Here is a 115,343-nt window from a genome sequence, read left to right as displayed (position 1 = left end):
CGTCATTCTCAGCCTTGTCAAGCAAGTCCTTATTTGCGGCCTCTTCATCAGCAGCGGCCTTATCCTCAAACTCCTTCAAACGCGCCTTCAGTGTCGCATTTTCTTTGGTCAGACTTCCCACCTGTCCGGCCTCGTTTGCATAGGTTTTTGCTTTGGCAATTACCTCTTCCTCGCTTTTGCAATCCTTAAACGAGGGATGCTTTCTGATTTCATCAAGATTCATTGTTTTCTGATTTTGTGGCTCAATGAGCCGGTTATTGAATAAAGTATATATCTGTTCCGGAGTACTATTCTCTGGTACAGGTTCCGCGTCATAAATGCCATCTATAAATCCGAGTTCAAGGGCTTCACTTGCAGTTAACCAGTGATCCTCACCGTCAAAATAGGAGGCTTTAACCTCATCCTTTGTCATTCCCAAACGGGCAGCATAGATATCCCCAAGACTATCCTCAAGGCTTTCTATTTCTTCTATGCACTTTTGCATCTCTTTTTTGTTGCCGTAACACCCACCACTAACACTGTGCAGCATTAGCCTTGCATATTTACTCATCTCTACGGGCTTACCACATAAGGCTATAACACTGGCCATACTTGCGGCAATGCCATCTACATAAAGATGTACATCAGCCTTACTGTTTTTTATGGCATTATAAATAGCAATGCCACAATACACTTCTCCTCCGTTACTATTGATGCGTACATTGACGCGTCGGCTTACCTTCTCAGCTTCCAGAAGTTCCTTGGCAATACGTCCACTCTGAACCTCGCCATAATAATCGCCAATGTCGCCGTAAAGGAAAATGGTACTTATCCCTTTACTATCTGTTTGTATATTAAAAAACTTGCTCATTATCAATCGCGTTTATGATGCAAAAATGCAACAAAACAACGGGGTGTGGAAACTGCATTTTTATCATAAAATGTTATGACGTTATGATAACGCCATAACATCCTATCATGCGTAATGACTTTCGTAAAGCGGTCTTTTTGTGGCAATTTTGTAGCATGAAATTCAATAATATAAAGTATTATGGCAGAACTAACAAATGCCCAGAAAAAAGAATGGGCCAAGACATTATACCTGCGTGAGAACCTTACACAACAGGAAATTGCGGAGCGTGTTGGAGTTTCTCGCGTAACTGTATCAAACTGGGTACGCACCGGGAAGTGGGAAGAACAAAAGGTTGGATTAACTCTTACTCGCCAGGAGCAGGTGGCTAACCTGTACCGTCAGGTTGCAGAAATCAACCGTGCCATTTCTCAGCGTCCCGAAGGGGAACGATTTGCTTCATCTAAAGAGGCAGATATCCTTGGAAAGCTATCTGCCTCAATCCGAAACATGGAGCAGGAGGTCGGAATTGCTGATACAATCAGTGTGCTTACAGGTTTTATTGAATATGTTCGTGCTGTTGACCTCGAAAAGGCTAAAGAACTTACAAAATTAGCGGATGCATTTATTAAGGATAAGTTATAGGAGGAGATTAAATGAAACAAGCAGATAAACTCGCGCTCCTCGATTGGGATAAATATAAAGAGGAGATTGCAAGGGCAACCCCCGTTGATAAGTCCATGACGACGGCAGAACGTGAAAGGCACCGTTTATATCTTGAAAAACATCCCATAGAGTGGATTAAGTTTTTTTTCCCAAATTATGCCAAGTATGAATTTGCCGATTTTCAGAAAAAAGCCATACGCCGAATTATCTCACACGACGAATGGTTTGAGGTACTTTCCTGGAGTCGTGAGCTTGCTAAATCAACCATTACAATGTTTATTGTTATGTTCCTCACGCTTACAGGGCGTAAGAAAAATGTCATTCTTACCTCGAATAGTAAAGACAACGCGATGCGACTTCTTGCCCCGTATCGGGCAAACCTTGAGGCAAATGGACGAATCATAGCCTACTATGGTAAGCAAGAAATGCCTGGTTCATGGACGGAAGATGAATTTGTCACTAAGGGAAAGGTGTCATTCAGGGCACTCGGTGCCGGACAGTCACCCCGTGGATCGCGAAATGAGGCAATCCGTCCGGACCTGTTACTCGTGGACGATTTCGACACTGACGAGGACACAAAAAATCCGGATATCATTCAGAAAAGGTGGGACTGGTGGGAAAATGCGTTGTACCCCACACGTTCTATTTCTGAGCCGACAGTTGTTATTTTTTGCGGCAATATTATTGCTAAGGATTGCTGTGTGGTACGTGCCGGGGAAATGGCCGATTCATGGGATATAGTCAATATACGTGATAAAAACGGACGTTCCTCATGGCCGGAGAAAAATTCTGAGGAGGATATTGACCGCACAATTTCAAAAATATCTACCAAGGCTGTCCAGGGAGAATATTTCAATAACCCTATTTCTGCGGGTGAGGTATTTGAAACTATTTCTTATGGTAAGATTCCGCCATTATCCAAATTCAAGTTCCTGGTGGCTTATGGCGACCCGGCACCTGGAGAAAGCAAAGGAAAGAAGGGCAAGTCTTTCAAGACTGTTTCGCTGCTTGGAAAGATTGGGAGTAGGCTTTATGTCATTAAAACTTTTCTTGCTAAGGCTTTGAATGCCGAGTTTATTGAATGGTATGTAAAGCTACTGGAGTTCGTAAACGGAAAGGCTACAGTATATTGCTATATGGAAAACAATAAACTTCAGGATCCATTCTTTCAACAGGTTTTCAAGCCACTTGTGGCCAAGGTTAGAAAGGAGCATAAAATATCTCTTTACATCCGAGGTGATGAGCAAAAAAAAACCGATAAGGCCACGCGTATAGAGGCAAATCTTGAACCATTAAACCGGGAAGGTAACCTAATACTGAATGAGGCTGAAAAAGACAATCCGCACATGAAGGAGCTGGAGGATCAATTCAAGTTATTTACCTTATCCCTTCGTTATCCGGCTGACGGACCTGATGCCGTTGAAGGTGGAAACCGAATAATTGACGAATTAATACGCAAAGCGGAGCCTCCTGTATTTCGAAGCAGAAAGGATTTAAGGAATAGGAACAAACGTAGAATGTAATATTTAACACTAACAATATGAGCCAATTTGTAGAACTGACCGATTATGATGCAAGTATCCATAGGGATATATTAGATGCACTTGTACGAGAGGACGAAACACTCGTTGAGGTCTGTGAAGACAGGGCCATTGCCGAAATGCGATGTTACCTGTCCAAACGATATGACTGCGACAAAATTTTTTCGGCAACAGGAACAGGCCGGAATGAACTTGTACTTATGATGGTAATTGATATAGCAGTATATCATATTTTCTGTATTCATAATCCACAAAAATTGTCCCAAGTACGCAAAGATAGGTATGAACGTGCTGTAGAATGGATGAAAGCTGTTGCAGCTGAAGATATTTCTATTGAGGGAGCACCCTTGCTCCCAGATGACATACGTGCAAGTAATTCATCATTCAGAATAAAAAGCAATCGTAAAAGAGTAAACCATTGGTAATATTAACAATATGAGCAGAAAAAAGAATAAAAATAAGCCGGGGATTATCACAGTTGGTGGTAATTTTATGGCACCTGGACAGAAAAAGCCCAATGTTATTGTACTAACCCAACCCAAACGTTTCGGGCTGGATATAGCGGACTATATGTCTGCCATACGAGCAGCTGAGAATGTGGACTTCTCACGTAGGTATAAGTTATATGACTTATATTCTGACATACTTATGGATACGCATCTCACCTGTGTGATAGAGAAACGTAAGAATGCGGTATTATGCTCTGATATAGAGTTTCAGGTAAATGGGAAGCCGGACGAGACCGTAAATGAACAGATACGTTCGCCCTGGTTCAATAAACTTATTGGGGATATCATAGACGCCAGGTTCTGGGGATTTTCGCTTTGCCAATTCTATAAAGAAGGAGAATGGGTGGACTATGATCTTGTGCCGCGTAAACATGTAGACCCCATCAAAAAACTAATCTTGCGTCACCAGACTGATGTTACGGGATTGCCTTGGGACAAATATACAGATCTCTTATTTATTGGAAGTCCAAGCGATTTAGGGCTGCTTGCAAAAGCCGCTCCCTGGGTCATATACAAGCGTAACACTACAGGTGACTGGTCACAGTTCTCGGAAATATTTGGAATGCCTATTCAGGAGTATATCTATGATTCAGATGACGAGGAATCCAGACAAAGAGCAATGGAGGATGCGGCCAACACTGGAAGTCTTGCACAGTTTTTCCACGCTAAGGATACCGAATTTAAGCTGACTGAGGCCGGAAACAAAACAGGTTCTGCAGATGTGTACGAACGCCTTTGCGAACGATGCAACAACGAAATATCTAAACTTGTACTCGGTAATACATTGACAACAGAATCTTCTGAAAACGGCACTCAGGCCCTTGGTACCGTACATAAAAAAGTAGAAGATAAAGTTGCTCAAGCTGATAAGAATTATGTGCTTGACATTCTCAATTATGACATGAGCGACATTTTTGCGCACATGGGCATTAACACTGCCGGTGGGGTTTTCTGCTTCCCGGAAAAGAAAGAAACAGACTCTACAACAAAGCTTAATATAATAACCACACTAAAGAAAAACTTCAACTTGCCTGTTTCTGATGAATATCTATATGAAGAATTTGGCATCGAAAAGCCGGACAACTACGAACAGATAAAAAAAGAACAGAATAAGCAGAACCAACACAATAATGTTCCGGCTCAAATATCGGATACGGATAAAGAGGAAAAAAGGGAAGGAAAGACCCAGGAGCCAACCCCGGCGCAAAAAAAGTCCTTCCGTAATTGGATTGCAAGTTTTTTCGGGAAAGCCCCGTCAGGCGACGGGGCAGCTTTAGACTGGTAGTTGATGAACTGTATGGTGTAAAGGGGGATAGTGTAACCGGTGATTTTGAATTCTCAGAAGATGTATTACGTCGTGCCTTATTGAACATATACAGTAAAGACTTCCATCCTGTCACTGATATCGAAATAAACCTTTTTAATGAAATATGGTCACAAATGAACAAGGCCACAAAAAAAGGGTTCAAAAAGTCTAAGGTGACAGATCCGGATGATGATTTTAGGGATGCCGTTATGCGAAACAATGCTGTATTTGCGGCTTTCAAGGTTCATCGTATGCAAAATGATATGGCCAAATTATTATTGGATTCGGATGGCAATCTAAAGCCGTTCGAACAGTGGAAAAATGAGGTCATGCCTATTGCTTCACACCAGGTAGGAGCCTGGTTAAGGACAGAATATGATACTGCAGTAATACGCGCACATCAGGCTGCAGACTGGCAACAGTTTGAACGGGAAAAGGACGTTCTTCCTAATTTACGCTGGATGCCTTCAACGTCAATTACACCAGGTGCAGATCATAAAAGGTTCTGGGGAACAGTCCGCCCAATAGATGATGCCTTTTGGAGCGAACACCGCCCAGGTGACAGGTGGAACTGTAAATGTGGATTATCATCTACTGATGACCCGGTAACACCAATACCAGATTTTGACTCAAGAGATAAAGCACAGGATGGTCTTGAGAACAATCCGGGTAAAGATGGTAAGTTATTTTCAGACAATCATCCCTACCAAAAAAATGCATATCCGAAAGCAGATGATGCGGTAAGTAAACTAAAAAAACGCATTGACGAAATGATAAAGGAAATGCCGGACAACCTGACCATAGATGAAAAAATGGCCATAGCCCGGAACAACCTTGAATTGGAAAAGAGTATCGGAGTAGTCAAAGAGAAAAATATGACTTATGAAGAGGCGAATAAAGGCAAGGAGAACCCAAACTTCTCACAAGACACGTCCTACAAAGTCAATTGTCAAACCTGTGTCCCCGTTCACCTACTTAGAAGACGCGGTTTTAATATAGAAGCTGCTCCTAATAAAGACAACAGTGCCTACAAACTGATGGATAAACAAGGTGTCGAATGGAACAAGAACCTTTTCGTAAACTATGATGGAAGTGATACGAAGTTTACATGGGCAAGGACATGGGCTCTTAAAAACGGAGTAAGGAAAATGACAGAAAAAAAGATAAGCCAATTTTTTCTTGAAAACATGAAAGAAGACGGCTTATATGAGATATATTGCGCATGGAAAGGGGGCGGTGCACATGTATTCTGTGCGGAGACCCAAAACGGAAAGACAAGACTGTTTGATCCACAATCCGGAGACGACAATGTACTCAGATACATTTCAAGTATGTCCGGACAAAGTGTGGGCGTGCTGAGAATTGATAATAAACTGATAAATACGAAAATATCAGGACTATTTACAAAGAAGAAGTGATATGAAAATCTGTATCACAAACCAGCGAAAGGTTTCCGTTGCGGTCTACGATATAATGAGGCAAACCAGTCGGAAGACTAAAGCCATCCGCATCCACCATTTGGATAGAATAAACAGATTCTTCTTTAGTCTGCTTGACCAACTTCACAGTATTAAAGCCGTAGCTGTTAGCCATCCGTGTTATTTGTTCGGGTACATTCATATTATTTGCTTTAGACATCTATTGCAAAGGTAGAAATTTATTTTCTAAATCAATCAATTATGTATATAAAAGATTTCGCAAAACTGATAGAACAGAAACGTAAGGAGCTTGATAAAATGATGCGCCGAAAAATGCCGGTCATTGCCGGGCGTATGGCAAAGGATCATTTCCAGGAGAATTTCCGGCAAGGCGGGTTTGTCAATGGCGGATTGAATCCGTGGCCACAAGCTAAAAGGCTTTCATCTGGAGGAACAGACGCCGCCAGCAATTACGGTACGCTGCTGTCCAGTCGTAATCACTTGTTCAGCTCCATCAAGTACATCCCTTCTGATTATCGGGTGAAAGTATCCAACGAACTCGTATATGCTCCTATACACAACTGGGGCGGAACTGTTTCTATAACCGTCACAGACCGCATGAGACGCTTTGCATGGGCCAGGTTCTATAAGGCTTCAGGTCGCAAGAGAAAAGCGGACACAGGGCAAAAGAAGGGCAAGAAACGGCGTAGAAAACAAACAATGGATAATCCGCAGGCATCATTTTGGAAAGGGCTTGCACTTACCAAAAAAAAGAAGCTCAATATTCACATACCTCAAAGGCAGTTTTTGGGGGAAAGTAAAGAGTTAACAGATAAAATAAACGAAAGAATGGAGAAAGAAATAAGAACCATATTAAACTCATAACATCATGGAAGAAATTTTTATTGAAATTATGGAGCAGATTGCTCGAGAAATGCCGGAACTTTCTCTGATTGATGAAGATTACGGCCAGTTGGAAATGGGAGCTGAGGATGATCATTATCCCGTCACGTTCCCCTGTGCTTTGATAAGCGATACGAGCTCAGATTGGCACGATTTAGGTGGAGGAGCACAAAATAGCGATTCTTTAATAACGGTTCGCCTTGCCATTGATTGTTACGATGATACAAGTTTCGCCTCCGGAACTTACGATAAAGTTCGTGAACGACAAAAAATGGCAAATAAATTATATAAGGCATTGCAGTGTCTGGAATGTTCGGATAATTCATCTCCACTTATCAGAGAAAAGAGTAGAAGTTATTCATTACCCGGTTATATCAAAGTATTTGAATTTACTTTTTCTTTCACAATGCATGACGAATCAGCAATGGAACTATAATGTCTTAAATAACTCAAGTTGTGCAGCGGTTAATTTAGGAACCTTAATCTTGGGAAGGGGTTTGATACTTTTATCTATCCCTTCTCTTGACTTTTTACGGATAATAGTCATTATCCGTTCTTCGGATATGAAGAATTCACGCTCCGATAAAATGCGCAATGCGTCATCGAAGCGTAATCTTTGCACTTCCGTCCAATAATAATAACGTCTGCACAAAGCTTCATCACGTAACCGTATCAGTTCTTTATCTCGTCCTTTACCCATGAGCTATTTCCTATTGCAAAAATAATTGATTTACATCTATTTCAAGCAAAAAGCACCGTAAATATGAACTTTACGGTGCTTTCTGTTTAACACGTCAACAGCTTATCTTACAAACGACAAAAACTCGGCTCAATTCGCGTCCAAACACCGTTGTCCGGATTGCGTCTTGAGAAATAATAGTTGGTTGCATTTCGCTGTACCACGTTGGCCTCTTTGAATAAGCGCATGATATCTGCGTACTCTTCATCGAACTTATCTTCCAGCTCATATAGCTTGGAAATGGACTTATAATCCAAATCACCCATTTTGTTACGCTCCAGGAGCGTCATTGCCATCTGATACATCGGGTCATCAGATCCTTTCTCGCTATTTTGCATATAGCGTTTCAGATAGTCTATCAGACGGTCCGCTGCCATATCCGCACGTTCATCAAACCCTTTCACCTTGTTACTCTTTACCTCCAGGCGGAAGTCACCGTCTGTAATGGTATAGCTACGCTGGTCATCACTCTTAACCTGACCGTATTCTCTCATAACCGAAGTGAAGGCTTCGGCTTCTGTCTCCAGCCAATCGCGGAACCCTTTTACGTCAGACACAAGTTCAGTAACCTTGTTTTTAACGTCGTGCATAAACTCAGCACGCAAGCCTTCGTAAGTTTCACGACGTGCAATGCGGTCGTTTTTTTCCTCTTGCTGCAACTGTGCTAATAAAGCGTTTCGCTCCTCTTTACTCATGGATTTTACATCCACATTTTGTTTCTTTACTTCTTCCATTTTTTTGTTTTTTAAGTTAGTTATTATCTCCGTCTTTCTCATAATCCTGCATCTCAATATCAGGCTCTATAAGACAGGCTTCACTTTGTGCGTATGCCCAATCTGCAAGCTGGTCAAAAAACTCGGCTGCTTCTTCCTGTTCCATATCCAGGCTTGCAGTTCTGGCTTGACCTTCCAGGTCTTTCAAAACTGTTTCTGTTTTTTTGTTCATAGTCAATCATTTTTATGGTTATCTTTTTTTCGTCTTATCACACGTATTTTGGTTAATAGGGCGTCCAGTTCGTCCGGATCCAGATCCCTAAATACTTTTCCCGCCACCCGCTTATCCATACAGAAAGCATTTACCCTATCCCAAGAAGCTGTATCCACCCCAAGTAATTGCATCTGGTGTAATACTGCACTTCGTTTTCTTTTCAGTTCTTTCCGGTACAATTCCCGTCTTTCGTCATATCCGACAACCCGTTCCATTTCGTTACACATAGATGTGTATTCCTTTACCGTCATAAGATGCAGACTGGTTGTGCGTCCGTTGGTGAACTGATAAACAAGTGTTTCTTTATCTGCCCCGGATAATTTCTTAAGCAATCCATAAAATCGGGCAAAATTGGTTATTTCCTGTGCCATATCATTTTCCGTTTAGGATCATCTCACACTCTGTTGATTTTATACTAACACGACAAACTATCTTATCGGGTATGAGTGATTTTTCCGCGTACTCTTGCTCTGTCTGTTTGTAATAAATTTCTTTGAAATGCTTACCCAACTCAGACAGGATTTTCGTGTTGTATTCTCCACAAAATCCTATACGTGAAGAAAGTGTCTCACGGATTCTTCCTTTATACACTGTAGCAGTCAAAGTGATTACCACAACACCGGATTTCATTTTCACATTACCCATATCGTTACATATTAAATTGGTTCTCAAACAACACTTTAATTCCGCAAGAACTGGCCACATCAAGTTCTAACTTTGCCCCTTTTGATAGTTCCCATCCCTGAAGCATATAAATAAAATCACAACCAAGCAATAGGCCTATATCAGCTCTCATGTGATCTCTCCAATGTGCTTCATCTGGTAAACCGTTCTTGAACGGATTTACTGGGATGTAACCTTTCAGACTTAAGAAACGTTCTGCATTGTCAAATGCCTGGCGACGCTCTTCTAAATCATAGTGCGCTATGGCACCACTAATGTAAACTTTGTATTTCATTCTTTCTTTTCTTTAAGATTATTCAAGTCCTTAATATTAACCTGACAGGACGGATGCCAAATTTGTATATTCCTGGCGAACAATACGTCCTTCGTTTCAATCACTACATGACCTTTTGTTTTGGCTTTGCGTAAACGCAAATCACATTCAATATTTCGCTCAACCCAGTCATCAACTATCGCTGATACTTCACTACCTTTCAGTAGCATCTGGAATAGTTTATTCTCTAAACCCATCGTTTTCTATATTATCTTTTAATGCTTTTGCGGCTCCTTCCTCCCATACGACGTATGGAACTCCCGGACGTTCCATAAAACGGCTTTTACACCATGCCTTAAAGCAGCTTACCATGATTTTCACATCGGCATCATACTCAACCTTCCGGGCTGTTCTGCCAGCTGGATGCATCCCTTCCGCGTGACTGATAAATATGAACAGCTTTTTTGGATTACGCTCTTTTAAGGCCTTATACTCCGGATAACTTAGACCACTATATTGGAAACTGTCAATAATAATCACATTTGGACTACCTCTACGACTCAACCTTTCCTCCAGCTGATCCATTGGTTCGCGGTCAAGTATTATCAGCCGTTTTCTTACCTCATCCATTTTATGTCGCTGAAGGGACATCTGGAACGACCGGCCAACACTTTCTTCCAGGCTGTCATATATCACCTTACCGAAAGAACAAAGGTACTTGGCCAACTGCATTACAAATGATGTTTTGCCGTTTCCACTGGCCCCCCAAATAATCCAGGTTCCACTTTTTGCAGGATTACCCATTGAATCATACCAAGCACCGGAAAACTCAAAGCAGGGAATCTTCATATTTAGTACCTCATTGGGGCTATATGCTCGTTTCAGTTTCATTATTATTTTCTCTTTTTATTGATACCACTTTATATTTTAGAAAGCCATGTATAATATGAGGGTAATGGTGTATAGGAAGTAACTGCCCAATGCGAACATCCCAATAAGGTATATATGAGCCTTTCCAGATCTCGTTTTGAAATGGGCCAGCCTCTTCCACAAGTCCACCATCATTAACCTTAAACCACAAAATATCCTGACCTTTATCTTCTAACGATATTTTAGTTATCATGCCTGAACCCTCCTTAACTTTTCAATCTCAGTATATACTCTCCGGAGCCCCCCACCTGTTGCGTTTACTATTCGGGATATATCCGTTCCTTCTGGAGCATTTACCTTGGCAACGATGGCAGCTTGAGCCTTCAGGAACTTCTCGCGTTCCCTTGCGTCGTCCGGGGTAACCTTGCTGTAAGTGTCACCATATCGGCTCAACATTTCAGTATATCCGACCTTCTTGCCCTCAATGGCTCGGTTTATCTTTTCTTTCAGTCCGTCCGCTCCCATCATATACCAAGCACAGCAGCGTTCAGTGGCGTTCCAAAGGGCTTTCAGTTCCAGGAAGGCTTCATACTGCAGGTCTCCGGCTTCATCCAGAACCACCAGTGGTGTATCAATCGTACGCAGGTAAGCCACCAGATCCTCATACACATCACTGTAACGGCCATAGCTTCCAACACCGAACTCCTTGGCAATATAGCGTATCAGTTTGAGCTTTGTTTTCACCTGTGAACAGTCCACATATACAGCGTTCTTGTGCTGTTTCACATAAGCCTTTGCTGTGAATGTTTTTCCGATATTCGGCATATCACACAGGATGGCACTGAGTCCGCTGTCTTGGCAAACCTCCATTTGTTTGCTTATAAACACGTATGTCGGTGTCTTAGCCGCTACCCAAGGCATTTCCACACGTAGCTGTACGCCAAGTCTTCTGGCAATACCTATCCAGTTGGCATCGCTCACTTGCTTTTCATAATTCCCCCTTTTAATGGCGTTATATACGCTTGGGGCGATTCCCAATGCCGTTGCATGACGGTTGTCACTGGGATAATTTTCACGATCAGCCGCAATAGCTGATACAATACGTTTCTTAATTTCGTTTGTTATTTCCATTTGAATGCTATTTTAATATTGTTCTAAACTTAAACCTTTGCCAATGCGTCAGCCTCAAAATGTGCCACATCCATATAGGCTGAATAATCTTCCTCTTCATTCGGGACATAGACATCAACAGCTTCTGCTTTTACATTTTCGATAGCTTTTGATTCTTCTTTGCGTAGTATTCCGACCCTCTTGATTTTACCGTCCTTTATCATCTTGTCAAACTTGGCCACATACTTAGCCTGTTCTGTATAGGCTTCCTTGTCCGCTTCCGTCTGTTCGGCCGTATTCTCATTGTAGCGTTTTACAGGCTTACAGGTGGCAATATATCGGTCGTGCTGGTATATATATACCTCGGTGATATTTCCGTCCGTGTCGGGCAAGTAATAGGCCTCTACTTTGTAATTGCGAGGCTCCAGCTTGGATATGATTTCAGGATCCGGAAGGATGAAATTGTTATATTGCACTGTGAAAAAGCTGTTGTTTTTGATTGTTGTATCCGTGCGGAATCCTATAAAACGATACAACACAGCTTTGTCCCACGGTGCCAGATCCGGGTTTTGCTTGCTACACAATACGTCCCAACGTGTCATTCCAGGAAATCTCTTCTGGTTTGGATGAAGTTGGCTGTTGTATTCGTGGATAGACCGAATATCGTCTGCCACAAGCTCATCGTATGTATATGATTTCACTTTGTAGGTATTGTTTTTTTCGTCATATACTTTCTCCTCTTTTGGCCGGTTGGCCTCCAGCTTTGCATACCAACGTCCAATACCAACCTGACTTAGCTTCTCCACACCATACTTTTTAGCTCTGTTCATGTGCTCTGCTCGTTTTTCCCGGCTGTTGCCAGGATTACACCAGCGGATTAGCGGAAATACTGTTCCGGCTTGCATGAGTCCATCTGCAAAATCACTGACCAGATGGTGCTCAACCTCAAGTTCTGCAGGAATATACATACCGTTCCTGTCAAGAGTCTGAAACATATTACGCATACAATCCAGAAACAGTTCTGCGGTTTTCAGTCTGTTATGTGCATATCCAACTACCGCTCCACTGACCACATCATAAGCATAATATGCTTTTACTCGGTTACCGTCCTTCATTGGACGAGGCAGGTCGCGGTCATCAAGGGAAATTTTACTAAGAGAATATTCTCCAACCCTGCGAAGATGGTAGGGGCGGTATGCATTATTGAAGTCCCATTGGCTCATGTGCAGTTTTGCTCTGAACGCCTTGTTCTTTGGTTTATTCAGGTAAGCTGCCACCGTAGCCGGACTCAATACAATAGGATTGCCGTCCTTATCGGTAAAGTCAGCCGGATTAAGTATCTCACCAGTATCAGGATCAAATAATTCACGCTCACCTTGAAGGAACAAATTGTAGTTCTCATAAACCGTTGTATTGTATGGCTGTTCTGGTTGTGCATCAAGGGAAAGAAGCAGTTTTTCTATTCCATAAGTCACTTTACGCCTGTTCTGGTTCATAAACTTACCACTGATTAAACTTTCGTATCCGCGTGTCCTGAACTCGTTAACGCGCCGCTTGAAACGGTTGGCACTCATAGGTAGTGTGTGACCGAACTCAGATTGATAATAACTTATGGCCCCGGCCATTTCGCCCCAATTTACCGGACCGCCTTTCATTGCCTTTCGCATCAGAACAGCGTCCTCCATCACAGCAAGTACGGCCTCAATAACGGAAGCGTTTACGGTGTATTCGTTTATATGTTCCGGCGGTAATGCGTCTCCATTTTCGAACCGGAACTTTGTATAGAATTCCCTTGCTCTTGCATCAATGCGAAAGTTGCTTCCAAACCAATTCCTGAGTATATCCTCTTTCATGTCTCCGTATTTTTCTTTGATTTTCTCTTGAAATCTTTTCGGCAAGGTGGCTACTTCCACCAATGCGTAACCTCCCAAACCTCTTCCAGAACGTACCACGTTGATTTTACCTGTTGACGACAACTTCTTGTAATTCGGTACCGACATTATCGGGTTCTCTCCGCAAGTAAGGTCGTGATATGATATGCACAATATTTTTCCGTAGTACTCCATATTTCACCATTTTATAGTGCGGAGGCCATTTGCTGGACTTCGTGCTCCAATTGTAAAAAATCGGGAATACTTAAGCCCGTATAGCTGGATTTCTGCCGACCATCCACGTAAACGACAGCTTCATCTGTCTCCCGGTTATAGATAATTTTCACTCTCGGCCCGAAATCCAGCGTGATAGTACGCTCCACTTCCTGAAATGTGGTTTCGCACTCCGGTACAAAACCATCCGTTAGCTTTCCGCCTCTTTTCAGTGCAAGAGTACGGATGCGCCGGGCTTGTTCACTGTTACGCTCAAAGTTCAATGCCTGCCATACAGCCTGTCGGGTACATCCAAATGCTTTCATGAGGAATGTCTTAGTTTCATTGTCTGTCAAAATCTGCTTTTTCATTTGTCTATATGTTGATTTGTTATTATTTTTAGCGAAAATTTATAATGTAAACACAATGGTTCCATACGTACTGTTCACAATAGATATCACCACTGAAAATACAGAAATTACCGAAGAAGCATTTCGCGAAGCAGTCGCTCCTTGTCTAAACCGCCTTCAGGATTTGAAGGGTAGCTTTGACCGCAATACTGACATAACCACCGCCCTTCGTCGTCTTGCACAAGATGATGGACATGAACACTATGTAATGTGCGTAATCCTGGGAATTTCCGTAGGCATGGCTCGTGCTGAACATCTTCTGCAGGTTTATGATGCTTACGCAGAACTGATTGCTTTTGAACTTTCTGAGTACAAGGTACAGGCTGCAGGGGAAATCTTGAAATTTTAGAATCCAAACAAGTGACCTGCAAATAAGCCTTTACCATTTCCGGCTCTTTGTTCTTTATCTTTGCCATAGTCATAAGTTTTTTGATTAATTAAACATCGTAGGGTGCGGGGAATCGAACCCCGTCGGCTGTCTTCTATTTTCGTTTTCGCTTTCCAACTTTCCGGCCGTGCCAGCCACCCTCCAGCCCGTCTTTCCGGGCTGCCAGTTATCCGGTCAATCCTTTTGCCTGTATATTTTATAGCAACTCAATACAATTTTCCGGAACGCACATCAAAGTCCAGACTTCATTTCCCTTCATATACTCAATATCGTATTGAACATCGAATGTGCAGCAGTTATAATCCCAGTCATTTATAATTCCATCAATGGTTTCTCCATTCTTCTTTGTGACGCGAACACGTTGTCCTTTATCAAATTTTGCTTTCATACTCTTTAATCCTTAAAATTCGTTATTCTCAGCCTTTTTCATTATATTTGGCCGCTGTTTACATCTTTAACACGTTGCAAATATGATACGCTTTTGCGAATAAACAAAACAAATGCGAACAAATATTCGCATAAAATACATTTTATACGCTTATGACAATAAATGAAAGGTTTGAAATAATAATTCAAATGTTATTCCAAGGCAATAAAAGAGCTTTTGCTAAAGCAGTGGGTATAAGCCCTACAGTAGTGGAAAATATTGTTGGAACGAGAAAAGGAAAGCCATCCTACGATGTACTTGAGAAGGTGTGCTCAAATGCGAATATATCTGCCGAATGGCTGCTTTTCGGAAAGGAAAAAGATAAGATGTCGGATATGTTTAATATTCGTAAAGACCTTACGTTATCTTCAGCATCAGATGATAACTACAAAGATGATAAAAACACAATAACTACCGTTTTTACAAAAGAAAAAGAACATACATTGCTTCAAGTACCATCCAATAACAATGAGGGTATTCCTCTTATTCCATTAAGTGCAATGGCCGGTGCCTTCACCGGTGATACATCTGTGATGGAGTATGAGTGCGAGCGGTACGTTATACCGGCATTCAAAGGAGCCGACTTCTTGATCCAGGTAAAAGGAGATTCAATGCAGCCTACATACTATTCAGGTGATTTGGTTGCCTGTGAACGTGTTCCACTTAATGATCTTTTCTTTCAGTGGAACAAAACATACGTCCTGGACACCAAGCAGGGGCCGCTTATCAAAAGAATTATGCCCGGATCCGACAGTGAACACATACTAATCGTATCCGACAATAACAATTATCCTCCGTTTGAGCTTTCGAAGGATCAATTTTATGGCGTCGCTTTGGTACGCGGCATTGTGCGTCTCGAATAACCCTGTACAGGCGCAATCGCCGCATTATAGGCACGCGCACGGCTTTTTAGACCTAAAAATGAATGAAAACTCACGGAAATCTCTATAAATCAGGCGTATTTGTATTATATAATAATGTATATAACACCAATAACGTGCATTTTTCCACCTTGAAAATGCAGAAAAACGGCAGTTATTTGTTTGGTATGTATAGTTTCCTATTTCGTGCATACTCCGTAAAAATCGAAAAAGTAACCCCTAAAGTAACCCCTAACTTTATAAGAAGGTAACCCCTAACAGTAACCCCAAAGGTAACCCCTAATTAAAAATAGGCATAAAAAAAGGGGGCATTTCGCCCCCTAATCAGCATTCAAAGGAATAACGCCAGAAAGCCGTTCTAACGGCGTTATTTTATCGTTCTAATCATCCGCCTTCCTACCACCAGAAATAAGCGTAGATTGCTTGATTATAGCCTTTTTAGTGCATATAGTACCGTTCCCGGATAACCCTGCATGCAGTAAATAGTTCTTGGTTACTCCAACCTGTTCAGGAGTAAGAACAGTATAGACGGCCGAAATAGAGCTAAAATACCAGTCTTTTCGTCTGGATCCGTCAATGCTATGTAACAAATGCACGTGTATAACTTTAGCCATATCCTTTCATTTATATGTGCAAATATACCAAATAATTATTATTTGGAATAAAATTAATGATATTATAATTGTGAAAGATAAAAAAGAGATTGGTTTTGGCTTAATTTATTCAATAATGATGTAATTTTGCCATAAAAAGCACTATGGACTCGTTGGCAGATAAGAAAAAAGAATTTCAGAAACTATTTTTGACAGGGAAATATACCCAAAAAGAAATCGCGAATATACTTCAAGTTTCCAGAGTAACAATTAATCAGTGGGTGAGAGATTATCCAGCAACTACTTATATAAGAGTGCGTAACGCACTTGCAAAAGAATTAGAACGCCTTTCTAAATCCCCAAAGGGAAACGAAGAAATGATATTCAAATACATTCAACACCTTGATCTGCTTGATAAGATGATCCGTAAAGCTAAATACCTTCCTAAGATATGAAAATCCTTCATCACCGAAACCGAATGTAAAGATAGCCCCCCTATTTTAAGGCAATATCCCCTGTTTTTGTAAAAGCCATGTAAAGTTTTCGTAAAAGGAAAACCGCTTCGAATTATTTTCAGTTTTTATCCATCCGTTTATAACTACCTATAAACAAACAACTTGCACCATTCTTCCCATTATCATTGAAAAACCGCTTCGTTATACGCCCCATACAATCTTGTTGTAAACATTATTCATACCAGGCACAAAACTGTCAGGTATACATTGTTCAGCCTTTGCCACATACGTCAGCATGCTGTCGCGCCGTCCGGCAAGTCCCATGGCAAGCGCCATGGCGTTATTTCCACGCATTCGCCACTCATTGCTGACAATGCCGGCTGATATTGTGTTAAGCATACGTGCATAGCGCAAAGCGTTTATTGTGTCATGTTGCTTCATGTTGAGCATGGCCAAATGCTCATATATGCGCATTGCCATGACAGAGTCTCTCACATCGTCAATCAGGCGTGCCGCCCTTATCAAATCACATTCCACATCATCAGGCGAAGCACCTTGCCTAAGCCTGATCATGCCCATATAAAGCCAACAGCGCTGCAACATGGGCTTGTTGTCGGTATCTGCATAATAAGTGATGCTGCGTTTCAATGCAACCGAATCTGTGTTAACCACAAGCCGACTAAGGACATACGACATAAGCATGTCGTAATAAGCAACATCTTCTTCAGAAGACAGGTCGAAAGTCGTCATCGAATACAATATATTATAGGCTGAATCCGGATTGTCTTCAGCCAGACTGTCAACAAGTCTGAGTGTTGACGACGAACGACCGCTATCGCAAGATGCGGCTATCGAAATTGCGGCTATTACAAAAAACGAACATTTTATCAAGCCTGATATTGTTTTCATGTCTTATATTTATTCTGTGTTGATTATAGCTGCGGAGTTACCAATTTGCAATGTCTGCCGTAGCTTCCACATTTTTCTCGACATTATCAGGAAGCGAAGGGAAGAAGTCGATGCCAGTGATGCGCTCCACCTCGTCTACGGTGTTAACGTATGAATCTTTTGGCCGGTTGCCTGAAGTATTCTTGTAGATAAAGCCTATTGCCTGCGGATTATCGCCCGTGCGCAGCACTACTTTGAAAAATGCCTCGGGCACAACCACCTTGTTCTTGCCTATTGTCTTGTGCTTACCTTTATATAATATAGGGCCGCAGACTATATACAGGTCACCGTATTTCTTGGCCCATTTGCGGCATGCCATCTCCATCTCGTTCCAGTCGCCGCGGTTAAGATTGCCGTTCTGCGGACACATGTTTGTAAAGAGGAACGACTCTTCCATGGCTTTCTTGCTCCATTTGTTGTCGGCAGCCGGACACATGTGGCCACGGTCGTAGCCCGAATTATAGTAGTCCCAGTCTGTTGCGCGCGGCTCCGGCACTTCCGTGTCCTCTGCAAAGTCTACGCCAGAGCGCTTTGCGCTTCCCTCGGTGCGTTCAGCCGTAAGATGCCATGCCACCCAGTTCGGCAGCAGAGTGGTCTTGTTATACGATGCCACATACCCCGTGCGCTTCAGAATCTGCTCAGGTGTCCCCTTCGGTGATGTCTGCATAACCAGCTTGTCATCAGCTTCTGCTGATCCGGCAGACGCATCGCATGCCCCGGCCTCGCCGTCTTTCTGGTCAAGTTCCTCTACCAGCGCCTTGCCAGCCTCGCTGATAAGCGCCTTGTTATTCTTTGCCAAGTCGCACGAACACAGCGCAACGACCGCAATAAGCAATAAAAAATAAGCTCTAAAGTTCTTCATATCATCTGCGAAGATAGCTATTTATACGGTTATAAACAAGAAAATCGGGCTGATTTTACAGCTTATGCTATAAGACCAGCCCGACTCTTTTTATTCTACGTCAGCTTAAACAGGCATGTTTACGCGTCCGTAGTTGTACATTTTCAAAACGTTCACACAATACTTGTTGAACTTCTTGTTGTCTAAAATCCTGTTAACAATCTTTTTCATAATCTTTTTACCTTTCCTATTTTTAATTTCTACCTGTAGGATGCATCTTCACATCCTTGTTATCCTTTTTCCTTTATTTCTAACGCAAAGGTAATACCATTTTCAGCATGTCAGAACGTTTTTGTCTATGAATTTGGCTTATAGTGCCTCTATTTTGACATGCGTCAAACAGGTTGATTTACATCAACGAAAATCTGACATAATGACACCTTATATAATAAAATGCAGCTTTTATTTGCTCATTATCCGCACTTATATTATTTTTGTAAAGCAATCAGAAAAGACATACACACATTTTGCATAACATAAACAAAACCGAAGCAAGAAGTATGAACAACAATGCCATATTGCTGCCCGAATGGGCAAATCAAAGCGCCATACAGCTGACATGGCCGCACGAAGGCACCGACTGGCGTGAGTATCTTGACGATATATGCGCAACATACGCCGAAATGGCTGACGCCATAACACGATATGAGAAGCTGCTCGTGGTTGCCCCTGAGCCGGAATTGGTGAAAAAGGAACTCAGCAAGAGACTGACAAGCTGTCAGTTGGACAATATAATATTCCATAAATGCCCCACAAACGACACATGGGCACGCGACCACGGATTCATAACACTTGGCGGCGACGGCACCTACACGCTGCTCGACTTCCGCTTTAACGGATGGGGCGACAAGTTTGAAGCCGCTCTTGACAACGCCATAAACCGAAGTCTATACGACAACGGTGTCGTAGAAGGCACTTACACCGACCTTAACAGCTTTGTGCTGGAGGGCGGATCCATTGAGAGCGACGGACGCGGCACCGTGCTGACCACAAGTCAGTGTCTTCTGGCACCTCACCGCAACCAGCCGTTAACACGCAGCGAGATAGAGCAGAAACTGAAAAGTATGCTGCATGCCGAACGCATCTTATGGATAGACTACGGACATCTTGAAGGCGACGACACCGACGGCCACATAGACACACTGGTAAGAATAGCTCCCGACGACACCTTATTATATATAGGATGTGACGACAAGAGCGACAGCCACTATGACGACCTGAAACGCATGGAAGAACAGCTGAAGACGTTCCGTACAGCCGACGGCAAGCCATACAGACTGATGCGCCTGCCCATGCCTGCGGCAATATATGACGACGGCGACAGACTTCCGGCCACTTACGCCAACTATGTGATAGTGAACGGCGCCGTTATTTATCCTACATACAATCAGCCAGACAACGATGCTGAAGCCGAAAGAGTAATCAAAGCGGCCTTCCCCGGCAGAGATGTCATAGGCATAGACAGCCGCACCGTTATACGTCAGCATGGCTCGCTGCACTGCTGTACGATGCAGCTCTACAGCAAAATAACGGAACAGAAACAATAAGCCATAAAAGCATATACGGCTCATAAAATCCTGAATGTCAACACATAAGGCAGCAGCCGTAAATTAAATCAAACAAAACAACAGCAAAACAGAATGAAAACAGGAATAATTCAGCAACATAACACAGCTGACAAGAAATACAACATGCAGCGCCTTGCAGAAAGCATAAAGGCACTTGCATCTGAAGGAGCAGAACTGATAATATTGCAGGAGTTGCACAACTCGCTGTACTTCTGTCAAGTTGAGAATGTCAACAACTTCGACCTGGCAGAACCGATACCCGGTCCGTCGACCGAGTTTTTCGGCAGTCTGGCCAAAGAACTTGGCGTGGTAATCGTTACTTCGCTTTTTGAAAAACGTGCAGCAGGACTTTACCACAACACAGCCGTGGTGATAGAACGCGACGGAACTATAGCAGGCAAATACCGTAAGATGCACATTCCTGACGATCCTGCATATTACGAGAAGTTTTATTTCACACCAGGCGACCTTGGTTTCCACCCCATCGACACATCTGTAGGACGTCTCGGCGTGCTCGTATGCTGGGATCAGTGGTATCCGGAAGCAGCCCGTCTGATGGCTCTTCAGGGCGCCGAAATGCTAATCTACCCCACAGCCATAGGCTTTGAAAGCTCTGACGAACCTGCAGAACAGCAGCGCCAGCGCGAGGCATGGACAACAGTGCAGCGCGGACATGCCGTAGCCAACGGACTGCCTGTGGTTGCCGTAAACCGCGTGGGACACGAGACCGACCCGTCGGGAATGACCGGAGGTATAGAGTTCTGGGGCAGCTCATTCGTTGCCGGACCGCAGGGCGAACTGCTATACAGGGCATCAGACCATGAGGAAGAGCGCAAAATAATAGACATCGACCTGGCCCACAGCGAGCAGGTGCGCCGTTGGTGGCCGTTCCTTCGCGACCGCCGCATAGATAAATACACTGATATTGTGAAGCGCTTTATCGACTGAGACATCACATCATAGCGTTAAATTCATAATGTCACATATGTCTCATTTGTCTCATAAATAATTAAAACAGCAATGGAAGGAATAATCTTAGGACTCCTCATCCCCCTGATGGGCACAATGTTAGGCTCAGGTTTCGTGTTTTTCATGAAGAAAGACATGCCCCCGCTGCTGCAGAAAGCCTTGCTGGGCTTTGCCTCTGGCGTTATGGTGGCAGCCTCGGTATGGTCGCTTCTAATACCCAGCATGAATATGTGCAGCCATATGGACAAATGGTCTGTCATGCCTGCAGCTGTCGGTTTTCTGGCCGGCATAGGCTTCCTGCTGGCCATCGACTATATCACGCCACACCTTCATCTTGGCAAGTCTAAGCCCGAAGGACCGCGCAGTCATCTGTCACGCACGGCAATGCTTTCGCTAGCCGTCACCATACACAATCTTCCTGAAGTCATGGCTGTAGGCGTAGTACTTGCAGGAGCCATGCAGAGCGGAGCCGGTATAACGGCAGCCGCAGCCCTTGCCATGTCACTTGGTATTGCAATACAGAACATTCCCGAAGGCGCTATCATATCTATGCCCATGCGTGCAGAGGGCAACAGCCGAATGAAATCGTTTCTTTTAGGCAGTCTCAGCGGAATAGTAGAGCCGTTAGGCGGACTTATAGTCATTCTGCTTGCCTCGATGATGACGCCCGTGCTGCCTTATCTTCTGGCCTTTGCGGCAGGAGCTATGATCTACGTTGTTGTCGAGGAGCTTATCCCCGAAGCCTCTGAAGGCGAACACTCCAACATAGGCGTAATTGGCTTTTCCGCCGGTTTTGTCCTCATGATGATTCTTGATGTCGTGCTGGGATAAGGGATGATAATTTAGAATGGAGAATGGAGGATGGAGAATTATGATTTGTTTTATTGCTCCTATCCATCAAGAGCAATCATAATTCTCCATCCTCCATTCTCCATTCTAAATTTTCTAAATAAGATTTAGAACATCAGCTACAATTTGTTCCTCGGTCAGATGGTTGTCGCGCAGCAGCTGCTCAACATCATATCTGTCGTAAAGAGCCTTACGCACGCCGAAACATATTGTCTTCATTTCCGATGGTCCGTAATAGCGGCTTATACGTTCTCCGAAGCCACCGTCTATGCATCCGTCTTCTATCGTAACAACCAGTTTGTGGTCTTTCTTCAGACCTTCAAGCATTTCTTCGTCAATGCCGGACACAAAACGGGGATTGATAAGCGTGGCATTTATACCTTTACCGGCAAGCATATCTACCACCTTCTGACCCTTCTGATAGAAGTCGCCAAGAGCAATCACGGCCACAGTGTCGCCCTTTTTATCCATCTTATACTTATTCAGCTGGCTGTAGTCCGTGTCATACTTCTCATCGCTATGTGCCACGAGAGCCTCCGGTATGCGTATTGCCACAGGATATTCTGTCTGCTTTATAGCCCAGTCTTCCATGGCAACAAACTCTTCGTATGTCGTCGGGGCAAGATAAACAAGATTAGGAATATGACTGAGCATAGGAATATCAAAGAAACAAATATGCGTTATGTCATTCATTCCGTAGACAGATGCGCCTACAACATTTATCACAGCAGCGTTTCCGTTCACACAGAGATCCTGTGCAATCTGGTCATAGGTGCGCTGAATAAATGTGGCATAGGTCGTGTAAACAGGTCTTACGCCGCCTTTAGCCATACCGGAACTCAAAGCCACAGCTTCTTCCTCGGCAATGCCAACGTCGATATACTGGCGTCCCATCTGTTTCCTTATCTCCGGAGTAAAGCCTGCTCCACCAGGAACGGCAGACACTACGGCAACCAACTTCGGATCGTTCTTTGCCTTCTCTGCAAGATACTGGCCTATAAGTGCCGGAAGATACTCCTCGCCATCACCTGCAGAAGCCTTCAGATTACCTGTCTCAAGGTCGAAAGGCATACTCCAGTGGAATCTTTCCTTGTTCTCTACTGCAGGCGCATAGCCATGTCCTTTCTCCGTATGAATGTGTACAACGACAGGGCGCTCGGCGTCCTTCACTTGCTTAAATGCGGCTATAAGCGAGGCTATGTTGTTGCCGTCCTCAACATAAACATAGTCGAGCCCCATAGCCTTAAAGAAGTTTAGTTCTGCTTTTCCGTCTGTATCACGCAGCAGCTTCAGGTTTCCATACAGTCCTCCGTGGTTCTCGGCAATAGACATCTCGTTGTCGTTAACCACTATTATCATGTTTGTACCTATCTCAGCGGCCATGTCAAAGCCCTCAAAGGCCTCGCCTCCGCTCAGAGATCCGTCACCGATAACAGCCACTATATTCTCCTTTCCGCCCCGTATGTCGCGCGCTTTCTGCAATCCTGTAGCCAAAGCCACAGACGTAGAAGTGTGCCCTATCTCAAAACAGTCATATTCAGGCGACTCTTCCGGCGAACTGTATCCTGACACATCATCAAAGCGCTTGTTGTCTAAATATCCGTAAGCGCGGCCTGTAAGCATCTTATAAGGATAAACCTGATGAGACACATCGAACACGATTTTGTCCTCGGGAATGTCAAAAACATACACAAGTGCTATCGTCGCCTCTGTTATACCGAGGTTAGGGCCCACGTGGCCTCCGTGATTGCTGACACGGTTAAGCACACCTTCACGAATTTCTCCGGCAAGGACATCGAGCTGCTCAATACCAAGTTTGCGGACATCCTGCGGACTATTAATTTTCTCTAAATACATAAATATATTTCCATTTATCTTATTTCAAAGGCAAAATTACAACAAACCCTACAAAAACAGGATAAACAAATTACATTAAAAAGTAAACATTCTACTCTTTCACACCTTTCAGGCAGTAAACATTAAGCCATTCAAGACACCTAAGTCGGTGTGATGAATGGCTATTACCCCACTGCTGAACAGCCATAAAAGCAAGCCTGACAGCAGCGTATTTCACATCTTACGCCTCGATTTTCACATTCAGCTTTCAATTCATACGAGGCGTTACGGATTATTTCTCTCCGTCATTTTCAGGAGCCACATATTTGCCGTCAACCTTCAACGGCTCAACATGAAGCCCCACATGAGTATCTTCACCAAAATGCTCACGCAGTTTCTCTTCTATATCGCTTGCCCTTCTGTGGGCCTCATAAAGAGATATATCGCCCGGCATACGCAGGTGCATCTCTATCGCTATGTTGTTTCCTATACGCCTTGTGCGCAGGTTATGTATTCCGCTCACGCCGATTTCACTTTCGGCAATGCTCTTTATCTCTTTCTCCACATCATCAGAAAGACTCTTTTCCAGCAGTTCATCAGATGCCTGACGAATCAGTGTCAGGGCTGTCTTGATGATGAACAGACTCACAACAACAGCTGCTATCGGGTCAAGCACGGCCCAACGGGAGCCCAGGAATATGGCTCCTCCAATACCCAAAGCCGTACCTATTGACGAGAAAGCATCGCTTCTGTGATGCCATGCATTAGCTATGACAGCCTGAGAGTCGACAGCCTTGCCAACCTTAACAGTAAAACGATAAACCCACTCTTTTAGAACCACGCTGAGCACAGCGGCAATGAATGCCACATATCCTGGCTGCTGAAGCGGCTCACCGTTAAGGGCCATTATGATTTTCTCCACTCCGCCATAGCAAATCATCACTCCCACAAAGAGCAAAGCCAGTCCGATTAGCGATGTTGCAAGAGTCTCATACTTGCCGTGTCCATAATCGTGGTCGCTGTCCTGCGGTTTGTTGCTCAGCTTGACAAACAGCAGAACGACAATATCCGTTATCAAGTCTGACAATGAATGGACAGCATCGGCAATCATGGCGGCCGAATGTCCAAGTATTCCGAACACAAACTTCAGCACGACAAGAACAATGTTGACCACGCTTCCTAGCACAGTCACCTTGTAGATTTTCTTTTCACGCGTTTTCTTATCCATCATTTTTACCTGTAAACCAATATTTATAAAAACCGATAATTATTTTATCCTCAATATAAAGTTGACGCTTCCGCCGCCAGACTTTTGTCTGGCAGCAGAAACGTCACATAATATCATATATGCTGCAATCTCTTCATACACACCATAACATGCAGCCCGGCTTATTGCCGCTCCTCATGTTCTTTATTGCCAAACTCCGGATCGATGTCGACAAATGCCGCGACAAGGAATGTGATGATACAAAGAATGACAACTATGATGAAGAACCACAGATAGCCCACAAGCTCCTGAAGATATCCTGCCACAAGTCCGGGCAGCATCATCGACAGCGCCATCAGCGCCGTACACAGTGCATAGTGAGACGTCTTATATTCACCCTGACTATAATAAATAAGGTAGAGCATGTAAGCCGTAAAGCCGAAGCCATAGCCAAACTGCTCAATAAACACGCACACGTTGATAATAATGAAACTGTCGGGCATGGCGTAACTCAGATAAACATAGACAATGTCGGGCAGCGTTATGGCGCACACCATGGGCCACAGCCACTTCTTCAGTCCGTCGCGTCCGGCAGCCATTCCGCCCAGAATACCTCCGAGCGTAAGTCCTATTATGCCAACCGTGCCCTGCACAAAGCCATATTCCTGAGGTGAAAGTCCCAGTCCGCCATTGCTTTCGCTGTCGATAAGAAACAGCGAAGAAACCTTCGCCAGCAGTCCTTCGGGCATACGGTAAAAGAGCATGAACAGGAAAGCTATGAGCACCTGTTTTGCCGGCATCTTGGTGAAAAACGTCTTTACAGACAACACCAGCTTTGTCCACACCTCACGTGCACCGGCATTGCGCAGTCCGCGGTCTGACACAGGGCACGGCAACACCAGACTATGCCACAGCCACAAGGCTATAAACAAGCCCGTAACGCCATAGAACATAAGGCTCCACGAATACTTTATGCTGTTGCGGAAAAGCACCTGCAAGTTACCTGCAATCATCACAAGGACGCCCTGTCCGAATATTGTCGCAAACCTGTAGAACGTACTTCTGATACCTACAAACCACGCCTGTTTATGCTGGTCCATGCCGAGCATATAGAAGCCGTCGGCCGCTATGTCGTGCGTAGCACTGCTGAACGCCATCACCCAAAAGAAGAACAACGTGCCCTGAAGCCAGAAACTGGTGGGAATGGTGAACGCCACGCCGCCAAAAGCCGCACCGATGAGCAGCTGCATGGTGATTATCCACCAGCGCTTGGTCTTGACAATATCTACAAACGGACTCCAAAGCGGCTTTATTACCCAAGGCAGATACAGCCACGAGGTGTAGAACGTAATCTCTGCGTTTGTCAGTCCGAGCTGCTTATACAGGATGAGCGAAATTGTCATCACAGCCACATAAGGCAGTCCCTCGGCAAAATATAGTGTAGGAACCCAGCTCCAGGGGTTCCTGCTCAACTTCTTACCAGAATTCATTTTCTTGTTCAAAGTTTTATGTTAACCATATATTTTTCTTATTTCCGCACCGCGGTAGTAGTGCAGAAGTATCTCATCATACTTATATCCGCGCTCGCCCATCACGGCAGCACCGATCTGACAGAGGCCTACTCCGTGGCCCCAGCCTGCACCTGTAAGGACAAAACGCTGCGGCACGCCGTTGCTGATGTCAGCCTTGTCAACGACAAACGCACTGCTGTAAAGATGGCTCTCGCTCAGCACGCGCCTTATTTCAAGCTCCTTGCCGATGGTGAACGAGTCCTTCGTGCCCACAATCTTCAGCTTCCATATACGCCCGCTCTTTCCGCGGGCAACAGGCTGCAGGTCGACAATATCACCGAGATCCAGTTTCAACTTGGCAGCAATAAGTCCTGCCAGCTGCTCCTGTGTGTACTCCACCTTCCAGCGGTAGAAGTCGGCAGTCTCCTGATCATAGTCGTTGAGCACCTGCGACAGAATCTTCTTGTCGTGCGTGTTGCAGAAGGCTTCGCCGTTGCCTCTTATCCATGCCTCAGCCTCATCTTCCTTCGTCAGGTCGGGCAGCACGGCTCCGCCTGAAGCATTGTCGCGTAGGGCTACCAGATATGGCTGCGGCGTGTCTTCCCAACAATACTGATACTCCTCGGTTATGCCTCCACAGCATTTGCTGAAACGGGCATCGCAGATGTCCTCGCCCGACATCAGTATCTGTCCGCGAGTCTCGCTCACGGCCTGCTCTACATGCCTGTTCTTGGCTTTGGTTATGCCCTGATAGCGCTGACAATGGTCGTCGGCACACACGTCGAATATGGTATGGTCGTCGCGGTCGTACCAGCGTATCAGCTCGTCGTCTTTCTTGATGAACGAGAAGAATCCGTTGCCTCCGCTGCTCTGACGCTTGCGGCGCTCCATCTGTGCCAGCAGCCAACTGCGCGATATTACGGCATGAGCCTTGAGGAACTCAAGCGACGAAGTGGCCTTCATCTCACTCGAGATGACACTTATCAGATAGTTTTCCACTGGCAGACGGTTGATGGCACAAATCTTGTCGGCCTCAACTACTATTTTCAGCGTACCCTGGAATGTCTGTGTCTCCTTGCGCTCCCAATGGAAGTTTACTCCAATGGTTACGTCGCTCAGCGAGAACGACGCGTCCTTGTCACAAGGCGTAAACGTAAGTTCACGGTAAAGATTGCCGTTCCACAGGATGCCTCCCTCTGAGAACGACACCTGCTGCGGTCCCGTGATAACCTCGCCCTTTGCCATATACTCGCCGTTGAGCGAGAAGCAGATGCTCTCGGCGCTTACAATGCCTACATGCACCTCTGGCTCAACATGCTTGTAAAGCCTTGCGCCCGGAGCCTCGCCACAATGTGCCGATGCCTTTATCTTAGCCACGACCTCACACATTTCGTCATCCGTGATGGCCACCTCGCGCAATATGCCTTCGGCCTGTTCTGCCGTCAGCCGCTCAAAGTCTTCTCTTCGCGGCGTTATTATCAGTCCTGCCATATCGAGCGCGCCCGGACTGACAAGCATCTTGGCGTCGCCGTCTGCCGAATAGCAGTCGGGTCTGTGCTTGCAGCGCGGAAATACCACCGTCAGCCACTGGCCTGCAGACATCCAGCTCACTACATTCATCATCGGCTCTATGTCGCCGTCGTGCATAGGCAAAGCATTGTACACACAACGGAAGAGTCTCTCGTCGGCCTCGGCATTGCGGCTCCTTATCAGCAAGGCCGGACATGCCCAGCTGTTGATGACTGATATGTCGTTGTCGGCGTCGAGCGCATGCACCACCGTTATGTCGCGCACCAGTCTCGACCATGATGCCTGCAGGGGCACCTTGCCGCTCGTTCCGGCCTGGAAGTGCATGTGGTCAGGAGCAGAGGCTCCGCACTTCGGACCGTTATAGAACACCATAATGTCGGGATTCTGCGTCAGTATGGCGTGCATCTCTCCGTAATATTCGAGTATGTGCTGCGGCTGATGCTTCACTGCCGGCAGCGTGAAGTGTACGGGAAGTATGGGATATGGATTAACCAATATGTCGAAGTTGTCGTCAAAGCGCTTTATCTGCTGCTCCTGCGGACGGTTCTCCTTGCACAGGAAGCATGGGCGCTTGCTTATCGAGGCCTTGTCTATCGAAGCTCCGGTTGACACCATGCGGGCAGGGTTAAACTGTGCCACTAGGGGCATTCCGCCGTCGCTAAGGTCGCGCGTGAGCACCTCCTGCAGGTCTCTGAAGTTGTGACGTGCCAGACTCCACGTCTCTATCTGTCTGTTGAAGAAGCGATAGAGCGAACTGTCTGCCATCATGTCTGCCTTGCCGGCTGTCATCTGCTGACGTGCCAACAGCTCCATGGTGCGCAGGCGGTCTTTATACAGGTTGTTGGCGTTGACCTTGTCTACGGTCAGCGCTGCGTCGCTGTTGCCGCCCCAACGGCGGCACAGATACAGTTCGGTGAATATTCTGCCTATCTTATAGCGCCTGCTGAAGGCCAGTCCGGCAGCATAGTCTTCGCCGTAGCTTGTGTTCGGGAAGCGTATCTGCCTGAGCAGCGGCGTAAAGAACGCGCGCGGCGCTCCCAGTCCGTTGATGCGCAGGGCGTTGTTGCATCCGTTGTCGTCGGTCCATTCTGCATGACTTATAAGTCCCGGCGGCAGCGTGTTAAGGTCGAAGTCGCACATACGATAGCTGCCTACAATCATGGCGGCACGCTGCCTGTAGAACTCGTCGACAATAGTCTGCAGCGTGTTTTCCGACGAATAGAGGTCGTCGCTGTCGAGCTGTACGGCAAAGCGTCCGCACCGCTCGTCGTCTATGGCAAGGTTCCAGCATCCGCCAATGCCAAGGTCTGTACGCTGCGGCACGATATGTATCAGAGGAGCGCGCCCGTCGCTTTTCGCGGCATACTGCTCCAGCAGCTTCGTAGTGTTGTCGGTCGAATGGTTGTCAACGACTATGACGTTGAACGGAAAACTTGTTTTCTGCGACAGCGCGCTGTCAACGGCATCGCATATTGTCTTTTCACGGTTGCGCACGGGTATCACCACAGACGCCTCGTATTCGAAGTCCTGCTCGTTGAAGTCGGGCTCACGATAGAGCGATGTGTCGATCAGGGCGCCAACGGCCTTCAGGTGTGCCGTAACGGCCTGCTCCATCTCTATCTGCACCTCACGGTTGGCAGGGTTGACATAGTCAAACTGCTTGACGCCGCTGGCCCTGAGGTCTCTCTCCTCTTCTGTGTACAGCAGCTCGTTGATATGGAACAGGCGTCCGCAGCGGCTGAGATAGAGCCACAGTTCATACCATCCTGCAAATCTGTATGCCGACTCTTCTACGTCGCGCGCAAACCTGTTGAGCAGCGTGCCTTTGATCATAACCACGCTGCCGAAGTCGAAGTCATCGCGCAGACTGCCTTCCTGCCAGTCTATCACGGGGTGTGGCATTGGTTCGCCGTTCTCTACTGATATGCGGTCGCTGTACACCATCGACGCGTCGGTCTCGGCTGCCACACGCATCATGCGCTGTATTGAATACTGCCCAAGACTTACGGGCACGGTCTTCAGGAATACCAGTGCATAGTCGGCCATGCAGCTCTCGGCTATGGCGTGCATTGCCGATGCCGACAGCAGGCCGTCGACGGCAATAAACGAGCAGTTTTCGGGCACGGGTGTGCTCATAGCCATATCTTGTGTAACCATCAGGTTTATATGCCGTATCATGCGGCTGCCTTTAAGCTGACGCAGGGTGTTGGCCACCGCACTGATGTCAGCGCAAGGCAAGAAGCAGTCTATTGTTCCTCTCATTTCTGTTTTTTCATAAATTGTTACGCCGCGCCTGCCGCTCCATGCCGCCACACGCGGAGGCACGCAACAAAGCCACGGCGACTCGTAATTATATTGACATGCAAAAGTACACAAAAATCCTGACAACTCGGTTGCATTTACCCGAAAATAGACATGGCACAAAATCAAAATCAGCAAAAAAGATGACGGCAATATCCACCAACACGTTTTCACCTTACGCAACAATGCCTCATGGCTTGCCCCTGCGTCCGTTTCAACGGATAACGGCAAGAATATTGCATCTCACGAAATGACGCGCCAACCCATTTATCTTTATTAACAAAACATACGTTTTAGCGCCCACAATTTTAACTTTTCATTTTTCATGTTTTAGCAAAATACATCTGCCCCAAACAGCCCTAACAGCACAACTTCAGGCATATCAGCATGCAGTCTGTGGTCTTTCGTATTGCAAAAGGTATGCTCTTGCAGCACGAAAGACCGCCTTTTGCATAGCCGTTTGATACCTATAAGTGCTCAAAACCGCCTTAATCAGAGGCTAAAAGAACATAAAACGGGCACAAAAGAAGCCATAAAAACACTGCCGAACAAGCTACCCCGAGCGTCAATTTCGCGTACCCATCTGACTGTCAGCATCTTGCAAATAACGGCATAAAACGGGCATTTCTCACCAGAAACTTTACTCAGTTTATGAATAATGCTACTTTTAAACTTTTTAAGTTAAACAGAATCACACTAATTTAACCTACATTAACCATAAAACATTACGCCATCAAACCAAATATATACACTGCCAACCACAGGCATTACACTCAAAACCCAGCCGTACCATTCGCGTTTCCGCATGCCAAAGGCCTGCATAACGCCGGCATGCAACGATATGGCAACACATTTATAATAAAGAAAAAACATTAAACATCCCGATTATCTCACTTTTTTTAGCTAACTTTGTCGGCCGTAAACAAAGAATTTTTGAGATGGAACAAAGCACTACACCGTTATTGGGATTAACACTTAACGAACTTAAAGATGTTGCCAAAGCCATGGGCATGCCGGCTTTTGCGGGGGCTCAGATGGCTAAATGGCTATATACTCAGCACGTAAGCTCAATCGACGACATGCTGAACATCTCGAAAGCTAACCGCGAAAAGCTGAAACAGCACTACCGCATAGGATGCCTGCCGCCGGCCGACTGCCAGAAGTCTGTTGACGGAACGATAAAATATCTGTTCCCGACGGAGAGCGGTAAGTTTGTCGAGACGGTTTACATACCCGACAAAGACCGCGCCACGCTGTGCGTGTCGTCGCAGGTTGGATGCAAGATGAACTGCCTGTTCTGCCAGACCGGCAAGCAGGGCTTTGAGGGCAGCCTCACAGCCACCGACATACTTAATCAGATATACTCGCTGCCCGAGCGCGACAAGCTGACAAACATCGTGTTTATGGGCCAGGGAGAGCCTATGGACAACCTCGACAACGTGCTCAGGGCTACAGAGATTCTCACAGCCGACTACGGCTATGCATGGAGCCCCAAGCGTATCACGGTGAGCAGCGTAGGCGTAAAGAACAAGCTGAAGAGGTTTATCGAGGAGAGCGAATGTCACGTGGCAATAAGCCTTCACTCGCCTGTCCACGAACAGCGCGCCATGCTCATGCCAGCCGAAAAGGGCATGCCTATCGCAGATGTTGTTGAACTGCTGCGCAACTACGACTTCAGTCATCAGCGCCGCCTGTCGTTCGAATATATCGTCTTCGGCGGACTCAACGACTCTATGGTGTTCGCCAAGGAGATAATCCGCCTGCTCAGGGGGCTCGACTGCCGCATCAACCTCATAAGATTCCATCAGATACCTGGCGTTGACCTCCACGGAGCCGACGACGCCACAATGGAGAAGCTGCGCGACTATCTTACGTCTCACGGCGTGTTCACAACAATAAGGGCAAGTCGCGGACAGGACATCTATGCTGCCTGCGGACTGCTCAGTACGGCAAGGAAGGAGAGTCAGGATAAGTGACAAAGTGTCTGCGGCTATTGCTCCTGACGGCCATCGTGGCCTTATGCTCATGCAGCGGCGGCCCGCAGTCGCTGTTGCCCAAGAGCGGCGGACGGCCTTACGAGGTTCTGCTCGTGGCTTCCGACAGGCGTTGCGCAGCCGTAGTAGACAGCGTCCTTACGCAGGACATGCCTTCGCTGCCGCAGCCGGAGCCGATGTTCGACGTGTCGCTGATAGACACCACACGCTTTAACCAGACCACACGGCTGGCGCGCTGCATAGTAATAGTAACCGTCAATCCGGCGGTGTTCACGTCGACACGCATAAGATACGAGAAAAACGTATGGGCAAGACCGCAGCTCGTGGTATATGTCAACACGCCGTCGGCATCACAGCTCAGCCAATATATGGCAAAGGCAGGCCACCGGCTCACAAGTCTGCTGACAAGGGCAGAAATAAACACGGCAATATCAACGCTGCGCGCCGGAAGCAACCGCAAGGCCGAGAGCAGCATTAGGCATATGTTCGGATGGAACATGCTCATACCTGCCGAGATGAAGGCGGGCAAGACGGGACGCAGCTTTATATGGCTTTCGGACAACAGGCCCGACCGCATGCGCAACATCTGCGTCTACTCATACAGCGGCACCACTCTCGACGCACACCGCGCCCTGGCTGCGCGCGACAGCGTCATGAGACTTAACATACCGGGCGAACTCGACGGCATGTATATGCAGACAACTCCCGGAAGCGTGACGGCAGGACTGACAACAGAAGACGGACGCACCGTGATGATAAGCCGCGGACTCTGGGAGATGCGCAACGACGCCATGGGCGGACCGTTCGTGTCGCTCTCTACAGTAGACTCAGTCAACAGCCGCATCATAGTGGCAGAGGCTTTTGTCTATGCGCCGGGCACCAACAAGCGCAACCTGATAAGGAGTGCCGAGGCTGCACTATACACTCTAGGCAGGCACGCCGCCAACGGCAGTAACAGCAAAGGCAGACGGCAGACCGACTGACATAAGGTTAAGAAAGAAACAGATATAACAAACATATACGAATATGGAAAACAGAAAACTACGCGTTGCCATAACGCACGGAGATACTAACGGCATAGGGTATGAAATAATATTCAAGACATTCTCTGAGCCGGCCATGCTTGAATTATGCACACCTATCATCTACGGCTCGCCCAAGGTGGCTGCCTATCACCGCAATGCTCTCGGCATTCAGGGCAACTTCACCATAATCAACTCGGCAGCCGAAGCCCACAACAACAAGGTGAACTTGCTCACAACTTTCGACCAGGAGATAAAGGTTGACCTTGGCAATCCGTCTAAAGAGGCAGGCATGGCATCGCTCGCAGCTCTCGAAAAGGCAATGGCCGACTACAAGGAGGGACTGTTCGACGTGCTCGTAACGGCACCTATCAACAAGAACAACATACAGAGCGACGACTTCCATTTCTGCGGCCACACCGAATATATCGAGGAACGTGCAGGCAATGGCGACAAGGCTCTCATGATATTGCTCAACGACATGCTGCGCGTGGCTCTTGTAACCACACACCTGCCCATCAGAGACGTTGCTGCGGCTATAACCAAAGAGAGCATCATAGAGAAGGCCACGATATTCCACAATTCGCTGAAACGCGACTTCCGCATCTCTAACCCGCGCATCGCCGTGCTGGCGCTCAATCCTCATGCAGGCGACGACGGACTGCTGGGACGCGAGGAGCAGGAGGTTATCATACCGGCCATCAAAGAACTGTCTGACAACGGCATACGTGCCTTCGGACCATACGCAGCCGACGGTTTCTTCGGACATGAGAGCTACACTGCATTCGACGGCGTATTGGCAATGTATCACGACCAGGGCCTGGCTCCGTTCAAGTGTCTCGATCTCGGCAACGGCGTAAACTTCACAGCCGGACTGCCTATCGTGCGCACATCGCCCGACCACGGCACAGCTTACGACATCGCAGGCAAGAACATGGCCGACGAAAGCTCTTTCAGAAATGCCATATACCTCGCACTCGACGTCTTCCGCAACCGCATCGAATACGACGAGCCTTTCAACAATCCGCTGAAGAAACTCTATCACGAGAAGCGTGACGACAGCGAGAAGGCACGGTTCTCTATAAACAAGTTTAAGGAACAGGACAATAGCGGCGACGACAAGAACGCCAAAGAGGAATAACTTCAGGTGAGACATCTTGATTCGGCATGGCTGACAGTTTGACTTTAGCGCAGAGCATGGACACAGACAAACAGATGACCTGCCCAGAAAGTCTGCAAAAAATAAGTCATAAAGGCGACGGCATCGCCTTTATGACGACAGAAAGACAGGCTGCAGACGCAAGGACAGGCATCCGGCTGCGCTCCGGCATGGCCGTGCTTAACATAAACTCACTTATAATAAACCGCATCGTCTGATTACACAGTGCGATGAAATGCCTGGCGGGCAACATAAAAGATTAAATATGAAAAAGAAATATCAGAACGCATTTTTTGTGTTCGGAATAGTTGTGCTCATCATCATGATAACACAACTCGACTTCAAACAGGTATGGGACGGCCTTCAGCATGCCGGCTACTGGTTTTTCGCCGTTGTGGCCTTATGGGCCTTTCTGTATATATTCAATACCGCCACATGGTATATTATAATAAGGAGCGGCTCTGACGAGAAGCCCAAGATCAACTTCTGGTGGCTCTACAAGATTACCGTTTCGGGCTTTGCCCTCAACTACGCCACGCCCGGCGGACTCATGGGCGGCGAGCCTTACCGCGTGATGTCCTTGTCGCCTAAGATAGGCACAGAGCGTGCCTCGTCGTCGGTCATACTTTATGCCATGACCCACATATTCAGCCATTTTCTGTTCTGGCTGCTCTCCATCCTGCTCTTTCTGCTCACCGAGAAGGCAAACTTCGTAACGGGCATTGTCCTTGCGCTCTCAGGCGCATTCTGCATCCTCGGCGTATGGTTCTTCATCAAAGGCTATCAGAAGGGCATGGCCGTAAGGATAATGAACCTGATAAAGCACATCCCGGGCATAAAGAAACGCTCGCGCAACTTTATCGACAAGCATAAGGAACAGCTCGACACCATCGACCGCCAGATAGCAGCACTTCACCGTCAGAACAAGAAGTCGTTTGTCTCTGCCGTAATGCTAGAGCTTGTCTGCCGCTTTCTTTCTGCATTCGAGATTCTTTTTGTCCTGCGTGTCCTCACACCGGATGTCAGCTTTGCCCCATGCGTGCTTATCCTGGCCTTCACCAGTCTTTTCGCCAACCTTCTGTTCTTCATTCCCCTTCAGCTCGGCGGCCGTGAGGGCGGCTTCATCATGTCTACCGCCAGTCTCGCCATGTCTGCCAGCGCCGGCATCTTCGTAGCCCTTATAGTGCGCATCCGCGAACTCATCTGGACCGCAATAGGACTGCTTTTAATAAAGCTCGAGAAGAAGAACACAGGAGAAGCCGTAAGCGAGAAAATCAAGCAACAATAGCCCGGCTTTTTAAGTGAAAAACGAAAAGTGAAGAGTAAAAAATCCAATTGCTTTATTGGGTATTATCATTTGGAGTTAGAGTAGTTAAAGTAGTTATAGTAGTTAAAGTCATATGCCTTGTGGATTTTTTCAATGTGTTACGATCGATAATAATCAACAAGACTAATGTGCCGGCGGATCTGCAATTGTCGTGCAAGTGAGAGCAGAAGCAAATCTCGCAAGCACTACGTTTGGTAATGTTCCGGCGGATCTGTGCTCCTCCGGAATTAAATATAAGAACCGAAGGTCAGCGCAGCTAATTTCCTGATCCGCTAAAAATACCGCTGATTTACGAAGTGAATAATGAAAAATCCAATGATAATTTTGCATTAAAAATATAAGGTGATGTCAAATAGGAAGTAATCGGATTGAAAAATCCTTATATTAAATTCCGGCGGAGCGCAGATCCGCCGGCACAATAGCGAACGTAGTGCGTGTACTTCATCGATTATTGTCAATTGTATTACATTGAAAAGAATCAACAAGGCATTTGACTCTAACTCCTAGCTCACCTTAGTGAGCGATAACTACTCTAACTCCTTTAACTACTCTAACTACCGACAGTCCCCCTCAAAGTACGTGATATAACTAAAATTACATTAAAAATGCAATGCATCGGTGTTATATAAAATAAATTATGTAACTTTGCAGAATAAATGAACACTTCTGAATTACAGAAAGTAAAACAGCGTTATAATATCGTCGGCAACTGCGACGGATTAAACCGCGCCATCGATGTGGCCATGCAGGTCGCACCGACCGATCTCTCTGTACTCATCATCGGCGAAAGCGGTGTGGGTAAAGAGATTATTCCACGTATAATACACGACAACTCTCCGCGACGCCGCGAGAAATATTTTGCCATCAACTGCGGATCTATCCCCGAAGGCACGATAGACAGCGAACTGTTCGGCCATGAGAAAGGCTCATTCACTGGCGCCATCGGCGAAAGCGAAGGCTACTTCGGCGTTGCCAACAAGGGCACAATATTCCTCGACGAGGTTGGCGAGCTGCCAATGGCCACACAGGCACGACTGCTCCGCGTTCTCGAAACAGGCGAATACATACGCGTGGGAGGACAGAAGATAATGAAGACAGACGTCAGAATTGTCGCTGCCACCAACGTCAACATGCGCAAGGCCATCAGCGAAGGCCGTTTCCGCGAAGATCTGTATTACAGACTCAACACCATTCCAATACAGATACCGCCGCTGCGCGACCGCGGCGAAGACATTCTGCTGCTGTTCCGCCTCTTTGCCATGCAGATGGCCGAGAAATATCATCTGCCCAAAATAACCCTTTCTGACGAGGCAAAATATATAATGCTTAAATATAAGTGGCCCGGCAACGTAAGACAACTGAAGAACATCACAGAACAGATGTCTGTGTTAAGTCAGGAACGCGAAATAAGCGGCGAGGCAATACACAAGTTCATCCCAGAGGACGCCGAGAGCACACAGCTGGCAACGATAAGCTCGCCCGGAAGCCACTCTTACGAGAGCGAACGCGAGATTTTATATAAGATTCTTTATGAGCTCCGCGGCAACGTAAGCGACCTGCGCCGCGACATGAACAGTCTGCGCAAACAGCTCGACGCTGCACGCAGCGCCACGGTAGACACGTCAGCCTCTAACCTGCCGTCTATCATTACAGACCAGCCGTCGGCAACCATCAGCTCACCCGCACGCACAGCGGCACCGACCGTACAAGACGCCGTGGCTGAAGAAATATCAGAGCCCGAAAGTCTTAATCTTGAAGACATAGGACGTCAGATGGTTGAAAAGGCTCTAGAACGCAATGGCGGCAACCGCAAGAAGGCGGCTCAGGAACTTGGCATTTCCGACAGAACATTATACAGAAGAATAAAGCAGTACGGACTGGAGAAATAATGTCCTACGGCCAACGATATGACAAGAAGCTCATATTAAGCAACAAACATTTACAAAGCGGCAACAAACAACTTATGCGAATCAATCATATAAAGACAGCACTATTAACCGTCATGATGCTACTGCTGGTGTCATGCAGCGTGTCATATAAGTTCAACGGAGCAAGTATCGACTACACCAAGACCAAGACAATACAGATAGCCGACTTCCCCATCCGCTCAAGCTACGTATGGGCTCCTATGGCCAGCATCTTCAACAACCAGCTTAAGGACGTGTTCGCCAACCACACACGCCTCATTCAGGTAAAGCGCAACGGCGACATGAAGATTGAAGGCGAGATAACGCAATATTCGCAGCGCAACAAGGCCGTAACGGCTGAAGGTACATCGGCACAGGCAGAGCTGTCGATGACGGTAAACGTAAGGTTTACCAACAATGCCAACCACAGCGAGGACTTCGAAAAGCAGTTCACTGCCACGTCTACATTCGAGACTACACAGTCGCTCAACTCTGTTCAGGAAGAACTCGTAACACAGATGGTTGAAGACATCACAGATCAGATATTCAACGCTACAGTAGCAAACTGGTAACAAGCAGACCATATGAACATAGACCTCGAGCAGCTAATAAGGCATCCGGAACAGATGGACAAGGAAACGCTCTACGACTTGCGTTCCCTCCTTGCTCTGTATCCCTATTACCAGCCGGCCCGTTTGCTGTTACTGCAAAACCTGTATCTTCTTCACGACCCTTCGTTCGACGAGGAGCTGCGCCGCTCTGCCGTCTACATCACCGACCGCAAGGTGGTGTTCAATCTCGTGGAGGCAGCACACTACAAGCTGCGCACCACACAGCAGGAGAAGAAGACTGAGAAAGACAACAAGAAAGAGGCAGAAGGCGGCAACAGAACCATATCGCTCATAGAGCAGTTCCTCGACACCATACCCGAAGACAAGAAGGAAGAGGAAAACAAGGAGCGCAAAAAGAAGCGCAAGCCCACACCTGCCGACGCTGCCATCGACTATGTGGCCTATCTGCTTGATACAGAAGGCGACACAGACGACACACAGCAGCCCGTCATGAAGGGACAAGACCTCATAGACAACTTCATCAACAACGAGAACGGAAAAATAGAACTGAAGGACGAGCCCGAGTATGTGCCTGAAATAGAGGACAACGACAAAAAAGAGGGCGACGAGAACTATTTTACCGAGACTTTGGCGCAAATTTACATAAAACAAGGCCGATATTCAAAGGCATTGGAAATTATTAAGCGTTTAAATTTGAATTATCCAAAAAAAAATGCTTACTTTGCAGACCAAATCCGATTTTTGGAAAAACTGATAATAAATAATAAATATAAATAAAAGAAAATGTATACATTATTCGTAATCTTAATCGTGCTGGCAGCACTGCTCATGATAGGCATCGTGCTGATCCAGGAGTCTAAAGGAGGAGGACTTGCGTCAAACTTCTCATCATCAAACCAGATCATGGGTGTGCGCAAGACCACTGATTTCATTGAGAAAACAACATGGGGACTTGCAATAGCCATGGTTGTTCTCAGCGTTGTATGCGCTTATGTTGCTCCTAAGGCAACAACATCTGAGAGTGTTATCGAAAAGGCTGCAACAGAACAGCAGCAGACTAACCCGACAAACCTTCCCGGATTTGGCGCTAGCCAGACACAGAAGGCAGCTCCGGCTAAGGCTGGTAACAATGCTCAGAAAGCTGACCAAAAAGCAGCTCCTGCAGCGCCTCAGGCTCCTAAAACACCGGCAAATTAAACAAAAAGCAAAAAAAACACGGGATTTATTTGGTAGTTTAAAATAAATCCCGTACCTTTGCACTCGCTTTAAGACATTAAGCAACTAACACGGTGGATGTAGTTCAGTTGGTTAGAGCGTCAGATTGTGGTTCTGAATGTCGTGGGTTCGAGCCCCACCCTCCACCCAAGCGGAATTCTTAAAAAGAGTTCCGCTTTTTGTTTTTAATAGCCGACAGACAGCAAGACGACATACAATGTTATGGAAGTTCCACATTTCTGTAATCAACTACAGCTTTATAATTTTCATTATCAATGAAACATTACCTACTCATAATTATTTTATCTGCAATAATCTCATCATGCAGTTCACACAACAGGCGTGTGTATATATGCACAGGCCCATACTCACGGGCATATCATAAAACGAGCAACTGCAGAGGCCTTGACAACTGCAGCAGAGACATAAAAGAACTTACAGAAAACGAAGCAATAGACCTGGGACGCCATAAATGCAGATTTTGTTATTAGTTACACACACTACATTGTTTAATACGAAATTATGCAAAAAAACCAAGATATAAGATATGAAACAGGTAGGAAACATGAAACTCTACTCCTTAGAGGAAGTGAAAGACGAACTTATAGGCAAGATTGGAACTCCGGAAAGAGACGAGCACGAGTGAAAGGCAGAAGATGCTTTGCACGCCTACCAAATTTGAGAGGCTATAAAAAACGTATGACTTAAACAGAAACTCACACAGGAGGGGTTAGGAGAACGTATAGGAGTGCAAAAGGCTCAAATATCACGTATGGAACGATGAATTTGTTCGCTTTTTCTTGACACGGCCAGCTATGCCTGCAAAATATATAACAAATATACGCTCAATATAAAACAAAAATCCAAACCGAATCATAATACATGACATGGGTAAAAACGGCAATATCTGAAATTGCAATCGCAGGATACATCAAACTTAATTAAATACAGAAATATTATGAGAAGAATATTTTTTATCTTGTACCTGATTATTATTTGCATATCAGCCAAGGCACAATATTCATCAGTAAATTCTTTTATCAGAAAAGAAATCGTTTCTTATACAAAAGACCAAAAGGGATTCTATGTAAAAGAAACCGACAGAATGGTTGATATCGTTACAGACATCACTGAAAATTATGCTTACGACAAAAAGGCCCAGAATCTTTATGTCCTCACAGATAACAGCAATGTTGTAGTAACCTTGACAAAAGACTACGCCAAAATTATTAAAAGAAACAAGGACATCCCACATCTGTCAGGTGAAGCGCTTGATAACGAAATCGAGAAGCGCAACAAACTATTATACGATAAATTCACAGCCTTAAACAATAAAAGGGAGCAACAGATTACAGATTCTATTAACAAAGCCTTCCAAGACTCTATCGATGAAGTTAATAGACGCAATGCAATAATAGCAGCTCAGAAGAAAGCACGCGAAGATTACATCAGCAGCCATCAAAGCCATGAAGTTCCTTTAGGACAAAATTCCATAAGATGTGATATATGCGATAATAATATTAATACAGATGATGTTGTTTATACCATTGGCATCAAAAACGACACAATTTATTATGCCACAATAAATACAGGAGATCTTGATCTTTCATACGTGGAGCTGCATGAGTCCAAAATACCAGAAGCACTTTATTCCGACCATAACTTTATGTATCATTACGAAGTTTACAAAGATAGTCTTACTGACGATTCCATCGACTATAAAAAATTTGTTTATATAGAAGGCTATAAATATTACGAAGACTATTTGGCACGATTAAAGAAAACCGCTCCATATGGCTACATCAACGAATGGAGTTGGAACGACGAATATTCTATGGTCACATTTAACATCCGCTATACCAATACGAATGCTAAGACCATTAAATATATTACTGTCTATTTCAAAATTACCAACGACGTTAACGATGTTCGTTGCACAGGTTATTTCAAAGGTACAGGCCCACTCAAAGAAGGCGAAACGGCATCATGGAACTGGGATAGTTCATCCTATTTCACTGCCGGCGACTCTTCCAATATGAGCATCACCAAAATCGTCTTGACATATATGAATGGCACAAAACAAGTGGTTTCAGGAAAATATCTGCGATTTAATTAGCCCGTATATATCATGCCATGTTCTATCTGATATGTTTTAAGCTCATATATGCCCATAAAATACAATAGTCATATAAAAACTCCGGCAGATTTTTCGCTGTACTCAACAACTCGTGCAAATCAGCCGGCACATTGGTCTTGTTGGTTATTATCAATCGTAATACATTGGCAATACCCACAGGACATTAGCAAACGTAGTGATTATGAAGTTATGATAAGAATCAACAATGCATATGACTCTAACTACTAGCTCACCTTAGTGAGCGATAACTTCTTTAACTACTTTAACTACCAATAATATTAGCGCCTGTTTTTTCACTCTTTTATTGCGCTTTGCGCCTGCCTGCTTTTCACTTAATTTCCACTATTTCCCTTACGAAGAACACGCCGTCGTAGTCTTCGGCGAAGCCGGTGTCCCATTTGCCGTTATATTCCAGTCGCAGAGTTACGTCTACAGGGTTGCCGTTTTTCTGTCCTCCAGTTATCTTATCGTACATATCCTCCAGACGACCGGTCTTGTCCACTATCCAGTATTCGTCATCCGTCCCGTCGGGCCTGAAGGAGCGCACCTCATGAGCCAGACTCATCTCGCCCTTCATCGTGTAAAGCACATCGCGCGACAAGGTGCTGTCAGGTTCATCACATAGCGTTACGCTGTTTTCGTCGAACAGAGGAGCGTCCTGACCTATCTCTACAAACACCACCTTGCCCGGATGGCCGTCGTACATCTCAAAATATCTGCTTCCGCTGTTGCCTACGCCCCATCCGTTGCATGTCGATGCCACAGGCTCCGTCTTCATAAGCTCATCCGTTGCCTTGGCATAGTCGCCGTCAGGAACCATCACGTAGCGTTTCACGCCCTCGCGCCCCGACTTCACCTGCTTAAACTTGCCCGACTGCTCCTTGTCCCATTCTCCGGCCTTCTCAATAGCATCTATCACCCCGTTGATGTCATTGCCGTTAATGCTGAACACCTGAATAAGCCTGTGCGGCCTCTCGTCGCCGTCTCTCACCATCACGATGCCCGGAAGCAGCGGATCGGCCATCAGTCTTATCTTATCGTTACGCTGAACCCTCAGCTTCATCCCGGCTCCTTTCAGCTCACGCCATTCAAAGCCTGCATGTGCAGTACGCTGCACCCTTCTGCCTTTTATAGGCTCATTGATAGCCGACTTGCGCACATACACCACCTTGTTCATGCGCCTTTCAAGTGTCAGCGTGTCTTTAGCTACGTCGATAATGCGCAGCGTGTCAGAGAAATTTATCGTCTGTCCGTTGCCGATGCTCTCTCCGTCAAGTATAAGGCGGTCGCCTTCAGTCCTCCAGTAACAGTACCTCAGCGTAGCCATGCCGATAGACTCCGCGCTGCCGTCGTCGTTAAGACACATGCCCCGCATATATGCTATTTCCTTAGGCACCTGCTCAATCCAGCATCCCGTCAGGTCTGTTTCGCATCTTCCTGCAAGCGGACTAAGCATCAAAGCCGCCAATAAAACTATCTTTTCCATCTTTTCCTCCTTATTCTATACGTTAATAAACTTCTACGGCACAAATATATGAAATAATTGATTAGCAAGAAGCGCCGTTAAGATTTTTACTCTTTAATTGTCCTTTTTCAACAGAAGCCCATCTGGCTTTTGCGCCAGCTCTTCGTTCTTCACTCTTTATTTTCGTAAGACTGCGGTATTTTTAGCGGATCAGGAGATCCTTATATTATATTCCGGCGGAGTTTTTCACTTTTAATTTTTCATTTTTAATTGCGCTTTGCGCCTGCTCTTCACTCTTATCTTTTCACTTAAATACGCACTACGTTTACTATTGACTCTAACTCCTATAACTACTTTAACTACTATAACTACCAACAATATTAGCATTTGGAACTGCGGTATTTTTAGCGGATCAAGAGATCCTTATATTTAATTCCGGCGGAGCACAGATCCGCCGGCACATTAGTCTTGTTGGTTATTATCGATCGTAATACATTGAAAAAATCCACAAGGCATTTGACTTTAACACCTATAACTATTTTAACTACTATAACTACCAGAGTTAAGAAGATATGAAAGCAAGCACTACGCCGGCACATTAGCATTTTAAGTGAAGAACGAAAAGAGAAGAGTGAAAAATCCAATTGCAAACGTAGTGCTTAAAAGTAGAAACCACAATACATTTGGATTTTTCGTTTTTCACTTTTAACTTTTCACTTTCGTAAGACGCACTACGTTGCCATTGTACCGGCGGATCTGCGCTCCGCCGGAATTGAATATAAGGATCTTTGATCCGATTACTTCCTATTTTGTCATTGCATCATTTATACTTCACCTAAATCAGCGGTACTTTTAGCGGATCAGGAGATCCTTATATTATATTCCGGCAGATTGCAAATCAGCCGGCACATTAGCCTTGTTGATTCTTGTCGCAAGCACTACGTTTGCATTTGACTTTAACTCCTATAACTACTTTAACTACTCTAACTACCGAAACAGAGGAGCGCAGATCCGCCGGCACATTAGCCTTGTTGGTTCTTTTCGCAAGCACTACGTTAGCATTTGACTTTAACTCCTATAACTACTTTAACTACTCTAACTCCTACCCCCATTATTTATTTGTTAATTTCCCAATCATATATTTTATATTAAAAAACATTTACCATGACTACAGTAAGACTAACATTCAGGATGGCGGCTGACAGCAGCCGCAAAGGCACATTGTATTTTCAGATTATACACCGTAATACGGTTAAGACGCTCAGCACCAGATGCCGCATCTTTGCCGACGAATGGGACGAGCCCAACAGCCGCATATTCATCATGTCGCCGGTGTCTGCCAGGCGCACTGCCACGCTGCTAGGCATACGCAACAGAATCAGACACGAGATGCAGCGGCTTAATGGCATAATCAACAAATACGACTGCAGCGGACTGCCTTACAACACTGCCGACATCATCCATTGCTACCGCAACTCTCAGCCGGCTGTCAACCACTCGCTGTTCGCCTTCATGCACCGACATATCCGCATGCTCAGTGCCCAGGGCAGACAGCGCACCGCCGACACTTACCGACAGACGCTCAGCAGCATCACCACATTCCGCAACGGCGCCGACATCAGCCTCTCCATGCTCACCGCCCCGTTCGTCGAGTCGTATGAGTCGTGGCTGCGCTCCCGTCGCCTTTGCCGCAACACCACGTCGTTCTATATGCGCATCCTGCGCAGCGTCTACAACAAGGCAGCAGCCGAAGGCATCGTCCCTAAGGGCAATCCCTTTGCCACCGTCTACACCGGTGTCGACAAGACCTCGCGCCGCGCCGTCAGCCTTGCCGACATCAGCCGCATCAAGGCTCTCAACCTCGCTGCCCACACCCCACTTGCCTTTGCGCGCGATATGTTTCTCTTCTCGTTCTACATGCGCGGCATGTCGTTTGTCGACATGGCATTTCTGCGCAAGAAAGACCTCAACAACAACTACGTCGTCTACAGCCGCAAGAAGACCGGGCAGCAGCTCACCGTCAGATGGGAGCGTCCCATGCAGGCCATCGTCGACGCCTACGGCCCTTCTTCCACACAATATCTCCTTCCCGTCATCGTCCGTGAAGACGGCACCGAGCGCAGCCGGTATCTCAACGCCATGCTCCGCGTCAACCGCAACCTCAAGAAGATAGGCGTCATGGCAGGCATCCCCATTCCGCTCACCATGTATGTTGCGCGCCATTCGTGGGCCACGGCAGCCAAAGAGAAAGACATCTCCATTGGCATCATCAGTCAGGCAATGGGCCACGACTCCGAGAACACCACGCAGATATATCTCGCATCCATCAAGACCGGAAAAATAGACGATGCCAACCGCGACATCCTCAATGGTATCTGAATAAATATTTAGGGCTGTATGTTCAAAACGACTTACTCTTACGAAGAGTAAGTCTGACGTTGCTAAATGTTTGATAATCAGAGAATAAGAAACAATATGACATGCATCTGGTTCACATAAGTTCATATTGTAACAACTTTGAAAACATGAATAAACACTATTTTTATCGGCAAAATATTGGTAATAAAAAATAAATTCGTAAATTTGCAACGTTAGATGTACTCTTCGTAAGAGTGAGTCATCAATTTGTTGAGCTAAGCAGACGAGACTATTATGGATAGCAATACACCGATGCATGTTAAAAGTCCGACGGTAACACCTACCGACGGCGCCGTAGGCGTGCCAAAAGCAGCCAAAAACGGCAAACATTGGTATATAGCCGTCGTAAACAACAACTCCGAAAAACTTTGTTGCGAGAGGCTTCTGGCACGCATTGCGTCGCAGCCTGACAGCGAAAAAGACTATGAGGTCTATGTGGCAGCGCAAAAGGAGATGCGCACATGGCGCAACGGCCGCCGCAAGCTCGTAGAACGCATCATCTTCCCCACCCTCGTCTTCATCCGCTGCACCGACCTCATGCGCCGCAAGGAGATAGTGTTCCTGCCATACATCAAGCGCTTCATGGTCAACATAGCCGGCAGTCCCGAAAACGGCCATCGCCCTGTTGCCGTCATCCCCGACCAGCAGATGCGCAGCCTTATGCGTATGGTCAGCGATGCCGAGAGCGACGTAACCATCGACCCGCGCCCGTTGCGCCGTGGTGAGAAAGTACGCGTCAACGGAGGTAAGCTCATGGGCCTCGAAGGCTATGTCCTTCAGTGTCCCGACAACAGCACCAGCCTCGTCATCGACATCGGCATCCTTGGCAGTGCCAAAGTCAATATATCGCGCGACCTGCTCGATCCGATAGAGTAACAGAATCGTCATAATAAACACCACATATATCATCATATCTCCAATTAATTTCAGAACTTAACCGTAAAGGCGGGCAATATCAGTCAGGTAAAAAAGACACCGGACATAAATCGTCCAAAGCTTCATCGGCAGGATAACACCCCACTCCATTAGCAACAGACTGTGCAAAGATATAGCCACTCTGAACATATTTCACCATTTTGTCCCAAACGGGACAAAAAAGTTGCTAACGCAACGCTATATAAGTGAAAAATTAACAGTGAACAGATGGCAATAAAAAAGTAAAAAATAAAAAGTAAAAATTAAAGGCTAAAGAAATTACTTGCAATCACTACCTACGTTTGCTAATGTTTGGTATAAAGTTATGATGTAATGCCACATAGGAAGTAAGCGGATCAGGAGATCCTTATATTCAATTCCGGCGGAGCACAGATCAGCCGGAACAATAGTGAACGTAGTGATTATGAAGTTATGATGAGAATCAACAAAGCATATGACTTTAACTCTTCTAACAACTACCGAATGTCTTGTGGGTATAGCCAATGTATTACGATCGATAATAATCAACAAGACTAATGTGCCGGCTGATTTGTAATCTGCCGGAATATAATATCAGGATCTTTGATCCGCTAAAAGTACCGCATATTTAATGAAGTATAAATGATGCAATGACAAAATAGGAAGTAATCAGATTGCAAATCTTTATACTCAATTCCGGCGGAGCGCAGATCCGCCGGAACAATAGCGAACGTAGTGCTTGCGAAAAGAATCAACGAAGCATATGACTTTAACTACTATAACTTCTTTAACTACTATAACTACCGATGATAATCCTCGGTACAAAAAGTTATGATGAGAATCAACAAAGCATATGACTTTAACTACTATAACTTCTTTAACTACTATAACTACCGATGATAATCCGCCGGAACAAAAAATGATATTGTGTAAATTCAATTATACAACAATGAAAAATTTAGAATCAGCCGAAAAGAAGGCACGTCTGTTAACCACAGTGGTTATCGACAAATTAGTTAAGTCAACCTGCCGCAGCTGCAGGACACTAGAAACAGAGCTGCATGTACGTCACGGATTCATTAAAGCAGTCTAAGACAACAACCTGAAGTCTGGCGACAGCCTTACCTGCATTCAGCTGTTGGCCGCCAACTCGATAATAGTAGACGGCTACAAGCGCAGGATAGAAAGCTATCGCCTCATCAAGTCGCCACAACAGCAAGCAGAACAAGAAAAGCTCAACGAGTGGCGCAACTACTTCACACAGCTCATCACACAACTCACAAGAGACTGAGGCGCAAATAAAGAGCTCCACCAAACCTCCCCCGTGGGGAGGCTTAAGTTTCGATTTCTCTAAGTGAAGAACGAAGAGCGGGCTTGCGCAATTAAAAATTAAGAATTAAAAATTAAGAAAGTTAGTCCTGATGCTGGCAAGAAGCAATAAAGACACATGGTTTCCTGTGCTATTGTCATTGGGAGTTAAAGGAGTTAGAGTAGTTATTGCTCACTAAGATGAGCTAGGAGTTAGAGTCAATAGCAAACGCAGTACTTGCGAAAAAATCCAGCAAAGTATTTGGATTTTTCACTCTAAATTCCGCCAGGCATTTTTCACTTTTAATTTTTCATTTTTAATTCACCCTGTTATAGGGTGGTAACCTGCTCTATAAACTCCTTACGCGCGCGCCCGAGGAATATAAGTGTTAATATCCATTTGGGATGACACAAAACACAAATATTATATAAAAGTTACGAAACCTACTTACCACCCTATCACACCCTAATGCCTGTTTTGTCGTAATTTCGGAACTATTATCTGGTATAAGGCGTTGATAATAAATGATATAAGATAATGCGTGATGATGAGGCATATACCACTGCAACCTTACAGGCAAGGTTGTCACTTTTATGCGAAGATATGCCTAAAAAAGCGAGTAAAAAAAACGTTAACAATGTTAATATCCAAATTTTGGATGACAAAAAATTAACATTCATTATATGTTGAAAATCGACTAAAATGCGCAAAAACGTGATAAGGTTACAGTAAGGTGATTATGCTCTAGATATATAAAGATAAACTATTAAGAATAGAGGTAAAAAGAAGGACAGATGCAGAATTCGGATAGGAGTTAAAGAAGTTAAAGTAGTTGTAAGAGTTAGAGTCAATAGCAAACGCAGTACTTGCGAAAAGAACCAACAATGCAATTGGATTTTTCACTCTTATTTACGCCAGGCGTTTTTCACTTTTAATTTTTCATTTTTAATTAGCTAACGCTGAACTTCGTTTGCGCTTTTGCGCCTGCTCTTCATTTAGAAAATACTACTCTAACTACCAAGAAACAAAAGCCTCCCCACGGGGGAGGTTTGGTGGGGCTCTTAACTCACGCAGTGCTAGGTTTACCACCTACTTTATAAACTTTTTATATTATATACGCGCAAAAAAAATAAAATGAATATATATACATGCCGATAATTTATTTTATCGCATATATATAAAAAGTTTTGAAAACAGCTTACCACCCTATCACTCTTACTGTGCTCCGGAAGGCTGAAAATGGCATAAGAAACGAATGTAACATGCATATATACAGCGACTTGCATCTGTGCGGTTGTCCTTTGACAGAGCTCTGCAGGCTTTAATCACTACCTGTCGTAAAAAACGCGAAAAAGGCCAAATCTTTTTTGAAATAAAAAAATAAAACCGAAAAATAAAATGTAAATATTTATTTTCAAAATCTTTTTCAAAACCGAAAAAAGATTTTCTGATATAGAACAATAAATATTACATAAATAACAAAATATATACAACCTTACTACAAGGTGATTATGCTCTTGATATGTAAAGATAAATTACTAAGAAATATGAGTAAACGACGAAGTTATGATAATAATCCACAAAGCACATGACTTAACTTCATAACTCCCGAAAAGCAATCATTTCTGAATAGAAAATCATTGTTTTTCTCCTCAAAACTCACTGAGTTTTACCTCGCAAATCAACACGTTATGAAAGAAATAATAATAGCAAAAAATAGATTCAAAGCTCTATGATACAACATTCAATAGGTACAATCAACAGCATTATAATTCAAAAAATGCAACAATATTTAATTTTTAACTTGTAACCATTCATTTCCGCTAAAACGTTTAATTTTTAATTAATAATTGCGCAATCCCGATTGTGCTCTGCGACTGTTTTCACTTATATAACATGACTGACAGATCTCAAAATAATAAAAGAATAGCAAAGAACACAATATTCCTTTATATTCGAATGTTGTTCCTTATGACTATAACACTTTTTACTTCAAGGATAGTACTCGACAAGCTAGGTATTGAAGACTTTGGAATTTATAATGTTGTTGGTGGCCTGACATCAATGTTTATATTTTTCCAATCTTCATTAGCTAATGCTACTCAACGTTTTCTTAATATAGAATTAGGAAAAAATAACATTAAAGGTGCCAATGATGTTTTTTGCCAACACCTCATCTTATATTTAGTAGTGTCAGTCATCATTATTTTCTTGGGGGAAACGATAGGATTATGGTTTGTTTATAATAAGCTGACAATACCCCCGGAAAGACTTACAGCCGCAATCTGGGTTTATCAGTTTACGCTAATTTCATTATGCATTACGCTCATGGGCATAGTTTTTAATTCTGAAATTATTGCTCATGAGGACATGAACATATATTCGTATGTAGGTATCTTTGAGGGCTGTGCCCGTCTTGCTATTGCGTATGCTATTAGTATAACTCCTTTTGACAGGCTTATAGTGTATGGTTTCTTAATGCTATTTGTTTCATTAATAGTACAATCTACATATTTTATCTACTGCCGTAAACGGTATCAGGAATGTAAACTATATTATATATGGGATAAATCATTATTTAAAAAGACATCATCCATTGTAGGATGGAATACTGTAGGTACAGCCGTTTATGCCATAAATGATTCCGGAGTGAATATCTTGCTCAATATGTTTTTCGGCCCTGTTGTAAATGCTGCACGTGGAATATCATTTCAGATAAACAATGCGGTAAATAATTTTACGACGAACTTCTTTGTTTCTGTACGTCCGCAAATCGTTAAATCTTATGCACAAGGTGATAATCAATATCTTCTAAAACTTTTCTATAATAGTTCAAAATATTCATTTCTTCTATTGTGGGTTCTATGCCTTTCTCTTGGCTTATGCATTGATAGAATATTGCATCTGTGGCTTAAGGAAGTACCAAATTATACAAACATATTTACTCTTTGGATATTTGCATATTCTCTTGTTAATGTTCTGAACAATCCAGTATGGTCTGTAGCGCTAGCCGTTGGAAAACTAAAAAAATACATTTCTGTTGGCAGTACAGTTTTCCTTTTAGTTTTTCCATTGGCATATATAGCATTGAAAAGCGGCTATTCACCAGTTTGTGTCTTTATAATTCTTTTCATTGTACGTTTGTGTTATTTAGTAGTTGTTTTAACCATAATAAAACCATACATAAACTATTCTGTAATTGATTATTTTAAATTGGTCATACTTCCTATATGCTATGTCATGGTGTTATCATTTATAGTAAATTTTATTATTAAGAACATTCTGCCTGACACACAGACTATGATGTTTATATTCATAATTTTGTCCTTAATAGTAACTTGTATATCAACATGGCTTGTAGGAATATCTAAAAATGAGAAAAAATATATAATATCAATCTTAAGAAAATATATAAATAAAAATGAAAATGAAAACAATTGACAAATTAAGAGAAGCTTATTCAGATCGTATATTAAAGAAGTTATGGAGTCATTGGTTCAATCCATTATATACGATTTATTTTAATTTCATATTCTTCCCATTACGTCAAGCAATTAAATTCCCTGTATTTATATATGGATGGCCAAAACTATTTTCACAATTTGGTACAATGGAATGTATTGGGAAATGTGAAACTGGAATGGTACGAATAAATGTAACTATTCCTTATAGCCCACAATGCGCTGTTGGTAATACACAATTAAATATAAAGGGGAAAATCATATTCAGAGGTAAGTGCGAAATAGGAACAGGCAATAAAATTAATGTTGAAAAACAAGGCATACTTGAACTGGGTGATGATACAAAAATATCAACATTTTGTAATGTTTCGGCTTACACAAAAATGAGTATTGGCGCACATTCTAGAATTGCACATCGATGCCAAATATTTGATGCAAATTTTCATTATGTGGCAGACTTCAATAAACATATTGTTAGAAGATTTTCTCGTAAAATATTCATTGGTGAATATTGTTGGATTTGCAATTCTTCTACGGTATCTAGTGGAGCTATAATTCCAGACAAGACTATAGTAGCAAGTAATAGTCTTGTAGGTAAAGATTTTTCATCTATTCCTCCAGAATCAATAATTGGAGGAATTCCTGCAAAACTAATATCTACCGGACACAGAAGAGTGGAGAGTATAAAATTCCAAATTAAGATAATGAAATTTTTTGAAGAAAACCCAATGTGCAATCAATTTAAGATTGATTTAGACACCCCCCACTCTATATGCGATGTTGATGACATATGATATACAAAAATAATAAAGCATAATATCAAGGATAGCTTATGATACCCAAAATTATCCATTATTGTTGGTTCGGACATAATCCAAAGTCACAAAATGTACTTAAATATATCGATACGTGGAAAAAATATTTCCCCGATTATGAAATCAAAGAATGGAATGAAAATAATTTTGACGTTAATCAATTAAATTTTACGAGGGAAGCTTATTTCGCAAAAAAATATGCTTTTGTATCTGATGTATGCAGACTTTATGCTCTATATACTGAAGGTGGGATATATTTTGATACGGACATTATTGCTCTAAAACGTTTCCCTGAAGATATTCTTTCACACAAAGCATTCGCCGGATTTGAGCATGAAATCTATATAGGGACAGGGATTATCGGAAGTGAAAAGAACAATGTCATTATAAAACAATTTTTGTCTCTATATAATGATATGCACTTTTTTAGAAGATTCAGATTTAATCTATCTCCAAACGTAATACTATTCACGAATATTTTAGTTAATCATGGATTAAAAAGAGATAATTCATATCAGGATCTTAATGAAATAACTATATACCCACAAAATATTTTCTGCTGTAAAGATTGTAGGACAAAAGAGTATTATAATAATTCAGGCAGTTTATCTATACATGATTTTTCTGGTTTATGGACAGACAAGAATGATACTGTATGTAATAAGATTAAAGTCCGTTTAAAAGAATTTGAAACAATAATAAAATATAAAATTCATTCAAAATGAAAGCTGAAAAATTCTTTTTGCTATATATATTTATAACTTTATTTATTGGTATATCTGTACAGCAATTTCTACACCTAACCTTAGATGGTAATGGCGTTATTGCCTTATCACACTACTTAGCATTACCATTTTTAGCTTTAGTATTTTTAAGAAACATATCGAATATTAGATTTACAAACGTAGAAAAAAAATTATTCATTCTAATTATTATATTCGGTTCACTTAATATATTCTTTTTTAAGAAATCTGCAGGTCTATCAGGATTTTTAAACTTTATAATTGAACCGGTCTTATTGATGTCGTTATTACGTATAACAAAAGAAAAACATATATTCTATATACGTAAGATGATAATATTATTTTTTATAATAGAATGTGGAGTCGCTATTTTTGAATCTGTAAGCAAAGTTATACTTTTTGCGGATATCTCCGCAATTGATGTTATGGGAAAAAGTTTGGATATGCGAGCTTATAGCCTGCATGGACATCCACTACAAAATGCTTTCTTGGTCAGTATCTTGTCCACAATCATTTTAAGTTCAAGAATGAATATCCAAAATAAATATGCATTATTTTTTCTTGGATACATTGCCATATTTGCATTCAACACAAGAAGTTCCATATACTTTTTAGGATTTATTTTCATAATCAATTTGTTTAGAGATATGAAAGGTAATAAAATGAAAATATGGCAAAAAGCAATATTTATATTATTTATAATTGCAGCAATAAGTTTCAGCATATCATATATTGAAACCCATTCATTAGGTTCACGTCTATCAACAGGCTTAACGAAAGATGACAGTAGTTCAAACGCAAGATTTATCTTAATTGACATACTCATGTCATTAGATATAAAAGATATATTATTTGGTATTTCAAATAAACTAAATCTGCTTATTATGCAAAAAAATGAACTTATTGCAATAGAAAATTCAGTTGTAAATTTAATATTTGGATATGGAATAATTTTCACAATTTGTTTCTTAATACTTATGTTTAAAGAATTAAAAAGCATTAAAACAAATAATTTTATGTTTTACAGCACAATCATAATCGTTTTTTTGCTATTAAATACAAACAATGCATTACAAACATCATGTCCAATTATACCAATACTGATTATGTCGTTATATACATTTAAATATGATGACATTAGAAAGTCTAAATTATACTACAAATACAAATAACAATTATACTGCCTTATGATAAAAAGAATTATTAATAAAATATATAAATTATATTATACGTCATCTTCTAATAGATATATCAAATATCTTAAGAAAAATAGAGTTAAAATTGGAAAAGGATGTATAGTTCTTGATCCAAAAAAAATACAGATTGATATATCTCGCCCTGAATTATTAGAAATTGGCGATAATGTATTCCTTCATAGAGGAACTGTGATTTTAACACATGATTGGGCTTCTTGGTGTTTTGTTAATAGTCACAAAGATTTCATACCAAGCCATGGTAAAATAAAAATAGGAAATAATGTATGGCTTGGTGAAAATGTGACGATATTAAAAAATGTAACTATTGGAAATAATGTTATTATAGGTATTGGTTCTGTTGTAACAAAAGATATTCCTGATAACTGTATAGCAGTTGGAATTCCAGCAAAAATCATTGGTACTTATGATGATTATTATAAGAAAAGAAAACTCCAATATATAAATGAATGTTTTGAGTATGCCAATAGCATATTAGATACAGGCAGAGAACTACAGGAGGATGATTTCTATGATGACTATCCGATATTTGTAAATGGAAGTAATTTTAGAAATTACAATTATCCTTATCATAATATTTTTAATGATGAACAATTTGAAGTATGGAAAAAGAATCATAAATCACAATTCAATGGATTTGAAGAATTTGTAAATGCTGTTAAAGAAAGAAGACATGAATAAAATACCGAAAGTAAGCATAATCGTTCCCATATATAACGTTGAAAAATATCTTGACCGCTGCATACAATCACTAGTCAACCAAACACTAAATGACATTGAAATAATATTAGTTGATGATGGTTCACCAGATAATTGTCCTTCTATGTGTGATGAATATGCACAAAAAGATAATAGAATAAAAGTAATACATAAGCAAAATGCAGGGCTTGGTTATGCACGCAACTCAGGCCTTGATATTGCAACTGGTGAATATGTAGCTTTTGTCGATTCAGATGACTACGTTGATACTTCAATGTATAAAAAGTTATATAATGAAACGATAAATCATAAATATGATATAGTTTATTGCGGATTCATAGTTGAAAAAAAAGATAAATCTACTTATACTGAAAATACAAAAGACCGTGATTTAAAAGACTCTAATGAAATCCTTGAATTATGTCGTAATATGATAGCATGTAATGTGGGAGTAAAAGAGGAACGTTCTGAATCAATGGCTGTTTGGCATGGTATTTATAAAAAAGAAATAATAGATAAGCATAATATTAAATTTGAGTCAGAGCGGAATATTCTTTCTGAAGATATTGTATTTGATGCAACATTCATTCCTTTATGTAAAAGCATAAGGACTATTCAAGATGCCTTGTATATTCATTGTTTTAATAATGAATCATTAAGCAAGACATTTAATGCAAATAAGATAGAAAAAAATATATATCTTTATTACAGACTTAATGAAATTACAAAAGCATACGGATTAAATAATTTTAATTTAAATATTGTACGATTTTTCATTGGTTACAATAGAAGTTTTTTTAGAAGTATTTTTAATTCAAATATTGATAATAAAAAAGAACTTTGTGAAAAAATTTTCAATTTAAATATATGGAATCATATTTTTGCTATATATCCGATTCAAACTCTACCTCTTTTTCATAAACTTGTGATATTTTGTGTAAGGAAAAAGAACTTTTATTTATTATCCCTAATATATTATTTAAGGAACAAATTATAAATGTAGTACATAAAAATTATGAATATTGTATATATAGTACCAGAGATGTCACATCCTGGAGGTATAGGGAGAGTTACAGCAATAAAAGCCAATCATTTTGCCGCAACCGGAAACGATGTCACAATTATAACAGAAATACAGGGAAAAAATTCGTTCTATTATGAACTAAATGATAATATTAAGCACTATGATATTGGATTATCTGAATGTCAAAATAAAATTTTAAAATTTTTTATTCGAATAAAAAGACTTAAGAATCTATTAGAAAATATAAAGCCCAATATTGTTATTTATACATATTTTGTTCTACCTATACATTGTAGCTTTCAATATGTTTCCATATTAGAATGTCATTTCAATCATGATGTAGCAAATTTAATGGCCCAGGCTTTTAATACATCATTAGTGAAGGCCAAATATATAACAAAATATTATGAATATATAGCTTCAAAAGCTGATATATTAGTGGTATTAACAGACCAAGATAAGAAACTCTGGAAAGATTCATGTAAAAAAACTAATATAATAAGAATTCCAAATATGAATTCTTTTTCCTCAGAACAAACGTCAAAACTTAATAATAAAAAAGCTATTGCTGTTGGAAGATTAGACGCTCAAAAGGGATTCGATAGATTAATTGCTATTTGGGCACGAGTTTATAATGAACATAAAGATTGGCAATTAAATATTTATGGTAAGGGACCAGACAGGAAAAAATTAGAGGATTTGATAAATACATACGGATTAAATAATAGTGTTTTTATCAACGATCCAGTAAAAAACATTAGAGATAAATATATAGAATCCTCCATTTTATGTTTCACCTCTACATACGAAGGTTGGGGACTTGTAATAACAGAAGCTATGTCTTGTGGTTTACCTGTAATTGCTTACGATATTCCATGCGGTCCTAAGGATATTATTGAAAATGATTATAACGGCTTTTTAGTTAGAGACAATGATATTGAAAAGTATGTTAAGTATTTATCCGTATTAATGGACGATAAGACAAAGAGAGAATCTATGGGTATGACTGCATTTGAATCAGCCCAAAAATATAATACGAATATAGTAATGAAACAATGGGACAATTTGTTGGAACAAATAAAGAAGAAATGATACAATCAAGGCAAAATTTAAAATATTATTTGTTAGAAGACTTAAAAAGATTCAATAATAATAAACCAAATTTGAAAGATAGAATTTTACATAATGAAGTTTGGTATATATATCATTACATCAGACATTTAAGATATGTCGAATATTATAAAAATACAAAACGTTCAAAAATATTATTTTTATATCACTGGGTTAAATATAAACGTTTAGGTTTTAAACTTCGCTTTACTATATATCCTAATACTGTCGGTCCAGGATTTAGAATATATCATACAGGAGACTTTGTTCATATTAAACCAACATGCAAAATAGGTAAAAATTGCACTATATTGCCTGGTGTGGTCTTTGGTAATAAATATAAAGATGAAGACAATAGCATTGTTGAAGTTGGGGACAACTGCTATTTTGGACTTGGCGTTAAAATTTTTGGTCAAGTAAAAATTGGTAATAATGTAACAATTGGTGCAAATGCAGTTATTACCAAAGATATTCCAGATAATGCAATTGTTGGAGGCATACCTGCAAAAATAATTAGATTTAAGCAATAAAATGATAAAAACATTAATCATAGCAACCTCTCACAAAACCCGCGGTGGTATAACATCTGTAGTTAATGCCCATAAAAAAGGCAAACAGTGGCAAGAATATCATTGCAAATGGATAGAAACACATATAGACAAGAGTGCCGGATGGAAAATATTATATCTGATAAAAGGCTGGCTCACGTTTATATGCTTGCTTCCGTTTTGTAAATTGGTTCATATACACATGAGTGAACCGCCTTCAGCCATAAGGAAATGTCTGTTTATGCCTTTTGCTAAACTGTTTGGTAAGAAAGTAATTGTGCACTTTCATGCTTTTTCGCCAAATACAACAATTAACAGCAAACATAAAGGCGTGTACAAATATCTGTTTGGTAAAGCTGATTGCGTGATAGTGTTATCGCAATTATGGAAGAAGTATGTTAATGACGCTTTTGATTTAGGAGACAAAGTAAGGGTTGTTTATAATCCATGTACATCAGAGGTGTCATACAAGACATATCAGAAGAAAAAACAGATATTATATGCAGGAACAGTAAATGCCAGAAAAGGATATGCCGATATGATAAAAGCATTTGCCAAAATAGCAAATAAATATCCTGACTGGAAAATAGTTTTTGCCGGAAATGGTGAAGTTAAGCAAGGCGAAGAACTGGCTCAAAGCTTAGGAATAGAAAGTCAAACCGTATTCTTAGGCTGGGTTAGCGGTGATGCAAAAGACAAGGCTTTTAAAGAATCGGAGATTTTCTGTCTGCCTAGTTATGCAGAAGGGTTCCCAATGGCTGTGCTTGATGCATGGGCTTACGGACTGCCAGTGATAACAACTCCTGTAGGCGGCATTCCTGACATCGCTTTAAATGGTGAAAATATGCTGCTGTTTAATGCTGGAGACATAGATAAATTGGCAGAAAACATGCAAAGGCTTATTGACGACAATGAGTTAAGAAACAAGATTATAAAAGAATCTGTAAACCTTGCCAATACAACATTTAACATTGATACAATAAATAATCAAATTGGCAGCTTGTATCAAGAAATGATTGGATGAACAAGTTATTTTAAGTAAGAATAAATTTGTTCTTGTATCTTTTCTAATTGTTGTTCTTCTAAAAGGAAATAAGGCACAGGCTGTTTGTTGCCTTTTAGATAAAAGAAAAGATGCCTGATGCCGGGAGCTTCAGGATATGTATATGCTTCAATCTTTGTTACAGGTATATCAAGCGAGTTTAATTGACAGATAAGGTCCTTACGCTGTTTGGCATCAAGACCTACATACGCATTATATACTTTATCTATGTAGAACTTTTTCATGTTGTGTGAGACTTTGACAAAGCAAAGATAGTAAATATTCCCTAAACACAGAAATGTTTGAATGCACTTGGCTAGTTGCTTGATAGTTAATATAGTATTTGGAATTTAAATAGAACTATACATAGAATAAAAAGACTATTGACAAATTTTATGATGAATTAAAAATCAAAATCTCCTGTCTTGCGCATAGAATACGCAAGCAGGAGACTTTAAAAGTTTAACAATAAAAACTGTTAAGTTACCAATTGCTCGGCAGTGGAATCAAAACTTCATCCACAAAAAACTCATCAGTTCTATTGTTGCATGATCTGCACAAGGGAACAATGTAGGAATGATTATCCAATCCATACACTTTCTTTACATGTGCACCTACAAGATTTGTCCTGCCGTATACATTACAGCCTATAGCAGAACATTTACGTGCGGTTTTACCGCTTTTTTTCTCCCAATATTCTAGCCAAGAACTATAGCCAGCAGGAGCATTGTAACGGCTTGTGCCGTTTGTATTCTTTACTTTTATCATTTTTTAATGGGAGCTCCATTAGAGGACGCTCACAAACATACCAAAACCGTTAGTATAATAAAATAAATGACACAAAAATCTGAAGAGCAAATAGATGGTATCGCTTTATTGAAAGCGATAGGCGATAAAAATAATAAGGAAAAGGCTGAAGAAAGTCTTGTCTTGTTTACAACTTATTTTGAAAATAAAATTCGACTCTATGCAGAGATACAGGCATTGAAGTTGAAACTTACAGAAGTAGATGCTTTACAAGCAATGCAATGTACTTTCGTAAAAGTATGGAAGTATCCAAACTCATTCGACATGAATAAGTCTCGTTGCAAAGATGAAGAAACAGCAATTATTATATGGTTGAAAAGAATAGTAGCTTCACAATTATTCGATTATGCAAAGAACGGGTATTGTGTTGACCAAAAGGAAGAAGAAGACTTATCGGTGATTGAAAATGCACAAGGTTTTGTGGAATATTACACACCGGATATAGATTCAGATAAAAAGATGGAACTAGTTTTAGCATTTGACAAAAAACTTTCGGTACTTGACGATAAGCATAGAATAATATATCTTACATATAAAGCATACGAACTAAGCGGTAAAAAGCTGCCTCGAAAGCTATTAAGTAAGTTAAGAAAAAGACTTGGAATTTCACAAACAACGATAAGAGTATATAAAAGAGAAGCATATATGATGTTAAATGACAAACCAAAGAACTAAGATATGGCACAACTAACAATAGATGAATTGAATTTCATGCTGGGAGCAACAGGTAATTTGCCTCCAAGAAATGAAGAGGAGCATTTGTTTTTTGAGCAGATGTATGAGAACTATGTGCTTAAAACGAAAGATATGATGGTGGATATTGAAGCTATTGTGAGTAATAGATGCGAGATGCATAAAGTTATTGATGATGATATGTGTTTCGAAGAAGAAAAGTTGCCAGATATGTACCCTAAATCAAATTATACTATGGCTGCTAGAAATTTTAATAAACTCCCTAAGAGCGTTATAGAAAAGATAAAAAGTCAGCACAAAAATAAAAAGAATGATGATGAATAGATGTGTTGGCACTAATAAACTTGCAGAACGAATAGCATTACGGTATTCTATCCCAATATCATTAATAAAAATTGTAAAAGAAGAGGAAATAGAGTTAGTGTGTGATGATTACGGTAAGGATACTTTTGACGGATTGACTGTTTATGAACAAGAAAATGATATTTTTTATATCCATCTGAATACTGCTCGTGGTAATAGACCAGATAAGGTAAAGGGAAGGTTTACTTTGGCTCATGAATTGGGACATTATTTCATTGATCATCATCGAACTGCTTTGATAAACGGAATTATGCAGCCTCATTACCATAATTACAACCAATTTGGAAATAATGAGGCTTGGATAATAGAACGGGAAGCAGATGACTTTGCCGCATCTCTGCTGATGCCATGGTCGCTATTAAAACCTGATTTGCAGAATGAAAAATTTGGAGGATCTTTGATTAAAGAACTTTCTGGCAGATACAACGTGAGTTTTTCTGCTATGGCTATCAGGTGTTTGAAGTGCGCTTATATACCAATGATGCTTGTGTATGCGCAAGATGGCAAGGTTAAGTGGCAACTGCATAGTGAAGATTTCCCATTTTGGCAATTGAAACATGGAAACACAATGGTTCCGGAAAATTCTGTTATAGGTGAATATTTTTGTACGTGTGATGATTGTAATTGCCGTAAAGACGAGGTCGTTTTTGCTGGTGATTGCTTTGATACTTTTAATCAAGAACAGAATAATTTACAATTTTATGAATACTGCCTCCCTTATAAAAACAGTGCATTCAGTATGTTTTGGCAGAAAAACTAGAACAAGTAGAAACCTTTAAATATAATATAGCGAATGTTAATACTTAAAAATTTGACAATATTAGAAAGTAAGGCTGCCTTAAATAATATTCCTGAAGGCAAGTTGCTGATAAATACTATCAACGCCCATTCGTATAACACCGCCCTGAAGGACAAGCTGTTTGCAGAGGCCCTAACAAAAGGCGATGTGCTTATTCCTGACGGAGTGAGCATAGTGAAGGCGTGCAAATGGCTGAAGGCTAAGTCGCAGCCGAAAGAGCGCATAGCGGGATGGGATATGTTTGCGTTTGAGATGGACAAGCTGAACCGCAAAGGCGGCAAATGTTTCTTTATGGGCAGCAGCGAAAGGGTGCTGAGCCTGATAAAGAAAAGGGCTGCCGTGGACTATCCTAACATAACAGTGGAGACGTATTCGCCACCATATAAGCCGGAGTTCAGCAAAGAAGACAACGACGCCATAATAGAGGCTATAAACAAGGCTAACCCCGACTTGCTGTGGATAGGCATGACGGCACCGAAACAGGAAAAATGGACTTACTCACACTGGAACGAGCTTAACATACACTGCCACGTAGGAACGATAGGCGCAGTGTTCGACTTCTTTGCAGGCACTGTGGCACGTGCACCGATGTGGTGGCAGGAGCATGGACTGGAATGGGCCTACAGACTGCTGAAAGAGCCTAAGAGAATGTGGAGAAGATATATTATAGGCAACACGCTGTTCTTGTGGAACATTGCGACGAAAGGATGAGTATTTAAGTGAAAAAAACATGCGCTAATATTATTGGTAGTTAAAGGAGCATTTTTAAGTGAAGAACGAAGAGTTAAGAGAGAAAAATCCAATTGCAAACGTAGTGTTTACAAGTAGAAACCACAATACATTTGGATTTTTCGTTTTTCACTTTTAACTTTTCACTTTCGTAAGACGCACTACGTTGCCATTGTGCCGGCTGATTTGCAATTGTCGTGCAAGTGAGAGCAGAAGCAAATCTCATTTGGTTATGCCGAGCGCAGCCGACAATCAATAGAATTAATCTGCCGGAAGTGAATATAAAGATTTGCAATCTGATTACTTTCATAATCACTACGTTTGGTAATGTGCCGGCGGATCTGCGCTCCGCCGGAATTAAATATAAGGATCTATGATCCGCTAAAAATACCGCTTCCTTATGAAGTGAGTAATGAAAAATCTAATGCTAAGTTTGCATTAAAAGTATGAGGTGATGTCAAATAGGAAGTAATCGGATCATAGATCCTTATACTCAATTCCGGCCGATTGCAAATCAGCCGGAACATTAGCCTTGTTGGTCCTTGTCGCACGCACTATGTGAAGTCATGATAATAATCTACAATGCATTTGACTCTAACTTCTGTAACTACTTTAACTCCTTTAACTTCTAACAACCACTTCCATAATCTGTGGCTTACTTACGCGACTATCAGACGGACATAATGGCTCGCATCATTGACGAATGGCAAAGATGCAAGAGCGTGATGGTGCAGATGCCTACAGGCACCGGCAAGACGAGAGTATTGGCTGCACTCGTGAATGAAGAACTAAACGCTAAAAACGAAACGACAGGACGGACGCGTAGCGTGTGGATTGTTGCACACAGACGGGAACTGGTGGAACAGATAAAGGAAACGGTAGAACAATTCATAATTCATAATTCACAATTTATAATTGGGGTAAACCGAACTACGTTTCATAATTGGGTTAAACCGAACGATGTTTCACAATTAGACTGTGACAAACGTTGTTCAACGCCTAGAAATAAGCACAAGGCAAATCATAATTTTCCATTATCCATTATCAATTCTCAATTGTCTTACGCCAGTAAGATCCATGTGTTGTCGATACAATGGCTGGCGAGACACTGGGAGGACGTGAAGGACGAGAAGCCGAGCCTGATAGTGATAGACGAAGCTCACCATGCGCTGGCTGACACATACGCCGAACTGTGGCGAAGATACCCGGAGGCTAAGAAGCTGGGAATGACGGCCACGCCATGCAGAATGAACGGCAAGGGATTTACGGATCTGTTTGACAAGCTGATATCGGGATGGAGCATTGCGGAGTTTGTAAGACGCGGCTATCTGTCGGTGTTCGACTATGTGTCGATAAGACGTGAGAGCGAGGAACAGAGACTGATAAACGAACTGAAGAGACGGGGAACCGACGGCGACTACCAGATAAAGGAGATGAACGAGAAGCTGAACAGGCAGACGAGCATCGAAAGGCTGTATGACGCCATGAAGCGCTATGCCGACGGCAAAAAGGGCATTGTGTACGCCATAAGCATTGAACACGCCAGAAACATTGCGGAATACTACAGCAGACGGGGCGTGAAGGCGGTGGCGATAGACAGCAAGACGCCGCGGGCTACACGTAAAGCCTTGGTGGACGACTTTAAGGCGGGAAGGATAAAGGTGATGGTGAACGTTGACGTGTTCAGCGAGGGCTTCGACTGTCCTGACGTGGAGTTTGTGCAGATGGGCCGCCCCACCCTGTCGCTGGCTAAATATCTGCAACAGGTGGGCCGCGGACTGAGAATGAGCAAGGGCAAGGATGCGTGCATGCTGATAGACAACGTGGGACTGTATCGTGTGTTCGGACTGCCGACAAGGGAACGCGACTGGATGGCTATGTTTGAAGGCAGGATGACTGGAAAGGCGGAGACGGAAAGACGTGGCAGGCAACTGGCTGCGACGGCACTGACAGCTTACGAAGAGGCTATAGGAAAGGACGAAATGGAAGTGGTGATGAACCACGAAAGGCTGCTGACATATATAGAGAAAGCCAAAGACGGAGACGAGACGGAGGCTAAGGCACTGACGGCATACAAGGACAAACGGAGTGGAACATGGGGCCTGAAACGCGGCAGGAAGATAACGGCGAAGGCGCAATATGCGAAGGTGTTTGACATAAAGGACAACATGGCTGCCGTGAGATTCGGCGACATGCGCGTTGGCGTGGTTGACGGCGACGGTAATGTGATGATGAGAATCGACAGATACAGCGGCATGAGGTTTGTGAAGAACGACTTCGTTGAGGTGAAAGACAACGGATGCAAGACGTTTTATATTGACATAAGGACAAACAGACTGTACAGGGAGAAGCCGGAGGTGATGGTATTCGGAGGCGTGGAGATGCTGAAGATGGGCAGAACGCTATACAGCAGGACTAAGAATGTGTATGTGAACGCTCAGGGCATAGGACGCGGCGAACTGGCATGGCGCGGCTTTTATCTGGAAATACCTGACAGCAACGTGCCGGAGACGTGCCGCAAGGCAGCGCTGACGCTTAGCACGGGCTACGAGACATCGGCATGCGTGATTGAAGGTGACGAGGAAAGGGCATACTGGTGTTGCGGCAGACTGGCTGACGGAAGTATTATTGCGGCAGACAATGAAGGACGCTTCTATCACATGGCTAAAGGCATGACGCCTGAACGGATAGACGGAAAGGACGACATGGAAGCCCTGCTAAAAAGACTGAAGACGGAAGCCAGCGCAAGGGCTGCGGAAAAGAGACTGAGAAAGGAACAAGAGGAACAGGAACAAAGACAGAAAAGACTGGAAAGGATAACCGACGCACAACCATTTAAGAGCGGAACGAAATGGGGACTGAAGTCGGGCGACAGAGTCGTAGTGCCGCCGAAATACAGAATGATAATGCCGCCGATAGGCAAGCTCTGTGCCTTTGAGGACAGTCCGAGACAATGGGGCGTAATGGAAGTTGACGGAAAGGTGGTGGAAAAAGCCAGATATATGAAAGTGGCAATAGAAGAAAACGGCACCATGAAACTGACCGTGATACCGGGAAAGGTGATTACAAGGAGGAAGTAAAAGCCCCACCCAACCTCCCCCGTGGGGAGGCTTTTGTTTCTCGGTAGTTAAAGTAGTTAGAGTAGTTAAAGGAGTTAAAGTCATATGCTTTGTGGATTCTTATCCTGACCTCATAAGCACTACGTTCGCTAATGTGCCGGCTGATTTGCACGAGTTGTTGAGCACAGCGAAAAATCTGCCGGAAATGAGTATAAAGATTTATTTAATCCGATTACTTCCTATTTAGCATCATCTTATACTTTTAATGCAAAATTATCATTAGATTTTTTATTACTCACTTCATAAGGCAGCGGTATTTTTTAGCGGATCAAAGATCCTTATATTATATTCCGGCAGATTGCAAATCAGCCGGAACAATGGCAACGTAGTACGTGCGAAAAAAAACAACAAGGCTATTGTGCCAGCAGATCTGCAATTGTCGTGCAAGCGAGAGCAGAAGCAAATTATATTTGGTTATGCCGAGCGCAGCCGACAATCAATGAAATTAATTGTCGTGCAAGTGAGAGTTAAAGTCAAATGCATTGTGGATTCTTATCCTGACCTTATAAGCACTACGTTCGCTAATGTGCCGGCTGATTTGCACGAGTTGTTGAGCACAGCGAAAAATCCGCCGGAATTAAATATAAGAACCGAAGGTCAGCGTAGCTAATTTTTGATCCGATTACTTCCTATTTAGCATCATCTTATACTTTTAATGCAAAATTATCATTAGATTTTTCATTACTCACTTCATAAGGAAGCGGTATTTTTAGCGGATCATAGATCCTTATATTTAATTCCGGCGGAGCGCAGATCCGCCGGCACATTACCAAACGTAGTGATTATGAAGTTATGAAAAGAATCAACAATGCATACGACTCTAACTACTAGCTCACCTTTGTGAGCGATAACTACTTTAACTCCTTTAACTCCCGACTTGAAAGCACAGATCAGCCGGAACATTACCAAACGTAGTGCGTCTTACAAAAGTGAAAAGTGAAAAATCCAAATGTATTGTGGTTTCTACTTGTAAGCACTATGTTTGCAATTGGATTTTTCACTCTTCTCTTTTCGTTCTTCACTTAAAATGCTAATGTGCCGGCGGATCTGCGCTCCGCCGGAATATAATATAAGAACCGAAGGTCAGCGCAGCTAATTTCCTGATCCGCTAAAAATACCGCTGATTTAGGTGAAGTATAAATGATGCAATGACAAAATAGGAAGTAATCGGATCAAAGATCCTTATATTTAATTCCGGCGGAGCGCAGATCCGCCGGAACATTAGCAACGTAGTGCGTCTTACGAAAGTGAAAAGTTAAAAGTAAAAAACGAAAAATCCAAATGTATTGTGGTTTCTACTTGTAAGCAATACGTTTGCATTTGGATTTTTCACTCTTCACTCTTCGTTCTTCACTTAAATATGCTCCTAGCTCACCTAAGTGAGCGATAACTCCTCTAACTACTTTAACTCCAAAGTCTTATGCTAGCTTGTCATTCGTTTTTTCACTTTTAATTTTTCATTTTTAATTGCACTTTTGCGCCTGCTCTTCATTTATTATGCTATACGATTAAAACTCGGAAATGGTGGGGCGACCTTCTAGCCAGGCTATCATGTTTAAGACTAAGAAGTTCCAATTCTGGAAGCCTTTATTGAGCACCGGCTCTCCGTTTTCAGGCAGGTAATACTCATGTAACGCACCGAAGCGCTCGAAGTCGTGGCCAAGCAGGATAACGGTCTTTTCAGCCAGCTCACGGGCTTCGGCAGTGTAGCCATAGTTAAGAAGACCACGGAAGACGAGGTAGTTGACATTAATCCATATTGGTCCCTGCCATGACGAAGGATTACCGCTGGCACGAAGATTATACATCTTCTCTAACGGAGACAGTGAACGGATGCCGGCAGGGGCATTGAACGACGTGGTGTCACGATAATGAAGACGGACTATGTCGGCAGCCTGAGACGGCGTAGCTATGCCTGCCCACATGGACATAAAGCCACTCCACACGCTGAAACGCTGGATAAGGCAGTCGTAATTACGCGGCTGACCGACATGCAGATAGAGGTCGCCGGGATTAAGACCGCTGATGGACGGCTTCTCGACAGGCAACAGATTGAGGTCGACGCTGTAATAAAACTTGTCGCGCGGGTCCCAACAGTGCTCCTGTATCTTCGACTTCAAGTCGGCTGCCTCTTTATCATACTGAGCCGCTATCTCGCCCAAACTGAGACATCGGGCAATGTAGGCCATAGCCTGCAGTTCCTTATACATAAGGGCGTTGAGGAATATTGAGCCGGAACTTTCGTGGGGACGATAAAACGTGCTGGGATCGTTGTCTACGCCTATAGCCTCATCAGTTTCCCAATAAAGAAGACCTGTTGCCTTATGGCGGTGGAAGTTCATATATTTAGACACAAAGGCCTGCAAATAATAGAAATCGTCGCGCAGCCACTCAGCATCTCCATTCATTGTCCTGACGATAAAGGCAGCATGCTGAGCCAGCGTTGGCTTGTGCATATTCGACTTCCAGGGATTACGCTTCTTGAGCATCTCTTCGCGTGAAGGTGCGTTGCGCTCTATCCATATAGGTATCCAGCCGTCCATGCCGCAATAGCTCAACGAATTGAGCACACAGCCGCGCTCATAGTCGAGAGCCTGAATGCTGTCTTTAGGCGTGCCGTTGTCGAGAAGAATCTGCCTGAGAGCCACGTTGCTGAGCCATGAGTCCCAGTCCCAAAGCATATCGAGATACTGACTGCTGCCGGGAGCAAGAAACTTATATTTAAGTGAGCCGCCTGCCTCGCGATACATTCCGCGCATCTCCTTATAGATGTTGCGCTTGCAGATGTCTGCATACTTGCTGACGTTAGCTGCGGTACGCTCAGGCAAAGCGGAACGGAGCTGAGACGAGAATGACAGCAAGACAAAGAATAAGGCAAGGCGCAAGGGCATGCGTGAAGGGCGCAAAGATGACATAAGAGACGAAACGGACATGAATGTGCGGCAAGAATAGCTGTAAGCGTTCATAACATTTGATTAAGGTTAATTATTTTTTAAGCAATGCAAATATATAGCTTTTCAGGAAAAAAGCAAAGACATAAGCAAATAAAAAGCGACTGTATACAAACTGACGATTTATGGTCAACGGGAAAATATGCCTATATGTAGACATTTAACATAAATTAAACGACAAAATCGTCATTGACGAACAAACAGACATTATCTTTGCAAAAAATGTTTTGTAAGAATTATTAAAGAGAATGATAACCCACGATAAAACGTGGAATATAAGAAAAACACCATGAAAGAATTTACATCAAAACTTATTACGTACATGATGATGGTGTGCGTGGCATTATGCACAACAGGATGCGGAAGTGACAGCGACGAAGACGGCACTACAGACGGAACACACGAGGACATGGCTTTAGAAAACCTGAACGGACACGAACTGAAGTTCTATTATGAATATGAAGGAAAACTATACAGGGCCATGGCATTGTATGTAGACAAGCAAGGTACGCCAAACGTGCTGAGCTATTCGGCTGTGCAGATGATAGGCGTAACGAAATATGCATACGTAAAAACGAGCCAGAGCAAGGCGACGGTAAGCATGACGGTGATGTATTATCAGGCATCGCCAGACCCTGAAGGATGGAGCGACCCATGGCACCAATATGACATGGAACTTAACTTTGTGTCGGGAAACCAGGGATATGCCAAGGTTACAACGCAATATAAGACGCTTGTTAACGGTCTGCTGACAACGGTAAAGAAAGATGACCTGTGGTATTTCAAAATTGACAGCGATGAACTGCCAGACAAGACTCTGATTGACATCTGCATAGGCAACAGTGAAGGTAACGACGACGGAGATGGCGAAGGCAGCTCTGAAAACGTGGTAACATCAAAGGCACTGAAAACAAAAGTAAACTTTGTGCAGGACGGTGAAAGACCATGTATAGCCGTGGGGCTGACAAAAAACAGCACAACAGGACTGCCTGACAAAACAGGATTCTGCATTGGAACATCACCCAAACCCACTATTGAAAACGCAATAATAAAGCTGAACGAGAATGATGAATGTCTGAACGGTTTTTCACGGATTATCGGCAACAGCGGAACAACGCTGAAACGCGGCACAACATATTACATAAGACCGTATCACAAGACGGGCAACAAAATAATATATTATGAAGAGACATCGGTTGAGACACCGGGAAAGAATTATATACTGACCATTACGCCTACGCTGACAAAGTATTACAACCTTGACTATAATTTAAAGAAGGAAGGCACATACACACTGGGCATTACATGTAAAGTGAAAACGGCAAACGGCGACAAATATTATAGAGAAGAACTGAAAACCGTAGGCAAAGGCTCTGGCTCAATGTCTTGGGACTCTTCAAAATCCGGCTACGACCTTGAAGATATCTACTACATAGAATTTAATGCAAGGGACAAAGCTACCGGAATATTGTATATATCAGACATGGCATCAGGAAGAGTCGGCGCAAAGCGCAAACGAAGTTCAGCGTTAGCTAATTAAAAATGAAAAATTAAAAGTGAAAAACGCCTGACGGAAGTGAAGAGTGAAGAGTGAAAAATCCAAATGCTAACGTAGTGCGTACGAAAAGAACCAACAAGGCTAATGTGCCGGCTGATTTGCAATTGTCGTGCAAGTGAGAGCAGAAGCAAATCTCATTTGGTTATGCCGAGCGCAGCCGACAATCAATAGAATTAATCTGCCGGAAATGAATATCAGGATTTATTTAATCCGATTACTTCCTATTTAGCATCATCTTATACTTTTAATGCAAAATTATCATTAGATTTTTTATTACTCACTTCATAAGGCAGCGGTATTTTTAGCGGATCATAGATCCTTATATTTAATTCCGGCAGATTGCAAATCAGCCGGCACAATACCAAACGTAGTGCGTGCGTTTCGTCGATTATTGTCAATTGTATTTTTCACTCGCGTAGTGCTTGCGATAAGAACCAATAAAGCTAATGTTCCGGCGGATCTGCGCTCCGCCGGAATTAAATATAAGGATCTTTGATCCGATTACTTCCTATTTGACATCACTTTATATTTTTAATGCAAAATTATCATTAGATTTTTCATTATTCACTTCGTAAGACAGCGGTATTTTAAGCGGATCAGGAGATCCTTATACTCAATTCCGGCGGAGCGCAGATCCGCCGGTACAATAGCAACGTAGTGCGTGCGCTATGTTAATTATTATCGATAGTAATACATTGAAAAGAATCAACAAGGCATTTGACTCTAACTACCAGCTCACCTAAGTGAGCGATAACTCCTTTAACTCCCGCCTCGAAAGCACAGATCAGCCGGCACAATGGCAACGTAGTGCGTCTTACGAAAATGAAAAGTTAAAAGTGAAAAACGAAAAATCCAAATGTATTGTGATTTTCAGCCCGCCTTATTGTTTACATTGGCACTAAGCGCAAACGAAGTTCAGCATAGCTAATTATGAAACGTAGTTCAACATTAGCTATTTATAAATTATGAAACGCAGTTCAGCGATGCTAATTATGAAACAAAAAATATATTATATAATAAAGAAAATAGAGAATTGGGCATGTAAAGAATCCCAATTCTCTATTTTTATCTTATTGATGCTGCTCGCGAAGAAGGTCGTTGACGGTCTTTACGGGGTTGAATGTTGACAGAGGAACTTCTACGAACACTGTGTTCCAGTTGCTCATAGCACCATTCCACAAGCCCGGCAACTCGAGAGCCTTCAGCTCCTTGCCGTTCTTGCTCTTGCTGCTGATAAATCCTGTTGTCTTGTCAACATAGTCAGGCAGATTGAACGGCTCGCCCTTATAGTTCTTAACGGCACAAACGAGGTCAACGGGATTGAAGTGTGTACCCTCGGTGAACATCTTCATGTATTCGGTGTTGCTCTTGTCAATCTGACTGCTCTCAAGTATCTGCAGACTGATGGTGCCGTCCTGATTGTAGGTAAGGAACGGACCTCCGCCCGGCTCGCCAACGTTCTTAACAACTCCGCAGACACGGATAGGACGGTTGAGCTTTGAGCGCAGATAGATAACGAGGTCGGCATCCTCAAGATTCTTGATGTCTGGCTTGCGGCAGCACAGATCGTTCTGAACGAAACGTATGATTTCTTCAATCTGTGAATTGCTATACTCGCCGCTGTCGAGCAGGCGCAGATAGCTGAACACCTTTTCCTGCAACGTTACAAGAATTCCGGCAATGAGCTGCTTGTAGGTTACGGTGTCGTTCTTAAGACGATCGGGTACAACGTTGTCAATGTTCTTTACAAAGATTACGTCGGCGTCGATGTCGTTAAGATTCTGGATGAGAGCGCCATGACCTCCGGGACGGAACAACAGAGAACCGTCGGCATTGCGGAACGGAGTGTTGTCCGGATTGGCGGCAATAGTGTCGGTGCTGGGCTTCTGCTCAGAGAAAGAGATATTGTAGTTGATGCCGAACTTGGCAACATATTTGTCTTTCTTCTCAGCCACCTTCTTCTCAAACAGAGCCTTATGCTCATGGCTTACGGTGAAGTGAACATTAGCCTCGCCTGCGCTTGACGCATATAATGCTCCCTCAACAAGATGCTCCTCGAGAGGAGTGCGCACGCCGTCTTCATATCTGTGGAAGAGCAGCAGGCCCTTAGGCAGCTGTCCGTAGTTAAGGCCCCTAGACTCGAGCATATTGGCAACAACAGCCTTGTAGTTGCCGGCAGCAACAAGGGCTGCAATGTCCTTGCCCTCATTCTTTACGCAAGCTGCGTTAAGCTCATCATAGAAAGCAAACTTCTCTATGTTGTCGAAGAATTTCTTTTCGAAGTCAGTACGCGGTTCGTCATAGTCAGCGCCGAGAAAAGCGAACATATCCTTGAACATACGGCTGGCAGCTCCACTGGCAGGAACAAACTTTACGATCTTCTTGCCTTCTGCCTTATAGGCTTCCCACCTTGCGATATAGTCGGCACGCTCACTGTCGGCAGGAGCAATGACGCCACGGCCTATGCCTGCTGCTGCCTCGAGCTTCAGGAAAGGAAAGCCTTTTTTAAACTCTTCGAGTTGGGTTGCTACTTGTTCTTCGGTTATGCCTTTTTCGGCAATCTGCTTTAAGTCTTCTGGTGATAACATAAGTATTATAATTTTATAAGGTTTCAGTAAATCAGTTACAAATATATAGTTTTTTTCTTAAAAAACATAACTTTAGATATTAAAAAGTTATTACTTATTGTCAGAAATGCCTTATTATTTAATTTATTTGAAAGAACATCCGAAAATATCAGGAAAAATGTGTAAGTTTGCATAACAATGTACTCCGGCAGACCATGAAAAGTTGCCGTGCAAAGGCATTATTAACCTGTAAGCATACACGCCGGCACGCATGCTGAAACATGGAAGACAAGCCAAAGCCGGACATTTTAAGATAGATTCATCAACGGCAGACGCCAACAGGCGGCAATGCCCTTAACACACAAGAAGGATATGGCTGAAAAACTGTTCTTTACCAAAAAAGAGAGAAACGACATTGTAAACATAATACGCGGACTGCGCGAGAACGCACACGGCATGCTGAAAAGAGAAGACGAGAAAAACGTCTTCAGGCATCTGAAAACCGCTCTCGAAAACGACCTTATACAGCGCGATGTGTTTGGAATGAACCCCATACTGCTGAGTCTGCAGACCGCACAAATTGCCGTAAGCGAGATTGGACTGAAGCGCGACGGCGTGATGGCCATACTTCTATATACAAGCGTGGCTGAAAACGACAACTCGCTTGAGGAAATAGAAAAGAACTTCGGAAAAAACGTATCTACCATAATTCACGGACTCAGAAGCATACAGGAACTGTATAAGAAGAATCCGGTGATAGAGAGCGAAAACTTCAGAAACCTGCTGCTGTCGTTTGCCGAGGACATGAGGGTGATACTGATAATGATTGCCGACAGGGTAAACCTGATGAGGCAGATAAGGGACACCACGAACACGGAGGCAAAGATGAAGGTGAGCGAGGAGGCAAGCTATCTGTATGCCCCGCTGGCACACAAACTGGGACTGTATAAGCTGAAAAGCGAGCTGGAAGACCTGAGCCTGAAATATCTTGAGCACGACGCCTACTACATGATTAAGGCGAAACTCAACGAGACAAAGAAAAGCCGCGACGCTTATATAGAAAAGTTCATAACGCCTATAGACAAGAAGCTGAAAGAGGCCGGACTGAAGTTTCACATGAAGGGACGCACAAAGAGCATTCACAGCATCTGGCAGAAGATGAAGAAGCAGCAATGCGGCTTTGAAGGCATATATGACCTGTTTGCAATAAGAATAATACTCGACTCGCCGGCAGAACTGGAGAAGATGCAGTGCTGGCAGGTGTTCGCCATAATAACAAACATGTATCAGCCTAACCCGAAACGTATGCGCGACTGGCTGAGCGTGCCTAAGTCGAACGGATACGAGAGTCTGCACATAACCGTGCTCGGACCTGAAAACAAATGGGTGGAGGTGCAGATACGCACAGAGCGCATGGACGAGGTGGCAGAAAGAGGACTGGCTGCCCACTGGAGATACAAGGGCGTGAAGGGCGAAAGCGGACTTGACGAATGGCTCAACAGCATAAGGACGGCGCTGGAGAACAAAGACGACCTGCAGGTGATAGACCAGTTTAAGATGGATCTTTATGAGGACGAGGTGTTTGTGTTTACGCCCAAAGGCGACCTTATGAAGTTTCCGAAAGGAGCCACCGTGCTCGACTTTGCCTACCGCATACACTCTAACATAGGCAACCACTGCACGGGAGCAAGGATAAACAACAAGGCGGTTACTTTCAGATACATACTGAAAAACGGCGACCAGGTGGAAATTATGACGTCGAGCACGCAAAAGCCGAAACAGGACTGGGTGAACATCGTGAAGACAAGCCGCGCAAAGTCGAAGATAAGAATGGCCATAAAAGACCTTATGGTGAAAGACGGAGCGTATGCAAAGGAGATGTTTGAACGCCGACTGAAAAACCGAAAGATCGACTTTGACGAGAGTGCCGTGTCGCACCTGATAAAGAAACTGGGATATAAGGAGGCAAACGACTTCTACAAAGACATGGCTGACGGAAGCCTCGACGTGAACCAGACAATAGAAACGTATCAGCAGGTGCTGATGTTCGACAACAACACCGCACCAACGGCTCCGGCAAGAAGTGCGAAAGAGTTTAGCTTTGAGAACCCCAACGAGGAGATTGCCTACTCGAACGACGACGTGCTGGTGATTGACCAGAACCTTAAAGGCGTGGACTATACGCTGTCGAAATGCTGCCACCCGATATACGGCGACGATGTGTTCGGATTTGTAACCGTGAACGGCGGAATAAAGATTCACCGCACCGACTGCCCCAATGCACCCGAACTGAGAAAGCGATTCGGCTACAGAGTGGTGAAGGCGATGTGGAGCGGAAAGGGCAAATCGCAATACTCTATCACGCTGAAGATTATAGGAAACGACGACATAGGCATCGTGAACAACATAACGAGCATTATATCGAAAGAGGAGAACATCATGATGCGCAGCATAAACATTGACAGCAACGACGGACTGTTCCGCGGTAACCTCGTGGTAAACGTGGAGGACACATCGAAACTGGAACAGCTGATAAAGAAGCTGCGCAACGTGAAGGGCGTGAAGCAGATTATAAGACTGTAAGAAGAATGAGGGTGTGGCAGCGATGCCGCACACAATGAAGACATACAAAAGGCTATGATGCCTTGACTATAAAAAGGAAACGGACAAATGCACAGGCACAACAGCCGGCATTTGTCCGTTTTTATATAAACCTTTCTTTAACTTAAACCACAATAGGTTATTAGCCCGCACACAGCATTATCTGTTTTGTGCATTCATGCTTTCAGCCGTCTACTTGCTGAAGAATATGCGGAGCGTTGACCTGTTTACGGTTAAAGAATCTGCTGCAACATGTCTTTGTTCAGGAGCTTCATGGCATCTTCCTTGCTTATCTTGCCGGTAACGTCGATAAGGGCACAATCTTCATCGTCTGAAAAGGCGATGAAAAGTTCGGTAACATAGTCGCCCTCACACTTGCCGAATACTTTTATGGTGTCTGACTCGTCAACGAACGAAGCCATAGCTTCATAAGCTTCAGAGTCTATCTCTCCCACCCTGTCGTTGAATGTCTTTATCTGCTCGTCGGTGCCCTCAGACAGCAGGACGAGAGTGCCGCCGTCAAGATTAGACAGGAGAGCCTTGACATTTTCAGGCATGGCGGCAGCCTGCGCAACAATAAGGTCCTTGCTGAGCGTTATGGTCTGAGCACCTGTAGACTTTGTGATTTCGTTGATTACCTCTTGTGTGCTTTTGGCAAAGCCGGCCATGCAGAACATTGCTGCCAGCGCCAGAATAAACAGCTTTTTCATAATAGTGTCGTTTTGTTGTTAATTATGTCATTTGTTTCTATTGTCAGAGACGTATGACAAGGCCGTCAGTGACATGAAAGATAAAGTTTTTCACACTTTTTATATTATACACACCTCATTCAGTTAAAGCCGTCAGGCATGGCGTTGCCCTGACATGAGGCATAAGCCCAAATCAGCAATCAGGATTTTTGGTAAAACGGACGACGGCTCCGATGACATGTCGTTACATCATTGGAGCCGTCATACATAATGCTATATCGCAGGCAGCTGCGCCGTTATTGTCTGTTCTCCTTTATCTTCTGCACGTAAGCGTCGATAACTGCCACGGCAGTGATGTTGACAACATCGCGTACGCTGCACTCGAAGTCGGTGAAGTGTATAGGCTTGTTAAGACCCATCTGGATAGGACCGATAATCTCTGCGTCAGAATTCATTGCACGCAACAGCTTGTATGCGTTGTTGGCACTGCTGAGGTTAGGGAACACAAGCGTGTTGACATCCTTACCCTTAAGGCGCGAGAACGGATACTTGGCGTCGCGCAGCTTGTTGTCGAGAGCAAAGTTTACCTGCATCTCGCCGTCGATGGCCAGGTCAGGATAACGTGTCTGCATAGCCTCAACGGCAGCATGAACCTGAGCCGGACTGCCTATCTCGTCGGAACCGAAGTTTGAATAGCTTATCATGGCTATCCTCGGCTCTTCGTTGAAGAATCTTACGGTCATTGCGCTCAGACGTGCAATGTCTACGAGCACGTCCTTGTCAGGATGGCGGTTGATAAGCGTGTCGGCCATGTAGAACACACCCTTCTTGGAGTTGATGATATGCATCGTGCCAAAATGGTTGTATCCGGGCTGTATGCCGATAACCTCCTTTGCCACCTTGATGGTGTTTGAATACTTGGTGTAAAGACCCGTGATGAAGGCGTCGGCCTCGCCGGTCTCAACCATCATCATACCGAAATAGTTGCGCTCAAACATCTTGTCGTTGGCTTCCTGGAAGGTGTAGCCCTGGCGTTTGCGCTTCTCGGCAAGTATGCGTGCATAGCGTTCACGGCGGTCGTTCTGGTTGTCGTGGCGCAGATTTACTATCTCTATGCCGTCGAGATTAAGGTCGAGTTCCTTGGCAAGCTTCATTATGCGCTCGTCGTTGCCCAGCAGGATAGGCTGGCAGATGCCCTCGTTCCTTGCCTGTACGGCAGCCTTGAGCATCGTAGGGTGTATGCCTTCGGCAAAGACAACGCGCTGCGGGTGCTTGCGTGCTGTATCATATAGCTTCTGCGTGAGCTTGGTTTCCTGTCCGAGCATCTCGCGCAGGTGGTTCTTGTATTCGTCCCAGTCGGTTATCGTGGTGCGTGCCACCCCACTCTCTATGGCTGCCTTGGCAACGGCTGCCGACACTTCGGTGATGAGGCGCGGGTCGACAGGTTTCGGAATGAAGTAAGACGGACCGAAAGTAAGGTTGTTTACCTGATATGCGTCGTTAACGACATCGGGCACAGGCTGCTTTGCCAGGTTGGCAATAGCGTGGACGGCGGCAAGCTTCATCTCCTCGTTTATGGCAGAGGCATGAACGTCGAGAGCGCCTCTGAAGATATACGGGAAGCCGATAACGTTGTTAATCTGGTTAGGATAGTCAGAACGGCCGGTAGACATGAGCACGTCGGGACGGCTGGCCATGGCTTCCTCATAAGAAATCTCGGGCACGGGGTTAGCCAGGGCGAACACAATGGGCTGGTCGGCCATCGACCTTACCATGTCCTGAGTGAGCACGTTGCCCTTGGAAAGACCGACAAACACGTCGGCTCCCTTTACAGCCTCCTCGAGTGTATGCACGTCGCGGCGGTCGGTAGCAAAGAGCTTCTTCTGCTCCGTAAGGTTTTCGCGGTCACTGGTGATAACGCCTTTAGAGTCGAGCATCACGATGTTCTCGCGCTTTGCGCCGAGAGCCATATACAGCTTTGTACATGATATGGCTGCCGCACCTGCTCCGTTGACAACAATCTTAACCTTTGATATGTCCTTGCCGTTCACCTCGAGAGCGTTCTTCAGTCCGGCGGCAGATATGATGGCCGTGCCGTGCTGGTCGTCGTGCATCACGGGGATGTCGAGCGTGCGCTTCAGGCGCTCTTCGATGTAGAAACATTCAGGAGCCTTTATGTCTTCAAGGTTGATGCCGCCGAACGTGGGGGCTATCTTCTCTACAGCCTCGCAGAACTTTTCGGGGTCTTTTTCGTCAACCTCAATGTCGAACACGTCGATGCCGCCATAAATCTTAAACAAGAGCCCCTTGCCCTCCATGACGGGTTTGCCGCTCATGGCTCCGATGTCGCCCAGACCGAGCACGGCGGTGCCGTTGCTTATCACGGCAACCAGGTTGCCCTTGGCGGTGTATTTATATGCGTCATCGGGAGTTTTCTGTATCTCAAGGCACGGAAACGCAACGCCCGGCGAGTAGGCCAGACTAAGGTCGGTTTGCGTACTGTAGGGCTTTGTCGGTTTAACTTCTATTTTTCCGGGTTTCCCGTTCTTGTGATATGCAAGAGCGGCCTCTTTTGTTATGTTTACCATAGGCGTTTTCTGTTATCTTATTTTGTATTGTCTTTTACCTTATAACCATTTCACTTTATCATGAAAAGTCATGCAAATGTAATAAAAATAAAGGAAAGCAAATAGTTTTTTTAGAAAAATTATTAACTTTGCAAATAAAATAAGAATAGTGTTTATGCGCAAAACAGGCAACATAACAGTTTATCGTGAAAATCTGAAAACAAGGATACTCGAAACGTCGATGCAGCTCTTCAAACAGAAGGGAATCAGGGCTGTGAAGATGGACGATATTGCCACAGAAATGGGAATATCCAAACGCACCCTGTATGAGATTTACAGCAACAAGGAAGACCTGCTTTACGAGTGTGTAAAGCACGACTCTGAGAAGATGACCAAGCAGCTGCAGGAGTATGCCGAAAAGACGGACAACGAGATGGACGTCATAGCCTTCTTCCTTAAAGCCAAGCTGAGAGACCTGGGAACCATCAATCCGCGCTTCTTTCTTGAAACGCAGAAATACTCTAAGATTGTAGCTTTTCTGCAAGAGTATAACGAGAGACAGCGCGCCAACTCGTACCTCTTCATGAAGAAAGGCATAGAGCACGGATTCTTCAGGGGCGACATCAACTATGACATCGTGCACAAGATGAGCGACGCCGCCATGAACTATGTTATGCAGACAAAGATGTACCGCAAGTATTCGCTGAAGGAGATATTCCACACCTTCATAACGGTCTACATGCGCGGGTGCTGCACAAACAAAGGGCTCGACTATCTGGAGAAGTATATGGACGAAAGCAAGATAAACAAATAGGACACAGATAAGAGAATGACGCTGCGCGGACGGCGGCCCAAGGAGCAGGACAACAAAGTTAAGATTCAGGACGAAGCGCAACAGGAGAGCCTGAAATCAAATAAAAATCAGTATACTAAAACAATTCAGCCACATACGCGACCGCATCAAGGAAGCAAAGGAAAATCATAACATCAGCAGAAAACGACATACGCAACCGTGATGTCTCTACACACGAAGAGCATCAGCGCACCCATGAAAAGACATTATAAAATGGTGTGCGACAATGGTCTGTGCATGCTGACATATTGCCGGCACGGCGGACACGGTGCTTACGTTGTGATTTCTGTCAACGCTCCAGAATCTTGCTATTCTAAAATTTCTTTCCGCAGGACGTAAAATTCCGCAGTTTTTGTGTGCAAGCGTAAACTGCTATACTGCAACATGTTGACACGGCAAAGAGCATCAGTGTGCATTTTCCTGGCACTAAAACAGCGGCATTTTGCCTCAAAATTCACTCATGATATAAGGCATAACGCATGGCAAAAGGTGGCTTTTTAGGATGCAAAAGGCCACAAACGGCAACACGAAAGGCGGCATTTTGCAGACCGGGATGCTGCCGGACGCACAAAAGCGGCATATTATCGGACACATATTTTCTATTTTGTCTGAAAATCCATACAAAGGCAAAATATCATTATGAACGGCATAAGCCTCAATATGCTTACACTTATCAATATTCAAATGTCCCAATCATAAACCAACACTTGCCAAAGAATGGCATACCGTCAATACACACTAAAACTCAGACAGAAGCATGCTCAATATAAAAACAAAAATCCTGCGGATTATAATTGGCAGATTTAGGATAAAAAAGTAACGCTCACACAGAAGCCAAGCCTGCATGAGCGTTTCAGTCACTATGTTTAAACAGAATTAAAATATATAAAAACAAAACACTAAATTTTGTTCAATCCCGGCTTGCAGACCACGTCTGCACCATTGCTGCGGATGACTATGCCCGAAGCCTTGCTGCCCTTTATGTCCATGTTGAGCGCGCCGTCGGGCACATAGAACGTAACATTGTCGAAGAGCACGTTGCGGCTGTCGTCTATCACCATCGTGTTGTCTGTGGCCTGTATCTCCATGTTGCGCAGCGTCAGTCCGTCGGCATCGTTGAGCGTCTTTATTATCCTGTTGGTCCTGACACTGCCGTTCTCAAGTAGCACGCCAGAACACGGAATCTCAGGTATGCCGTTGACAGTCATTAGCCTGTCGGCCGACTCAACTATGAAGTTGCGTATGGTTATGTCCTTAACCGTAGGCGTAAGCGGAGTGATGTCGAGCGGCGGATAGCGGCGCGCAAGCTCACCCATATACATCTTTGAACCGAGCAAATCCCACGTGAAAGCCTCGCGCACGTTCACCAGTCTTATGTTCTCATAGGTGATGTCTTCAACGGTTCCGCCGCGGTTGCGCCTTGTCTTGAAGCGGAAGCCCGTGCGTGTGCCATAGAACACGCAGTCGTGAAGATACACACGGCGTATACCTCCTGCCGTCTCGCTGCCGCAGGTGATGCCTCCGTGACCGTCCTTGGCGAGACAGTAGCGTATGAGCACATTCTCTGTAGGACGGTTGACGCGCAGTCCGTCTTCGCATCGTCCGGCCTTCAGCGTGAAGCAGTCGTCGCCGCAGTTGAGCGTAGAGTATTCTATAAGCACGTTCTTGCATGAAGAGATGTCTATGCCGTCGCCGCTCGGCACGTCTGTAGAATTTACGGTTATACCTCTTATTATCACGTTCTCACAATAAACGGGATTAACGTTCCACAGAAGGCTGCGCTCGAAGGTTACACCCTCAACGAGCACGTTCTTGCAATTGATGGGCGAAAACGACTTGGGGCGGTAGAACGTGCGGCCTTCCTTGCCGTCGCACAGGCGCTCTTTGACGGGCATACGGTAATCGATGTCGTTCTCAACTACGCTTTTGCCGTTAGGGAACTTGCGCATGGGAACGTCCATCGGCGGACCCATAATCACGCCTTTGCCCGTAAGGGCTATGTTCTTTGCGCCGTTGGCATATATAAACGCACCGGCACCCATAACCTCGACGCCCTCATGACGCGTGAACACGGCAGGCTGATAGTCGTCTACCTCGCCCGAGAACTCTATCACGGCACCTTCATCCAGGCGAAGCTCCACGTTGCTCTTCAGTTCTATTCTGCCTGAATACCACTTGCCGGCAGGCACAACCACGGTGCCGCCGCCACGTTTAGAGAGGCGTTCTATCTTTTCATTGATTGCAGGAGTTATCTTGCCCGATGCCGAAACGTCGGCCTTGCCCACGGTTTCGCGGCGATCGGGAAATTCGGGGCGCCTTATCTTCTTCAGCTTGAAGGGCGCTTCGTCTACAGGAGCTATGTCGGCAGGCATTGCGGCTGCTCCTACGTTCTCTTTCTCTGGCACTACAATAGTGTTGCCGGCATCAGCCCCGTTGGCGAACACCGGCAACATTAAAATTAATGATAATAAAGATTTTGCGTATCTGTCCATTGTTATGTTTCTTTTAAAGAAAGAACGTAAACAGATTTGATTTGTAACGTTATTTATGCTGACAATTTTCACAGAATGTTTCTATTTTGGTTAATGTTTCGCATATTTTAAGCCAAATCGGTTATTTTAATCCGACCTTATTGTCGTTTTGACATTTAACCGGCTGCCGTTTGATTCTCCGCAAACACTGCGGGCAATGTCAAGAAAAGGCAGACGGCAAGACGCCAACAGAAAGCAATAAGACTGCCGGAAGCCTCAATCTGCAGATAGAAGTAAGACAATGACCGATTTTAGACTTGACGCATTTATCTTCAACATGCATCCTTCAGAAACAGTCTGTAAGGCTGTCAATGTGTTGTTTCAGTCTGTAGCCCAGACCGTTATTTGTTTAAGGCAGGCAGTGCCCCGGCTGTTTCAACCATGCCAGAATGCATCCGGACTGCACTGCCTTTACCATTATGTATTATCCGCGTGTGGCATACAGGCCGATGGTGGTGCCTGTAAATCCGCCGGCGTTGCGTGTCGACAGGAAACCGGCGTCTACGTTGTTCTTCAGCAGTTTCCATTCGCCTTTGCCCACTGCATAGTAGAAGTCGAACGTCAGACCGCGTGAAACAATCTTCAGGCGTATATCCTTGTCGGCCTTTGCGAGAGCCGAACTTGCCAATATTTCGTCTTTGCCTCCGTCAGCTGTCTTTCTAAGTTCAACGGCCTTGCCGGCTGACGTCTTGGCAACGCAAAGCAGATACTGATGTGTCTCGTCCTTGAAGAGCAGCATGCCTGCGCGCTCGTTTACAGTCTGAGGCTCGAAAACCAGACGTGAAGAGCACTCAAACTTATGATGCTGTATGCGGCGGCCTACGTATGCCGGAACGGCTTTCTCGGCAGTTGTGGTCTCAACGCATTTCATTGACAGATAACCGGGCACGGCATTTGTGCTGCAGATAGAGTCAACAGGACCGCGAAGCGAGAACCAGTCGAGCGGCAGTGTCTTTTCAGAGAAATCGTCGTTGTATGCAAAATTACCGAAGGTTACGTTCTTTCCGCGTACAGCTCCCTTTACATTGCCTGTCATAGGCACGGTTTTTCCCTTTTCAAGTATGAGCGGGAAACCTTCGTCAGTCCAGCTTACAGGCAGGAGGAATGTCTCACGTCCAAGATTCTCAAACTTGCCCTCACAAGGACGGCATGCAAGGAACACAGCCCACCAGTCGCCGGAAGGAGTCTGCACGAGGTCGGCATGACCTGCACATGTAACAGGGTCTATGCGGTTAGGATCAAGGTCGCGCTGAGTAAGTATAGGATTCTTCTTGGCGGGAACGAAAGGTCCAAACGGGCTGTCGCTTCTGAAAATCACCTCTGAGTGCATGTCGCTGGTGCCGCCTTCGGCCGACATCAGGAAATATTTACCGTTAATCTTATACATATGAGGACCCTCAATCCATATAGGCTTGTCCTCCGGATGCACGCCCTTGTTCACGAGAATCTTCTCAGGACCAACAGTCTTGTCGGTATTTACGTCAAATTCGCGCACGCGGATAGCCCTGTGGCCGTCGTATTCAGCCTTGCCTTCGGGCTCGTCATTGTTTACGATATAGGCCTTACCGTCGTCGTCAAAGAAGAATGAGGGGTCTATGCCTTTTACGTCAGGCAGACGGATTGGCTCCGACCATGAGCCGAACGGATCTTTTGTCTTAACGAAGAAGTTGCCCCACCCCACGTTTGTGGTTATCATATAAAAGGTCTTGTTGTGAGGATTATACGATATTGCAGGAGCAAAGATACCTGCTGAAACCTTCTGACCGGCAAGAGGCAACTGCGACGGACGGTCGAGGATATAGCTGATCTGCTTCCAGTTTACGAGGTCTTTGCTGTGGAACAACGGCACTCCTGGATAATAAGAGAAGCTTGAAGTTACCATAAAGTAGTCGTCGCCAACACGGCAGATGCTCGGATCTGAATTCCATCCGGGAAGTATCGGATTGTAGAATCCGCCCTCGCCTTCGAGCTTCACTTTCTTATAGATGTCGTCATCTCCACTATAACTGAAATAATCGAACAATGCCGTATGGGCAACAGTGGCAGGCGCCTTTGCGGCACTTGCTGTTTGAGCGCCGGCTGTCTGTGCCGAAAAGGCAAGCAATGCAGACGCAAGAATGCAGCTAATTTTAGTTTTTTTCATATCTCTATATATCAGAATATTAAAGTTTTTCATGTCCATGCATAGGTCTTCGCCATAGATATGCGCCATCCGCTTATGGCTTATGCCGTAAAAGACCTATACCGAGTACAAAGGTAAAAACTATAATCAATTAGCGCCCCACTATTCGTCACCAATACATTAATATTTGTTTCATGCACATAATTCATCACCATAAAACACATGAAATCAGGATAAAACAGAGATTTTCATACTAAATCTGCAAGTTCAGGAAAGATTACAGATATGCCGTAAAGTAAACAAAAAGGCGGCGTAATAAGCTTACACCGCCTTTTGTGTGGAGCTGGAGGGATTCGAACCCTCGTCCAAACAGGGAAACCATACGCTTTCTACACGCTTATTCCGGCCTTCGGTTTTCGAGCTGCAGCAAGACCCGGACCACCAACTGCAACCTTATCCCCTAAAACTTCATCTTGAGTGCGGGGCCGCACAAGACTATTTCCGATTTAACCGCACCGCTTTACCGAAACGCTTCGGAACAACAGCTTTCGAGCAGTGTCTCGTCCTGTCACCTTGTGACTGGATTAAGCCGATAATCTACTATGCTTCGATTAGGCAGCGAGAGCGTATTTGTTTTCGCCAGATAAATTTTTGACCGCTGAGATTTAGGAGCCAACAGACGACGCTCCGCGTGCTTACGTACCATTCCAACCCGCTGTCAAATCCGGTCAACCCCAATCTGCCAAACGTGCCGGAGCTACGTTTTATCCGTGCAAAGATAACTCTTTCTGTAAGAATACGCAAATTTATGGCTATTTTTTCAATAATCAGAGAGCAACTAACATTTTTTTCAAATTATTTGTGTTACCTTTGCAACAAATTTGAATATTTGGGGTTATTATAGAGAAACAATATTTTTTAGAAGGTGAACAACGTCTATACGAAAGAGGCGGACTGCATAAGCTGCAGCCATGATGCTATGAATGCTACACAAAGGGCAATAAAAAGGGCTTTCGACTTTATATCAGCCTTTTTAGGACTGATTATATTATCACCATTGTTCCTCATTATATATATAATGCTCAAAAGACAAAAGAACGGACCTGCAATATTCTCGCAAGAACGCATAGGATACAGAGGCAAGCCGTTTACCATATATAAATTCAGAACTCTCAGCAAGGCTGAGGACAAACCACAGCTGGTGGCTAAATGTGATGACAGCAACTCGACCAAAACCGAAAGATTTTTAAGAGAGCATCATCTTGACGAGCTGCCGCAGCTCTGGAACGTGCTTATCGGCGACATGTCGCTCGTAGGACCGCGCCCTGAACGCAAGTACTATATCGACCAGATAATGGAAATAGACAATTCGTATGTGCTAATATATGAAATGAGGCCCGGACTGACATCCGAGGCCACATTATATAATGGCTATACTGACAGCATGGAAAAGATGCTGAAACGTCTGCAGATGGACATTCATTATCTCGAGAACCGCTCGCTGGCGCTCGACTTCAGCATAATAATGCGTACAGCCGCAAGTATAATTAGTGGCAAGAAATTTTAAGTGGAAATTAATTTAATATGAAAAAATATATCATTCTTTTCTTATTCGCACTGCTGTTGCCTTGTTATGCAACGGCACAATCGTCAATGACAGACGAACAGATACTGAAATTTGTAATGAAAGAAAACGCCGAAGGCACATCGCAGGCACAGATTGTAACAAAACTGATGCAGAAAGGCGTAACTATAGAACAGATCAGGCGCGTAAAAGACAAATATGAACGCCAGGCAAAGAACAAAGGCCTTGGCACCGTAAGCAGCAAAGACACGGAAGAAGATAACGGACGCCAGAGAAAGAATAACGGAAAGAAAGGCTCAAGCAAAAACGACGATGACGAAGAATCACCGCAATACAGAATAAAAGATACAAGAGAAAAGAAAAAGAGCAAATCAAAAGAAGTTGTCTATGACGAGACAAACGAAGACTGGCTGATGATGCAGGATGAACTGAACACATTCATCCCTGACACAACTGCCATGCTGGAAAAGCTCCTTGCAGAAAAAAGAAAGAAAAAAGTGTTCGGACGTGATATCTTCAACAACAAGGACCTTACGTTCGAGCCCAACATGAACATCGCCACCCCGCAGAATTACATCTTAGGCCCGGGCGACGCTGTTTATATCGACATATATGGCGCATCACAAAAGACTATAGAAAGCACCGTTTCACCCGACGGAGAAGTAACAATAGAAGGTTTCGGCCCCGTACAGGTAAGCGGTCTGACCGTGGCACAGGCAAATGCACGCCTGCGCTCTACGTTAGGAGCAAGATACAGCAGTTCGAAGATAAAGCTAACTGTTGGTCAGACACGCTCGATAATGATTAACGTGATGGGTGAGGTGAAAAACCCTGGAACCTACACTCTTCCTGCGTTTGCAACAGTATTCCATGCCTTGTATATGGCGGGCGGTACAAACGATATAGGTACGATGCGTAACATCAAGGTATACAGAAATAACCGACTGGTGTCTGTCGTGGATATCTATGACTATATCCTGAACGGAAAACTCACAGGCAACGTCAGACTTGCCGACAACGACGTCATTTCCGTTGGTCCTTACGACTGCCTGGTAAATATTACCGGAAAGGTGAAAAGACCGATGTACTATGAAATGAAGCGTAACGAAAGTGTTGGCACCTTGCTGAAATACGCCGGAGGATTTACAGGAGATGCATATAAGAAATCTGTACGCATTGTCAGAAAGACAGGAAGAGAATATTCTGTCTACAACGTTGATGAATTTGACATGAGTGCATTCCATCTTGCAGACGAGGACTCTGTAAGCGTTGACTCTATCCTGCCCCGCTTCTCTAACATGGTTGAGGTCAAGGGTGCCGTGTTCCGTCCCGGAATGTATCAGGTAGGAGGCGACATCAACAGCGTAAAAACACTTATCGAACACGCCGACGGTCTCCGTGAAGAAGCCTTCACTGCACGTGCCGTAATGCACAGAATGAAGAAAGACCGTACACTCGAGGTCGTTCCTGTTGACGTTGAAGGCATATTAGACGGCACCGTTCCTGACATACCTATACAAAACAATGACGTGCTGTTCATCCCGACTAAACAGGAGATGATGGAAGAACAGACTATCACAATACACGGAGAGGTGCAATACCCGGGTATTTACAGATATGCCGACAACGAAACCCTTGAGGACTTCGTCTTGCAGGCAGGAGGCTTAAAGCAGACAGCCTCAACAGTAAAAGTGGATGTGTCAAGACGAATTGTAAACCCGAAGGCACTGACAACCGACTCTGTCATTGCCCGCACTTACACATTCGCCCTGAAAGACGGTTTTGTGATTGACGGTACACCCGGCTTCAAGCTCATGCCATTCGACGAAGTGTATGTCCGCAAGAGTCCCGGCTACTACAAGCAGCAGAATGTTATCGTTGAAGGCGAAGTAATGTTCAGCGGTACATATACGCTCTCTAAGAAGAATCAGCGTCTGAGCGACCTTATAAAGAGTGCCGGCGGCGTTAACGACCGTGGCTATGTTGCAGGTGCACGCCTCGAAAGAAAGGTGAACGAGAGCGAACGCGCACGTATGGAAGCCGTGCTCAAAAAAGCCAAGGAAGAGGCTGAACAGATGGAAATAGAAGCTGCGAAGGAAAACAAGAAAAGAGATCTTAAAGACAGCGAGAAAATCAAGAAATTTGAAATACCTGAGTTCTATTCTGTCGGAATAGAATTAGACAAGGCCCTAGCCAACCCCGGATGCGATGCAGATATCGTTTTGCGTGAAGGCGACAAAATCATCGTACCGCAATATAACGGAACAGTAAAGATAAACGGTGCTGTGATGTATCCTAACACCGTAGGTTTCCAGAAGGGCAAGAAGGCTAAATATTACATTAACCAGGCCGGCGGATTCAGCGAAAAGGCAAAGAAGAGCCAGACATACATTGTTTACATGAACGGCACTATTGCAAAGGTTAGCCAAAATGCCAAGCCAAAACCCGGATGTGAAATTGTTGTACCTGAAAAGGAAATCAACAAGATGACTATTGCTGAAAAGATGACTATCGGAACATCTGTTGCATCAATAGCAACTATGATTGCGACACTGGCAAATATATTGTAAAAAATAAAAGAAAATGGTTGAGAATATAGAATACAAGCTCAGGGAAATAGACCTGAAAAAGCTTCTTAACAGAATAAAGACACATAAGAAATTATTTATAATAAATCTTTCTGTTGCATTTGTTGTAAGTGCATTCTTAATTTTATGTGTTCCGAGATTCTATGTCTGTGAAGTTAAACTGGCACCTGAAACCACCACTCCAAATATAGGTGGCCTTGGTGCCTTGGCGTCGAGTTTCGGCCTAAACATGTCTAATATGGCAAATCAGGATGCCATTGTGCCAGAACTGTATCCTGACCTGATGGAATCTGCCGACTTTCAGACAAGCATGTTCCCCATTAAAATAAAATCAAATGACGGGAAAATAGAAACTACATATTACGAATATCTTGAGAAGTACCAGAAATCAGCATGGTGGGAAAAGATAATAGGTTTTGTAAAAGACTTGTTTAAAGACGAGGATGCTGAAGGCGGAGCTAGCGCAATGAAAGTCAATCCTTTCAAAATGACAAAGAAGCAAAACGACATAGCCAAACTGGTTGGGCAAAAGATTAAATGTAGCGTTGACAAGAAGACCAGTGTCATCACTATAAACGTTGAGGATCAGGATCCTTTGATCTGTGCCACCATAGCAGACTCTGCAAGGGTAAAACTGCAGCAGTTCATCATAAAGTACAGAACAAACAAGGCACGTATAGACCTGGAGTACACAAAAAATCTGTATCAAGAAGCTAAAAGACAATACGAACGTGCAAGACAGGTATATGCGGTGTTCTCTGATGCCAATCAGGACTTGGTGCTTGAAAGCTACAAGGCAAAACTGGAAGACCTTGAAAATGAGATGCAGCTGCAGTACAACAATTATCAGCAAATAAGTCAGCAGCTTCAACTTGCGAAAGCGAAATTACAGGAAAGGACGCCTGCGTTCACTACACTACAGTCGGCATCTGTGCCACTTAAGCCTACAGGCCCCAAACGCATGGTGTTTGTTGCGTTCTGTATGATTCTAACATTCATAGGAACATCTGTCTATGTTTTCAAAAAAAATATTTAATGGTAATGAACGCACAGCTTTAATAAAAAAGAACATTGCCGGTTCCATACTTATAAAAGGCTGGAACTGCATTGTTCAATTATTGCTCGTGCCCATTACATTAAATTGTCTGAACCAATACGAATATGGAATTTGGCTTACCATCAATTCCATTTTGTTATGGATAGACCAATTTGACATAGGCCTGGGAAACGGACTCAGAAATAAGCTTGCAGAAGCATTAGCAAAAGGCGACAAGGAAAAAGCCAGAAGGCTTGTCAGCACAACATTCATGATGCTGATCATTATTGTAATACCCATTGTTCTCATTTTAAGAATAATAATTCACAATATTGACCTTCATTCGCTATTGAACATAAACAGCGCTACAGTACCAAACTTAGAGGGTATATTTGTTATTTCCATTGTATTTGTAGGCATAACCTTTATCTTCAAATTTATCGGAAATGTCTATCTTGGGCTTCAACTTCCGGCAATAAACAATCTTCTCGTTGTTTCCGGCCAGACACTGGCACTGATCTGCATATTTGTTTTGTCGCTAATATATAAGCTCACATTATTCGACGTAGCCTGCATCTACACATTGTCGCCCCTGATGGTCTACCTGATTTCGTATCCGCTGACATTTTGCAGATACAAATATCTAAGGCCTTCATTCAGGCTGTTTGATAAAACAGAACTTAAAGAACTGTTCTCACTAGGAATATTGTTCTTCATTGTTCAGATATCAGGTCTGATAATATTTGCCTCTTCAAACGTACTGATTACGCGCATATTATCTCCGGCAGAAGTTACGCCATACCAGATTTCATACAAATACTTCAGTCTGACGATAATGGTGTTTACAATCATCACCGCACCGCTCTGGTCTGCAACAACTGATGCGTATACAAAGAATGACTGGAAATGGATAAACAACATGATGAATAAGATGAATAAAATAATGCTGGCGTTTTTCGTTCTTCTGATACTGATGCTCGCATCATCTGAATTCATCTATAAAATATGGATTGGCGGTAAAGTTGAAATAGGCTATCTGCTGTCTGCATTAATGGCAATATATATGTGTGTACTTATTTACAGCACATGTTACTCTAACATCCTCTTCGGAATAGGAAAAATACGTCTGATTACAATAATAACAGCGTTAGAAGCTATAATATACATCCCGTTGGCTATATTCTTAGGCAACAGATTTGGTCTTTACGGCATCATCAGTGCACTGATATCCGTTAATCTGATATGCACTATATGCAATAAGATTCAGTTTGAAAAGCTGGCAAACAATAAAGCAACGGGAATATGGAATAAGTAAATAAAGGCAAAATGTTGACAAACATAATAATATTAATATTTGTGTTCGCAGGAATGCTGTCTTTTTTCCTGCTGTCACCCAGATTCTGCTCTTATCTTCCAAAACGTCAGATATTCTCACCATGGAATACAACTCTGATTGTCTGGATTATAATTCTTACGCTCTATACTTTTGTTCATAAGGAGCTGTATGCTGTTTCTGAACAATTTGTATATGGCTTAACCATTTGGGTATTTACCTTTGTCATTACATCTGCCGTCACCTTTGTAGTTTTCCCTTCATATAAAAAAAGCCCATGGAAAGTATGCGAAAAGAATGTTGACATAATAACATTAATTACGCTGATCCTTGTTCCTATGGCCGTGTATAAAGCTGTGCAACATGCATTTATGCTCGGTTCGCCCGAAGGCCTGTTCTACACGTTAAGAGAACAGGCTGTCAACCCTGAAGAGAACCAGCTTGGCATTGTAAAATATTTTGTATACGTCATAAACACTCTGCTAATCATAGAAATATGCCGCAGCAAAATAAGGAAATGGCGCATGTTGCTTGTCATATCGCTCTGCTTTCTCTTCTTTATTGCGACAATGGGAAAGATGACATTGTTCATGTACATATTTACGAGCCTTTATCTGCTTTATGAGAAAGGAAGAATATCATTAAAGCCTATATTTTGGGGATCAGTGTTTCTTATTGCATTGGTACCGCTGATGTTTATTCTAAGAGGAAGCTCAGACACCGAAACAGATGCCGAGGTTATTGGAGACTTGCTGATAATTTATTCTGTAACATCTATCATCGCATTTGGACAACTGTCTCCATGTTCATCTACCCAATGGGGTGAAGTAACTCTCCGCTTCTTCTATGGAATTTTTGAATCACTCGGATTCAACATAAACACCCCTCCCCCTATCGTTCAGGAATTCTGTACAACGCCTCTGCCAACTAACGTATATACAATAATGTCTTCATACTTCAAGGACTTTGGGTTTACCGGAATTTTTGTATTTGCCTTGATTGAAGGATTAATTATTGGCGCAATATACAAATATTCAAAAACAGGCAACAACCTGATGATGTATCTATATGCCTATATTTTTACATTATTAGTTACCCAATTTGTTGACGAACAGATATTCCAGGGTTTGTCATCAATCATACAGATGACCGTACTTATCTTTATTTGTCACATCAATTTGAGCTATAATAAGGAGTGATGAAAGATGGATAAATTTACAAGAAACAACAATCCTGCATCAATTGCCGTTGTAGTGGTGATTTACGGGTCGAAATTAACCAACTGCAACGTATACAATACATTAATAAAAAATAATATAGACAACATAAGCTGTTTGCTTGTTTTTGACAACTCGCAAACAAAACAATACGAAAAGATAGATCTCCCTAATGGGAAATACGAATATGTATGGGATCCTTCCAACCCTGGACTATCCATACATTACAATGAAGCAGCAAGGTATGCCAGACAACACGGATACGAATGGATTTTGTTATCAGACCAAGATACGACATTTCCACCGGAAGCAATGGCTGAATATGAAAAGGCTTTGACGGAGAACCTTGACTGCAGTCTGTTCGTACCCATACACAAGATATCCGGCGACAGATTTCTGTCACCTGTCAGATCGTGTATTTGGAAACAGACGACATGCATAAAACCAGGCATGCATAAAATTAAAGAATATGACATTATAAATAGCGGGATGCTGATAAAAGTCGCCGACTTTATTAAAGCGGGCGGATATAAAGAAGACGTAAGCCTCGACTTTTCTGATTTTCAATTTATTGAAAGACTGAAAAGAGTCACTAAAAACTTCATCGTATTAAACATCGAATGCATACAAGACTTTTCGAATAACGCTGAAGACAAAGCAAAACTTATCAGCCGCTTTAAGAAATATTGCCAAAATGCTACCAACTTCGAGACCAGAAGCATATATACAAAAGCCAGGATATCGTATCTTGTCTTAAAACATACTATTGCCCTCTCTGTAAGATGTAAGACAACAGAAACGTTCAAAATATTAGTCAAAAGTATAATAAAGAAATAAAGTTGCCATGATTTCAGTCTGCATAGCCACATACAACGGTGAAAAATTCATAAAACAACAATTGACTTCCATACTGGAACAATTAGCCCCCGCCGATGAGATAATCGTATCGGATGATAATTCTAAGGATAATACAAGAAATATAATTGAGGAATTAAATGACGGCAGAATAAAGATTATTGACGGGCCCGGCATGGGTTCACCCACAAAAAATTTTGAGCAGGCACTGAAACATGCTAAAGGAGACTACATCTTCCTTGCCGACCAGGATGATGTATGGAAAGAGGGAAAAGTTTCTACATGTATGAAATATCTTAAAGATTATTGTTGTGTTGTCAGCGATGCAACAGTAACCGACGGGGATTTAAAGGAGACTTCATCTTCTTTTTTCAGGCTCAACAACACAAAATACGGGAAATGGTATAACCTGCTTCTAAAGAACGGATATCTTGGCTGTTGCATGGCTTTCAGAAAAGAACTGCTAAACGCTGCCATACCATTTCCGGAAGACACCCCTATGCATGACATCTGGCTCGGAAATGTCGCAGCATTCAAATTTAATGTATGCTTCATACCCCAAAGTCTTATCCTGTTCAGAAGACATGGGCACAACAGTTCGTCAACAGCAAGAAAAAGCACCTCGTCGTTAAAAGACAAAATAAATTTCAGGTATGCGATATGCAAAGGCCTCATAAAACTGTGACGGACAACCGCAATGATGTTTTGTTACATCTAAAATATTCAAAAATTTGCTCAAAATATTTATTTTGATTAACTTCGCATTTAATTTAGAGATGGCTTAACTGCAGACAATTGAGCCTGTCATGATAAAACTTGCCTAATATACAGAAAATGATTAAAGTATCAATAATAACAACTACATATAATAGTGCCAAAACGGTTGCAAGCACGATAGAATCTGTATTAAGCCAGACATATCCTAACATTGAATATTGGATTATTGACGGGAATTCGTCCGACAGGACATTAGACATAATAAAAAAATATCAGGAACGCTTTAACGGTAGGCTGCATTATCTGTCTGAAAAAGACAAAGGTATATACGATGCAATGAACAAAGGCATCAGCAAAAGTTCGGGAGACATCGTCGGCATTCTCAACTCAGACGACTATTTCACATCAGATGACATCATAGAAAATGTAGTAAAGGCTTTTGCTGACAACAAATTAGATGCTGTCTACGGAGACATACATTTCATTGACGGAAGCAACCCCGACAAAATTGTAAGGTATTATTCGTCTGCCATGTTCAAGCCATTTTGGCTGCGCTTCGGCTTTATGCCCGCACATCCGTCATTTTACGTAAAACGTGAAGTTTATGAAAAATGCGGCAATTATTCGTTAGATTATAAAATAGCATCTGACTATGACATGATGGTCAGGCTATTTCATAAATACCAGATTAGGACAAAGTACCTTAAAAAGGATTTTGTAACGATGCGAACCGGCGGCGTCAGCACTAAAAGCATCAAGAACAGAATACTGATTACCAAAGAAGACGTTAAGGCATGCAAACGTTACGGACTATACACGAATATGTTTTTTATCTCAATAAAGTATCTTTACAAAATCTTTGAATTTAAACGCTTTTCTGTAAAATAACTCGGCTGCATGGACTTATAAACGGCAATTTATAATACAGAATATATAAGTCAGCCCAACTGCTCTTTTTTGAGTTCAACTCTATATCTACTTATTTTGTTTTTACGGGCAACAAAAGTTTAATTGCATTTAAACTAAGAAATCTGAAAGTAATAGGCGTATTTTCATTAAAGTTAGGTAAAAATACAGCCAATTTCAATAAAGACTGTAAACTAAATCACATCCATAGGTTTCTAATCATTAATCTATTGTTTATGAGTCAAAACTCGGCCACTTTTGATGCAAAAGTGGCCGAGTTTTCTGTTGCAAACAAGTGGTTATTTTTGAGCAAACCAGATATTTCGGACTCGCCGATCTATTTTCTATATTCGGATTACCGCCATTTTGTCAGAATAAAGCCTGCATATACCGAATAACACAAGCTTTGAAAAGACTTATCTACTAATATCCGGCACAATACAAAAAAGAGTATGAACGACATGAAAAATCATACGCGCTCATACTCCGCTTTATTTCTTATTCAAGCCAGCAAACGTCTATCAGTGAGACGGATGCTCCTGAAGATAATTCTTAGCCTCTATTGCCGCACGGCAACCGCTTGCAGCTGCTGTGATAGCCTGGCGATAGTGAGGATCGGCAACGTCGCCGGCAGCAAATACGCCGGGCACATTGGTGCAAGGAGTATTGCCTATGGTCTTGATATATCCTATCTCGTCGAGGTCAAGCCACTCTTTGAACACATCGCTGTTAGGCTTGTGACCGATAGCAAGGAAGAAGCCGTCGATAGGCAAATCGTATTTCTCCTCGTCGGGTTCGCCCTTGCGCTTAACAAGGTGGGCACCCTCAACACCGTTCTCACCGTAAAGGCCGAGCGTGTTGTGCTCAAACAGAATTTCTATGTTCTCAGCCTCCTTTACACGGCGCTGCATAACCTCTGATGCACGGAGGAACGGCTTGCGCACAATCATGTAAACCTTCTTCGCAAGACTTGCAAGATAAAGAGCCTCCTCGCATGCTGTGTCGCCGCCGCCAACAACGGCAACAACCTTCTTGCGATAGAAGAAACCGTCGCATGTGGCACATGCAGACACGCCTTCGCCCTTATATTTCTCCTCGTCAGCCAGTCCGAGATATTTTGCCGAAGCACCTGTGGCAATGATTACAGTGTCGGCAGCAATAACATGTCCGTCGTCTGTTGTCAGCTTGTAAGGAGCCTCGCTCAGGTCAGCCTTAACGATAACGCCGTCGCGCATGTCTGTACCGAAGCGCTCTGCCTGCTGCCTCAAATCCAACATCATCTGATTGCCGTCAACACCCTCGGGATAGCCGGGGAAATTCTCTATCACTGTAGTCTGTGTCAGCTGTCCGCCAACCTGCAGACCGCAATACTCTACCGGATTCAGGTTAGCACGTGCTGCATATATCGCAGCCGTATATCCTGCCGGACCGCTGCCTATGATAAGGCAGCTCACTCTCTCTGCGTTTTCCATATTAATTTATAGTTTTTTTAAAAGACAAAGAAAAGCCAACAATACACCACCATGCCCCATAAGGTTGCACCGCGCTATATCATTGGCTTTTCATTTCATCTTATACAAATATGAATGTATATGTTTTTATTTCTTCAACAGTTCTTCAATCTGCTTCTCTATGTTCTCTATCTTCTCTGTAGGCTCGAAACGTGCCACAACTACACCGTTCTTGGCAACAAGGAACTTTGTGAAGTTCCACTTGATGTCTGCCTTGCTCTTATAGTCGGGATCTGCCTTTGACAGCATATCGTCAAGAATCGGAGCTATAGGATGACTCATGTCCCATCCGGCAAAGCCCTTCTGACTTGTAAGATATTTATACAGAGGATCTGCGTCTTCTCCGTTAACCTTCAGTTTCTTAAAGCGGGGGAACTCTGTGCCATAGTTCAGCTTGCAGAACTCGTGTATAGACTCGTCTGTGCCCGGAGCCTGCTGTCCGAACTGGTTGCAGGGGAAATCGAGAATCTCAAATCCCTGGCTGTGATATTTTTCATAAAGTTTCTCCAACTCCTCATACTGCGGTGTGAATCCGCACTTTGTTGCTGTGTTTACAATCAGCAGCACCTCGTTGGAATACTCCTTTAACGATACGTCTTTTCCTTTTCTGTCCTTGACAGTGAAATCATAAACTGTTTTCATCTTTTGTTTTTATCGGTTTATATATAAAATCTTCTACAAACTTTATGCCAAACGCTGCGACAACTGTTTATCAGTAAACTTTTGGCATGATATTTTTATCTTCTGCAAACTTACACAAAAGTTTTGAATATCCCACATCCTTTGAAGAAGTTTTTTGAAATATTTATGTAATTGCACAAAGTCAAAAATACCTTTATATCTGTTTCCGTAATACAGGAATATTTACAAACGACGGCAGGCATACTAAAAATAAGGCGGCTCGGCCAAGACAAAATTCAAAAACTACGCTTTTTATTTGACTTTGCTCTCGCCTTTCACTATCTTTGAATAAGATAGGAGGCGGCTCGGCCAAGACAAAATTCAAAAACTACGCTTTTTATTTGACTTTGCTCTCGCCTTTCACTATCTTTGAATAAGATAGGAGGCGGCTCGGCCAAGACAAAATTCAAAAAACTACGTCTTTTATTTGACTTTGCTCTCGCCTTTCACTATCTTTGTATGTCATTAAAAAACTATATGTGCTAAAAGCCTGATATGAAACAATATGCTAAACACGACGGCTCTGCCGTTACAAAAGACATAAGACCGCAGATAAAGCTGTGCCGCAAAGAGGAATTTGAAAATCTGTGGCCACAGATAAACGATATATTCGACAAGGCGCGGCAATATATGCGCCGCAACGGCAACAACGTGCAGTGGACTAACGGCTATCCGCAGAAACAGACCGTGGCGAGTGATGTTGCCGACGGGTGTTTCTATCTGATATGCCTCAACGGCCGCATTGTGGCATGCTTCTGCATGCGCCCGTCGCCCGAGCCTACTTATGCCAAGATATACAACGGTCAATGGCCCGACGACGAGCCTTATAACGTGATACACCGACTTGCGTCTGACGGTAGCGTAGGCGGCATCGCACTGCTTGCCATAAGGTTTGCCCTTGACAAAGGCAACCTGAGGGTGGACACTCACGAACTTAACTCCACGATGATCAGTATCCTAGAGAAAGAAGGATTCATAAGATGCGGCACAATTTACGTTGCCGACGGCACCCCGCGCATAGCATTCCAAAAACAAGGAACAAGACATACAAACCAAATAAACATAATGCCATGAACGAAAATGAATATAATCTGCAAAGATTCGTCGATGCACAGGAAACTGAATATGCAACAGCATTGAGCGAAATACGCAGCGGAGGCAAACGGAGCCACTGGATATGGTACATATTTCCGCAGCAGAAAGGTCTTGGGCACAGCTACAACTCTGAATATTACGGACTCGACGGCACCGGCGAAGCACGCGCATATCTGGCACACCCGCTGCTCGGAGCGCGACTGCGCGAAATATCAGCCGCACTGCTCGAACACAAAAGCCGCACCACAATACGAAGACTTATGGGCTCACAAATAGATGTACTGAAGCTGCGCACATGCATGCAGCTGTTTGACAGCATATCGCCAGGCGACATATTTGCCGAAGTGCTCGACGCCTTCTTCAATACCAAAGAGGAATAACCTGTGGCCAGCAATGCAGCAATCAGGGCTTTATCCTGACTCATTACATACCGAAACATATTTAATATAACCATAAAACCAAGCAAAACGATGTTAGCATACACATACATAGAGCGCGGACGGTTTGAACTTAAAGAAAAGCCCGTGCCGCAAATTAAAGACGCGCGCGACGCCATTGTGCGCGTAACCCTCGGAAGCATCTGCACGAGCGACCTGCACATAAAGCACGGCAGCGTGCCGAGGGCCGTGCCCGGCATAACTGTTGGGCACGAGATGGTGGGCATAGTTGAACAGGTGGGAGCTGAAGTAAGAAACGTTAAGCCGGGCGACCGCGTTACGGTGAACGTTGAAACGTTCTGCGGCGAATGTTTCTTCTGCAAGCACGGCTACGTGAACAACTGCGAAGACTCCGACGGAGGCTGGGCGTTAGGTTGCCGAATAGACGGCGGACAGGCCGAATATGTAAGAGTGCCGCACGCCGACAACGGACTCAACCGCATACCCGACAACGTAACAGACGAGCAGGCACTCTTCACAGGCGACATACTTGCCACTGGCTTCTGGGCAGCACGCATATCCGAAATTACATCAGACGACACAGTAATGATAATAGGTGCCGGTCCGACAGGCATATGCACCCTGCTGTGCGCCATGCTCCATAAGCCACGGCGCATAATCGTCTGCGAGAAGTCGGACGAGCGCATCCGTTTTGTACGAAGTCATTATCCCGATGTACTCGTAACCAAGCCCGAAGACGCCGAAGCCTTTGTAAGAGCCAACAGCAGTCACGGCGGCGCCGACAGAGTGATTGAAGTGGCAGGAGCCGACGACACTTTCGAACTGGCATGGCGATGCGCACGTCCCAATGCTATAGTTACCGTTGTGGCTCTTTACGACAAGCCGCAGACACTGCCCCTGCCCGATATGTACGGCAAGAACCTTACGTTCAAGACAGGCGGCGTTGACGGTTGCGACTGCGACGAAATTCTGCGTCTGATATCCGAAGGCCGCATCGACACCACCCCGCTGATAACCCACCGCTATCCGCTAAACGAGATTGAAGAGGCCTACCGCACGTTTGAAAACAGGCTTGACGGAGTGATAAAGGTGGCTATAACCGAGAGGCAAAGGCCATAGGCAGCGCATGGCCTTCACGTTGCCGGCAGGCACAGCTGAAACGGCTTTGCAGCCGACGTCTCAAAGAGTGATAAAAAAAGTCTGTAAAAGTGGTTAATCTATCCGTAATCCATATCCTCTTCACTCAGTTATTTATTGCTAACTTTGCAAGGTGAAAGAAACATTTTGCTAAATATAAAAACACAGATAACATGAAGACAATAAAACTGAACAACGGAATAGAGATGCCGCAGATAGGCTACGGCGTATATCAGGTTTCGCCCGACGAATGTGAACGTTGCGTGAGCGACGCACTGAAAACAGGCTACAGGATGATTGACACGGCACAGGCCTACCACAACGAGGAAGGTGTGGGACGTGCCGTGAAGAACAGCGGAATTAACCGGTCGGACATTTTCATCGTGAGCAAGGTGTGGATATCCAACTACGGCTACGAAAAGGCAAAAGCATCGATAGACGAGAGTCTGCGCAAGCTGCAGACCGACTACATCGACCTGATGCTTCTTCATCAGCCATTCTGCGACCGCTACGGAGCCTACAGGGCACTCGAGGATGCCTACAGAGAGGGCAAGCTGCGCGCCATAGGCGTGAGCAACTTTTATCCCGACCACTTTATCGACCTGGCCAGCAACGTCGACATTGTGCCTGCGGTCAATCAGGTTGAGACGCATGTGTTCAATCAGCAGACTGAAGCACAGAAGATAATGGAGGAGTTCGGCACACACATCATGTCATGGGGTCCGCTTGCGGAAGGCCGCAACAATCTGTTCAGCAACGAAACTCTCACAAAGACAGGCAACAGTCACGGCAAGAGCGTGGCACAGATTGCATTGCGCTGGCTGATTCAGCGTGGCGTGATAATAATACCGAAGTCTGTTCACATAGAGCGCATGGAGCAGAATCTCGACATCTTCGACTTTGAACTTACAGATGAAGAAATGGCAGAGATAGCCACACTCGACACAGGCAAAAGTCTGTTCTTCGACCATCATGATGCCGAAACTACAAAATTATTTATGAGCTGGCGATAGATCAGAAAATTAGCCGCTCTGATTTTCGGTTGTTATATTTAATTCCGGCAGATTCTCAGCTACGCACAACAACACCCGCGCAAATCAGCCGGAACGTTTGTCTCGTTGATTATCATCCTAACAAAGACACCATAAACAATCAGAGGGGACGTTTTTTGATTCGCTCAAAAAACGTCCCCTTTGATTTTCTTAATTCACAAAATATTATTTTTCTGCAAGTTTCTCCTTAAACCATCTAACCACGCGGTCGATGACAGGCTGCTGAAACCAGTACATGTCGCCATGCCCGGCATCTTCAACCTCTACATAGCTTACGTCGTTGTCTGCTTTCTTCAGCGCGTCATACAGCTGCCAGCTCTGCACAGGCGACACCAGTGCGTCTGCCGTGCCGTGCATTATCAGGAACGGAGGCAGTCCCTTGCGTATATGCCCCATCGGACTTGCCTTCATGGCCTTTGCCGTATCGCTAAGAATGCTTGCGCCAGGATAAGAGGCAAACGCCGTTCCGTGAACGAGCAGCGCCTCGGTAACGGCCTTCGATGCGTGTATGTCCTGTATCTCCTTTGAATACCCCTCGCCTATGTTCATCAGGTTGCTTATGCCATAAATTGTCGCTGCGGCCTGCACATCCGAACTCTGGTCGAGATAGTCGCCCTGATCATATTCCTTGTCGCCGCCCGTAACGCCTACCATCTGCGCAAGATAGCCTCCTGCCGAATCGCCTATCACGCCTATGCGCTGAGGGTCGATGCCAAACTGACGGGCATGGGCACGAAGATAGCGGACGGCCGACTTGCCGTCGACCAGCAAAGCCGGAAACATGTCGGGCACGGTGCGATACTCTACTGATGCCACCACAAAGCCGGCCTCAGCCAGAGCCATGCGCATCTCTACATATCTGTCGTGTGCTGCCGAAAGAAATCCGCCGCCGGGATAATATATTATGGCCGGTTTTGGCTTGTCCGTACACGGCACGAGCAAAGTCATCTGCAGCGTGCGGTTGTCTGATGCCGATGTTATCTGCGAATATACTATGCCCGTAACGGCATCAATGCGCCCGCGCTCAATGTTCACCTTCATTGTTTCGTGTACGGCCTGCGCCTGTGCGCACACCGGGGCAGCCATAAGGGCTGCTGCCATAATCAAGTGTTTCTTGTTTTTCATCCTTCAGTCTGTTTATTATTCTGCACGAATGCAAAGATACTAAATTAAACGGAGCTTTAAAAACTTACTCCCCACTATCTCGCGCTACACCGGACAATAAAGCCTTCTGCCGTTATCGCGCCTTCACTCCAGTGCGTCTCTCACGGCACGATTCATCTATGAAAGTAGGCTTTTGGTAACATAAAAATAGGGAATTTCCTAAAAACAATATGGATTTATGCTTGCACAGGCAGACACAATGAATTATATTTGCAACAGAATATTTAAAACAGCGAAACAGAATATTAATAATTTAAAGCGATATATTATGAAAAAGTTTACATCTATCCTTGCTATGATAATGATGGCAGCCATGTCATTGACATTCGTAAGCTGCGACGACGACGAATACATAGCCGACACACTGTGGGGCGTTTGGGAAGGCGACATGTACGTAACGAGCGAGTGGAACGGACACACCTACTACTCTTCTTACTCAATCCTGGCCTTCGACAAGGATCCTTACGAGTATGCTTCGGGCACAGGCTACTGGATTGACTATTACAGCGATGCTCCGTGGGACTATTTCGCAAGCCACATAGAATGGAGAGTGAACAACCGTAACATCGAAATTTACTCACGCGAGGACGACACCTATTTCACAATATACGACTACTCGCTATCTGAAAGCTGGTTCAGCGGAACTATCATAGGCGAATATGGCGACCCAATGCAGTTTAGGCTGCGCAAGACGTCATCACCTAACTGGGGTGACTTCGAATGGGGCTGGGACAGCTGGTATGGCTACTCTTATCCTGACTACTCGCCTTCAACACGTGCTGACGGCAGCAACAACGCCGACAGACCTGTAAGAAAGTTTATGAAGAAGACGGCTGAATAACAAAATCTTTATTATCATATTCTATTCCCCGTAAGCACCCAGCTGTGCTTACGGGGAGTTTTTTTATCATAAGACAGCTGTGGCTAAAAGCTTAAACACAAACCGCCTTATGCATATAATTTAATTCTAAATTCTCAGTTTTATCATAACCTTATGGATAGCATAAAAAAGTCATAGGATTACAACTAAAAACTCGGCCACTTTTGATGTAAAAGTGACCGAGTTACAATGCATAAACGATAGGTTAATGATTTAAAACATTTACGCATGACTTTGCTTACAGTCCACATTAACAATATTATATTTTCAGGCATACGTTAAGCAAAACAATTTAATTTAGTTACGATTTTCAGTGTCTTTTTTCAATAACCGGTCTTTTAGCACCTTAAGCAAGACTAAATACCGAAACCCAATATGAAGTTGGCACCATTATAATTGTCTATGCCGGCTGTGCGCGAACTGATATGGCGGAATCCCACACCGACGTTCATATGTATTTTTCCGCGCCCTAATTTCATCATCAGCGCAGCGTCGTATATAACATTTTTCCATTCAGAACTAAGTCCTGCTGCCACCGTGCCACGCACTTCGAGAGCCACGGCATCTGCTTTACATAAAGTATACCCCACTCCACCTCCAAGAGTTTGTGTCCTTGCGTAGCTTTTCTGTTCGTCATAATGCCCATACAGCGTTTCCGTGTGTAGAAACAAAGACATACGCGGAATAACCTTATAGCCTAAATTTACACTTGGCGAAAGCAGCGTGACTCCATTACACTTAGTTCCGCCACCAATTTCAAAATCTACTAATAACCTGTCGTAAAACTTTTCCGCATTTGATGCGTTCTGCGCCCCGGCTGATGTCATTACAGCCAAAAGCATAAATAACATGATGATTTTTTTCATAATACTTTTTTTAATAATTTCGTTACTTCCAAAATTAGTGTTATCCAAAATTACATCCAAACTTTTTCGGCTTATCTTTTCGTGTGTGTTACATTTTTCATTTAGACATAAAGCATTATGCATCAACACTTTAGCACCCATATTACAGCATTTGTCAAACTAAAAATGTAACACGATGCAATGATAAAACGTTCATTTTTCTTGCTCGATTGGTATTATTTTCATACCTTTAATCAAAATTCTGAAGCAATGACAAAAATTATACTCTGCCTTATTTTATCCGTTTTAATATTAACAAATTGCAGTAACGACAACGACACACATGAAAAGCTGTCGGAAATAGAAAGACTGCTTGAAAAGGAGAAATATGAACTTGCCATGAATAACCTGTCGGACATAAATGTCAAAAGGCTAAACGAAGAAAACAAAGCATATTATGACTTGCTGATGACGCAAGCAAATTTTTGTCTCGACAAGCAAACCGATTCTGACTCCTTGATTAATGAAAGCATAAGGTTCTATGAAGAAAACAACAACAAGATTTTGCTGGCCAAGGCATATTATTATAAAGGCATAACATGCTATCAAAGGGGCAACAAAAGCGAAGGCATAAACTTAATAAAAAAAGCGGAACACTTGGCCAAAGGAACAAGCGACCTTAACTTCATTACGAAAATATACATCAACTTATCTTTTATAAATATCGACACCGGCAATTATCAAACCGGACTAAGCTATGCAAAAAAGGCTCTTCAAACAGCCCGAAAAGCTAACAACAAAATTCTTATCGCCTTGTCAATGAATAAGATTAACGCAGCATTTAATTGTATGGGGAAGATTGATAGCTGCCTAGTATATTCTCAAAAAACAATTCCTTACATAAAGTATCTTAACAAAAACGACAAATTAGAGGTTCTGACAAACATCAGCATCGGCTTTGTGAATAAAGGGCTGTATGACGAAGCTATCCTTTATGCGAAAAAGTCTTTGGAAATTAAGCCAAATGCGCACGCATATTATATCATAGGCTCAATTTATTTTGAAAGAGGAGAGAACCGGAAGGCATGGCAACTGCTGAACGACGCACTAAACACTAACGGACTTGAACTTAAGGCAGAAGTGCTGTTGTGGATGGCTGACCTTAAAAAAGAAGAGGGAAAATATAAAGAGGCGTCTGAACTTGAAGAAAGGGCTTTGGCCACAAAAGACAGCATAAAGACTAAACAGCAGACAGAACACATGCTCAGTCTGCAAAACAATGCCGAAAGAAAGGCGGCTGATGCGCAAGCCCAAAACAGACTCGTGATTGCCATATCAGCCGTAATGGTTTTTGCAGCGGCTGTAATGATATCCATGCTTGCATATAACCGCCGAAGAAGAAATGCGACAAAACGACAAATTGAGGACATAAGCAGAACGACGGAACAATACAGACAGAAGATAAGCGAACTCGACAAGGAGAAAGACAAGAACGAAAAGGAAATAGAGAAACTGAACAAGAAAATTGAGAGTCTAAAAGAAAGGAGAATGACTATTCTCGGCCACGGACGCATGCTTTACGATGAACTGGAAAAAGGAGGTAAGACCATAACATGGAAGAAGGACGACTATGAGGCCGTGATTGAATATTACAGGACTATAGACCCTAAAACCATAGAAAGTATAGAGCGTAACTACAAAAAGCTGACTCCATATAACACATTCATCCTGATAATGGCTGACAAAGGCAAAACCAACGACGAAATTATGCAAACCACCGGCATATCATACAGCGCACTGAGAACAATGAAACACAGAATAAATAAAGTGAAGAATGAAGAGTGAAGAACGAAGAAACAGTGTTCGACGTTAGTCAATTCAAATGCATAGTAATTGCCAATAAAATCTATACGGCAAAGCTATTGAATTCTTCGTTCTTCACTCTTCGTTCTTCACTTAAAACTTTCTATCTCACGCAGTTTTTTTACGGCTTCGCCAACGGTATTAATGCCCGTAACCATCATCATGCGCTTGCCGGCCACTTCCTTCAGATTGCATGTCCGCGGATTATGACCGATATAGTTTAAGACAGTGTCGAACACGTTGCTACGGTAATATGCGCTCATGGGGTTGCTCACAAACTGCATGCGCATCTGTCCCTGACGCAGGATAATCTTCTCACAGCCAAGGCGCTTGCCTATACGGCGCAGCGGAACAACATGCATAAGTTCTTCGCCCTCGTGAGGCACAGGACCGAAACGGTCGACAAGACGAGAACGGTAAGCGTCGAGGTCGGCATCAGTCTGAATGTTGTCAAGCTCACGGTAAAGGAGCATACGTTCGCTGCTGCTGGGCACATACTGGTCGGGCAGATACATCTCGAGGTCGCTCTCAATGGCGCAGTCCTCAACAAAGTCGTCACCCGTAAATGTCTTGCCCTCGGCCATCTCGTCCTCATACATATCGCTGAACTCATCGTTCTTCAGCTCGGTTACAGCCTGATTCAATATCTTCTGATAAGTCTCATATCCAAGGTCTTCCATAAATCCGCTCTGCTCGGCTCCAAGCAAATTGCCGGCTCCGCGGATGTCGAGGTCCTGCATTGACAGGTTAAATCCGCTGCCAAGTTCAGAGAACGTCTCGAGAGCCTCAAGCCGGCGACGGGCCTCCTGCGTAAGCACCGACTTAGGCGGAGCAAGCAGATAACAGAATGCCTTGCGGTTGCCACGGCCGACACGGCCTCGCATCTGATGAAGGTCAGACAGCCCGAAGCGGTGAGCATCGTTGATAATTATGGTGTTGGCGTTGCTTATGTCTATTCCGTTCTCAACGATGGTGGTAGACAGCAGCACGTCGTATTCATAGTTCATGAAGTCCATTATGATCTTCTCGAGTTCCTCGGGCTTCATCTGTCCGTGACCGATGGCCACACGCGCGTCGGGCACATACTTACGTATCATGGCGGCAAGCTCAGGCAGGTTGCTTATGCGGTCGTTAACGAAATACACCTGTCCGTTGCGGCTCATCTCAAAGTTTATGGCATCGGCTATCACTTCCTTGTCAAAGGTGTGCAGCTCTGTGCATATAGGATAGCGGTTGGGCGGCGGAGTCTGCATTATACTCATGTCGCGCGCACCCATCAGCGAGAACTGCAGCGTGCGCGGTATCGGCGTTGCCGACATGGTCAGCGTGTCTACGTTCACTTTCATCTTGCGCAGTTTCTCCTTTGTTGCCACACCAAACTTCTGCTCCTCGTCTATTATGAGCAGTCCTAGGTCTTTAAACTTCACGCTCTTGCCTATCAGCTTGTGCGTGCCGACAATGATGTCAATCTTGCCGTCGGCAAGGTCGGCCAGCACCTCACGGGTCTTCTTTGCGCTGCGTGCGCGCGACAGATAATCAACACGCACTGGAAAATCCTTCAGTCGCTTTGAGAACGTCTGATAGTGCTGATAAGCCAGAACGGTGGTGGGCACAAGAACAGCCACCTGCTTAGAGTCGCACGCAGCCTTGAAGGCCGCACGCACAGCCACCTCGGTCTTGCCAAAGCCTACGTCGCCGCAAACAAGCCTGTCCATAGGCCTGCGGCTCTCCATGTCGGCCTTAACATCGTTAGTGGCCTTCAGCTGGTCGGGCGTGTCCTCATATATAAAACTGGCTTCAAGCTCATGCTGCATAAACGAGTCGGCACTGAAGGCATAGCCCTGTTCGTGTCGGCGCGCCGCATAGAGCTTTATAAGGTCGCGCGCAATGTCCTTTATCTTCTTCTTGGTGCGCTCCTTCAGCCTGTCCCATGCACCTGTGCCGAGTGTGCTCAGGCGTGGCGGAGTCTCGCTGTCGCGACGCTTGTATTTTGATATCTTGTAGAGCGAGTGGATGCTCACGTCCACCTTGTCGTTGTTCTGATAAATGATGCGTATCACCTCCTGATAGCTATTGCCTGCCGGCACACGCACCAGTCCGGCAAAGCGCCCGATGCCGAAATCCACATGTACGATATAGTCGCCCGGCTCCATCTCCTGCAACTCTTTCATGGTGAGCGCCATCTTGCCGCTGCGTGCGGCGTCAGAGCGCAGACTGTATTTGTGGAAGCGGTCGAATATCTGATGGTCGGTAAAGAAGCATGCCGGCATACTGTTGTCGGCAAATCCTTCATGCAGAGTCTTGTCAACAGGCAAGAACTCTATCCGTCCGGCTTTGCCTTCGTCTGCCAGCGTTGTGAAGATGTCCTTCAGTCGCTCGTTCTGCTTGGCGCTGTCGGCAAGGATATAAAGTTTATATCCGCGCAGCATATAGTCCTCAAGAGCCTTTGTCAGCAGGTCGAAGTTCTTATGGAACAGCGGCTGAGGCGTCATGTCAAACTTCAGCGTTGCCGCCGGTGTGCCCGTCGGCTTAGTGCCCATCTCCATACGTCTGAAACCAGAAGCATCGGTCATAAAGCGTGCTCCGCTTATCAGCATGGAGTCGGCCCTAAGCTCCTTCATCACGGCCTGCTGCTCCATCTCGGTCAGTCCCTCGAGACGTTCTTTCTTAGCCTGCTGCGAAAAGCCGTCATGATAGGTGCGGTCTATAACGTCGCGCACATACAGAATGTCTTTAGCCACAATGACGGTGTCTTCAGGCAGAAAGCGCATGAACGACACTTTCTCGTCGGTCAGCGTTGCCAACTCGGGCACTATCTCTATGCGCTCGCGCTTGTCGCGCGACAACTGGCTCTGCACTTCAAAGGTGCGTATAGAGTCTATTTCATCACCGAAAAAGTCGATACGGAAAGGATATTCGCTGCTATAGGAGAACACGTCGAGAATGCTTCCGCGCAGGGCAAACTGGCCCGGCTCGTAAACATAGTCAACCTCTGTGAAGCCAAAGTCGCGCAGCGTTCTTTCCAGTTGTATAACGTCGTGCGTGTCGCCTGTGCGCAGCAGCAATGTGCGTTCGTCAAGTTTCTTGCGCGACACGACAAGTTCGCTCAACGCCTCAGGACATGTAACCACATAAAGAGGATGGCCCTCAAGCGGCGCCGACAAGCGGCTGAGCACCTCGGTGCGCAATATCTCGCTGGCCGGATCACGCTGTCCGTACTTCACCTGACGCCGATAAGATGATGGAAAGAACAACACGTCTGTGTTGCCCATTATCTGTGTAAGGTCGTGATAAAAATAGCCGGCCTCCTCGGCATCGTTAAGAACAAAAAGACACATAGGACTGACACGGCGTGCGGCCGACGCAAACATCATTGGAGCGGCCGACGCAACAAGTCCCTGCAGGAAAACGGTCGTAACAGACTTGTCTTCCAGCAACTTGACCAGTGCCGCAACCTGCGGCGACTTGGCATATAAATCAGAAATTTCCTGTATATTCATCGCGAATCCGCTGACAAAGATACAACATTAAAACGAAACGTGAATACAAATCGAAAGAAGAATGCAAAAGAACAATTCACAATTAGCTGCGCTGAACTGCGTTTCATAATTTATAATTGGCTGCGCTGAACTGCGTTTCACAATTTAATTAAAACGAGCCATATTCTTAGCTATTCATCCTTAATAAAAAAAGTTTCCGCCATGTCAGAGATTCATAACCTCATTTCATGGCGGAAAAAATTGTGAAACGTGGTTCGGCGTAGCCAATTATGAATCACCATCGTATCTTCCGGCCATCCTGCGTATCACCTCAGCAACTTTTTTACGGAAACTTTCGGGCGATACCACCTCTACATCCGAGCCGCGCGACAATATCTCCTGTATCAGGTCGCACGTAGGGCGCATATAATACTCAAACACCGAGTAACCTTCGGCAGTCTCAACTTCCTGCTGCGAATGATGCAAAGGTTGAGAGCGCATATACGACGCATGCATTCCATACACCTTCAGGCGGATTTTTACCGGATTGTCGTCACTTATAACTATGCCGAAGCTGTCTTCAAAAAACTTCTCCGGATTAAAGTCCTTGGGATAGACAAACTCCTTGTCGGTGATGTGCATATCTATTATATGGTCTAACGCAAATGTGCGTATAGAACCACATTCGACACACTGCCCCACCGCATACCAATGCTGCTTGAACAATTTTACGCAGTAAGGTCTAAAAGTATAATATCCTGTCTCTTCACACCAGTAACACCTATATTCGAGCCGTGCCTCATGGCCGTCGCGCATGGCTTCAAGAATCTTTTCGAGATGCACTTTGTCCGAAGGCATATATTCAAACAAGATGCGCTTGTTGAGGTTATGCCCGTCTACAAGCAGATTATTAACCGAAAAGGTGTTCAGCAGCCAGTTTCGCAACCCGTTGTTTTCCAGGTCGTCTACATTCTCGATGTAATAATAGTAGCCTCCTTTTCTGTTGCATTCAATGTTTATGTCGAAAATCTGTTCTATGGCCGCACGCCAGTTGTGGAATGTCCTTAAAGGTATGTCCTGCCCGTCGCTCAGGCTCGACCTGAGCCACCGCTCATTGATTTCCTCAAACGTTATTTTTCGCGAGCGGTAAATTACATCAACAAGCCATATATACTTGTTGAATAGGTCTTTTGTCATAATTAATTGTCTATTTATTTTTTGGTTCTAATATCAATACACAACCGACATCAGCCGTAACAATAACGGCTGACACCGGCAACACAGCATCAACAACAGCCAGCTATTTATTATTTATACGCCAAGCTATAAGCCGCAACGTACAAAAAAGTTAACCGCAACATGCCCGTGCCCACAACCATGCAGACAAGACTGCAGCCTGTGTACGCCAAACATGCTTATTCATAAGAAACAAAAACCCACAGCCCACCCATTTCTTTCGATTGCAAACAATATCTTACCCCAAAACAAAACCTATCGCTTCTTCTAAGCATAAGCTTATCATTATGCAAATAACAAAGCCCCGCAACATACGGATATAATCACAGAAACTGCCTCAACGGCATCATTATCCTGCCAATATTGTCTGAAATCAAGAAATTACACCATGACATCACCTAACCAAAAGTCCAATTAAGTCTTATATTTCCTAAAAAATATTTTCTTAATGCTGACTCATTTTTTATATATGTGTTTGAAAGTATCATACGAAGTTATTTAATTTTTGTGCAAAAATAAATGCCACTTATGCCAAACCGCAGCATAAGCAGCAAAAATTTTTCGATGAATTATATGTTTTTAATCCATGTCAAGTGTTTATTTTTAGCTTTTATGTGACGTTAACAAAAACTTTATTTAAACCCGAACCGGTCAACAGACCGCATATGGTTTGAATCTACAGACATATTGATGTCTTCTGATGTCTTAATTATTTTCTATTGCAGCCCATTTTTCTTGAAATAGCCCGACAAACCTGTTAAAAAGCGACAAGCCTTCAATATAAAAATACAATCCGGCCAAATTCAAACAAGCTCGATTGGGTTTATGAATAAGCGATGAAATAACGTCTGAAAAAGAAGCATCTATGCCAACCATATTTCAGTATTATTCACCATATACATTCCACCAACTATCATTTTTTAAAGGATTAATAAGGTCGTCTTCTGATAATAAGTCTGAAATATTTATTATTTTCTCTACAGCAGACTTAAGTTTCTTTTCCTTAAAATCAAAACGCCTCTCCTCTTCCTTAACTTTACCCAAAGGAAGGTAATAATAACGCTTCACGTTCAACACCGTTCCCCACTTGCTTTTAATAACTTCCTCTTGCATAAGTCCGTCTTTCCATGTGCTTATCAGTGTATCCGTGCTGTTTCCAAACTGTAGCGAATAAATATTTGCTCCGTTCACTCTCTTGCATGAAGTTGTTATCTTAACATCATCAGGATAATTAGGATTAGGGTGACACACAGTCTTGACCAATTGCCCATTCTGATAATACTCTTCTGTCGTAGGCTTGAAATCAACAAACCTTTTTATGAAGTAATCGCCATTACCTTTCTTTAAAGGAACCACATCTACCTTTAAGTAATAAAATCCCCCGTTTATATCACTTTCCCAAAAACATACGCATGGATCAACGCTTACATTCAGTTTATAACCTGTCGGAGCTGTTATTTTTTTACCAGACGCCCTGTCTTCCACTTTATAGGCATATCCCTCATTACTATATTCTATTTCAGCCAGCTTATGACGGCAGGTGTCAGGTCTGCTGAAATCAAGACTGTCTATAGCAAGCCTGAAATGCAGGTATGCGCTGTCGCATCTTTCCTCCGTAAAGTCAAAATCTCTCCTTAAATTTATATCAAACTGCAAAATATATTTCAGGCGGTCCTTATCGTCATATCCATACACAATACGCTGCGGTTCGTTTTCTGATGCCGCAGATATGGTAGCCATGAGCCTGCCGTCTTTGTCTTCATATTTTATGAGCCAATTCTGAGGAGCCCTCTGCAGCATACTCACGGCATAAGACCCGTCTGAATAAGTAACCGAATCGTAGTCCATAAAGCCTGTCTTCTTTATGCAATCAGAATCTTCACGCATATCCGTATGCATAAGGTTTGTTATCTCTATTTTATTATCCAAACTGCACGCTGCCGTTAGCAGAAGCACAGAGAACGCGACATACAGGGCATAAATGTTGCATTTCATAATAAAATCTGAAATTAGTGTGTTGTTTAATCATTTACTTAACGAGCCGACAAGTATTTCATCAGCTTTAAATATAAGTTGCAGACCGCATCATAAAGCTCTCCGACATCTTGCCTGTACGCACAAATATAAATTGTGTATTTTGGTTTGTCTGTCGGGAAATAGCCGCACAGTTCCACCTTATATTCAGCAACCGACTTAGGTCCTTGCGGTGTGGTCACTGTGCATATTGTGCCTGTTGGACTTTCGTCTGACAAATTTAGCTTTTTGAGATTTTCCTTATCCTCAAAAATATTTCTGATGCCTCGAATGTTTTTGGGGGCAGCCATCTTATCCTGTATCACCTGAACGAGACCATTTACAGACATAAGCTTAACCATCGTGCCGCCATTGACTATTCCGTTTATATATTCTATCATATCCCACGCAGACATCTTATAGCCATATCCCAGCGAAGTCCACACAATTTCTGACTTGTCCTTATATTTCTTTTGGGGAACATTCAGTCCCGTAATCCTTATGCCTTCGGTTAAGCTGTCTACATTATTTTTGTATGCCAAAGAGGCCGCCTTATAAGTCGCAATGTTCGACTGCTGCACAAACGCGTCATGAAAGGTCATCCTGCCGTGCCTGCTTTCTGGCATATCATTCAGTTCCCTGCCATACACTATGCAAGAACCGTCATAGGTGTCGATGGTGTCTCCGGTGGTTATTCTGCCGCTCTCCAATGCTGCCAGCCATGTTGCCACCTTCTCCAGACACGAATATTCATTTCTGCGGAAGTTGTCCATAATATCGTTATCGGTACACCCCACCTCACTTGCCGCCATTATATAGCCTGTATGGGTATCCACAACCATGATCAAACCGCTGTCGGCATGATGTTCATCTTTCAGGCATGCCAGCACACTGTCTGTATATTGATTTATCGCAGGATCAATAGTCTGACAACCGGCAGTCTTACTTCCCTGACAAGCACACATAAGCAATGTGACAACAGCGGATGCCAGAGGCTTTATCGATTTTCTCAGATACATTTTGTTCATAATAACTATTGTGTTGTTTAAATTAATACCAGACGTTAAACTTATTTTTGATATTATTTTTTTCACAGAACTTCATCAGATTACCAATAAAAGTATTACGGTCCGTTCTAAAACCGAACTCCAATTTTAGTTTTTTGATGAAGTCTGAAGCCGTTGAAGCCTGCATAAGATTATATAGTTTCAAAGTGTTTTCCCCGTCAAACCCGTATGAGGCTTCCACGATGCCGTCGCGTCGGTTATAGTCCCACTCCTGAAAGTCGACTTTATGGACGGTCAATCTTCCGTCCTCAACTGTTGCTATCACAACACAGAACAGAGTTCCATTGCGCACAGATTTATACAATATACGATGGGCATTCTTCATTGTGGACTATTTTATTCAACTATCTCATATTTTGTGTATTCCGGAAACCACTTGTCAAGCTGTGCTTCGGCCTTGGCTTGTGTCTCAGGAGTGATATACTTTGACATTTTTCTGATCAGCACCGCAAGCGAAACCGCCTCATCCAGCCAGCCGACGACAGGCAGCCGGTGAGCGTCAAGAAGGTCTATCGGCAATATAAGATACGCCAGCGAACCGAACATTGCCAACTTGTCCTTACGTGGCGTTTTATCACTGCGCATGACATACCACATAAGCAACACGGGACGGGCTGCCGAACGTCCTGCTTTTAGACTCCAGTCACGTATGCCATCCCATAAAGCATCGTTATTCAATCTGAAAATATTCATAACAACATAAATTCTTTGTTTTATCTATATAGAGTAACAAGGCATCAAGAAACTATCATTCTTCATCATCATTTTTAGTCAACCACTGCCTGGATCAGAATTGCATTACATCCAATTTAGCATAAGAATAATTATGATTGAAAAAATCATGGTCCAAAATTTCTTATCTTTATGTAGTTGTAACCAAGAAAAAGAAAATCATGAACCTTAGGCATGAACAAAATTAAGAATTAAAATCTTAACCGACAAGCAATCTGATGTTTTTTAAACGACATTTTTTTGAGCATCATGGTTTCACACATAGATTGCCTATACTCTGCCCCGACATTCTGCTATTTGTTCATCTTTTCGTTTACATATTTAGTCAAGCCTACAGCCTCATTCCTCATAATAATATTTGCCGTTGCGCAGACAGTCGCAGAAGATTATCTTGTTGTCATTATATCCGCAGCGTTCCGTAATGTCGTCAACGCGGTTGTGGCCAACGATCTGTGTATATCCATGCAGCGGGTCGGTCAGTTCGCTTATGTCTGCCCAGAATATTCCTCCGATTTTGCCTATGCGTCCTCCCCTGGCATGCCCAAGGCGCAACATGGCGTTAAACTGGACTGACTCGGGATTATTCAGCTGATGCGCTATAGGCTGAGTAAGGTCGCCCTTAAAGTCGTCTACAAACCAGCTGTGCTGTATGCCGGCATGCGTAAATATCCGGTTGCCCTGCTGATAGGCATACTGAAACAGCTCTATGTTGGCGTTGAACATAGCCTCGGCAAACCTCTCTATCTGAAAGTCGTAGCGCGAGCCGGGCAGGGCCCTGTCGCAGAAATAATGCAGGTCATGGTTGCCGAGAAGCAGCACCACGTCGTCCATGCGCCGCTTCTTAAGTTCTATGATGTCACGCAGGTTGTCCAGCTGTTGCCTGCGCGTAATGTATTCATACGGATCAAGATAGTCACCCAGAAACACGATTGTGCAGTCTTCGTGCTCATCAACTATGCTTCTCCATTTTTCAAGACCGTGAACATCTCCTATGGCTACAATAGGTTTCATTTTTCTTCTTTGTTTAGCAATTACACACTCGACTTGTTTTCTTACTCCGTCTTTTATTCATTCTCAGTATATGTGCCACAACATTGCAGTATCACAATATCTCTCTTGCAATCCATGCACAGGCCTCGGCATCAGCAAGGGCATTGTGGTGCATCGTTAGGTCGTAGCCGCAAAGGGCTGCAACTGTATGCAGCTGATGATTCTCTGCACAGGGAAAAGCCCTGCGGGCAGCGGCAAGGGTGTCGTAAAAGCAGTAGTCGGGATAATCCATCTGATAAACCTTGAACGCGGCTTTAAGGCAGCCCTCGTCAAAGCCTTTGTTATGAGCCACCAGCGGCAGCCCCTCAATGAGCGGCTCCACTTGCTTCCACACCTCGCTGAACACCGGTGCCTCTTCGGTATCTTCGCGCGTCAGGCCATGCACTCTGCTGCACCAATAGGTGTAATAATTTGGCTCGGGCTGTATAAGCGAGTAGAACGTGTCGGCAATCTCACCGTCACGCACAACCACCACGCCCACGCTGCACACCGAACTGCGCTCGCCGTTGGCCGTCTCAAAATCTATAGCCGCAAAATCTTTCATCTACACAATACTTGTTTCTGCCGCAAATTTAGCAAATTATACACTTAAAACGTAAGCTATTTAGTTTTTTAACTCATACAGTTGTAAAGATTTATTTTCTTGTTTCCGGTTTAGCTGTTAATTCTATGCATTATATCATCGCCCTGTCGTCATCATCCGCCGCCCCATATTCAGGGCCGGCCTCTGCCGCCATCATGCCGCAGTCGTCTTCCGGCAGAGAGTATCTCACGGTGCGGTCGCCCAGATATATATGGTTCAAGGTGTATTCGAGCGACGTCAGCGTCTGTTCACGCCTGTCTGTCTTCAGCTCACACTCCCACACCGTCATGCAGTGCCATCCCATGGCGGCCAGCTCCTGCTGCACCCTTTTGTCGCGCTGCCTGTTGCGGTTTATCTTGGCTGCCCAGAAGTCAACGTTGCTCTTTGGCATCTTGAAATACTTGCACCCTTCATGTCCATGCCAGAAGCAGCCGTTCACAAAGATGCACGTGCGATACTTGCGCAGCACTATGTCTGGATGTCCCGGCAGGCGCGGATGATTCAGCCTGTATCTGAATCCGCGTGAAAACAGATACTTCCTGACTATCATCTCCGGCTTTGTGTTTGCCGAATGTATGGCGGCCATGTTTTTGTGCCGCTGCTCCTTAGTACATCTGTCCATC

101 protein-coding genes, 1 tRNA gene, 1 other RNA gene and 1 pseudogene (1 of these 104 only partly in view) are annotated in these 115,343 nt (G+C 43.8%); 60 read left to right on the top strand and 44 right to left on the bottom strand.

Going from position 1 to position 115,343, the window contains the following annotated elements; genetic code table 11:
- Window positions 1-850 carry the 5' portion of a head maturation protease, ClpP-related gene (locus ACZMIG_RS02705; RefSeq protein ID WP_487889006.1) on the bottom strand. 188 nt of this gene lie to the left of the window's left edge, so 850 of the gene's 1,038 nt are visible here — the first part of the coding sequence; its start codon is at window positions 848-850; the stop codon falls past the left edge of the window.
- Window positions 851-1,030: 180 nt separating this feature from the next.
- Here ACZMIG_RS02705 and ACZMIG_RS02700 point away from each other — a divergent pair, with 180 nt between their 5' ends.
- From ACZMIG_RS02700 to ACZMIG_RS02680, 5 genes are read left to right on the top strand one after another with little or no spacing between them, the layout of a single operon-like run.
- Window positions 1,031-1,474 carry a helix-turn-helix domain-containing protein gene (locus ACZMIG_RS02700; RefSeq protein WP_259031305.1) on the top strand — a complete coding sequence of 148 codons (444 nt, stop codon included), beginning with the start codon at window positions 1,031-1,033 and terminating at the stop codon, window positions 1,472-1,474.
- An 11-nt stretch (window positions 1,475-1,485) separates the two neighbouring features.
- Window positions 1,486-3,018, top strand: a complete 1,533-nt coding sequence (locus ACZMIG_RS02695) for a hypothetical protein (protein WP_487889005.1) — start codon at window positions 1,486-1,488, stop codon at window positions 3,016-3,018.
- Window positions 3,019-3,035: 17 nt separating this feature from the next.
- On the top strand, window positions 3,036-3,461 hold the full coding sequence (locus ACZMIG_RS02690; RefSeq protein WP_259031307.1) for a DUF1320 domain-containing protein: 426 nt from the start codon (window positions 3,036-3,038) through the stop codon (window positions 3,459-3,461).
- Window positions 3,462-3,471: 10 nt separating this feature from the next.
- Window positions 3,472-4,830, top strand: a complete 1,359-nt coding sequence (locus ACZMIG_RS02685; RefSeq protein WP_487889004.1) for a phage portal protein family protein — start codon at window positions 3,472-3,474, stop codon at window positions 4,828-4,830.
- Window positions 4,824-6,269 (top strand): phage minor head protein, encoded by a 1,446-nt coding sequence (locus ACZMIG_RS02680; RefSeq protein ID WP_487889051.1) that lies wholly within the window; start codon window positions 4,824-4,826, stop codon window positions 6,267-6,269. Before ACZMIG_RS02685 ends, ACZMIG_RS02680 begins: the two co-directional genes overlap by 7 nt.
- Here ACZMIG_RS02680 and ACZMIG_RS02675 read toward each other — a convergent pair.
- Window positions 6,253-6,444 carry a hypothetical protein gene (locus tag ACZMIG_RS02675; RefSeq protein ID WP_487889003.1) on the bottom strand — a complete coding sequence of 64 codons (192 nt, stop codon included), beginning with the start codon at window positions 6,442-6,444 and terminating at the stop codon, window positions 6,253-6,255. The two genes, ACZMIG_RS02680 and ACZMIG_RS02675, sit on opposite strands and share 17 nt — an antisense overlap.
- A gap of 86 nt (window positions 6,445-6,530) precedes the next feature.
- Here ACZMIG_RS02675 and ACZMIG_RS02670 point away from each other — a divergent pair, with 86 nt between their 5' ends.
- Both ACZMIG_RS02670 and ACZMIG_RS02665 read left to right on the top strand, forming a co-directional pair.
- Window positions 6,531-7,154, top strand: coding sequence for a phage virion morphogenesis family protein (locus tag ACZMIG_RS02670; RefSeq protein WP_487889002.1), 624 nt, complete (start codon window positions 6,531-6,533; stop codon window positions 7,152-7,154).
- A gap of 4 nt (window positions 7,155-7,158) precedes the next feature.
- Window positions 7,159-7,608: a hypothetical protein gene (locus ACZMIG_RS02665; RefSeq protein WP_455765761.1), complete on the top strand. Its 450-nt coding sequence runs from the start codon at window positions 7,159-7,161 to the stop codon at window positions 7,606-7,608.
- Here ACZMIG_RS02665 and ACZMIG_RS02660 read toward each other — a convergent pair.
- From ACZMIG_RS02660 to ACZMIG_RS02610, 11 genes are all read right to left on the bottom strand, one after another.
- Window positions 7,603-7,872, bottom strand: coding sequence for a transposase (locus ACZMIG_RS02660; protein ID WP_455765760.1), 270 nt, complete (start codon window positions 7,870-7,872; stop codon window positions 7,603-7,605). The genes ACZMIG_RS02665 and ACZMIG_RS02660 overlap by 6 nt on opposite strands.
- Window positions 7,873-7,979: 107 nt before the next feature.
- The gene (locus ACZMIG_RS02655) at window positions 7,980-8,645 is read right to left on the bottom strand and encodes a DUF3164 family protein (protein ID WP_487889001.1); all 666 of its coding nucleotides are present in this window, start codon (window positions 8,643-8,645) and stop codon (window positions 7,980-7,982) included.
- A gap of 16 nt (window positions 8,646-8,661) precedes the next feature.
- Window positions 8,662-8,856, bottom strand: coding sequence for a hypothetical protein (locus tag ACZMIG_RS02650; RefSeq protein WP_259031314.1), 195 nt, complete (start codon window positions 8,854-8,856; stop codon window positions 8,662-8,664).
- Window positions 8,857-8,858: 2 nt separating this feature from the next.
- The gene (locus ACZMIG_RS02645) at window positions 8,859-9,269 is read right to left on the bottom strand and encodes a hypothetical protein (protein WP_443680023.1); all 411 of its coding nucleotides are present in this window, start codon (window positions 9,267-9,269) and stop codon (window positions 8,859-8,861) included.
- Window positions 9,270-9,547: 278 nt separating this feature from the next.
- On the bottom strand, window positions 9,548-9,856 hold the full coding sequence (locus ACZMIG_RS02640; protein ID WP_443680021.1) for a DUF4406 domain-containing protein: 309 nt from the start codon (window positions 9,854-9,856) through the stop codon (window positions 9,548-9,550).
- The gene (locus tag ACZMIG_RS02635) at window positions 9,853-10,092 is read right to left on the bottom strand and encodes an RNA polymerase subunit sigma (RefSeq protein ID WP_487889000.1); all 240 of its coding nucleotides are present in this window, start codon (window positions 10,090-10,092) and stop codon (window positions 9,853-9,855) included. The genes ACZMIG_RS02640 and ACZMIG_RS02635 overlap by 4 nt, the downstream gene beginning before the upstream one ends.
- Complete coding sequence (locus ACZMIG_RS02630; RefSeq protein ID WP_259031316.1) at window positions 10,076-10,726, bottom strand: P-loop NTPase family protein; 651 nt, start codon at window positions 10,724-10,726, stop codon at window positions 10,076-10,078. Before ACZMIG_RS02630 ends, ACZMIG_RS02635 begins: the two co-directional genes overlap by 17 nt.
- Window positions 10,704-10,958 (bottom strand): hypothetical protein, encoded by a 255-nt coding sequence (locus ACZMIG_RS02625; RefSeq protein WP_455765756.1) that lies wholly within the window; start codon window positions 10,956-10,958, stop codon window positions 10,704-10,706. The genes ACZMIG_RS02630 and ACZMIG_RS02625 overlap by 23 nt, the downstream gene beginning before the upstream one ends.
- Window positions 10,955-11,836, bottom strand: coding sequence for an ATP-binding protein (locus ACZMIG_RS02620; protein WP_259031318.1), 882 nt, complete (start codon window positions 11,834-11,836; stop codon window positions 10,955-10,957). The genes ACZMIG_RS02625 and ACZMIG_RS02620 overlap by 4 nt, the downstream gene beginning before the upstream one ends.
- 29 nt (window positions 11,837-11,865) lie before the next feature.
- The gene (locus ACZMIG_RS02615) at window positions 11,866-13,881 is read right to left on the bottom strand and encodes a hypothetical protein (protein WP_487888999.1); all 2,016 of its coding nucleotides are present in this window, start codon (window positions 13,879-13,881) and stop codon (window positions 11,866-11,868) included.
- An 11-nt stretch (window positions 13,882-13,892) separates the two neighbouring features.
- Window positions 13,893-14,270, bottom strand: coding sequence for a hypothetical protein (locus tag ACZMIG_RS02610; RefSeq protein ID WP_487888998.1), 378 nt, complete (start codon window positions 14,268-14,270; stop codon window positions 13,893-13,895).
- 55 nt (window positions 14,271-14,325) lie between these two features.
- On the opposite strand from ACZMIG_RS02610, the gene ACZMIG_RS02605 reads away from it, so the two are divergent.
- Window positions 14,326-14,658: a hypothetical protein gene (locus tag ACZMIG_RS02605; protein WP_487888997.1), complete on the top strand. Its 333-nt coding sequence runs from the start codon at window positions 14,326-14,328 to the stop codon at window positions 14,656-14,658.
- 235 nt (window positions 14,659-14,893) lie between these two features.
- Here the strand turns inward: ACZMIG_RS02605 and ACZMIG_RS02600 are convergent, their stop codons facing one another.
- Window positions 14,894-15,085: a hypothetical protein gene (locus ACZMIG_RS02600; protein WP_484261034.1), complete on the bottom strand. Its 192-nt coding sequence runs from the start codon at window positions 15,083-15,085 to the stop codon at window positions 14,894-14,896.
- Window positions 15,086-15,237: 152 nt separating this feature from the next.
- Here ACZMIG_RS02600 and ACZMIG_RS02595 point away from each other — a divergent pair, with 152 nt between their 5' ends.
- The gene (locus ACZMIG_RS02595; RefSeq protein WP_487888996.1) at window positions 15,238-15,987 is read left to right on the top strand and encodes a LexA family transcriptional regulator; all 750 of its coding nucleotides are present in this window, start codon (window positions 15,238-15,240) and stop codon (window positions 15,985-15,987) included.
- Window positions 15,988-16,385: 398 nt separating this feature from the next.
- Here ACZMIG_RS02595 and ACZMIG_RS02590 read toward each other — a convergent pair whose 3' ends face one another.
- Window positions 16,386-16,619 carry a hypothetical protein gene (locus tag ACZMIG_RS02590; protein ID WP_487888995.1) on the bottom strand — a complete coding sequence of 78 codons (234 nt, stop codon included), beginning with the start codon at window positions 16,617-16,619 and terminating at the stop codon, window positions 16,386-16,388.
- Between the two features lie 143 nt (window positions 16,620-16,762).
- Between ACZMIG_RS02590 and ACZMIG_RS02585 the strand changes: the two genes are divergently transcribed.
- Window positions 16,763-17,053, top strand: coding sequence for a hypothetical protein (locus ACZMIG_RS02585; RefSeq protein ID WP_443680016.1), 291 nt, complete (start codon window positions 16,763-16,765; stop codon window positions 17,051-17,053).
- Between the two features lie 201 nt (window positions 17,054-17,254).
- On the opposite strand, the gene ACZMIG_RS02580 is transcribed toward ACZMIG_RS02585, so the two are convergent.
- Window positions 17,255-17,962, bottom strand: a complete 708-nt coding sequence (locus ACZMIG_RS02580; RefSeq protein ID WP_487888994.1) for a hypothetical protein — start codon at window positions 17,960-17,962, stop codon at window positions 17,255-17,257.
- A 37-nt stretch (window positions 17,963-17,999) separates the two neighbouring features.
- Window positions 18,000-18,863 (bottom strand): DNA/RNA non-specific endonuclease, encoded by an 864-nt coding sequence (locus ACZMIG_RS02575; RefSeq protein WP_418873947.1) that lies wholly within the window; start codon window positions 18,861-18,863, stop codon window positions 18,000-18,002.
- Between the two features lie 539 nt (window positions 18,864-19,402).
- Here ACZMIG_RS02575 and ACZMIG_RS02570 point away from each other — a divergent pair.
- From ACZMIG_RS02570 to ACZMIG_RS02560, 3 genes are all read left to right on the top strand, one after another.
- Window positions 19,403-20,449 carry an agmatine deiminase family protein gene (locus tag ACZMIG_RS02570; protein ID WP_302353610.1) on the top strand — a complete coding sequence of 349 codons (1,047 nt, stop codon included), beginning with the start codon at window positions 19,403-19,405 and terminating at the stop codon, window positions 20,447-20,449.
- 93 nt (window positions 20,450-20,542) lie between these two features.
- Window positions 20,543-21,418 carry a carbon-nitrogen hydrolase gene (locus tag ACZMIG_RS02565; RefSeq protein WP_125104510.1) on the top strand — a complete coding sequence of 292 codons (876 nt, stop codon included), beginning with the start codon at window positions 20,543-20,545 and terminating at the stop codon, window positions 21,416-21,418.
- Window positions 21,419-21,490: 72 nt separating this feature from the next.
- Entirely contained in the window at window positions 21,491-22,270 is a 780-nt protein-coding gene (locus tag ACZMIG_RS02560; protein WP_487888993.1) for a ZIP family metal transporter, read from the top strand.
- 114 nt (window positions 22,271-22,384) lie between these two features.
- Here the strand turns inward: ACZMIG_RS02560 and ACZMIG_RS02555 are convergent, their stop codons facing one another.
- The 4 genes from ACZMIG_RS02555 to ACZMIG_RS02540 form a co-directional block, all read right to left on the bottom strand.
- Entirely contained in the window at window positions 22,385-24,145 is a 1,761-nt protein-coding gene (locus tag ACZMIG_RS02555; RefSeq protein ID WP_487888992.1) for a 1-deoxy-D-xylulose-5-phosphate synthase, read from the bottom strand.
- 271 nt (window positions 24,146-24,416) lie between these two features.
- Entirely contained in the window at window positions 24,417-25,352 is a 936-nt protein-coding gene (locus tag ACZMIG_RS02550) for a cation diffusion facilitator family transporter (protein ID WP_082335311.1), read from the bottom strand.
- Between the two features lie 161 nt (window positions 25,353-25,513).
- Window positions 25,514-26,821, bottom strand: a complete 1,308-nt coding sequence (locus tag ACZMIG_RS02545; protein ID WP_487889050.1) for an MFS transporter — start codon at window positions 26,819-26,821, stop codon at window positions 25,514-25,516.
- A gap of 21 nt (window positions 26,822-26,842) precedes the next feature.
- Entirely contained in the window at window positions 26,843-30,634 is a 3,792-nt protein-coding gene (locus ACZMIG_RS02540) for a DUF4922 domain-containing protein (RefSeq protein ID WP_487888991.1), read from the bottom strand.
- Between the two features lie 977 nt (window positions 30,635-31,611).
- On the opposite strand from ACZMIG_RS02540, the gene rlmN reads away from it, so the two are divergent.
- The 12 genes and pseudogenes from rlmN (at window position 31,612) to ACZMIG_RS02480 (ending at window position 41,985) form a co-directional block, all read left to right on the top strand.
- The gene (gene rlmN / locus ACZMIG_RS02535) at window positions 31,612-32,649 is read left to right on the top strand and encodes a dual-specificity RNA methyltransferase RlmN (protein WP_053399254.1); all 1,038 of its coding nucleotides are present in this window, start codon (window positions 31,612-31,614) and stop codon (window positions 32,647-32,649) included.
- Entirely contained in the window at window positions 32,646-33,650 is a 1,005-nt protein-coding gene (locus ACZMIG_RS02530) for a DUF4837 family protein (protein ID WP_487888990.1), read from the top strand. Before rlmN ends, ACZMIG_RS02530 begins: the two co-directional genes overlap by 4 nt.
- Before the next feature lie 43 nt (window positions 33,651-33,693).
- The gene (pdxA, locus tag ACZMIG_RS02525; protein WP_302024493.1) at window positions 33,694-34,830 is read left to right on the top strand and encodes a 4-hydroxythreonine-4-phosphate dehydrogenase PdxA; all 1,137 of its coding nucleotides are present in this window, start codon (window positions 33,694-33,696) and stop codon (window positions 34,828-34,830) included.
- A 56-nt stretch (window positions 34,831-34,886) separates the two neighbouring features.
- The gene (locus tag ACZMIG_RS02520; protein ID WP_487888989.1) at window positions 34,887-35,066 is read left to right on the top strand and encodes a hypothetical protein; all 180 of its coding nucleotides are present in this window, start codon (window positions 34,887-34,889) and stop codon (window positions 35,064-35,066) included.
- Between the two features lie 47 nt (window positions 35,067-35,113).
- Window positions 35,114-36,136 (top strand): lysylphosphatidylglycerol synthase transmembrane domain-containing protein, encoded by a 1,023-nt coding sequence (locus ACZMIG_RS02515; protein ID WP_053399257.1) that lies wholly within the window; start codon window positions 35,114-35,116, stop codon window positions 36,134-36,136.
- A 695-nt stretch (window positions 36,137-36,831) separates the two neighbouring features.
- Complete coding sequence (locus ACZMIG_RS02510) at window positions 36,832-38,064, top strand: sigma-54 interaction domain-containing protein (protein WP_021853481.1); 1,233 nt, start codon at window positions 36,832-36,834, stop codon at window positions 38,062-38,064.
- A gap of 74 nt (window positions 38,065-38,138) precedes the next feature.
- Window positions 38,139-38,654 carry an LptE family protein gene (locus ACZMIG_RS02505; RefSeq protein WP_053399317.1) on the top strand — a complete coding sequence of 172 codons (516 nt, stop codon included), beginning with the start codon at window positions 38,139-38,141 and terminating at the stop codon, window positions 38,652-38,654.
- Between the two features lie 18 nt (window positions 38,655-38,672).
- Window positions 38,673-39,431, top strand: coding sequence for a DUF8458 domain-containing protein (locus tag ACZMIG_RS02500; RefSeq protein WP_125105318.1), 759 nt, complete (start codon window positions 38,673-38,675; stop codon window positions 39,429-39,431).
- Window positions 39,432-39,437: 6 nt separating this feature from the next.
- Window positions 39,438-39,851, top strand: coding sequence for a preprotein translocase subunit SecG (gene secG, locus ACZMIG_RS02495; protein ID WP_021853484.1), 414 nt, complete (start codon window positions 39,438-39,440; stop codon window positions 39,849-39,851).
- A gap of 91 nt (window positions 39,852-39,942) precedes the next feature.
- Window positions 39,943-40,018 (top strand) — tRNA-His (locus ACZMIG_RS02490).
- Window positions 40,019-40,584: 566 nt separating this feature from the next.
- Window positions 40,585-40,653, top strand: a pseudogene (locus ACZMIG_RS02485) (transcriptional regulator); the annotation flags it as partial.
- Between the two features lie 174 nt (window positions 40,654-40,827).
- Entirely contained in the window at window positions 40,828-41,985 is a 1,158-nt protein-coding gene (locus tag ACZMIG_RS02480; protein WP_484449341.1) for a hypothetical protein, read from the top strand.
- A gap of 349 nt (window positions 41,986-42,334) precedes the next feature.
- Here ACZMIG_RS02480 and ACZMIG_RS02475 read toward each other — a convergent pair whose 3' ends face one another.
- The gene (locus ACZMIG_RS02475; RefSeq protein WP_487888988.1) at window positions 42,335-43,492 is read right to left on the bottom strand and encodes a lipocalin-like domain-containing protein; all 1,158 of its coding nucleotides are present in this window, start codon (window positions 43,490-43,492) and stop codon (window positions 42,335-42,337) included.
- A 1,143-nt stretch (window positions 43,493-44,635) separates the two neighbouring features.
- Here ACZMIG_RS02475 and ACZMIG_RS02470 point away from each other — a divergent pair.
- From ACZMIG_RS02470 to ACZMIG_RS02410, 13 genes are all read left to right on the top strand, one after another.
- Window positions 44,636-45,850, top strand: a complete 1,215-nt coding sequence (locus ACZMIG_RS02470) for a tyrosine-type recombinase/integrase (protein WP_487888987.1) — start codon at window positions 44,636-44,638, stop codon at window positions 45,848-45,850.
- Window positions 45,851-46,123: 273 nt separating this feature from the next.
- Window positions 46,124-46,765, top strand: a complete 642-nt coding sequence (locus ACZMIG_RS02465; protein WP_288950882.1) for a transcription termination/antitermination NusG family protein — start codon at window positions 46,124-46,126, stop codon at window positions 46,763-46,765.
- Window positions 46,766-47,732: 967 nt separating this feature from the next.
- Window positions 47,733-47,876: a hypothetical protein gene (locus ACZMIG_RS02460; protein ID WP_302024803.1), complete on the top strand. Its 144-nt coding sequence runs from the start codon at window positions 47,733-47,735 to the stop codon at window positions 47,874-47,876.
- Between the two features lie 45 nt (window positions 47,877-47,921).
- On the top strand, window positions 47,922-48,074 hold the full coding sequence (locus tag ACZMIG_RS02455) for a hypothetical protein (RefSeq protein WP_287604201.1): 153 nt from the start codon (window positions 47,922-47,924) through the stop codon (window positions 48,072-48,074).
- A gap of 1,989 nt (window positions 48,075-50,063) precedes the next feature.
- Window positions 50,064-51,533, top strand: a complete 1,470-nt coding sequence (locus ACZMIG_RS02450; protein ID WP_418874182.1) for an MATE family efflux transporter — start codon at window positions 50,064-50,066, stop codon at window positions 51,531-51,533.
- Window positions 51,520-52,347 (top strand): acyltransferase, encoded by an 828-nt coding sequence (locus ACZMIG_RS02445; RefSeq protein WP_418874181.1) that lies wholly within the window; start codon window positions 51,520-51,522, stop codon window positions 52,345-52,347. The genes ACZMIG_RS02450 and ACZMIG_RS02445 overlap by 14 nt, the downstream gene beginning before the upstream one ends.
- A 38-nt stretch (window positions 52,348-52,385) precedes the next feature.
- Window positions 52,386-53,093, top strand: coding sequence for a glycosyltransferase family 32 protein (locus ACZMIG_RS02440; RefSeq protein WP_418874180.1), 708 nt, complete (start codon window positions 52,386-52,388; stop codon window positions 53,091-53,093).
- A complete protein-coding gene (locus ACZMIG_RS02435; RefSeq protein WP_418874179.1) occupies window positions 53,090-54,283 on the top strand; it encodes a hypothetical protein in 1,194 nt (397 codons plus the stop codon). Before ACZMIG_RS02440 ends, ACZMIG_RS02435 begins: the two co-directional genes overlap by 4 nt.
- Before the next feature lie 15 nt (window positions 54,284-54,298).
- Entirely contained in the window at window positions 54,299-55,006 is a 708-nt protein-coding gene (locus tag ACZMIG_RS02430) for an acyltransferase (protein ID WP_418874178.1), read from the top strand.
- A complete protein-coding gene (locus ACZMIG_RS02425; protein ID WP_487888986.1) occupies window positions 54,999-56,021 on the top strand; it encodes a glycosyltransferase in 1,023 nt (340 codons plus the stop codon). Before ACZMIG_RS02430 ends, ACZMIG_RS02425 begins: the two co-directional genes overlap by 8 nt.
- Window positions 56,022-56,039: 18 nt before the next feature.
- Complete coding sequence (locus ACZMIG_RS02420; RefSeq protein ID WP_302698374.1) at window positions 56,040-57,140, top strand: glycosyltransferase family 4 protein; 1,101 nt, start codon at window positions 56,040-56,042, stop codon at window positions 57,138-57,140.
- Complete coding sequence (locus ACZMIG_RS02415; protein WP_302698375.1) at window positions 57,104-57,688, top strand: serine O-acetyltransferase; 585 nt, start codon at window positions 57,104-57,106, stop codon at window positions 57,686-57,688. Before ACZMIG_RS02420 ends, ACZMIG_RS02415 begins: the two co-directional genes overlap by 37 nt.
- A gap of 1 nt (window position 57,689) precedes the next feature.
- The gene (locus ACZMIG_RS02410; protein WP_418874176.1) at window positions 57,690-58,730 is read left to right on the top strand and encodes a glycosyltransferase family 4 protein; all 1,041 of its coding nucleotides are present in this window, start codon (window positions 57,690-57,692) and stop codon (window positions 58,728-58,730) included.
- Window positions 58,731-58,735: 5 nt separating this feature from the next.
- On the opposite strand, the gene ACZMIG_RS02405 is transcribed toward ACZMIG_RS02410, so the two are convergent.
- Complete coding sequence (locus ACZMIG_RS02405) at window positions 58,736-58,993, bottom strand: hypothetical protein (protein ID WP_487888985.1); 258 nt, start codon at window positions 58,991-58,993, stop codon at window positions 58,736-58,738.
- 238 nt (window positions 58,994-59,231) lie between these two features.
- On the bottom strand, window positions 59,232-59,516 hold the full coding sequence (locus ACZMIG_RS02400) for a hypothetical protein (RefSeq protein WP_418874174.1): 285 nt from the start codon (window positions 59,514-59,516) through the stop codon (window positions 59,232-59,234).
- A 66-nt stretch (window positions 59,517-59,582) separates the two neighbouring features.
- On the opposite strand from ACZMIG_RS02400, the gene ACZMIG_RS02395 reads away from it, so the two are divergent.
- The 5 genes from ACZMIG_RS02395 to ACZMIG_RS02375 all read left to right on the top strand — a co-directional run bounded on the left by ACZMIG_RS02395 (window position 59,583) and on the right by ACZMIG_RS02375 (window position 65,219).
- Complete coding sequence (locus ACZMIG_RS02395; RefSeq protein WP_418874173.1) at window positions 59,583-60,230, top strand: sigma-70 RNA polymerase sigma factor region 4 domain-containing protein; 648 nt, start codon at window positions 59,583-59,585, stop codon at window positions 60,228-60,230.
- A gap of 3 nt (window positions 60,231-60,233) precedes the next feature.
- Window positions 60,234-60,572 carry a hypothetical protein gene (locus ACZMIG_RS02390; RefSeq protein WP_418874172.1) on the top strand — a complete coding sequence of 113 codons (339 nt, stop codon included), beginning with the start codon at window positions 60,234-60,236 and terminating at the stop codon, window positions 60,570-60,572.
- Window positions 60,559-61,371, top strand: coding sequence for an ImmA/IrrE family metallo-endopeptidase (locus ACZMIG_RS02385; protein ID WP_418874171.1), 813 nt, complete (start codon window positions 60,559-60,561; stop codon window positions 61,369-61,371). Before ACZMIG_RS02390 ends, ACZMIG_RS02385 begins: the two co-directional genes overlap by 14 nt.
- A gap of 33 nt (window positions 61,372-61,404) precedes the next feature.
- On the top strand, window positions 61,405-62,121 hold the full coding sequence (locus ACZMIG_RS02380) for a WecB/TagA/CpsF family glycosyltransferase (RefSeq protein ID WP_418874170.1): 717 nt from the start codon (window positions 61,405-61,407) through the stop codon (window positions 62,119-62,121).
- Window positions 62,122-62,789: 668 nt separating this feature from the next.
- Window positions 62,790-65,219, top strand: a complete 2,430-nt coding sequence (locus tag ACZMIG_RS02375; RefSeq protein WP_487888984.1) for a DEAD/DEAH box helicase — start codon at window positions 62,790-62,792, stop codon at window positions 65,217-65,219.
- Window positions 65,220-66,766: 1,547 nt separating this feature from the next.
- Here ACZMIG_RS02375 and ACZMIG_RS02370 read toward each other — a convergent pair.
- Window positions 66,767-68,149 carry an MGH1-like glycoside hydrolase domain-containing protein gene (locus tag ACZMIG_RS02370; RefSeq protein WP_487889049.1) on the bottom strand — a complete coding sequence of 461 codons (1,383 nt, stop codon included), beginning with the start codon at window positions 68,147-68,149 and terminating at the stop codon, window positions 66,767-66,769.
- A gap of 349 nt (window positions 68,150-68,498) precedes the next feature.
- Here ACZMIG_RS02370 and ACZMIG_RS02365 point away from each other — a divergent pair, with 349 nt between their 5' ends.
- Window positions 68,499-69,749, top strand: coding sequence for a hypothetical protein (locus ACZMIG_RS02365; protein WP_487888983.1), 1,251 nt, complete (start codon window positions 68,499-68,501; stop codon window positions 69,747-69,749).
- A 1,088-nt stretch (window positions 69,750-70,837) separates the two neighbouring features.
- Here ACZMIG_RS02365 and ACZMIG_RS02360 read toward each other — a convergent pair.
- Entirely contained in the window at window positions 70,838-72,355 is a 1,518-nt protein-coding gene (locus tag ACZMIG_RS02360) for a DUF4301 family protein (RefSeq protein ID WP_443983269.1), read from the bottom strand.
- A 351-nt stretch (window positions 72,356-72,706) separates the two neighbouring features.
- On the opposite strand from ACZMIG_RS02360, the gene ACZMIG_RS02355 reads away from it, so the two are divergent.
- Window positions 72,707-74,917 carry a RelA/SpoT family protein gene (locus ACZMIG_RS02355; protein WP_021855395.1) on the top strand — a complete coding sequence of 737 codons (2,211 nt, stop codon included), beginning with the start codon at window positions 72,707-72,709 and terminating at the stop codon, window positions 74,915-74,917.
- 251 nt (window positions 74,918-75,168) lie between these two features.
- Here ACZMIG_RS02355 and ACZMIG_RS02350 read toward each other — a convergent pair whose 3' ends face one another.
- Both ACZMIG_RS02350 and ACZMIG_RS02345 read right to left on the bottom strand, forming a co-directional pair.
- Window positions 75,169-75,645, bottom strand: a complete 477-nt coding sequence (locus ACZMIG_RS02350) for a DUF4252 domain-containing protein (RefSeq protein ID WP_021855394.1) — start codon at window positions 75,643-75,645, stop codon at window positions 75,169-75,171.
- 275 nt (window positions 75,646-75,920) lie between these two features.
- Window positions 75,921-78,212: an NADP-dependent malic enzyme gene (locus tag ACZMIG_RS02345; RefSeq protein WP_287601649.1), complete on the bottom strand. Its 2,292-nt coding sequence runs from the start codon at window positions 78,210-78,212 to the stop codon at window positions 75,921-75,923.
- 154 nt (window positions 78,213-78,366) lie between these two features.
- Here ACZMIG_RS02345 and ACZMIG_RS02340 point away from each other — a divergent pair, with 154 nt between their 5' ends.
- Complete coding sequence (locus ACZMIG_RS02340; RefSeq protein WP_021855392.1) at window positions 78,367-79,005, top strand: TetR/AcrR family transcriptional regulator; 639 nt, start codon at window positions 78,367-78,369, stop codon at window positions 79,003-79,005.
- A 938-nt stretch (window positions 79,006-79,943) separates the two neighbouring features.
- Here the strand turns inward: ACZMIG_RS02340 and ACZMIG_RS02335 are convergent.
- The 3 genes from ACZMIG_RS02335 to ssrA all read right to left on the bottom strand — a co-directional run bounded on the left by ACZMIG_RS02335 (window position 79,944) and on the right by ssrA (window position 84,433).
- Window positions 79,944-81,536, bottom strand: a complete 1,593-nt coding sequence (locus ACZMIG_RS02335; RefSeq protein ID WP_487888982.1) for a glycoside hydrolase family 28 protein — start codon at window positions 81,534-81,536, stop codon at window positions 79,944-79,946.
- 463 nt (window positions 81,537-81,999) lie between these two features.
- Window positions 82,000-83,718 carry a family 43 glycosylhydrolase gene (locus ACZMIG_RS02330; protein ID WP_302698383.1) on the bottom strand — a complete coding sequence of 573 codons (1,719 nt, stop codon included), beginning with the start codon at window positions 83,716-83,718 and terminating at the stop codon, window positions 82,000-82,002.
- Window positions 83,719-84,032: 314 nt separating this feature from the next.
- Window positions 84,033-84,433, bottom strand: a transfer-messenger RNA (tmRNA) gene (ssrA, locus tag ACZMIG_RS02325).
- A gap of 243 nt (window positions 84,434-84,676) precedes the next feature.
- Between ssrA and ACZMIG_RS02320 the strand changes: the two genes are divergently transcribed.
- From ACZMIG_RS02320 to ACZMIG_RS02285, 8 genes are all read left to right on the top strand, one after another.
- Entirely contained in the window at window positions 84,677-85,264 is a 588-nt protein-coding gene (locus ACZMIG_RS02320; RefSeq protein ID WP_053398628.1) for a sugar transferase, read from the top strand.
- Between the two features lie 17 nt (window positions 85,265-85,281).
- A complete protein-coding gene (locus tag ACZMIG_RS02315; RefSeq protein WP_487888981.1) occupies window positions 85,282-87,852 on the top strand; it encodes an SLBB domain-containing protein in 2,571 nt (856 codons plus the stop codon).
- A gap of 13 nt (window positions 87,853-87,865) precedes the next feature.
- Window positions 87,866-88,906 carry a chain length determinant protein gene (locus tag ACZMIG_RS02310; RefSeq protein WP_021855386.1) on the top strand — a complete coding sequence of 347 codons (1,041 nt, stop codon included), beginning with the start codon at window positions 87,866-87,868 and terminating at the stop codon, window positions 88,904-88,906.
- The gene (locus ACZMIG_RS02305) at window positions 88,884-90,221 is read left to right on the top strand and encodes a lipopolysaccharide biosynthesis protein (protein ID WP_487888980.1); all 1,338 of its coding nucleotides are present in this window, start codon (window positions 88,884-88,886) and stop codon (window positions 90,219-90,221) included. The genes ACZMIG_RS02310 and ACZMIG_RS02305 overlap by 23 nt, the downstream gene beginning before the upstream one ends.
- Before the next feature lie 11 nt (window positions 90,222-90,232).
- A complete protein-coding gene (locus tag ACZMIG_RS02300; RefSeq protein ID WP_302698386.1) occupies window positions 90,233-91,438 on the top strand; it encodes an O-antigen polymerase in 1,206 nt (401 codons plus the stop codon).
- A 6-nt stretch (window positions 91,439-91,444) separates the two neighbouring features.
- The gene (locus tag ACZMIG_RS02295) at window positions 91,445-92,293 is read left to right on the top strand and encodes a glycosyltransferase (RefSeq protein WP_302698387.1); all 849 of its coding nucleotides are present in this window, start codon (window positions 91,445-91,447) and stop codon (window positions 92,291-92,293) included.
- 7 nt (window positions 92,294-92,300) lie between these two features.
- Entirely contained in the window at window positions 92,301-92,996 is a 696-nt protein-coding gene (locus ACZMIG_RS02290) for a glycosyltransferase family 2 protein (RefSeq protein WP_287601618.1), read from the top strand.
- Window positions 92,997-93,148: 152 nt separating this feature from the next.
- On the top strand, window positions 93,149-93,916 hold the full coding sequence (locus ACZMIG_RS02285; protein ID WP_287601668.1) for a glycosyltransferase family 2 protein: 768 nt from the start codon (window positions 93,149-93,151) through the stop codon (window positions 93,914-93,916).
- 539 nt (window positions 93,917-94,455) lie between these two features.
- Here the strand turns inward: ACZMIG_RS02285 and trxB are convergent.
- Together trxB and ACZMIG_RS02275 are read right to left on the bottom strand one after the other, a co-directional pair.
- Window positions 94,456-95,406, bottom strand: a complete 951-nt coding sequence (gene trxB, locus ACZMIG_RS02280; protein ID WP_053398621.1) for a thioredoxin-disulfide reductase — start codon at window positions 95,404-95,406, stop codon at window positions 94,456-94,458.
- A gap of 126 nt (window positions 95,407-95,532) precedes the next feature.
- A complete protein-coding gene (locus ACZMIG_RS02275; RefSeq protein ID WP_021855379.1) occupies window positions 95,533-96,087 on the bottom strand; it encodes a glutathione peroxidase in 555 nt (184 codons plus the stop codon).
- A 534-nt stretch (window positions 96,088-96,621) separates the two neighbouring features.
- Here ACZMIG_RS02275 and ACZMIG_RS02270 point away from each other — a divergent pair.
- From ACZMIG_RS02270 to ACZMIG_RS02255, 4 genes are all read left to right on the top strand, one after another.
- Window positions 96,622-97,200: a GNAT family N-acetyltransferase gene (locus ACZMIG_RS02270; RefSeq protein ID WP_418874980.1), complete on the top strand. Its 579-nt coding sequence runs from the start codon at window positions 96,622-96,624 to the stop codon at window positions 97,198-97,200.
- The gene (locus tag ACZMIG_RS02265; RefSeq protein ID WP_487888979.1) at window positions 97,197-97,601 is read left to right on the top strand and encodes a DUF1810 domain-containing protein; all 405 of its coding nucleotides are present in this window, start codon (window positions 97,197-97,199) and stop codon (window positions 97,599-97,601) included. The genes ACZMIG_RS02270 and ACZMIG_RS02265 overlap by 4 nt, the downstream gene beginning before the upstream one ends.
- A gap of 90 nt (window positions 97,602-97,691) precedes the next feature.
- Complete coding sequence (locus ACZMIG_RS02260; RefSeq protein WP_487888978.1) at window positions 97,692-98,738, top strand: alcohol dehydrogenase; 1,047 nt, start codon at window positions 97,692-97,694, stop codon at window positions 98,736-98,738.
- Between the two features lie 191 nt (window positions 98,739-98,929).
- Entirely contained in the window at window positions 98,930-99,769 is an 840-nt protein-coding gene (locus tag ACZMIG_RS02255) for an aldo/keto reductase (RefSeq protein ID WP_487888977.1), read from the top strand.
- Between the two features lie 204 nt (window positions 99,770-99,973).
- Here ACZMIG_RS02255 and ACZMIG_RS02250 read toward each other — a convergent pair whose 3' ends face one another.
- Window positions 99,974-100,933: an alpha/beta hydrolase fold domain-containing protein gene (locus ACZMIG_RS02250; protein ID WP_487888976.1), complete on the bottom strand. Its 960-nt coding sequence runs from the start codon at window positions 100,931-100,933 to the stop codon at window positions 99,974-99,976.
- Between the two features lie 307 nt (window positions 100,934-101,240).
- Between ACZMIG_RS02250 and ACZMIG_RS02245 the strand changes: the two genes are divergently transcribed.
- Entirely contained in the window at window positions 101,241-101,813 is a 573-nt protein-coding gene (locus tag ACZMIG_RS02245) for a hypothetical protein (protein WP_053398618.1), read from the top strand.
- A gap of 395 nt (window positions 101,814-102,208) precedes the next feature.
- On the opposite strand, the gene ACZMIG_RS02240 is transcribed toward ACZMIG_RS02245, so the two are convergent.
- Window positions 102,209-102,718: a hypothetical protein gene (locus tag ACZMIG_RS02240; RefSeq protein ID WP_487888975.1), complete on the bottom strand. Its 510-nt coding sequence runs from the start codon at window positions 102,716-102,718 to the stop codon at window positions 102,209-102,211.
- Window positions 102,719-102,967: 249 nt separating this feature from the next.
- Between ACZMIG_RS02240 and ACZMIG_RS02235 the strand changes: the two genes are divergently transcribed.
- A complete protein-coding gene (locus ACZMIG_RS02235) occupies window positions 102,968-104,542 on the top strand; it encodes a tetratricopeptide repeat protein (RefSeq protein ID WP_487888974.1) in 1,575 nt (524 codons plus the stop codon).
- Window positions 104,543-104,649: 107 nt separating this feature from the next.
- Here ACZMIG_RS02235 and mfd read toward each other — a convergent pair whose 3' ends face one another.
- The 9 genes from mfd to ACZMIG_RS02190 form a co-directional block, all read right to left on the bottom strand.
- Complete coding sequence (gene mfd, locus ACZMIG_RS02230; protein ID WP_487888973.1) at window positions 104,650-108,060, bottom strand: transcription-repair coupling factor; 3,411 nt, start codon at window positions 108,058-108,060, stop codon at window positions 104,650-104,652.
- A gap of 267 nt (window positions 108,061-108,327) precedes the next feature.
- Window positions 108,328-109,236 carry a helix-turn-helix transcriptional regulator gene (locus ACZMIG_RS02225; RefSeq protein ID WP_487888972.1) on the bottom strand — a complete coding sequence of 303 codons (909 nt, stop codon included), beginning with the start codon at window positions 109,234-109,236 and terminating at the stop codon, window positions 108,328-108,330.
- A gap of 924 nt (window positions 109,237-110,160) precedes the next feature.
- The gene (locus tag ACZMIG_RS02220; RefSeq protein ID WP_487888971.1) at window positions 110,161-111,270 is read right to left on the bottom strand and encodes a hypothetical protein; all 1,110 of its coding nucleotides are present in this window, start codon (window positions 111,268-111,270) and stop codon (window positions 110,161-110,163) included.
- Window positions 111,271-111,308: 38 nt separating this feature from the next.
- Window positions 111,309-112,316, bottom strand: coding sequence for a penicillin-binding transpeptidase domain-containing protein (locus ACZMIG_RS02215; protein ID WP_288947976.1), 1,008 nt, complete (start codon window positions 112,314-112,316; stop codon window positions 111,309-111,311).
- A gap of 22 nt (window positions 112,317-112,338) precedes the next feature.
- On the bottom strand, window positions 112,339-112,680 hold the full coding sequence (locus ACZMIG_RS02210) for a hypothetical protein (RefSeq protein ID WP_443732849.1): 342 nt from the start codon (window positions 112,678-112,680) through the stop codon (window positions 112,339-112,341).
- Between the two features lie 11 nt (window positions 112,681-112,691).
- Window positions 112,692-113,048 (bottom strand): YkvA family protein, encoded by a 357-nt coding sequence (locus ACZMIG_RS02205; RefSeq protein ID WP_487888970.1) that lies wholly within the window; start codon window positions 113,046-113,048, stop codon window positions 112,692-112,694.
- Between the two features lie 378 nt (window positions 113,049-113,426).
- Entirely contained in the window at window positions 113,427-114,098 is a 672-nt protein-coding gene (locus ACZMIG_RS02200) for a metallophosphoesterase (protein ID WP_021855365.1), read from the bottom strand.
- Between the two features lie 91 nt (window positions 114,099-114,189).
- Window positions 114,190-114,681: an exonuclease domain-containing protein gene (locus ACZMIG_RS02195; protein WP_021855364.1), complete on the bottom strand. Its 492-nt coding sequence runs from the start codon at window positions 114,679-114,681 to the stop codon at window positions 114,190-114,192.
- 130 nt (window positions 114,682-114,811) lie between these two features.
- A complete protein-coding gene (locus ACZMIG_RS02190) occupies window positions 114,812-115,342 on the bottom strand; it encodes a very short patch repair endonuclease (protein ID WP_287601588.1) in 531 nt (176 codons plus the stop codon).
- Window position 115,343 lies beyond the last annotated feature (1 nt).

Source organism: Xylanibacter sp. (assembly GCF_057607445.1).
The sequence above is the reverse complement of the archived record's forward strand: the minus strand, read 5'-3'. Positions and strand labels throughout refer to the sequence as shown.

Coding starts and splice junctions, on each gene's coding strand:
- ACZMIG_RS02700 (WP_259031305.1), top strand. CDS start 1,031: ATGGCAGAACTAACAAATGCCCAGAAAAAAGAATGGGCCAAGACATTA.
- ACZMIG_RS02695 (WP_487889005.1), top strand. CDS start 1,486: ATGAAACAAGCAGATAAACTCGCGCTCCTCGATTGGGATAAATATAAA.
- ACZMIG_RS02690 (WP_259031307.1), top strand. CDS start 3,036: ATGAGCCAATTTGTAGAACTGACCGATTATGATGCAAGTATCCATAGG.
- ACZMIG_RS02685 (WP_487889004.1), top strand. CDS start 3,472: ATGAGCAGAAAAAAGAATAAAAATAAGCCGGGGATTATCACAGTTGGT.
- ACZMIG_RS02675 (WP_487889003.1), bottom strand. CDS start 6,444: ATGGCTAACAGCTACGGCTTTAATACTGTGAAGTTGGTCAAGCAGACT.
- ACZMIG_RS02670 (WP_487889002.1), top strand. CDS start 6,531: ATGTATATAAAAGATTTCGCAAAACTGATAGAACAGAAACGTAAGGAG.
- ACZMIG_RS02665 (WP_455765761.1), top strand. CDS start 7,159: ATGGAAGAAATTTTTATTGAAATTATGGAGCAGATTGCTCGAGAAATG.
- ACZMIG_RS02660 (WP_455765760.1), bottom strand. CDS start 7,872: ATGGGTAAAGGACGAGATAAAGAACTGATACGGTTACGTGATGAAGCT.
- ACZMIG_RS02655 (WP_487889001.1), bottom strand. CDS start 8,645: ATGGAAGAAGTAAAGAAACAAAATGTGGATGTAAAATCCATGAGTAAA.
- ACZMIG_RS02650 (WP_259031314.1), bottom strand. CDS start 8,856: ATGAACAAAAAAACAGAAACAGTTTTGAAAGACCTGGAAGGTCAAGCC.
- ACZMIG_RS02645 (WP_443680023.1), bottom strand. CDS start 9,269: ATGGCACAGGAAATAACCAATTTTGCCCGATTTTATGGATTGCTTAAG.
- ACZMIG_RS02640 (WP_443680021.1), bottom strand. CDS start 9,856: ATGAAATACAAAGTTTACATTAGTGGTGCCATAGCGCACTATGATTTA.
- ACZMIG_RS02635 (WP_487889000.1), bottom strand. CDS start 10,092: ATGGGTTTAGAGAATAAACTATTCCAGATGCTACTGAAAGGTAGTGAA.
- ACZMIG_RS02630 (WP_259031316.1), bottom strand. CDS start 10,726: ATGAAACTGAAACGAGCATATAGCCCCAATGAGGTACTAAATATGAAG.
- ACZMIG_RS02625 (WP_455765756.1), bottom strand. CDS start 10,958: ATGATAACTAAAATATCGTTAGAAGATAAAGGTCAGGATATTTTGTGG.
- ACZMIG_RS02620 (WP_259031318.1), bottom strand. CDS start 11,836: ATGGAAATAACAAACGAAATTAAGAAACGTATTGTATCAGCTATTGCG.
- ACZMIG_RS02615 (WP_487888999.1), bottom strand. CDS start 13,881: ATGGAGTACTACGGAAAAATATTGTGCATATCATATCACGACCTTACT.
- ACZMIG_RS02610 (WP_487888998.1), bottom strand. CDS start 14,270: ATGAAAAAGCAGATTTTGACAGACAATGAAACTAAGACATTCCTCATG.
- ACZMIG_RS02605 (WP_487888997.1), top strand. CDS start 14,326: ATGGTTCCATACGTACTGTTCACAATAGATATCACCACTGAAAATACA.
- ACZMIG_RS02600 (WP_484261034.1), bottom strand. CDS start 15,085: ATGAAAGCAAAATTTGATAAAGGACAACGTGTTCGCGTCACAAAGAAG.
- ACZMIG_RS02595 (WP_487888996.1), top strand. CDS start 15,238: ATGACAATAAATGAAAGGTTTGAAATAATAATTCAAATGTTATTCCAA.
- ACZMIG_RS02590 (WP_487888995.1), bottom strand. CDS start 16,619: ATGGCTAAAGTTATACACGTGCATTTGTTACATAGCATTGACGGATCC.
- ACZMIG_RS02585 (WP_443680016.1), top strand. CDS start 16,763: ATGGACTCGTTGGCAGATAAGAAAAAAGAATTTCAGAAACTATTTTTG.
- ACZMIG_RS02580 (WP_487888994.1), bottom strand. CDS start 17,962: ATGAAAACAATATCAGGCTTGATAAAATGTTCGTTTTTTGTAATAGCC.
- ACZMIG_RS02575 (WP_418873947.1), bottom strand. CDS start 18,863: ATGAAGAACTTTAGAGCTTATTTTTTATTGCTTATTGCGGTCGTTGCG.
- ACZMIG_RS02570 (WP_302353610.1), top strand. CDS start 19,403: ATGAACAACAATGCCATATTGCTGCCCGAATGGGCAAATCAAAGCGCC.
- ACZMIG_RS02565 (WP_125104510.1), top strand. CDS start 20,543: ATGAAAACAGGAATAATTCAGCAACATAACACAGCTGACAAGAAATAC.
- ACZMIG_RS02560 (WP_487888993.1), top strand. CDS start 21,491: ATGGAAGGAATAATCTTAGGACTCCTCATCCCCCTGATGGGCACAATG.
- ACZMIG_RS02555 (WP_487888992.1), bottom strand. CDS start 24,145: ATGTATTTAGAGAAAATTAATAGTCCGCAGGATGTCCGCAAACTTGGT.
- ACZMIG_RS02550 (WP_082335311.1), bottom strand. CDS start 25,352: ATGGATAAGAAAACGCGTGAAAAGAAAATCTACAAGGTGACTGTGCTA.
- ACZMIG_RS02545 (WP_487889050.1), bottom strand. CDS start 26,821: ATGAATTCTGGTAAGAAGTTGAGCAGGAACCCCTGGAGCTGGGTTCCT.
- ACZMIG_RS02540 (WP_487888991.1), bottom strand. CDS start 30,634: ATGAGAGGAACAATAGACTGCTTCTTGCCTTGCGCTGACATCAGTGCG.
- rlmN (WP_053399254.1), top strand. CDS start 31,612: ATGGAACAAAGCACTACACCGTTATTGGGATTAACACTTAACGAACTT.
- pdxA (WP_302024493.1), top strand. CDS start 33,694: ATGGAAAACAGAAAACTACGCGTTGCCATAACGCACGGAGATACTAAC.
- ACZMIG_RS02520 (WP_487888989.1), top strand. CDS start 34,887: ATGGACACAGACAAACAGATGACCTGCCCAGAAAGTCTGCAAAAAATA.
- ACZMIG_RS02515 (WP_053399257.1), top strand. CDS start 35,114: ATGAAAAAGAAATATCAGAACGCATTTTTTGTGTTCGGAATAGTTGTG.
- ACZMIG_RS02510 (WP_021853481.1), top strand. CDS start 36,832: ATGAACACTTCTGAATTACAGAAAGTAAAACAGCGTTATAATATCGTC.
- ACZMIG_RS02505 (WP_053399317.1), top strand. CDS start 38,139: ATGCGAATCAATCATATAAAGACAGCACTATTAACCGTCATGATGCTA.
- secG (WP_021853484.1), top strand. CDS start 39,438: ATGTATACATTATTCGTAATCTTAATCGTGCTGGCAGCACTGCTCATG.
- ACZMIG_RS02480 (WP_484449341.1), top strand. CDS start 40,828: ATGAGAAGAATATTTTTTATCTTGTACCTGATTATTATTTGCATATCA.
- ACZMIG_RS02475 (WP_487888988.1), bottom strand. CDS start 43,492: ATGGAAAAGATAGTTTTATTGGCGGCTTTGATGCTTAGTCCGCTTGCA.
- ACZMIG_RS02470 (WP_487888987.1), top strand. CDS start 44,636: ATGACTACAGTAAGACTAACATTCAGGATGGCGGCTGACAGCAGCCGC.
- ACZMIG_RS02465 (WP_288950882.1), top strand. CDS start 46,124: ATGGATAGCAATACACCGATGCATGTTAAAAGTCCGACGGTAACACCT.
- ACZMIG_RS02460 (WP_302024803.1), top strand. CDS start 47,733: ATGAAAAATTTAGAATCAGCCGAAAAGAAGGCACGTCTGTTAACCACA.
- ACZMIG_RS02450 (WP_418874182.1), top strand. CDS start 50,064: ATGACTATAACACTTTTTACTTCAAGGATAGTACTCGACAAGCTAGGT.
- ACZMIG_RS02445 (WP_418874181.1), top strand. CDS start 51,520: ATGAAAACAATTGACAAATTAAGAGAAGCTTATTCAGATCGTATATTA.
- ACZMIG_RS02440 (WP_418874180.1), top strand. CDS start 52,386: ATGATACCCAAAATTATCCATTATTGTTGGTTCGGACATAATCCAAAG.
- ACZMIG_RS02435 (WP_418874179.1), top strand. CDS start 53,090: ATGAAAGCTGAAAAATTCTTTTTGCTATATATATTTATAACTTTATTT.
- ACZMIG_RS02430 (WP_418874178.1), top strand. CDS start 54,299: ATGATAAAAAGAATTATTAATAAAATATATAAATTATATTATACGTCA.
- ACZMIG_RS02425 (WP_487888986.1), top strand. CDS start 54,999: ATGAATAAAATACCGAAAGTAAGCATAATCGTTCCCATATATAACGTT.
- ACZMIG_RS02420 (WP_302698374.1), top strand. CDS start 56,040: ATGAATATTGTATATATAGTACCAGAGATGTCACATCCTGGAGGTATA.
- ACZMIG_RS02415 (WP_302698375.1), top strand. CDS start 57,104: ATGGGACAATTTGTTGGAACAAATAAAGAAGAAATGATACAATCAAGG.
- ACZMIG_RS02410 (WP_418874176.1), top strand. CDS start 57,690: ATGATAAAAACATTAATCATAGCAACCTCTCACAAAACCCGCGGTGGT.
- ACZMIG_RS02405 (WP_487888985.1), bottom strand. CDS start 58,993: ATGAAAAAGTTCTACATAGATAAAGTATATAATGCGTATGTAGGTCTT.
- ACZMIG_RS02400 (WP_418874174.1), bottom strand. CDS start 59,516: ATGATAAAAGTAAAGAATACAAACGGCACAAGCCGTTACAATGCTCCT.
- ACZMIG_RS02395 (WP_418874173.1), top strand. CDS start 59,583: ATGACACAAAAATCTGAAGAGCAAATAGATGGTATCGCTTTATTGAAA.
- ACZMIG_RS02390 (WP_418874172.1), top strand. CDS start 60,234: ATGGCACAACTAACAATAGATGAATTGAATTTCATGCTGGGAGCAACA.
- ACZMIG_RS02385 (WP_418874171.1), top strand. CDS start 60,559: ATGATGATGAATAGATGTGTTGGCACTAATAAACTTGCAGAACGAATA.
- ACZMIG_RS02380 (WP_418874170.1), top strand. CDS start 61,405: ATGTTAATACTTAAAAATTTGACAATATTAGAAAGTAAGGCTGCCTTA.
- ACZMIG_RS02370 (WP_487889049.1), bottom strand. CDS start 68,149: ATGCCCTTGCGCCTTGCCTTATTCTTTGTCTTGCTGTCATTCTCGTCT.
- ACZMIG_RS02365 (WP_487888983.1), top strand. CDS start 68,499: ATGAAAGAATTTACATCAAAACTTATTACGTACATGATGATGGTGTGC.
- ACZMIG_RS02360 (WP_443983269.1), bottom strand. CDS start 72,355: ATGTTATCACCAGAAGACTTAAAGCAGATTGCCGAAAAAGGCATAACC.
- ACZMIG_RS02355 (WP_021855395.1), top strand. CDS start 72,707: ATGGCTGAAAAACTGTTCTTTACCAAAAAAGAGAGAAACGACATTGTA.
- ACZMIG_RS02350 (WP_021855394.1), bottom strand. CDS start 75,645: ATGAAAAAGCTGTTTATTCTGGCGCTGGCAGCAATGTTCTGCATGGCC.
- ACZMIG_RS02345 (WP_287601649.1), bottom strand. CDS start 78,212: ATGGTAAACATAACAAAAGAGGCCGCTCTTGCATATCACAAGAACGGG.
- ACZMIG_RS02340 (WP_021855392.1), top strand. CDS start 78,367: ATGCGCAAAACAGGCAACATAACAGTTTATCGTGAAAATCTGAAAACA.
- ACZMIG_RS02335 (WP_487888982.1), bottom strand. CDS start 81,536: ATGGACAGATACGCAAAATCTTTATTATCATTAATTTTAATGTTGCCG.
- ACZMIG_RS02330 (WP_302698383.1), bottom strand. CDS start 83,718: ATGAAAAAAACTAAAATTAGCTGCATTCTTGCGTCTGCATTGCTTGCC.
- ACZMIG_RS02320 (WP_053398628.1), top strand. CDS start 84,677: ATGAATGCTACACAAAGGGCAATAAAAAGGGCTTTCGACTTTATATCA.
- ACZMIG_RS02315 (WP_487888981.1), top strand. CDS start 85,282: ATGAAAAAATATATCATTCTTTTCTTATTCGCACTGCTGTTGCCTTGT.
- ACZMIG_RS02310 (WP_021855386.1), top strand. CDS start 87,866: ATGGTTGAGAATATAGAATACAAGCTCAGGGAAATAGACCTGAAAAAG.
- ACZMIG_RS02305 (WP_487888980.1), top strand. CDS start 88,884: ATGTTTTCAAAAAAAATATTTAATGGTAATGAACGCACAGCTTTAATA.
- ACZMIG_RS02300 (WP_302698386.1), top strand. CDS start 90,233: ATGTTGACAAACATAATAATATTAATATTTGTGTTCGCAGGAATGCTG.
- ACZMIG_RS02295 (WP_302698387.1), top strand. CDS start 91,445: ATGGATAAATTTACAAGAAACAACAATCCTGCATCAATTGCCGTTGTA.
- ACZMIG_RS02290 (WP_287601618.1), top strand. CDS start 92,301: ATGATTTCAGTCTGCATAGCCACATACAACGGTGAAAAATTCATAAAA.
- trxB (WP_053398621.1), bottom strand. CDS start 95,406: ATGGAAAACGCAGAGAGAGTGAGCTGCCTTATCATAGGCAGCGGTCCG.
- ACZMIG_RS02275 (WP_021855379.1), bottom strand. CDS start 96,087: ATGAAAACAGTTTATGATTTCACTGTCAAGGACAGAAAAGGAAAAGAC.
- ACZMIG_RS02270 (WP_418874980.1), top strand. CDS start 96,622: ATGAAACAATATGCTAAACACGACGGCTCTGCCGTTACAAAAGACATA.
- ACZMIG_RS02265 (WP_487888979.1), top strand. CDS start 97,197: ATGAACGAAAATGAATATAATCTGCAAAGATTCGTCGATGCACAGGAA.
- ACZMIG_RS02260 (WP_487888978.1), top strand. CDS start 97,692: ATGTTAGCATACACATACATAGAGCGCGGACGGTTTGAACTTAAAGAA.
- ACZMIG_RS02255 (WP_487888977.1), top strand. CDS start 98,930: ATGAAGACAATAAAACTGAACAACGGAATAGAGATGCCGCAGATAGGC.
- ACZMIG_RS02250 (WP_487888976.1), bottom strand. CDS start 100,933: ATGAAAAACAAGAAACACTTGATTATGGCAGCAGCCCTTATGGCTGCC.
- ACZMIG_RS02245 (WP_053398618.1), top strand. CDS start 101,241: ATGAAAAAGTTTACATCTATCCTTGCTATGATAATGATGGCAGCCATG.
- ACZMIG_RS02240 (WP_487888975.1), bottom strand. CDS start 102,718: ATGAAAAAAATCATCATGTTATTTATGCTTTTGGCTGTAATGACATCA.
- ACZMIG_RS02235 (WP_487888974.1), top strand. CDS start 102,968: ATGACAAAAATTATACTCTGCCTTATTTTATCCGTTTTAATATTAACA.
- mfd (WP_487888973.1), bottom strand. CDS start 108,060: ATGAATATACAGGAAATTTCTGATTTATATGCCAAGTCGCCGCAGGTT.
- ACZMIG_RS02225 (WP_487888972.1), bottom strand. CDS start 109,236: ATGACAAAAGACCTATTCAACAAGTATATATGGCTTGTTGATGTAATT.
- ACZMIG_RS02220 (WP_487888971.1), bottom strand. CDS start 111,270: ATGAAATGCAACATTTATGCCCTGTATGTCGCGTTCTCTGTGCTTCTG.
- ACZMIG_RS02215 (WP_288947976.1), bottom strand. CDS start 112,316: ATGAACAAAATGTATCTGAGAAAATCGATAAAGCCTCTGGCATCCGCT.
- ACZMIG_RS02210 (WP_443732849.1), bottom strand. CDS start 112,680: ATGAAGAATGCCCATCGTATATTGTATAAATCTGTGCGCAATGGAACT.
- ACZMIG_RS02205 (WP_487888970.1), bottom strand. CDS start 113,048: ATGAATATTTTCAGATTGAATAACGATGCTTTATGGGATGGCATACGT.
- ACZMIG_RS02200 (WP_021855365.1), bottom strand. CDS start 114,098: ATGAAACCTATTGTAGCCATAGGAGATGTTCACGGTCTTGAAAAATGG.
- ACZMIG_RS02195 (WP_021855364.1), bottom strand. CDS start 114,681: ATGAAAGATTTTGCGGCTATAGATTTTGAGACGGCCAACGGCGAGCGC.
- ACZMIG_RS02190 (WP_287601588.1), bottom strand. CDS start 115,342: ATGGACAGATGTACTAAGGAGCAGCGGCACAAAAACATGGCCGCCATA.